Below are 115,343 nucleotides of genomic sequence, written 5' to 3'. Positions count from 1 at the left end.
TAGTAAATTGTCGCGCTCTGGATAATAATTCAACACCGTGAGAATTGGCAGTTTGTCGCATTCTGCTATCTGCTCTTTCGCCTGCATGACCTGCATATGTTCCTGCAGAATCAATATTAAAGTAGTCATACAATCCTTTTTCTTGAACTATATGGTGCATTAGACCATCAGCTAGTGGTGAACGACAAATATTTCCTAAACAAACAAAAATGATGTTGATCTTATCAGACATTGCTGAAATAAATAATAGTTTTAAAAAATAGAGTATAGGACAATAGTGTAGTGATAATATAGGTACGAATTTTAAGAATCAGAATGCTATTGAGTATACTTCTACCCAAATTAATTTCTTTATTTGACTTTTTACCAATACTATTGTAAAAAAATCATTTTTTACGGAAATTATTTTTGAAATTCATATTTCCACTTAAATAATCTAATAAGCAAGCCACTTTATATTGTATGAAAAAAATAATTAAAAGCGTGTTGTACATTCTTATATTCATCATTGTTTCATCATTAATTTTTTTCTTTTGGGCGAAGTCTCCAACAATGGATGAAAAAGATTATGCACAAATTAAATCCTTTGATAATGCAAACCATGTTAAGCCTTCAGATTCTACAGTTAGTGTTATTAGTTATAATATTGGGTATTTATCTGGTATGACAAATAATACATCTGTTAGACCGACAGAAGAGTTTTATGCTGGGAACATGAAAAGTGTCTTACAAAGCTTAAAAAAATATCCGGCTGATATATTAGCATTGCAAGAAATAGATTATGGTGGGAATAGATCGTATAATGTTAATCAATTTGATGTGATCGGTAATGAATTGCAATACGAAAATGGTTGTAGATCAATTAATTGGGATAAAACATATGTTCCATTTCCATATTTTCCACCGACTGTACACTTTGGTAAAATGTTAAGTGGTCAGGCAATCATGACCAATTATCCAATTGAAGATTACGAAAGGGTAGTTTTGTCAAAAGTACAATCACATCCTTACTATTATTCTGCAATGTATTTGGACAGATTAGTAGAGAGAGTGAAAATTAAAGTTGGTGATCAAGAAGTGATGGTTTTTAATGCCCATACAGAGGCATTTGATCAAGATACTAGAGTAAAGCAAATAAGGTTTTTGAAAGATTGGTTCTTGAGAGAAGCTGAAAAAATGCCTGTCATTATGGTGGGAGACTTTAATTCGGACCCTTCTTACGAAAATGCAGGTATATTAGAACTTTATGATAATGAGAAAATAGGAGCTATGTGCTCAAAAGAAGGTTTAAAAAAGGATGGCACATTAACCTATCCAACTGATAAGCCTTATGAGCAACTTGACTTTATTTTCTATTCAACAGAACATTTTGAATTAGAAGATTGGAAAGTATTGTCAGATTTCGGTCAAGTTTCTGATCATTTTCCTGTCTATGCAAGCCTTAAATTAAAAAAGTAAGATATATAGGAAATTATTAAAGAAAAGCATTCTAATCTGAATGCTTTTTTTTTGTAGTTTTGTTTACTTATGAAATACGCCGTTATAGACCTTGAAACAACAGGAGGGTCAGTAGCCCAAGGAGGGAGAATAATAGAAATTGCCATTATCATTTTAGAAGATGGCGTAGAAATAAATCGATTTGAATCATTCGTTAACCCCGAAATGAGTATACCACCGTTTATTTCGAAACTTACGGGTATCAAAAACAATATGGTTAAAGATGCTCCTAAATTTTTCGAAATAGCAAAACAAGTGGTTGAAGTAACAAAGGATTGCCTTTTTGTTGCTCACAATGCTGATTTTGATTACAATTTTGTTAAGGATGAGTTTAAAGAATTAGGCTATAAATACAGAAGAAATTCTATCTGTACTGTAGAACTATCTAGGGTGCTATTGCCTGGAAAGCAATCTTATAGCTTAGGTAAATTGTGTGATGAAATAGGAATTCCTCACAATAAAAGGCATCGAGCAATTGGTGATACAGAAGCAACGGCAAAACTATTTCAACTTCTACTAGAACAAGAAAATGCATTACAAACCATCGAAGAAATGACGGTTTATGATGTGTACAGTAGTAAAAGACACTATCAATTATCTAAAGATATTATTGATAACCTTCCTGATGAGACGGGTGTCTATTATTTATATAACAAAGAAGAGGAGTTGATTTATGTCGGAAAAAGCAAGAATATAAGAAAAAGAATACTCCAACACCTTTCTAATAAAACAACTCCAAGAGCGGTTCGAATGGCTGATATGGTACGTAATGTAAAGACTACGTTGACTGGTAGTGAGTTGGTTGCATTACTTCTAGAATCTGACGAAATCAAAAAATATCAACCTAGGTTTAACCGAGCACAAAGGCGAACGAAACAATATTTTGGGATATATAAGTTATTTGATGAGAAAGGATATATCAATTTTAAAATAGCTCCTTTGTCTGAAGGTGATTATCCGGTGACTACTACATTCTCAAGAAAAGAAGCAGATAGAATTCTTGATAGAATGATAGATAAGAACGAATTATGCCCTAAATTATGTGGAGTAGATCATAGTAAAGCAGCATGTTTTAGGTATCATCTAAAAACATGTAAAGGTGCTTGTTGTGATGAAGAAGCAGTAGAAAGTTATAATAAAAGAGCAATGGTAGCGGCTGAACGTTTTGGTTACGGTGTTCCAAATATGTTTATTCTGGATAAAGGTCGTGACGAACAGGAGAAAGCTATTGTTCAGATTGAAAAAGGCATCTATAGAGGTTTTGGTTTTGTAAAAAACAAGAAGGAATATTCACCTTCTGAATTAAAGAAAGCTATTAAATCTTATAAAGATAATGCTGACGTAAATAAGATTATTCGTGGTATTCTCAGAAAGAAAAAAGGGATTGAAAGAAAAATATTTTATTAATCCATTTACTCTTTTTCTATTTTGGTTGATTGGTTCAACTGCAGTTTTTGGACAAAATGCTGTTTTGCAGTTTTCGAATCAAACAATACAATTGGGTAAAGTGGATGCCAATACAACGTATACGATTACAGTTCCATTTAAGAATATCGGTACGGATCCTGTTGAATTACTCAAAATTGATACTGATTGTGGTTGTTCATCGGCTTCTTGGACAAAAAAACGAGTAGGAGTTCAAGAGGAAGGGAGTATATCTGTAACTTTTAAACCGGTATTAGGAGAAACGCCATTCTATCGAAATATTATAATTCAAACTGATGCTAAAATAGCCCAATATACACTTTCAATTCAAGGTGAAATAGTTTCAAATCATCCGACACCTTCTACTAAAGATTACCTGGTGGATTGGAAAGAACATGTTAAAGCAGTTCCCATTTTTTCAGGGTATCATTTTAATATAAAAGGTGAAATAGATGAGGTATCAACCATTCCAATCTACATTACTAATGTTGGAGATAAATCATTATTTATTCAGAATGTCACCTGTAAAGGTTTTGAAATAGAAAGTGTTCAGTTGCCGAAGACTATAAAGAAAGGAGAGGTGTTATCTTTCCCTGTAAAAGTGAAAATGACAGAAAAAGGAGTTCAACAACAGTACCTTAAGGTAAATACTGATGAAAGGACAATTCTTATTCGAATACGTACGACAACAATTTAAAAAATGCCCATTGTAAAGCCATCAAAATTAAAAGTACCATTTTTTCAATTTAATGGTCACTTACAAACTATTGTACCCTCTGCAAAACGAAAAATCGAAGATGTTAATTATCGAAGGCAAAGAGTTGAATTGAAAGATGGAGACTTTTTGGATTTAGATTGGTCTATTACAGATAATGTGTCTGAAAGATTAGTAATTATTTCCCATGGTCTTGAAGGTGGGGCAGATCGCCATTATTGTAAGGGAATTGCAAAGATTTTTAATGAGAAAGGTTGGGATGCATTGGCCTGGAATTGCAGATCATGTAGTGGAGAATTAAATCGATTGCCAAGGTTTTATCACCATGGAGATGTGATAGATTTTGACGTTGTAGTTGAAGAAGCAAGAAAGAAAGGGTATAAGAAAATTGCTTTTGTAGGTTTTAGTATGGGCGGTGCTATTCTAATGAATGCTTTAGGGACTCCAGAGTTTAATAAGGAAAATATAGTGGGAGGTGTGGCCATTTCAACACCAATTGAGCTACAACCAAGTAGTGATGAATTAGAAAAAAGAACAAAAAGGATATATAATCAGAAGTTTTTTAAGAAGCTTAAAGCTAAAGTTATTGCCAAATCAAAAATTATGAATGGTATAGATACCACTCCTTTGCTAGATGAATCTTTCAAAACTTTGAGAGATTTTGATGAAGCCTATACTGCACCATTACATGGGTTTGAAAATGCGTCGGAGTTTTATCACCAAGCAAGTGTGCAAAGAAGGATACACAATATTCAACACCCAGTACTGATTTTGAATGCTAAAAATGATCCTTTTCTCACAAAAGAAAGCTATCCGGTGGAATTTGCATCACAAAGTGACTATATTTCACTAGAGATCCCTAAGAAAGGTGGACATGTTGGGTTTTCTATTGTAAATTCAGATTTTACTTATGCTGAATTAAGAGCAATATCATTTATTCAAAAAATATCACTTTAGTAGCTAAATAAATAATGAAACAACTTAGAGTAACAATATTAGTATTGATGGGTTTCCTGTCAACTGGATTATTATTTTCTTGTCAGGATAATCAAGGTGCAAGCTCAAATTTAGAAAAGTCATTTTTACCAAGTTCCAAGGGTAAACCCGGAGAGATGGTATTAGTTATTGACTCCAATCAATGGAATAAGAAAGGGAGTGTAGGGCAATTACTTTATGAAACCGTTTTAGGTAAAACAAGAGGGATCTTGCCTCAAAATGAACCTTCATTTACTGTTACTCAAGTTCAACCATCTGGTTTTAATAATATTCTTCGCCAAGCTAGAAATGTGTTGATTGTAACAACATTCGATAAAAAAAATAGAGAGTCGAAAGTGGTGAACTCATTTTTTGGAGAAGGAGTTATCAAGAGTTTATTAAAAGAGGAAGATAAATACTTCTTTATTAAGCAGGATGTATGGGCTAAAGATCAAACAGTAATGTTGTTTTTTGCAAAAGATGAAGCAACAATGCGAGAGATTTTAGCAAATCCAAGCAAGCAATATTATTTAGGAGAGCCTTTCCATGAGGTAGAAACGAAAAGACTACAGAAAACGCTTCAAAAAGAATATGATAGAAATACAGAGCGTTATTTGAAAGAAAATTATAAGGTGAGTATTCATACTATGCCAGGTTTCAAAGTTGCTCAATCGGATAAAGATTTCTTATGGTTGCGTCATCCTGAATTGTCATTCGATAACAATATTTTCTTTGTGAAATTTCCATATACTGACGAAAAACAATTTGATCCAGATTATGTATTGAATCTACGAGATAAGTTAGCTAAACAATATTTATATGGGGATCCAAGTAACCAAAATTCTTTTGTAGTAACAGAAGATAAAATTGCTCCTGAAGTGAGATCTGCCAAAATAAATGGAAAACAGGCCATGGAAATCAGAGGACTTTGGAAAACTAATAACCTGTCTATGGGAGGGCCATTTGTAGGTTATTTATTTCCGGATAACTCAGGTGCAAACTTATATTATGCAGAGGGGTTTGTCTTTGCTCCAGGTATGGATAAAAGGGAACTGATGAGAGAAATGGAAGCTGAACTAAAGACTTTCAAAGATTTAAATTAAAAGAAATTTATGTATTATTATATCAGTGGGAAGTTAGTTAAAAAACTTCCCACATTTGCTGTGATCGATGTACAAGGCGTTGGTTATGAAATCAAATGGCCTTTGAATGCATATAGCCTTTATAATGAGGGCGATCAAGTGACGCTTTATACATATTTGTATGTAAAAGAAGATGTTCAGCAATTGTATGGTTTTGCTTCAGAGAATGATCGAAGCATATTTTTATTACTAATTAGCATCTCTGGTATTGGCCCCTCAACTGGTCTCGCTTTTTTATCTTCACTATCAATGGGAGAGATTTGTTCTGCCATTATGCAGGAAGATGTAAAGACGATTCAGAGTGTTAAAGGTATCGGTGCAAAAACTGCTCAAAGAGTAGTTATTGAATTAAGAGATAAAATTTCTAAATTGCAGTATACGGGAGAGCTTATGCAATCATCTACAGCTCCTGCAGCAGATACTGCAAAAGTGGATGAAGCAATGGATGCTTTAGTAGCATTAGGTTTTACCCGAGCAGCAGCACAAAAGTCTATAAAACTAGTAATCAAGAAAAATGGGGCAGACTTGAGTGTTGAGAAATTGATTAAATTGGCATTAAAACAAAATTAGCCTATAAGTACTACTATTACTTTTTTTGCACATTTTTAAAGTGCTAACTGTTACATTAAATCTTCAACTCCATTTTGTTTCGCTTAAATAACGCAGTTTTACTATCTGTGCTTACTCTATTTTTTATGTTCCCTGTTTTTGTGGGAGCCACCAAGAGTAATGCAACTCCGATGTATTTCCAGCAGGATCTACCTCAGGAGGAAATGAAAGAAGATCAGGATACTACTAGGTTCAAGCCTTCTAAACCCTATGAAAAAGATAGGGTCGGGGACCCTGTGTCTTCACCTCAATACAGTACTCCATTATTAGGTACAACACCTGGAGTCTCAACGGAAATTTCTATTGATAGCTCCGGAGCATCTTATGATATAAAGGAGACATTAAACGGTAATCTTGATTACAGAGAGCCTTCTTATATCCCTTATGATGCATATAGAGATTATCTCTTTAAAAAACATATGGAAGGGTATTATAAGACGCTTTCAGTGCAACAAGATGGTGGAGATGCTTTGCCAGGGCAAGATGGAGGTCGACTTATTCCAGAAATTGAGTTAGGTAGAGTGGCAGACTTTCTATTTGGAGGTAGTACACTTGACTTTCAATTGAATGGTAGTGCAATGCTCGATTTTGGTCTACTTTTTCAAAGAGTTGATAACCCACAAGTACCAGTAACACAACAAAGAAACGGAGGATTTAATTTTGATCAACAAGTTGGTCTTGGAATGGTAGGTAAGGTAGGAGACAAACTAGAGCTATCATCCAATTTTGATACGAAAAGTACTTTCCAGTTCGATCAGCAGTATAATATGGCTTACACTGCTTACGATTATGATATCATTCAAGATATTCAAGTAGGTAATGTAAGTTTTAATGTACGAAACTCATTAATCACAGGAGCTCAGAACCTGTTTGGTGTATACAGTAAACTAAGGTTTGGAAACTTATATGTGAGTAGTGTTTTCTCTTCACAGCGAGGATCACAAGAAACCATTACAATTAAGAATGGAGGGCAGAATAGAGAATTTGAATTTAGAGCAGATACTTATGATAATAACCGACATTTCTTCATAGGACATTTCTTTAGAGATAAATACGAAGAATCATTAAAACAAACACCTAACGTTATTTCAGGAGTAGTGGTAACGCGTATGAAGGTGTATGTGACTAACCGTTCTAATGATACTCAAACACAAAGAAACTTAGTAGGTTTGATGGATTTGGGTGAAGCAAACCCTTACAATCCATCATGGGGAACAAACACAAACCCAGTAGCAGATAATAATGCCAACACACTTTATAGTTCAGTAAAGAATTTAAATAGAAATTCAGATGCTATAAAAGGACAGTTAGAGGGGTTAGGAATGGAAAATGGTGCTGAATTTGAGATTTTACGTTCAGCAAGAGAACTAACTCCAACAGAATTTACCTATAACCAACAACTGGGATATATCTCATTGAATACACCTTTAAGAAATGATGAGATCTTAGCTGTAGCCTTTGAATACACTTACAATGGAGCTACTTATAAAGTGGGTGAATTGAATGAAGACCTACCAAACTTATCACAAGATGAAGTGATGTTTATGAAGTTGTTGAGTCCTTCGACTATCAATACTTCTTTGCCAATGTGGGACTTAATGATGAAAAACATTTATTCCCTTCAGGCTAATTCAATTCAAAAAGAAGATTTTCAGTTTAGAATTATCTACAGAGATGATGCGACAGGTGTAGATAACCCAAGTATACAAGAAGGTCAGAATTTAGCCAATGTTCCGTTAATCGAAGTGACAGGTCTTGATCGTTTGAACATGAACCTAGAATTACAGAAGGATGGTAACTTTGACTACATTGAAGGAGTAACTATTGATTCACGAAATGGTAGGATTATATTCCCAGTTCTTGAACCTTTCGGAACAACATTAGAAAATGACTTTGAGCCTAGCGAAACGAATTTAGTCGAAAAATATGTGTTCTTTGATCTTTATCAAAAGACACAAGCAGACGCAGTATTAAATACTAAACAAAATAAATACTTCTTAAAAGGTAGTTATAAAGGAGGTTCATCAAACGAAATTTTATTACCTGGAATTAACATCGCAGAAAATTCGGTAAATATTACTTCTGGTGGTGTAACCCTAACAGAAGGAGTACAATATACGGTGGATTATCAATTTGGTAGAGTTACCATTTTGGATGAAGGTGTACTTAACTCAGGTAAAGATATCCGAATTACTTATGAAAGAGCAGACCTTTTCAACTTCCAAACAAAGACTTTGGCTGGAGTTGATTTAGAATACCACTTTAGTGAAGATTTTATTATCTCAGGTACATTGATGCACCTGTCAGAAAAACCTCTAATCTCTAGAGTAAACGTTGGTAGTGAGCCTGTAAAAAACACCATGTGGGGTTTAACAATGGATTATACCACTGAGTCTAGGTTCCTAACTAAGTTAGTTGATGCCATTCCAGGCTTAGATACTCAAGAAAAATCGACGTTCTCATTTAAAGGCGAATTTGCTCAACTAATTCCGGGTACACCCAAGTTAATTGGTACTGATGGAACGGGTTATATTGATGATTTTGAGGGAGCAGAAGTACCATATGATCTTGGACTTAATCCTATTTCATGGGCTCATGGTAGTACTCCTCAATATATATTAGATCAGCAAGGGTGGGGAGTGGCACCTCCAACTACTCCTGAGGATTCATTGGCCTATAATCATAGAAGAGCATTATTAGCATGGTATAATATTGATAATGTATTCTATTATACTTCAGGTTCAACAAGTAGACCTGCCAATATATCGGATCAAGATATGGAAAATCATTACGTTCGTTTGATTCCATATAATGAAGTATATAAAAACCGTCAAGCGAATCAGATCAATACCAATGAGGTGACTTTTGATTTAGCGTATTATCCAACCGAAAGAGGACCATATAACTACAATACTGACCTAAATGCTGATGGTTCACTTAGGGACCCAAAACAAAATTTTGGAGCCATCACAAAAGCAATTACAACAGATGTAGATTTCGATAACTTGAATGTTCAGTATATCGAATTCTGGATGATGGATCCATTTATTACAGGTCAAAATGCAGAAATAGAAGGGCAGAATAACACGACTGGTGGTAAAGTTTTTATTGACTTAGGTAGTGTTTCTGAGGATGTTGTGCCAGATGGAAGACATTTCTTCGAGAACGGTATGACGACTAATAAATCGTTATTGAATCAATCTGTTTGGGGTTATTCTCCAACGACACAGTTCGTAAATAATGTATTCAGTACTGCCGTTCCAAGAGATGCACAGGATATTGGTTATGATGGTTTGACAAGTGAAGAAGAAGCAGAGTTCTTTAAAACTTATTTCATAGATCGTTTACCTAATATCTTATCACCAGAAGCTTTAAATCAAATTCTTTCAGATCCATCAGGAGATGACTTCCAATATTACTTAGGTGATAATGCAGATGCTCAAGACCTAAAAGTGTTAGAGCGTTACAAGAGGTTTAATGGAACTGAACGAAACTCTCCAGAGAACTCTGGTGGTAGTAATTATACACCATCCAACTCAAGCTATCCAAACAACGAAGACTTGAATGGAGATAATACTCTAAATGAACTTAATGCTTATTTCGAGTATGAATTGGATTTACGTCCTGGTCAATTAGAAAATAGCAAATATGTTGTAGATAGAGTGACTTCAGAAGCTCCTGAAACAAGAGAGCTAGTGACTTGGTATCAAGTAAGAATTCCAATTAGAGATGATAGTAACTATACTAAAGTAGGTAGTATTGATAATTTCAAGTCAGTGAAGTTTATCCGTTTATTTATGACGGATTGGGAGCAACCTGTCGTATTAAGATTATTGAACTTCCAGTTAGTTGGTGCACAGTGGCGTCAATATGCAGAGAATATTGAAAATGAAGACCTCGCGCCATCAACAGCAACTGTAAATATTTCATCTGTAAATATTGAACAAAATGGTGTAACGGATGAGAGTGGTAAAATACCATATGTATTACCTCCAGGATTCGAAAGAGATTATGATGCTACTTCAACGGTCACTAGAAGAATCAATGAACAATCTATACAAGTTTGTGTTGAAGATTTAATGGATGACGAAGGCGTAGCTGTATATAAAAACTTTAGTCTCAGTCTTGTCAACTATAAACGGATCAGGATGGAGCTCCATGCTCAATCAGAATCAGCGAAGGATGAAGAATTAACGGCATTTTTAAGAGTAGGTACAGATCTTACCGATAACTACTATGAAATTGAAGTGCCACTATATATCACTCCTAGGTATTCTACTACTCAGAATGCCATTTGGCCTAGGGAAAACGAAATCGATGTAGCTTTAGAAGAGCTTTATAATATTAAGATAAAACGTAATTCTGAAGGTGCAGATCGAACTGTTCCTTATCCGGCGAACCTTACTACTGCTAATCTTCGACAATATAAAGTTCGAGTGGTGGGTAATCCTGATATGAGTTCTGTACAAACTGCAATGATTGGTGTAAGAAACCCATTGTCTGAAGATGCTGCAAAACATGATGTTTGTATTTGGGCGAATGAATTGAGAGCAACAGAATATTCAACGTTCTCTGCTTGGGCCGCCAATGCTTCGGTTGATGCAACATTAGCGGATTTCATGAATGTGAAAGCCAATACAAGGTATAGTACTGTAGGTTTTGGTGGTATTCAAGATAAAATTGGAGACCGTCAAATGGAAGACAACTTGGAATTTGGTGTTTCGGCTAATATTAACTTAGAGAAAATATGGTTAAATAAAATTGGTCTATCGGTACCTATCTATATGAGTTACGACCGGAAAGGATCAAATCCATATTTTGACCCATTAGACGCCGATGTTCCTTTATCTGTTTCTGGAGAAGTTAGAGGTAGTTACTACGAAGAACAGGTGAAGTATCTTGAGGAGGCGAGGAGTATCAATGTATCCAACTTGACCAAAATCAAGATGAATCCAGAGGCTAAAAGCTATCCATGGGATATTGAAAACTTAAGTTTGAGTGGATCCTATTCTGATAGAACAATGAGGGATAAGAATACACAAGCAAAAGATTTTAAACAATGGAAATTAGGGGCCGCTTATACTTATCAATTACCACTAAAAGCTTGGGAGCCATTTAAGAATTCAGATAGCAATTCTGATTGGGCTGCTTTAGTAACAGACTTTAATATCTTACCAATTCCTAGTTCTTATTCTGTGAGAGCCGATTTGGACAGACAATACAGATATACACAATTAAGAACCTTAGATTCTAACGGTGAATTTACAACAGAAGGCATTCTGCCTACTTACGAAAAAAGTTTCTTATTTAACCGTGGATACAACCTAGGATGGAATTTAGCTAAGAGTTTAAAAATTGATTACGCAGCAACAGCAAATGCTTTGGTCGATGAACCTGAAGGAAGTATTGATACTGATGTCGCTAAAGATTCAATTTTAACGAATCTGAAGAATTTTGGTCGTATGAAATTGTTTGATCAACAGATCTCAGGTACTTATAATATTCCTATTAATAAAATTCCAGGCTTAGACTTTGTTGGAGCAAATGCAAGATATGTGGCAGGGACAACATGGACGGCAGGAACATTGGGAATTGCAGATACTTTAGGTAATACAATCTCAAATAATCAGCAAATCTCATTAAACTCAAAACTTGATTTTAATACTATCTACAAGAAATTTGGTTATGTAAATCATCTTGAAAACGGTACAACATCAAGAAGTAGATCGAGATCGAGAAGAGGGCAAAGTAGAAATCAGAAAAAAGATAATACCCGACTTGCGTATCAAAAAGTGAAGCTAAAAGATAAGTTGAAAAAGCTTAGAACAGAGCAATCTAAATTGAGAAACGCCGATAAGGATAGAGTCAATAAAGAAAAAGAAAAGATTGAAGGTAAAGTCACAAAACTTCGTGAGAAGATTGAAAAATATAAATCTAAGGACAAGGACTATGCTAGTTTAGAAGAAAAGATCCAGATTTATAATGTGCAAATGGATACTCTTAATGCTCAATTAGCAAAAGAAAATCCTAAGAAAAATAAAAAATTAGATGCTTTAGCTGTTGAGATCAAAGACACTGAAGAGGAATTACTAGCAGTAAACACAAAATTAAAAGAAAGAGGAGACGAGCCTCAAAAAGGTTTTGGTGAAAAAGTAGGAGATACTGGTATCCGTTTAGCTACCATGCTAAAAGATATTGATATGACATACTCTGAGAACAACAGTACGACTCTTCCTGGTTATATGCCAACTGCAGAATATTTTGGTTTTGATAGTAAATACAATGCACCTGGAGCACCATTTATATTAGGTAGTCAAGACCCTAATATACGTTTTGAAGCCGCTGAAAGTGGTTGGTTAGCACCATCTGAATATTTGAATAATCAGTTCGTACAACAGAAAAGAGAGGAGTATAGAGTAAGAGCGAACATAGAACCTATTAAGGATTTCAAAATTACTCTGACTAGTACTTCATCAAAGACAGAAGCATATTCTGAGGTGTTTAGGTTTGATGGTGCTATTGGTACATATAACTCATTGTCACCAACTAGAACAGGTTCATTTGGTATCAGTTTCTTCTCGCTACCTACTGCTTTTGCAAAACCAAATGGTGATAATGAATCTGCCAACTTTGATAATTTTGTAGACAACAGAGAAGTGGTCCAGGATAGATTAAACTCTACTAATCCTACTACACAATATGGAGAGAATGATCAAGATGTATTAATTCCGGCATTTATCGCTGCATACACTGGGCAAAGTGCAGAGAATGTAAATTTATCATCATTCCCATCTTCTTTCCCAATTCCAAATTGGGATGTGAGATACACAGGATTGTCTAAAATGAAGGGATTAAAAGATACTTTTAAGTCGATTACCATTTCACATGCATATCAATCTACGTATACAATTGGTAACTATAACTCTTCTTTACTATATGGAGCTACAGAAATTGGCCCAGATAAGGATATCAATGATCAGCCTGCTGCTAGAACAGACGCAGAAGGTAATCTTGTTCCTGTTTATGTCATTAACCAAGTGAATATCGAAGAGCGTTTCGGTCCATTAATTGGTATCAATGTGAAGTTGATGAATGACTTGCAGATTAAGTTTGATTATAATAAAGGACGTATGTTATCATTGAACTTATCGAATGCTCAGGTGACAGAGCAACTAAACAATGATTTTACAATCGATATTGGCTACACAGCTTCTGGTATGAAGTTGCCATTTAGATCGAAAGGTAGAACAACGGTGCTTAAAAATGATATTACATTTAGATTGGCACTTTCAATCAGAGATAATCAGACGACTCAATATAGAATGGATGAGGAGAATGTTGTGACGGCAGGTAATATGAACTTTGCATTGAGACCAACCATCAACTATCTATTAAATGATAGAGCAAATCTTCAGTTCTATTTTGATAGAACAATCAATGATCCAAAGGTGTCTAATGCATATCGAAGAACATCTACAGCTGTTGGTGTTCAATTTAAGTACTCACTGACGCAATAAAATATTCTTTATAAACAAAGAAAGCCTGAATCATTAGAGATAAATCTAAGATTCAGGCTTTTTATATTGGTCAATAATTCTTTTACAGATTACCTCTTAAAGCTTGCTCTCTTTCGATAGCTTCGAATAGCGCTTTGAAGTTACCTTTACCGAATGATTTAGCACCTTTTCTTTGTATGATCTCAAAGAATAAAGTAGGTCTATCCTCAACAGGTTTTGTGAAGATTTGAAGTAAGTACCCTTCCTCATCTCTATCTACAAGAATATTGAGTTCCTTTAGTTTTTCAATTTCTTCATCAATATCACCCACTCGGTCCTTAAGATCCTCATAGTAATTATCAGGGACATACAAGAACTCGATTCCTCTTTTTCTAAGCTCACTTACTGTATGGCAAATGTCATCTGTAGCAACAGCAATATGTTGTACACCTGCACCATTATAGAACTCTAAATACTCTTCAATCTGAGATTTTCTCTTGCCATCTGCTGGTTCATTGATAGGGAATTTAACATATCCATTACCATTGGATACCACTTTTGACATGAGTGCAGTATAGTCTGTAGAAATATCATTATCATCAAAAGTTAATAGAAGCTTAAAGCCCATGACATCTTCATAGAATTGAACCCACTTGTTCATTTCTCCTAATTCAACGTTACCTACACAATGGTCAACATACTTTAGACCAATCGGAGTGATGTCCATTAAAGGTTCTTTGGCTACGAAATTAGGAAGGAATGCTCCTGTGTAGTTTTTTCTTTCCACAAATGTGTGAATAGTATCGCCGTAGGTTCTGATACTTGCCATAATGACTTCTCCATTCTCATCTTTTTGTGTATATGGAGCTTGAACACTAGCAGCTCCTCTTTTGATTGTCTCTTCGTATGATTGACGAGCATCGTCTACCCAAAGAGCAAGTACTTTAACTCCATCTCCATGTTTGTGTACATGGTTGGCGATGACAGATTTAGATTCTAGTGATGTGGTGAAGACAAAACGAAGTTTATCTTGTTGTAGAACATAGCTAGCACGGTCTCGGATTCCTGTCTCAGGTCCAGCATAAGCGACAAGTTTAAAGCCAAATGCTGTTTGATAGAAGTAGGCAGCTTGCTTAGCATTACCCACATAGAACTCGATGTGATCTGTACCATTGATAGGCAGAAAATCCACATCAGTAGTGTGATGTTTCTCTGAGATTAGCATGTGTTTTAAATAATTGTGTGTTTAAATTGGTATAAAAAAGATAAAATAAAAGGTAGCTGAAACTACCTTTTATCATTTATGTTTATGTAAATCTTGATTTCTAAATAAGTGATAGTAAGTATAGTTATTTGTACGAAAATTAGTTAGTTAAGTTGATCTTTCAAAATTCTGAACTCCACAATTGGTGAAATTCTCTCATATAGAATGTTATAAACGGCTCTTGTGATTGGTAGGTCATTTTCAATATCTAACCTTTTTGCAATTTCATAGATACTCTTTACAGCATAATAACCCTCAGCAACCATCTGCATTTCAAGTTGTGCTGCTTTAACAGAATACCCATGGCCAATCATATTACCAAAAGTCCTGTTTCTACTAAATTGAGAATAAGAGGTCACAAGCATATCTCCTAAATATGCTGTTCCTAATAAGTTTCTTTTAATATGGTAAGCTGCCTTCAAAAAGTACTGTACTTCTTGCATTGCATTAGATACTAAAACTGCTTGAAAGTTGTCTCCATAGCCTAATCCATGGGCGATACCACATGAAATAGCAACGATATTTTTCATTACAGCAGAATATTCTACACCATAAATATCTCTAATAGATGTTGTTTTAATGTAACGGTTTTGCATGGCCTCAGAGAGTTCTTTTCCGAACCTTTTGCTCCCAGAAGCAATAGTTAAATAAGCCTGCTTTTCCATGGCTACTTCCTCTGCATGACAGGGACCGCCAATAACAGCAACACGCTTATGGTGTACACTAAAATTCTTTTCGATGTGTTCAGTAACTAGAATATGTTTCTCTGGTATTAGTCCCTTAATGGCAGAGATAACAAATTTATTTTCAAAATCTTTTGGAGTTAGATCTTTTATAGCATCAAGAACAAAGGCTGCAGGGACAGCTAGAAGGATGCAATTCGCTTCTCTGATAGCATCTTTTATATTACTGAAAGGGATCACATGTTCCGGAGAGATCTTGGCTGATGGTAAATATCTAGGATTAGAATTGTACTGTCTGATATGGTTAATATCATCCTGATTTCTAATCCACCAATGTAACTTGGTTTTTCCTCCATCTGACAAGATTTTCACTAATGCGGTGGCCCAGCTACCTCCTCCAATTACTGCAATTTTAGAGATGTCTGGAATAACATTTTGGTCTTCTAAGAACTGTGAATGTTTTGTTTCTTGTCCCACGTATAATGATAATGTTGATTTAATCGTAAAAGTAAATAATCAATATGATTATAAACGTAAATTGTCTACTTCCGTTTACAAGTATGCTGTTTATTTACTTCGTTTCCAATTCAAAAACATACAAAGTAACACCATTTTAACTGATAGTTAATACGAAATTCATTCAATAATTTGTTTTTTATTGTCAATAATCAAAAATGTATGTTAATTTCTGTAATTATTTTAATAAGGCGTTGTTTTATTTTAATTTTTTGTAATTTTGCATAATTCAATACTATCTAGAAAATAATCAGAGATGAAAGATATACAACCATTAGAAAGTTGGTCAGTAGTGAAAAATGGGGGTCCCATTGCCATTGCTGGGCCATGTAGCGCAGAATCTGAAGACCAGTTAATGGAAACTTGTCGTCAGATTACAAAAGAGATTGACATTACTATGCTTCGTGCTGGTATTTGGAAACCACGTACTAGACCAGGTTCATTCGAGGGTATCGGTGAAGAAGGTTTAAAGTGGTTTGCTAATGTTAAGAAAGAATTGAACATGCCAATCACAACTGAGGTAGCAAATGCTCAACATGTTGAGTTAGCTCTTAAGTATGGTGTTGATGTTCTTTGGATCGGTGCTCGTAGTACTGTGAACCCATTTACTATTCAAGAAATTGCTGATGCATTGAAAGGTGTGAAGGATGTTCCTGTAATGATCAAGAACCCTATCAACCCAGATGTAGCATTATGGAAAGGTGCAATTGAGCGTATTTATGGTGCAGGTGTTCGTCAGATCGCTGGTATCCACCGTGGTTTCTCATCATTTGAGAAAACTCAGTACAGAAATGTACCTATGTGGAAATTAGCTATCGCTTTAAAAACAGAGCTTCCTAACTTACCATTAATTTGTGACCCATCTCATATCGGTGGTACAAGAGACCTTATCTACCCAGTATCTCAAAAAGCAATCGACTTAGACTTTGACGGTCTAATGATCGAAACACATAGAGATCCAGATAATGCTTGGTCTGATGCTTCACAACAAGTTACTCCAAAGCGTTTAGCTGAGATCTTGAACGAAGTGAAAATCAAGAAAAGTACAACTGATGCTGAAGAAGTAAACTCTCAATTAGAAACTTTACGTTCTAAAATTGATCGTTTAGATAACGAACTTCTTGAAGTTTTATCTCAAAGAATGAAAGTAGTTAACGAAATCGGTGACTACAAGCGTGATAACAACTTAACAGTATTCCAAGCAGGTCGTTGGATCGATATCTTCCAAAACCGTCCTGAGCAAGCTGAAAAGTTAGGTTTGAGCAAATCTTTCATGGAGCAAGTATTCAAACTAGTTCATGACGAGTCTATCCGTCTTCAAACTGCAGTAGTTAACACTGAAAAGGCGTAAGCTTTTTTATAGCTATATACAAAGGCGGTTATATCTTAAGGATATTACCGCCTTTTTCTTATAGAAATTTTGAATACTATTACTTCGCTGATAGTATTATTTTTTTGATGATGAACTGTTTGCTATGAGCATCAATAAAGTAACATTTTTAGATAAAATTGAATCATCAACTTTTGAAGGGTTAGTGTCATATACTAATCTAGCAGTAATTGTTGATGAAAATACAAAAAGAGATTGTTACCCTCTTGTTCAAGACTTTCTACCATCTCATATTTTAATTGAGGTAGTAAGTGGAGAGGAAAACAAAACTCTAGATACTTGTCAACATATCTGGCAGGAGCTAACCAATGCAGGTTTTGACCGTAAAGCGGCAGTACTTGACTTAGGTGGTGGTGTAATTGGAGATATGGGAGGTTTTTGTGCTTCTACCTACAAAAGAGGAATTGACTTCTGGCAAATGCCCACAACATTGCTTTCTCAAGTTGATGCTTCTGTTGGAGGTAAGCTCGGTATTGACTTTGGTAAATTGAAAAACCATATCGGCGTATTTAGAGTACCTGATAATGTTCTGATTTATCCTGAGTTTATTAAAACTCTTCCAGCGAATGAATTGAGGTCGGGTTTTGCTGAAGTAATCAAACACTGTTTAATTGCTGATGCAGGACATTGGGAGACAGTATCATCAATGCCATTAAGTGATCAAGATTTAGCTATGATTATTCCTCATTCAATAGGAATTAAAGATAAAGTAGTTACTTCTGATCCTACTGAAAAGGGATTAAGGAAAATATTGAATTATGGTCATACAGTTGGTCACGCTATAGAATCTTACCTTTTAGACATCCCTGGAAGAAAGCTTCTGCATGGTGAAGCAATTGCTGTAGGTATGATTGCAGAGGCTTATTTATCTACTCAATTTACAGGTTTATCAAAAGAAGAGTTAGTAAAAATTCAAGAATATATCTTATCTGTTTATGGTAAGGTTGAATTAAAGGAAAGTGATTTAGAGCATTTGTATGCTTACTTATTGCAGGATAAGAAGAATACTGGCAAAAAGTTAAGTCATTCCTTACTAACAAAAATTGGTGATTGTACTTATGATCAATTTATCGAATGGACGGATATTGAGAAGTCAATTCGTTATTATATGAGTTTATAAAATTTGGCGATCTTTATTAGATCGCCATTTTCATCTTAAAGCAAAATGAAAAAGCATATATTATTACCCCTGTTTTTCCTAATTTCATTTGTATCGTTTTGCCAAGTAAAAACGATCAAATATTCACAAAAGAACAATATTCCATATTACTCCGAAGCGGTAAGAGGAGGAGATGATTATATTAAAGAGAGGTGTGTGTTGGATGTTTATTACCCAACAAATATTCAGGATTACCCCACTATTGTTTGGTTTCATGGAGGAGGTCTTACATCGTATCATAAAGAAATTCCTGAGACTTTAAAAGAACAAGGAGTAGCTGTTATTGGTGTAAACTATCGACTTTATCCAAAGGTTAAGGCTCCAAAATATATTGATGATGCAGCCGCCGCTGTAGCTTGGGTGTTCAAAAATATAGAAGACTTTGGAGGAGATGCTTCTAAGATCATTATAGCAGGTCATTCTGCTGGAGGATACTTAGCAAGCATGGTAGGGTTAGATAAATCTTATCTACAAAAACATGATATTGATGCTAATGATATCGCGGGCTTGGTCCCATTTAGTGGCCATTGTATCACACATTTTACCGTAAGGAAGGAAAGAGGAATAGAAGGCGAGCAACCTATAATTGATAATCTAGCCCCATTATACCATGTGAGACCAGATGCACCGCCATTATTATTGATCACTGGCGATAGAGAATTAGAACTATTGGGTAGATATGAGGAAAATGCCTATATGTATAGAATGATGAAGGTCGCAGGACATAAAGATACAAGGCTTTTAGAATTGGATGGTTATGATCATGGAATGGTTTACCCAGCATTACCATTACTATTAAAAGAAGTTGAAAGAATCTGTGGTCAGTAAATAAATAACCCCCATCTTAAAATAAGAAGGGGGTATTTCTTTATATATATTCGTTGGTGTGTAAATTCAACTTAAATAACCGGTGTTTTTGTTCTTTTGATGATCGTTTCTACTTGATCTAGATACTTAAACACCTTAATCTTCCACGATCTGTTTGATCCAAATGTTTCAACTAGTGTTTTTTCTTCTTTACTCATGTCAGACATGATAAAAAAGTTAGTGTCTTTACTAAAACCTATTTCATCTAGTTGTGAGATTAAATGATGCTTTTCAAACACCTTAAAATTTTTGTTTAACTGATGACCATTGATAAATAAAATGGGAGTAGACAACGTCTGAACCAATGATAATGACTCTTGCAATGCTTTATTGAGTACTAAAATATCCGGTTCCCCTTTTATCGTTAATAAAATATGATCGTCATTGTTAATAATCTCGTAATCCATTTAAAATTAACAGTATGTGATTATTGTGAAAGCCATGAGATGATTTGTGATAACAAAGCTAATGGTTTTCATCAATAAAGGGTGACTTATGTCAGTTTTTTATGTTAATGAGGTTGAAATGAATATGTATTGATCAGATATTCATAGAGTTAATTCTATTTGTCTGAGTTCTGAATGATAGAAAATAGAAAATTCCTTGAGTAGAAATAGGTTTTGTATCACTAGATAAATTTCTAAAAACTTGATCATGGTATTAAATATAAATCATTCTGAAAAATATTATTTCTTTGACAATTAATTCATTGCTGTAAATATTCTCTAAGATCCCTGTTAGTTAGTTTCTCATTTACAAACAAATTACGATATTTGTGCGAATTGTACCTTCTTAGGTATTTTATATCAAAATTATTGACAGTTACATCATCCAATGGGATTTAAAGAATACAAAGGCCTTGACCTTGTAGCAGCGAACAAAGAGATTCGCCAATATTGGGAAGAGCAAAATATCTTCGATAAGTCTGTCTCATCAAGACAGGGTAATCCATCATTCGTTTTCTATGAAGGACCTCCTTCAGCTAACGGTGCACCTGGTATTCACCACGTGATGGGCCGTGCTGTAAAAGACCTTTTTAATAGATACAAAACATTAAAAGGATTTGAAGTAAAGCGTAAAGCTGGATGGGATACTCACGGTTTACCAGTTGAGTTGAAAGTAGAAAAAGAGCTTGGCATTACTAAAGAAGATATTGGTAAGAAAATTTCTGTTGATGACTATAACGCTGCTTGCCGTAAAACGGTAATGGAATTCAAAGAGCAGTGGGATGAGTTAACTAGACAAATGGGATATTGGGTAGACTTAAAAACACCTTATATCACTTTTGAAAAGAATTATATGGAATCTGTATGGTACTTATTAAAAGAACTGTACAAGAAAGATTTATTATACAAAGGATATACTATCCAACCGTATTCTCCTGCAGCAGGTACAGGTTTATCTTCTCACGAATTAAACCAGCCAGGTGCTTATAGAGATGTAACGGATACAACGATTACTGCTCAATTCAAAGCAATTGATGAGGGCAATAATTCAGCTTTATTCTCAGATTTACACGGTGATTTATTCTTCCTAGCATGGACGACAACTCCTTGGACGTTATCATCTAACGCAGCATTAGCGGTAGGTAAGAATATCGATTACGTAAAAGTTCAAACGTACAATGCGTATACTTTTGAGCCAATTACTGTAATCTTAGCCAAAGATCGTTTAAATGCTTATGTAACGAAGAAGCAATTAGATGCTGACTTTGATGCCTATGAAAAGGGTGCTAAAGTTGTTCCTGCAAAAGTAGTTGCCGAATTAAAAGGTGCTGACTTAGTAGGTACAAAATATGAGCAATTATTGCCATATGTAAAACCTGAAGGTAAAGCATTTGAAGTAATCCCTGGTGATTTCGTAACTACTGAAGACGGTACAGGTATCGTTCACATTGCTCCAACTTTTGGTGCAGATGACCAGAGAGTTGCTAACCTTGCAGGTATTTCTCCAGTTGTTGTATTTGACGAAAAAGGTGAGCCACTTCCATTAGTAGACAAAACAGGTCGCTATGTAAAAGAAATGGGAGAGTTCGGTGAGCAATTCGTTAAATCAGAATACGAAGAGGAAGTAGCTGCTGAAAAGGGTTACAAATCAATGGACGTTCGTATCGCTATTAAATTGAAGACTGAGAACAGAGCATTCTTAGTAGCGAAGTATGTCCACAGTTACCCACACTGTTGGAGAACAGATAAACCGGTTTTATACTATCCATTAGATTCTTGGTTTATCCGTACTACGGCTGTAAAAGATCGTTTAGTTGAATTAAACAAAACAATCAACTGGAAGCCAAAAGCAACAGGTGAAGGACGTTTCGGAAACTGGTTAGAAAACTTAGTAGACTGGAACTTGTCACGTTCACGTTATTGGGGTACTCCACTTCCAATTTGGAGAACTGAAGATGGAAACGAAGAAGTTTGTATCGGTTCAGTAGCTGAATTGGGTGAATTAGTGAAAAAATCAGTGAAGGCAGGGGTAATGCCAAGAAATCCTAAGTACATCACAGATAATGATGAGTTGACTGAGGAATTCGACTTACACCGTCCTTACGTAGATGATATCGTATTAGTATCAGAAAGCGGTAAGCCAATGTATCGTGAAACAGACCTTATTGATGTTTGGTTTGATTCAGGAGCAATGCCTTATGCTCAATGGCACTATCCATTCGAAAATAAAGATATTTTCGATGGTTCATTCCCTGCGGACTTTATTGCAGAAGGTGTTGACCAAACACGTGGTTGGTTCTTTACATTACATGCAATTGCAGGTATGACACAAGACTCAGTAGCTTACAAAAACGTAGTTTCTAATGGTTTAGTATTAGATGCGAAAGGAGCGAAAATGTCTAAGCGTGTTGGTAACGTGATTGATCCATTCGAAACAATGGGAGAACACGGTGCTGATGCTACTCGTTGGTACATGATTTCAAATGCCAACCCATGGGATAACTTGAAGTTTGACTTAGAAGGCGTAAAAGAAACAAAACGTAAGTTCTTCGGAACACTTTACAATACGTATTCTTTCTTCTCATTATATGCTAACTTAGACAACTTCACGTACTCAGAAGCGGAAGTTCCTATGGAAGATCGTCATGAGTCTGACCGTTGGATTTTATCTCGTCTTAACACATTAGTGAAAGAGGTAGATGCAGCATTCAATGACTATGAGCCAACAAAAGCAGCGAGAGCAATCCAAGCGTTTACAATCGAAGACATGTCGAACTGGTATGTAAGATTAAACCGTAAGCGTTTCTGGAAAGGAGAGTATGCATCAGATAAGATTGCAGCTTACCAAACGCTTTACACTTGCTTGGAAACAATTTCAGTATTAATGTCTCCAATTGCTCCATTCTTCGCGGATCGTTTATTCCAAGATTTGAATGCGGCTACAGGAAAAGATAAAGCAGAGTCAGTTCACTTAGCGAACTTCCCTTCAGTAAATGAAGCGTTGATCAACATCGATTTAGAAGAGAAGATGCACTTGGCACAAGTAATTTCATCACTTACACACTCTATCCGTAAGAAAGATAAATTGAAAGTACGTCAGCCATTACAACGTATCTTGATTCCAGATGTAAATGCTAAAGTAACTGCTCAAATCAAAGCTGTTGAAGATGTAATTGCGGCCGAAGTAAACATTAAAGAAATCGAATTCTTGACAGAAGAAAACGAAGGAATGTTTGTGAAGCACATCAAACCAAACTTTGCAACTTTAGGTAGAAAGTACGGTAAACTTATGAAAGGCATTGCAGGTACAGTAAACCAAATGTCACAAGACGACATCAAAGCAATCGAGTCAACAGGTTCTTATACTTTTGATGTAGATGGCAATGAAGTAGTTCTTGGTATTGAGGATGTATTGATTACTTCGGATGATATCCCAGGTTGGTCAATGGCAAAAGATCAAGGTATTACAGTAGCATTAGATATCACTTTAACAGAAGAGTTGAAGAAAGAAGGTATCGCTCGTGATATTGTAAATCGTGTACAAAATATCCGTAAAGACTCTGGTTTAGAAGTACAAGACAAAATCAATATCGTTGCTGAAAAAGGTGATGAGTTGGTAAATGGTGCTTTCGAGTCATTCAAGGATTATATCTGTGAAGAAACACAAGCTGTTTCATTATCAGTAGAAGATGCCGTTGCAGATGCAACTGTACTTGACCTTGATGGAGTTGAAGTAAAATTAAAAGTGAGCAAGTAATCTTAGCTTACATTTAGATATTGAAGACGGGTAGCAGAAAGTGTTACCCGTTTTTTTATTGTTTTTTGAGAAAAAAAGTCTACTAGGATATTTTTTTAAGAAAACTCAAGCAAACTATTATGAAAGTTTATAGAATTGAATTTGGACAAGTAAATGACGGCAATGATTTTACTTGGATTCTACCGGATGACAAAGAAGAAGATTTCGTCTTTACTTCAATAGACAATTGGAGTAATTATACATGGTACAATTCTGAAGTTAGAAAAGTAAAGGATGATTTTTTTCATGCTTCAGGAGCAGGTATAATCGCTTTTGATAAAAAAGTGTGTGAATCAGATCTTTATACTATTCTAGAAATGACAGGTGAAATAATTACTGTTAATCATGAGCTATATGGAGACATTTATATTTATCAATGTAAAAATTATCTCCATGTTTTAGATCTGGAAAATTCAAAGGTAGACAGATATCCTTTTAATAATGAAATTTCTCAGGTTTTAGATTATAAATTTCATGAACATAGATTAACATCAGATTCAATATTTATGATACCTGAATCAAATGAGATATTTTGTTATCAAGGTGATAATGTTGATCTCGAATATGATTTTAAAGCAATCTATGAAAAGCATAATTTTCGTGGTTTAATTTTTATTGAAGTTTGATTAATCTTATACTACAGCCTTAAGCTGAAGGCATCACTTAACACTTGCAATATTTCTTCATTAGCACTTTAAGGCAAACTTTTTGAGGTAAATCAATAAGATTTTTTTACTAACATCTACTATGAAAAAATACACAAACTTTCTACTCTTGTTCTTCTTAATTTCATGTGGGAATCAAGAACAAGAACTTCAATCCTATAAAACGAAATTAGCCGAATTAGAAGCTACTCATCTTACTTTAGAAAATAAGGTAAAGGAACAGGAAATAAAGATTAAGACACTCAAAGATGTGACGGCAAAATGGGATAAGGATGCTTTAGAAATCACTAATAAAGATTTAAAGGCACAGACTAAAAAATTAAATCAAACGGTGGCTGAAAATGCGATGAATAAGCAAGTAGATCCTGAAAACTTCAGGAAATCTTTTGTGTTTTCTCTACCTAATGAGTTTCTACAAGCATTCGAATCTGTTTCAGATAAATATAAAATATCTTCTGCTATGAATCCATTTTATACGACTGGCTATTTTGATACTGATGATAAACTTGATTATGCTGTTTTTATTGAAAACAAACAGAATAACAAACAAGGTGTTGCTGTGATAAAGGGGAGTGATTATAGTAAATTCTATATTTTAGGAGCAGGAAATACTTTAAATGATGGTAGTGATGATTTAAATGGGTTATTAGCATTGACAACTTTGAATACTAATCTAGTTGAAAGTAGGGGTGAAAATCCAGCTCCTCAAATTAAATCATTGAATGTGATTTCTTTGTCGTTTACTAATTTCTCTTCCGCAGTGGCTTATTTAGATGAAGGTGAATTTAAACTTTACGCACAAGCTGATTAATTATTCTACTCTCTTAATCAAATTAACAATGAAATACTTTTATCTACTGTCATTTGCTCTGATCATTTCTTGTAATAATAACGAAAAAGAAATAGGAGAATATAAAGCTCAGATAGCAGTTTTAGAGACAAAAAATAAAAAACTGAATGACGAATTAAAGACCCAAAATTCAGAATTGGAACACTTGGAAAAATGGGTGGCTATTCAGCAAGAAAATGATATTTTAAAACAGGGTGTGAAGGATTTAGAAGGAAAAATATTCAATCATAAAATTAATGAAGAACTGATAGGGTTTGAGTCCAACTTAGGATATTTCTTGCCGTCTGAAATTCTTTCAGTTTTGAAATCAATATTTGGAGAATATAAGGTAGAACCCGATATTAATCCTTTTTTCTTGAAGGCGAGTTTGAGCACTGATGATACTTTTTTCTATGTGGTGCGAATTGAACACATCAGTTCAGGGAAGAAAGGGTTTATTGTTTTTAAGGATTATGCACCTGATCGTTATTTTATTATGGGAGCTGGACAGCCCTTTAATGGAGTGGATGAAGACTTAAGTTATATAGGAGCTTGTTACATTGAAAAAGCAAGTGATATAACAGTAGGTTATGAAGGTGATAGTGAAGTTCATCCTAATACTAAAGAAGTAGTAGTATTAGTTACGAAAGAAAGTGCCTCTGCTGCATTTTACCTTGACGAAGGAGAATATAAATGGAAATGGATTGGTGATTAAATATTGAAAATGGTAGTAGGAAAACTACCCGTTAATGTAAATAATAAAAGGTTCTTTACTATTTGAGTAAAGAACCTTTTATTTTATATCAATGTAGTATTTACAGCTTATTTATAAATACCTTGTACAAAGATGTTACCACCATCAAGTTGAGCACCTTTTGTTGCTGTAGTTCCTTCAAATTCCCAGATATAAGCATCTGCACCTACAGGGCTAATCGCCATATAATATTTTCCTTGGTCAACAGCGCCAGATTGGTAGTACCACATGTCTGATTTAGGTACTTCATTTAAAATCTGAACATCTTGAGCTACTACATCAATATATGCAATTTCATAGATGTTGTCCTCGTCAGAGTTTGGATCACCAAGTGCAACATAACCTTTTCCTTCTCCTGCATGATGCCAGTTAATAGAAGAAACTGCTTTACCTACTTTATCTGTGATATCAAACTTGTAAGACGTATCATACTCACCTTGGTTATTTAACCTTGTAATTACAGCATCTGATCCTTGTGTAGTCATATTGATTTGGTATACAAAACCATCAATAACATGCATAGCTTTTCCTCTGTAACCATAAGTATCACCTTTAGAGTCCTCGTAAGTAACCGTTTTAGGGTTTTCTAAAGTAGGCCAGTCTAAAACTACTGTTGCAATAGCATCAGGACGGTCAGAACTTGGTTCGCCATTATCAGGTTGACCTAATAGTCTATATTGAGTACCGTAGTATACTTTATTGTCCATAATTACAGGAGCATCAACTCTACCAACAAAAGAGTCACCAATTGCGAAAGTACCTAAATCATGCTCGATGAAATCATTTTCTGCATTGAAGTTCAGTCCTGGAATTGAAATTTTTACAATTTGTAAAGTGATTTGTACTTCAGTATTCTCTTCGTTATATGTTTTTACAACATTGTGAGCTAGTAACATTTCATCAGACACTGCAGCATATCTTGGGTGAGTGCCCACTAAATGGCTAATGTCTACTTCACTAACTTTTGTGTAGCTAGTGTTGCCATCATGTTCTAATTCGTAGATTTGTCCAGTACCATAATTTAAATTATAAATTCTACCACCAGCTGCTGTTACTCTTGCAGAACGTTCACCATCCATTTCATAACCGTTGTTCATGAAAGTTAATGTAGTGTCAGTGACATTAGTTGTTGGTTGCATAAATACAGCAACATTCTCATCAGGATCCGTTACATCTGCTGCAACATGGAATACTGTTTTTTCAGTTGGCCCGCCACCTGCTGATGGTTCGTCGTTTTTATCACAAGAAGTTAAACCAAAAAAGGCTGCAGCAGTCATTAATGCTGCTACTTTTGAAGTAGTTGAAAGTTTCATTGATCTTTTAGTTATTAAATAATGAGTTTATAAAATCGAGTAGTTGATTTTGAAATACACCCCCCTTCCAGGTTGTTGGATGGCGAAGTTGTCAAACACTTGCTCATTGAATAGGTTTTTTACATCTAAGCTAATGGCTAGCTTATTTTTAGGGAATCTGTACGATGCACCAAGATCGTTGACAAATTGTGTCGGGATCATGTCCTTATTGTCACTTCCTATATTTTCCCAATGGCGATAGTATTCATGTATATATCTTATGTTCCAATACACAGATAAATCACCTTTATTTTTTATGATATCATTTAAATGATATTTGAAGCTAGAGTTGAATTGTAAGAAAGGAGCATTTTTTAATCTTGAACCATAATACATATTCTTTCTTCCATAGATATCATACTCTGACATGTATCTTGTGTCATTATATGATCCTGAAAAAATAGCTTCAAACTTTCTGTTATAGTCGTAATCAATTTGAAAATCCAAACCCTTTGATAATATTTCACCAAAGTTTTCATTTACATATACTTCAACACCACTGACAACCTGAGTACTTTGTTGGATCATATTCTCTACATCTCTGAAGAAGAATGTTGTTGAGAATGTAAGTGAATGTTCATTGAAGTTTAATTCACCATAACGGATCCCGAAGTTTAGGTTTTTACTGATCTCAGGTTTTAAATTAATAGCGGCATTTACGTTGGCTGCATAGTTACCAAATAGCTCATCTGGTTCAGGTAGTCTTACAGCTTGTTCTGCAGAAAATTGCAAAGTAAGTTTATTAAAGAGATCGTAGCTTGTGGCAATACCATAACCATAATTTACATCAGAAGTAGAATTGTAGATAGGGTAGTATTCCCCATCTCTATATTCATGGTCCAAGACATTAACATTGTATCCATAATATTTACCAAAAATATTTGTCCTCAATCTTCCATCAATAGCAGTATTAGAATAAGACAGTCCCAAAATGTTTTTATTCATTTTCGAATAGTTATTTCTTGTGTCTTGACCAATAGGAGCTTCTCTGTTAAATGCAGTTCTTTTGTAATCAGTAATTACCGCATTAAAATTGATGATGTTATTGTCATTAAATGAATAAGAGGTGTTAAATCTATTGATTAATGTTCCTTCATCAGTAGTAGAATGTGTAGGGTTTCCAGCTTCTCCACCTCCTGGGTTTTGTGCCCAAACTTCACCATACCAATTGTACTTATTCGTAGTAGTATCAACTAGTGTTCTAGTGTTCATGGCATATGAACTGAAAAGACTAACATCTAACCCATCAACAAATAAATCTTTCTTTTGATAGTTGATACTTGGAACTACATTGCCCTGTGTATAAAACCTTTCACCATATGGTACATTCATAGTTGCACCATGTTGTACTTCTTTATACATATCAGAATACACCATACTGATGAGTAGCTGGTCTGCCCATTTTACATCTGTAAAACCAAAATCTACCTTTGTGCCATAAGCTTCATAAGCATCGTTAAAACGTTTGGCTTTTACAGATCTATCAACTCTACCAGTATTAGGATCTACAACGTATACATCATCGCCCCAAACTTCATAGTTGTTGTCGGAGTAATTGTAAAATAATGAGCCTCTGAATGTCAATCCATTTTTTTGATTTCTATACCCACCATTTAAAGCAACTTGATGTGTATTGAAAGAACCTGCAGAGTATGAAAAGTTTAAACTACTTTTCTTTGCTGATTTTGTTTTAATATTGATAGCACCACCAAGAGCGTCAGAGCCTAAATTAACAGGTACAACGCCTTTGTAAACTTCTAATTCTTCAATGAGGTTAACAGGAAGAGAGTTGATAGAATAGGATTGACCATAATATTCCATAGGAACGCCATCGATAAAAAAGCGAACCGCGTTACCACTTAATCCATTGATACTATAACGAGTACGAGAACCTAAACCACCTTCTTGCCTTACATTAATACCTGACGTTTGATCTAGTAGTGTACTGAGTTCGATAGATTGGATTTCTATTTTTTCTGTTTTGATAGATTTCGATGAGAAGCCTTGTGTTTCCATTTCTGTGGATTCAGACTGACCAGTAATTAAAACTTCATCGAGTTTGATCTCATTTTCTTCTAGATATACAGTGATATTATTTTGATTAGACCAGTCAGCTTCTACTGTTTTATTGATATAGCCAGTTCTAACAATCTGTAATTTATATTTTCCTTTTTTGATTTTTGAATAACCAAACTCACCATTTTCATTACTGTGTACACCTTTATTTGTTCCTTCAATAACAATTGTACAAAAAGGGATTCCTTCGTTTGTTTTGCTATCTAATACTATTCCCCTAAGAGGTTCAGTATTAGTCTGTCCAAACACGGAAAAAGTACCAAAGGAAATAAAGAAAAGGTTTAACAGTAAAATTCTAGTCATGACTTCTATTTAGACTAATTATAAATTACGATACAAGAATAGTTACTTTTATAAGCTCAAACAATCAAGTTCACATTTGTTAAGTGAATAAATGAAACTTTTTTTAAGTCAAAATTTTAAGAAAAGTGCAAAGTGTTGATTGTTAGTGAAATGGTGTAGTGATAAGTGTTAGGTGTAAGATGGGTTAATATTGTTATCAACCACATGGTAGACGATAAGGGAGTATATCACTAAAACAGAATTGTAAAAGTTGTGGAAACAAATTCTCTAAATAAAATAAAATGATCTTTCCTTTTTTGTTAAAGATTGATAGTGAAACTTCTAATCTTTTTCTAAATCTCTTATTATTGAAATAGAAATAATTATCAGATAATTAAAATGAGAAAACTCCTTTTTACACTAACCTTCTTAATCAGCTATCAATATAATTTTGCTCAGGATATAGTTGTCATCACTCCAGATGAAGCACAAGAGAAATTTAGACAAATGGTAATGTCTAGCGAAGTTAATACTGGAGGTTTACAAGAGTTACGTTATTATATAGAGACGAGCCAAGTAAATTTAGATGATTACCTATATATAGGTGAGTTGCTACAGCAAGCCCCAAGATATACAGAATCCCTATTAGAGTCTGCTAGACAAATTTCATTTTCAAGAAGAGAATCGAACGTATACAGAAACTTGATAGAATTACCTCTACTTGATTTAGCAAACACTCATACAAAAGAGATTTCTAATCTAATGAGGTCTGCATTAATGAGTAAAAGCGAAGAAAGTGATGCGAAAATACAAGGTGATATCGATATACTTATTAAACAATGCCATTACAAGGATATAGAAGCCTTTAAAAAAGAACAATTGTAATTTTGTGTATATCGCAGAGGATAAACCACATTAGTTTAGAACTGTATCTAAATTAATGTGGTTTTTCTGTTAAATTCACAATAGGATTATTATTTCAAAAATTATGTGCATGGATTTTGGAAGATTGAAAGATATTTCTGGTGTTGATTTTAGTTTACCTGAGGAAGATCCATATTCTCAGATGGTGCTTCGAAATCACCCTAATTTTGTCGGTAACTTTGAGTTCCGTTTAGGAGCCCCGGCATGGTCTTGTGCAGCTTGGAAAGGGAAAATCTATCCTGAAAAATCAACTCCTCAAACTTTTCTACATTACTACTCTCAGCATTTTGATACCATTGAACTTAATTCTACTCATTATGGTATTCCTAAAGCAGAAACACTTTTAAAATGGAAATCTACAGTACCAGATTATTTCCGTTTTTGTCCCAAAATGCTACAGAATGTAAGTCATAGGAAAAGGTTAATCAATTGTCATCAAGAAGTGATTGAATTCACCGAGCAAATGCAGCTTTTTGAAAATAAGCTAGGTTATACTTGGTTACAAATGCCACCTGACTTTGATATTCAAGAGGTAAAGCCATTGTTGAACTTTATTGAAAAATATCCCACCCATATACCTCTTGCACTTGAGTTACGTCATGATTCATGGTTTAAAGATCATAAAGTATTAGACGAACTTTCAGACTTAATGGAAAGTAGGGGTGATGCAATGATTATCACTGATGTTGCAGGCCGAAGGGATGTTCTTCATATGCGTATTACGTCACCAACTTTATTAGTCAGGTTTGTAGGCAATGAATTGGTAGACTCTGATTTTAGTAGAGTAGATAGTTGGCTGAAAAGACTTCAACACTTGAAAATGCAAGGTTTACAAGAGGTTTATTTCTTTGCTCATCAACCGGAAGATATTCTTTGTCCTGAAATTGGAAATTATATTGGTGAAAAGTCAAAAAGTAAATATAACTGGGAATTTACGTACCCAATTCTAAGAGAAAAGGTTGAACAACAGTCTCTTTTTTAATTTGCTTACAGACATTGACATACTTTATTTGTTAATTCACATCACTTGCTTTAGCTTTGCACAAACAAAATGTGAAATCATCAACGAAGTATGTCTTCTCGTACACAAACCAAATTTATTTTCGTAACAGGCGGTGTTACGTCTTCGCTTGGAAAAGGAATTATTTCAGCTTCTCTTGGTAAACTACTACAAGGTAGAGGCTATTCAGTGACAATTCAAAAATTTGATCCATACTTAAACATCGACCCGGGTACAATGAACCCGTATGAGCATGGAGAATGTTATGTGACTGATGATGGTGCTGAAACTGACTTAGACTTAGGTCACTATGAGCGTTTCTTAAACGTACCAACATCTCAGGCAAACAACGTGACTACTGGTAGAGTTTATAACAATGTCATCACAAAAGAACGTGAAGGTGCTTACTTGGGTAAAACTGTTCAAGTAGTTCCTCATATTACTGATGAGATTAAAAGAAACTTCTACAAAGTTGCTGAAAATGGAGAATATGACATCGTAATTACTGAAATCGGTGGTTGCGTTGGTGATATTGAAGCATTACCATTTATTGAAGCCGTTCGTCAAGCTAGGTTAGAATTGGGTTCACAAAACTCAATGGTAATTCACTTAACGTTAGTACCTTATTTAAGAGCTGCAGGTGAATTAAAAACTAAGCCTACACAACACTCTGTAAAACAATTATTGGAGGCAGGTGTACAGCCAAACATTTTAGTTTGTCGTACTGAACATCACATTCCTATGGAGATGCGTCGTAAGATTGCATTATTCTGTAATGTTGACTTAAACGCCGTAATTGAATCTTGTGATGCATCTACAATCTATGATGTGCCATTGTTAATGCAAAAGGAAAAGCTTGATGAAATCGTATTGATGAAATTAAGTTTACCAGCATACCAAGATCCTAATTTAGATAATTGGTTATCTTTCTTGAAAAAACTTAAGAACCCACAAGGTGAATTAAGAATTGGTTTGGTAGGTAAGTACGTTGAGTTACCAGATGCTTACAAATCAATCGTAGAAGGATTTGTGCATGCCGGTGCAGTAAATGAAGTAAAAGTAAAGTTAGAATACATCAAAGCTGAAGATCTTGATGAAAGAGATAACGCTGCGAAGATTATTACTTCATTAGATGGTGTATTGGTAGCTCCAGGTTTTGGAGAAAGAGGCATGGAAGGTAAGATCAATGCTTGTTCTGTTGCTAGAGAGTATAAAGTGCCATTCTTTGGTATCTGTCTAGGTATGCAGTCAGCGGTTATTGCTTTCGGTAGAGATATGGTAGGGTTTGCTGGTGCTAATTCTTCTGAAATGGAAGAAGAGTTACAATACCCAGTAATTGACTTAATGGAAGATCAGAAAAACCTTTCACAAATGGGTGGTACTATGCGTTTAGGAGCTTACCCTTGTGAATTAAAAGAAGGATCTAAAGCATATGAGGCTTACGGTTCAGCTAAAATTTCTGAAAGACATAGACATAGATATGAGTTTAACAACGAATATTTAGAGCAATATGAGGCAGCAGGTATGAAAGCAACAGGTATTAATCCGAAATCAGGATTAGTAGAGATTGTTGAGATTCCTGACCACCCATTCTATGTTGGGGCACAATTCCACCCTGAGTATAAATCTACAGTGGAAAACCCTCATCCATTATTTGTTGCTTTTGTAAAAGCAGTAAAAGAATTGAAAAACAGTAAGGGAGAAGTAGTTAGTGCTTAATCCTTATTAGAAATATTTAATAGCTCCTTAGTCAATATTGCTAAGGAGCTTTTTTTATATATACTTTTAACCGATTTTTGATACGTTTTAAGCATAAAAAACTTAACTTTGCAAGCATTTTATTATGGAACATAGTTCCTTATCTAAAATCACTTGACTTGTAAAAGTTATATTGAAATAAAAATTATGGATAAAAATCAAACGACAGGTTTTCTGTTGTTATCAGCTTTACTAATTGCCTATATGTTCTTCTTCCAGCCAGAACAACCTGTGGAGAATACATCGGTACAAACAGAGCAAGTTGAACAGCAGGCAAAAGCCTCTCAAGAAGAAAAACAAACAACAGTTGCAACAGTAGAAAGCGATTCAGTATTACAGTCGAAATTTGGAATTTTTGGCGTAATGATGAAAGGTGAACAAAAAGATATTGTTTTAAGCAACGAAAATATAGAAGTAACTTTTGATAGTAAGGGTGGTAGAGTAAAAAATGTATTATTAAAGACTTACCAAACATACGATAAAAAGCCATTAAACTTAGTCAATGAATCCAACTATAAAGTAGAAGAAAATCTACCAACACAATTTGGTATGATTGACCTTAACACTTTGTATTATACTGCTGAAAAAAGCGGTAATAATGTTGCAATGGTTGGTAGAGATACTGAAGGAAATGAAATCTTAAGAAGAGTATATACTTTAGCTGATCAAGGGTATGTATTAAACTATAGATTAGAGCTAGTGAAAGCGAAGCCTTACGTTCAAGGTGCTTCAATTTCATATACTTGGCATGACGATATGATGCTTGTGGAAAAAGACATGAAGACTTCTCGTCAGAAGACTACAGTCAACTATTTCACAAAAGCAGGTGATTATGATTATTTATCAATGACTTCTACTTCAAAAGAGGAGGAGGCAATTTCAGAACCATTATCATGGGTATCTGCAAAACAAAAGTTCTTTAACGTTGCATTGATCACAGATCAACAATTTAATGCAGCGAACTTAATCGTTGATATGGATGAGAATGATGAAGAGATTGTGAAGTCTGCAGATATCTCGTTCCAAATTCCATTATCAAATATTGAAACAGCTAACCTTAGATACTACTTTGGACCAAACGATTACCGTGTTTGTGAAAGTGTAGCAAAAGGTTTTGAAGATAACGTTTACTTAGGCTGGTCGTGGACTACTCCATTATCTAAGTATATCTTTATTCCAATCTTTGAAACATTAGAAGGATTTGGATTAGGATATGGTCTTATCATCTTTATCATGGTGGTATTGGTAAAATCAGTACTTTATCCGCTTACATTTAACTCTTACAAGTCGATGGCTAAGATGAGACTTCTTAAGCCTGAGATGGATGAGTTAAAAGCAAAGTATGGTGATGACCAAATGAAGATCCAACAAGAGACGATGTCACTTTACCAAAAGGTGGGTGCCAATCCTCTATCTGGATGTATTCCAATGTTAGCTCAAATGCCATTTTTCGTTGCATTATATAATTTCTTCCCTAATGCATTGCAATTAAGAGGGCAGGCGTTCTTATGGGCTGATGATTTATCATCTTATGACTCGATTTTAGATTTACCATTCAGCATTCCAGCGTATGGTGACCACGTATCGTTATTTACTTTATTGTGGGCGATTTCAATGGCAGGGTATACATACTTCCAAAACCAAGCTCAAGTACAGACTAACGAGCAAATGAAGTACATCTCGTACTTATCGCCAGTATTCTTCTTATTCTTCTTCAACAGCTTCGCAGCTGGTTTAACGTATTACTACTTTGTATCTAACTGTATTACAATTGTACAACAGTTAGCTTCGAAGCGTTTCGTAAACGAAGATAAGATCCGTAAAGTTATGGATGAGAATAAGAAAAAGAATGCGAACAAGAAAGCGGGTGGTTTTGCAGCTAGATTAGATAAAGCTATGAAGGAACAGCAAAAGGCTCAACAAGAGGCAAAAAAGAAAGGTAAGAAAGAAGATTAATCTTCTTCTAATTATATAAAAAGGCAACTCAGAAATGGGTTGCCTTTTTTTATTATGCATAAAAAAGCATCTCTAAAATGAGATGCTTACCATATATAATATTTAATTATTATTTCTATTGTTTCGTTAACTCTTGGAAGTCGTTACCTCTTTCTTCGATTTGTTTGAAAACTTCTTGGTTCTCATCAAATATCTCGAATTTGTCAGATGTAATATCAAAAACATAGTAATCTACAGCACCTAATACACCAATAATTAAGATCATTGAAGTGTACCCTTTTATTGGTGACAAGTATTGTAAAAAAGAACGATACATTCTAACGATAATAGCAATATTAGATAGTATAAGGTAAATCAGTAAGATAGAATTAAAAAGCCAGATCATATCTTTAATTTTTTTGTAACAGTAGTGTTAATACTCGTTAATAGAGTTATAGTTTATTACGATTTATGAATTAAAAAAGTTGTAAAAAAGTAGAATTTAATGTGTAAGTTTTGAAAAAAATGATTTTAAAATAGTAGTGTTGGAACTATAAAAAATACACGTAAAACATACTTTTATTATATAACTATTTATATCCTAAAATATTATGCCATTAATTAGAAAAAAAAAGATCTTTCAGGTTATGAAAGATCTTACGTGATATTTTTTAGTTTTTTGAATTAATATGCAATCAGATGTATATTTTTCCATCCTGAATCGCTGATAAAATCTTCACCAGTTTCTAGCATGTCTTCATCGTCTTTCTTGTAATACCAATTCACTACAGCTTTTCCTTTTCCAGATTCCTCATATGCTTGAAGCATTTCTATAATTCTGAAAAAACTTTTTGAAGAAGCCGTATTAAAATATGTCATCTTGTAATTTAAAGTGATCGTTAAACCACTTTCCTTAAGATAACCCTCTACCCATGTAAATAATGGATCAAAAAATTCAGCAGTGTACTCGTGATAAGATTGACCACTGATTTCCAAAAGGCCTTTTGAAGGATCAAAGTTTACCTCAGGAACAAATTCTTTCTTTTTAATAAATAGTTTTTCCACAGAGTCTAGTTTTTTTTAATAATACTAAATTATGTTTTTGTACAGCAATTGCTTATTGTTTTGAATGTTCTTGCTGGTATTTTCCAACTAACAGTGCCATTAATATAGCCATATAAAACTGACCAACCATAGCAAATATTACAGAAAATGCTTTTACCTCATCAGAGGCTGGTGTAATGTCGCCGTAACCAACAGTAGTTAAAGTTACAAAACTAAAATAGATCAGGTCCGAAATACTTACAGTAGTTGTAAAAGCATGGTTATTTAATAAGATATCTAATACTTTAAATAAGATAAATGCAATTACTCCAATCTGAACATACCCCGCGATAGCTCCGAGAATGGTGTTCATGTTTACTTTTTTCGCATTCCATACTTCAATTAATAGAATTCTTAAGAAGAAAATAAAGTAGACTAACATCAATACCCAAGAGATTACACTTATATTTTCATTTTCTGTGCCAACTGCAGCACCTCTTCCAGAAATAATTACTAATGAAACAAAAGAAAACACTTTTGTGTATACACTATTTTTTCTGATGAAATTAAAGATGGCTAAAATTAGAACAAATAATGAAATGTCAGTGAGTTGCTGATCTAAACCAAATGCTTGGAATATGATTGGTACCCAGAGTACTAAAAAATAGGCAATCAATAAAAGGATATACCTAAAATCTTGAAACCAATCAAATAATTTTCTATTGAGAATAAATTTTATCAAAGCTTGACGTTAGAAGTGAAATCAATAAGTTGAGGGAAAAAGTCCTCAAAACATTCTTCGTAATAAAAATAGTCTTTTTTTAGCCAATTCACAGCATTCCCAATAGGAGATCTGAAATTAATTCTTCTTTCCATACCTCCAAAGACTTTTGTTAACCCTTCATCGTGTTGATAAGCATTGAGCCAGTCGTATTGCTTAAGAAATGGATATATATTCATTGCTTTGTCCGGAGTCCATGAGGACTGCCAGTAGGGAAGGTCGTAAAAATGATTAGCGAAATCTTGCAGTCCTACATTCTTATGGAAGTGATTCCATTTCTTTGCTAAAAAATGATCATAAAAGATATCAACAACGACTAAAGCATACCTTCCTGCCATAGGTTGTAATTTTACTTTCATTTTTTGTGTGACATGATGATGATCAGTAAACTCATCAATTCGACGGTGTAATTGAACTCCTCTAGCTACTTTTTTGGGTAAATAGTTAAAGTCTCGTCCTTTTACGAAGTCGCCAATGAAGTTGCCAAACATTTCTTCGTCATCATGACGGGATAAATATATGTGTGCAAGGTAGTTCAATATACTAACGCTAATTTTTTAATTTCTTCACCAATCTTCTTTCTTAAACTAAAAGGAGATAACACTTCTACTTGATTTCCCCAACCTAAAATTATAGCTCTAAGTTCAGGGTTATCGATCAACTTCAATGAAATTTCTATAGATGATTCATCTTCGTAAATGATTTTTTGAGAATCATGAATAGGCGTGGTCTTAATATAGTTGGCGGCTATATTGCTAAACCTTAATCTTATGTTCTGAGGAACACCTTTTATGGTGACCCCGATACAATGTTTGAAGTAGATGTCTCGATCAAAATCAACTTGGTGTGAATGTAGAAAGACAGCATTCTTATTTTCTTCTACCGATGCAATTCTATCAATAGCTAGAGTCCTTATGCCTTGTCTATTATCAGCATAACCTGTGATATACCATAGTCCTTTATACTCTTTAATTAAATAAGGGTGAAAGGTATATTTATCTACGGTAAGGCTATCAAATTTTTGATATTCAATATCAATCACCTGATGATTTTTTGCCGCATTAATTAATGCTGAAAATACTTTGCTGCCTTTTGAATAAATAGATTTCTCTAATTGAATAAAACTTTCGAAATTTTCCTTGGTGTCATTTTTAAACTTCTTGGTAATTTCTAATCCATCAAGAACTTTATCTACAGCATTTGAAAAATTACCAAATACTGGTAAATCTTTAAATTCAACTAAGAAAGTCTCAACAAAATTAAGAGCATCCATGTGCTCAGAAGTTAGACTAACACCTAGGAGTTTATAATCTGGGTTTTTATAATAATAACCATCTTCTCTCTTGGAATAAGCAATAGGAGCATCAAATTCATAACGTAATGCTTGTAGATCTTTTTCGATAGTAGATGGGGAGTTAACACCAAATTCTTCAGAACATCTTTCCAATAACTCCATCTTTGATGGATAAGGTTTTTGCTTATTTCGAATGCATTTATCGATTAATAAATAGCGTAAAAAAGATAGTTTACTACTTTTCATTCAGTGATTGATTTCTCGAGTATTTTATATTGATGTTTTATGACATCTTTATTTTGATCAATTTCAAAAGCAGGGCAATTCATTATTATAATAGTTGTGATTGTGTGTCAATCATTTATCATTTTTTTGGATATTCCTGTTTATATAAAGTTATCAAGAAAATTTTTATTTGTCGTTTATTCAATGAATTTTTGAGAAAAGTATATGTATTCAAAGTTTTGAATGCACAATTTTTATGAAGTATCACCTCACTATAAAAAAACTATGGAATGCCTTTTTGGTGTATTTGAGTTTCTATTTATCTAAGATAAGTAGAAAGCCAATACATTATGGAGATCCTATTAGTTTGTCTATTGAACCGACTACTTCTTGTAATTTAAGATGCCCTGAATGTCCAAGTGGATTGCGTTCGTTTACTCGTCCAACAGGAATGATAGAGAAGGATACTTTTCAAAAAATTATAAGAGAACTAAAAGATACTTTAATCTACCTCACTTTTTATTTTCAAGGAGAGCCATACCTACATCCCAAATTTTTAGAGATGGTAAAGTATGCTCATCAGTCCAATATTTTTACCTCAACATCAACCAATGCTCATTATCTTAATGAAAAGGTAGCAAGAGATACGGTGAACTCAGGATTAGATCGTTTGATTATATCATTGGATGGAACCACTCAAGAAGTTTACGAACAATATAGAGTTGGAGGAAAACTTGAAAAAGTATTGAGTGGAGTAGAAAATATAGTGAAGGCCAAGAATGAATTAAACTCAAAAACACCTGAAGTCGTTTTTCAATTTTTGGTGGTGAAACCCAACGAGCATCAAATAGAGGAGGCAAAAGAATTATCCAAAAAGATGAATGTTGATAAAATTGTCTTTAAAACTGCTCAGATATATGATTATAAGAACGGGTCACCTTTAATACCAACAAACGAAAAATATGCTAGGTATAAAGAATATTCCGACGGTAAGTTTCGTTTCAAAGGTAAACTAGAGCGTAATTGTTGGAGATTATGGAACTCTGCAGTAATAACTTGGGATGGCAAAGTAGCTCCATGTTGTTTTGATAAAGATGCTAAATACGTTCTCGGTAGCCTGAAAAATGATTATATTGGCTTTAAGTCAATATGGAAAAATACCGCATACCTATCATTTAGAAAACAACTTCTAAAAGGAAGAGAAAATATAGATATCTGTAAAAACTGTACAGAAGGTATAAAAATATTTAACTAAACAATTCTATTGAAAACAAAATAGCCGTGAGAAGTAAAGTACAATATATATTCTTTTTTGTCGCAGTCATCCTATTACTTCCTAATGTACTTATGGCACAGACTGTCATGATAAGTTATGAATCATTGATTCAAGAAAGGATAATTTGGGGTGGTGTCGTTTCTATCTTAGTTGTTTTAGTGATCTTTCTTGAAATAGTTAGAAGGAAGCAAAGAAAAATCAGCAAGCAATCTTACTTAGCTCAGAAAGAAAAAATCACTTTTTTAGAAGCTAAGGTTAGGGATATAGAACAACAGAAAACAAAGCCATCAAGAGTGAATAAACCTAAGTTTGAAGAAGAGGTAGAAAGCCTTGTAGGCGGAAGTATTCAACCCACAAAACAAGAAGTACTTTCTGAGATGGAAGTTGAGGAATTTACCTCATCAAGAATGAAAGGTGTACATGGAGATTCCCTAAAAGTCGTGGAAAATGATGATGTTGGAGAATTAACGATCATGTCAACTCATAATCTAGGGAAATCTAAGCTGATCAATCCAAAAGAGTTTATTGAAAATACCCTTGAAGAAGTGAAGCCTACCTTACCTGAAAACGTTTCTGTAGCTGTTCAAATAGGAGGAGCACCAATGATCAATATCAACCAGAATGTCTTTGAAAAAGCGATTAATGCTTTAATTAGATGTTCTGCAAATACGATAGAGGGGAATGGTAAAATCACTGTATCTTTATATGCCTCTATGGGAGAAGCTCAAGTTTCTATATCTGACAACGGAAAAGGTTGGGGATATGATGGGCAAGATACGGATGATTTAAAAACTCTAGATCTAGCAAAAAAGATATTGAAATCACAAGGGGCAACCTTTGATATGAATACACAACTTGGAAAAGGTACAGAGATAGTAATATCTATTCCAAATAAGAAATAACATAAAAGACAATGCAAGGAACCACATACTTTATTAGTGTGTGGTTTTTTTTGTGCACATTACTACGGTGTTTATATATTAAAATTTTATAATTTCATATAAAATAGTTTTCATTCTAATAATTTAAACCATTTATTTTAAGTAACTTATATTGTTTGTGTTTTGCTGTGCAGACATTAAACAAAACAATTTTTTAATCCATCTGTTTATACAGTTAGTTAATAATTTTAGTATTAATTTTTAAACAAATTCGATCAATAATGGCTTCAATTGGAATAATTGGTTCAGGTTTCTCCGGATTGTCAGCTGCTATTACATTGGCTGATCAAGGACATGAAGTACATGTCTACGAAAAAAATGAAATGGCAGGAGGGAGAGCAAGAACATGGACAAAAGAAGGATTTACCTTTGATTTAGGGCCATCATGGTATTGGATGCCCGACGTTTTTGAAAACTTTTTTAAGTCTTTTGGGAAAGACGTTAATGACTACTACAAACTTGACCGATTATCACCTTCCTACAGAATTTATTGGTCTGAATCTGATTACACTGATATTCCATCTGATATTGATGAATTAGGAAATCTATTTGAATCATGGGAGCCTGGTTCAAAAAAATACCTGATGAAGTTTATAGACGAAGCTGAAATAAAGTATAGAATTGGCATGGACGACTTTGTTCATCGACCATCATATTCTTTTATGGATTTTGCAGAATGGCAGGTGATCAAAAATGTACCTAGATTACATCTCATCAATAACTTTGCTTCTTATATTCGAAAGTATTTTAAAAATGAAAAGATTCTAAAGATTCTTGAATTTCCAGTATTATTCTTAGGGGACGTAGCTAAAAGGACACCTGCACTTTACAGCTTAATGAATTATGCTGATTTAAAATTAGGGACATGGTATCCTCAGGGAGGATTTGGGAAAGTGATTGAAGGTTTTGAGAAACTAGCTATTGAAAAAGGAGTAATATTCCATTTTGATTCACCTGTTGAAAAAATTAATTGTGAAGGTAGAGTCATTACAACTGTAATGATAAATGATGAAGAAGTGATACATGATCAATGGATCGCCTCTTGTGATTACCATCACTTTGAACAGAAATTATTACCAGAAACACACAGGAATTATACTGAAGATTATTGGGAGAAACGAAAAATGGCTCCAAGTTGTTTATTATATTATGTTGGGTTGGATCGAAAGATTCCAAACATTCACCATCATAATTTATATTTCGATACTCCTTTTGATCCACATGCTTCAGAAATATATGATAACCCTGCATGGCCAAAAGATCCTTTGTTCTATATCTGTGCACCAAGTCAAACAGACAATAGTATAGCTCCTGAAGGCATGGAGAATTTAATGTTACTCATTCCAGTAGCACCAGGCCTTGAAGATTCAGAAGAAATTAGAGAGAAGTATTTTGATATTTTAGTCGAAAGAGTAAAAAAGTCTACCGGAGTAGATATTTCAAAACATCTTGTCGTAAAAAGATCTTTTGCCTACACTGATTTTGTAAAAGAATACAATGCTTTTAAAGGAAATGCATACGGATTATCAAATGTCCTTACTCAAACTGCTTTCCTTAAGCCTTCGATAAAGCTTAAACATCTTGATAATGTAATGATGACTGGCCAGTTGACAGTACCAGGGCCAGGAGTTCCTCCATCAATTATATCAGGACAATTAGTAGCAAAAGAAACATTAAAGAAATTACCAAAAATCCAAGTAAACGTCAACGCTTAATTACCATCTCAGACAAATACACTATGAAACAGATTTATGATCATCTCGCTTATGACTTATCAAAAGAAATAACATTAAAATACACAACATCTTTTGCGATAGGAATTCGTTTTTTAGCACCCAAACTTAGAAATCCTATTTATGCCATTTATGGTTTTGTAAGAGTTGCTGATGAAATAGTAGATTCTTTCCACGGTTTCAATAAAGAAGTACTACTTGACGATTTTGAAAGAGATTGCTACAAGGCAATTGATGATGGTATAAGTACCAACCCAGTATTGCAGTGTTTCCAAGAAGTGGTAACAAAGTATGGGATTGAGAGAGAATTAATTACTTTATTTATTCGTAGCATGCGAATGGATTTAGGTAAGAAGAAATATACAGAGCAAGAATACAAAGATTACATTTTAGGTTCTGCCGAAGTGGTGGGGTTGATGTGTTTAAGAGTATTTTTAGAAGGTGATGAAGAAGAATATCAAAGATTGAAACCTTCTGCTATGGCACTTGGCTCAGCATTCCAGAAAATTAACTTCTTAAGGGATTTAAAAGCGGATGTTAGGGACTTAGGTAGAGTGTATTTTCCAAACATTGATATTTCTACTTGGAATGATGAAGTCAAAAAACAAGTAGAAGCTGATATTCAAAAGGATTTTGATCATGGTTTTGAAGGGATCAAACAACTACCAAAACAAGCAAGGTTTGGAGTTTATCTAGCTTATATATATTATACTCGTCTATTTAAGAAAGTAAAAAATACTCCTGCACATGTTATTCTCGAACAAAGGTTGAGAATTCCTGACCCTAAGAAGTATGCTTTGTTTTTCCAATCTTATGTTAGACACCAAGTAAACATTTTATAGATTATGCAAGAACCTCAAGTAATATTGGTTGATCAATACGATCAAGAAATCGGTGCCATGGGTAAATTGCAGGCTCATGTTGAAGGGAAACTTCATAGAGCATTCTCTATTTTTCTGTTTAATGAGAATGGTGATTTAATTTTACAACAAAGAGCATTGTCTAAATACCATTCGGGTGGGCTTTGGACCAATACATGTTGTAGTCACCCTGCTCCTGGAGAGTTTATAGAAGATGCAGTTCAAAGGCGATTACAGGAAGAGTTAGGTATTAATGCACCTGTAGATAGAGTAGGAGAAGTTTTATACAAGGCGAAATTTGGGAATGGGCTTACAGAACATGAATATGACTATGTGTTTGTAGGTCAGTATTCTGGTAGTTTTGCTCCAAATGCAGAAGAAGTGGAGCAATTAAAGTTCATTTCTATTAATGATTTAGAAAAATGGTTAGAAGATCAGCCTGAGGATTTTACTGCATGGTTTCCTCTGTGTTTAGATATTGTAAAAAGAAATTTAGAAACTAAAGCTATCGCATAATTATATATGAAAAAAGCGATTATTATAGGTGCAGGTATTGGTGGTGTTTCAGCTGCTTTAAGGATAAATAAACTAGGTTATAAGGTAACAGTTTTAGAAGGGACAGATAATGTAGGAGGAAAACTTAAAGATTTTAATCTAGGAGGTTATCGTTTTGATCGAGGTCCTTCTTTATTCACATTACCACATCTTGTTGAAGAGCTTTTTTCATTATACCATAAGAAAACAGAAGATTATTTTACATACATTTCACATGATGTAGCAACAAAATATTTCTTTGCTGATGGGGCCACTTTTACAGGTTACACAGATACTCAAAAGTTTTCTGATGAAGTAAAAGAAATTTGGGGTGTTGATATTGAAGATGTAATGCATCAAATAATTGATGATTACAAAAAAACATCACCAATCTTTCTTGAAAGTGGTTTGAATAAAGTGTCAGATCTTTTTAATAAAGAAGTACTTGCAGCATTACCCGTTCTTACTCGGTTAGGTTGGTTTGAATCATTACATGAGTTCAATAAAAAATATTTTAAGAACGATCAGCTTGTTCAACTTTTTGATCGTTATGCTACCTATAATGGATCTAATCCTTATCATACTCCATCAATAATGAGAGTAATTAGTGCCTTAGAACACTCTGATGGAGTGTTTTTTCCTAATAAAGGAATGAGGTCAATCATTACATCACTCATAAAATTAGCTGAAGAAGAAGGGGTTGAGTTTATTACTAATCAAAAAGTTAAAAAAATACAGACGAAAGCGAATACTATTGTCTCTGTCGAAACAGATGACAAAACGTATAATGCTGACCTTTTTGTAAGTAATGCTGATGTAAACTTCTTTCTACCTCAAGTGGTAAAAAAAGAGATTAAGATACCTACATCAAAAGAGTTGTCATCTTCTGCTTTGGTATTTTATTGGGGAGTAAAAAAGAAATTTGAATCTTTAGACCTACATAATATCTTTTTCTCAAAGGATTATAAAAAGGAGTTTCAACAATTATTTGATGATTTAAAAATTCCTGAGGACCCTACCATTTATGTACACATCAGTAGTAAGGTGAATATAGAAGATGCACCTGAAGGTTGTGAAAACTGGTTTGTAATGATCAATGTTCCTGCTCAACCAGAGCTATTTTCTGATGAAATTGTAAAGAAGATTGAGGCGAAGGTAATCCAAATATTATCAAAGCATTTAAAAGTAGCGTTAAGTGAATTGATAGAAGAATCTTCTTTTTGGAGCCCTAGAGGTATAGAAAAAGATACCATGAGTTGGAAAGGTGCACTCTATGGGCTGAATAGTAACAAATTAACCCATGCACTGTATCGTCAAAGAAACAAATCCAACGATTTTAAGAACCTATATTTTGTAGGAGGAAGTGTTCATCCAGGGGGAGGGATTCCATTATGTTTAAATAGTTCTAAAATTGTAGAAGGCTTAATTAATGAATGATTTAACTACACAAATAAACTCACAGTTTAGAAAACTGACCAACTTAGCCAAAAGTAAAATATTACTTACCATTTTTTATACCGTAGGAGCTGTAGTTGCTTTTACTCCTTTGAACCAGTTGTTGTTACCATTCACACCTTTTCTTTTATTTTCGTCATTTGTGATATTATTATCCTTTGAAGAAAAGAAAAACTTAGTGTTTGCTATATGGTTGCTTTTCACCTATTGTAGTAGTTTTTTTATAGAATGGCATGGAGTGCACTTCGGTGTTTTGTTTGGTGATTATATTTACCTTAACAACCTAGGTTTCAAAATTGATGGTGTTCCATTTCTAATACCAATAAATTGGATCATTTTAGCGATAGCAGGGGTAGAATTATCGAAGACAACACTAAAGAAACTTCCTCTCTTTTTTCAAGTAATATTAAGCAGCTTCATTGTTGTAATGCTTGATGTACTTATTGAAATTGTATGTGAACCTCTAGGGTTTTGGCAATGGGATAATGGAATGCCGCCATTTAAAAATTATTTTAGTTGGTGGTTCTTTATGTGTATTTTCATCTACCTAAAATTAAAATTCTTAGATTCAAAGAATCCACTTTCTATATATTTATTTATCCTTTTTTTTGGTTATTTTTTCTTTCAAGTAATAGCATCACTCCTTTAATTTTATGGAAACTCTAATTAGTATATTGATCGTATTATCCACTTTCTTAGTAATGGAATTTGTTGCCTGGGCTACACATAAGTATGTTATGCATGGTTTCTTGTGGTATTTTCATCAAGATCATCACGAACCACACGATCATTTCTTTGAAAAGAATGATTTCTTCTTTTTAATTTTTGCTATTCCATCTTGGTTGGGAATTATGTTGGGGATGATGTATAACCAATACACATTTGTATGGATTGGAGCTGGGATTGCGCTCTATGGTTTATGTTATTTTCTCACACACGATGTTTTAATTCATAGAAGATTTAAGTGGTTTGATAATACGAATAATAGATATTTCAGAGCAATTCGTAAAGCACATAAAGTACACCATAAGAATATGGGTAAATACGATAGTGAGTGTTTCGGAATGTTAATTGTACCAATGAAATATTGGCATCAGGCTAAAAAAACAAACAATAAGAAAGTAAGACAACATAAAAATGCCGGAACAATTTAATCTATATCTAATTATAAATGTGATTGCTATTGCAGGTCCATTCTTATTAAGCTTTGACAAAAAAGTGGCTTTTTATAAGAAGTGGCCAAAGTTATTGGTAGCATTATCTTTTCTGTGGGCTATCTATATTCCATGGGACATCTTTTTTGCATTTTCATTAGAATGGGGTTTTAACTCTGATTATCTAGTAGGTTTCGAATTCTTACACCTTCCATTGGAGGAGTGGATGTTTTTTATCATCATCCCATATTGTTATCTCTTTATCTACGAATGTGTAAAATCATACTTTCCAAAGACGAAAGAAAAAACTATTCTTCCCTATTATTTTTTTATAGGAGTAGCACTATCGCAGGTATATTATGGAGGCATTTACTCTTATATAAACCTGTTAGTGGTATTATTGGCTTTTATGTTGGTTAGAAGTAAACTTAATATGGCTTTTTGGTGGTCATACTTATTGACTTTGCTTCCATTTTTGATTTTCAATGGAATCTTAACAGGTTCAATCACTGAGGATCCAATAGTCTGGTATAATTCAGCGGCATTTTCAGATGTGAGAATAGGTACCATTCCTTCTGAAGATTTTATATACCTATTAGGAATGATGCTATTATGTTTTAAAGGATGGACTTGGAAAGAAGATTAATCTAGAAATTCAGGAAGCCATGTAACTATTTGTGGAAACTGAATGATAACAGAAATCAATACTATTTGTATTACAATATACGGTATAATGCCCTTGTAGATGTGAGAAGTTTTCACAGATTCAGGAGCAACTCCTTTTAAATAGAATAATGAAAAGCCAAATGGGGGAGTTAAAAATGATGTCTGTAGATTTAGAGAAACTAATATTGCAATCCATAGCAAGTTCATATCATAATGCATAAAGATAGGTGTAACTACCGGCATGAATATGAATATGATTTCAATAAAATCGATAAAGAAACCTGCTATAAAGATTCCTATCATTACAATTGCAAGAAACATATAAGGAGATAAGTCTGCATTCTGAATAAGTTCTACAAGAAAGTCATCACCACCCATACCTCTAAATACTAACCCAAAAGCAGTAGCTCCAACTAAAATCATGAAAACCATACTACTTAAATTGCCACTTTCATAAGCCGCAGTTTTTATATTTTCCCAAGTTAATTTCCCTTCAAGTTTGGTTAATAATGTTGCACATAGAGCTCCAATACCTGCTGCTTCAGTAGGACTCGCTATTCCCAGAAAAATTGACCCTAGTACAGCTACAATAAGTATGAACGGAAGAAGGAAAGTTCTGAATAATAATCTAAAACTTAATTCTTTCTGATATGTAATAATCTCTGCTTCCGAGAAGTGTGGTACTTTATCTGGATATATTACCGCATAAACATATACAAATAAAATATACAAGATTACTAAACTAACACCCGGGATCACAGCTGCTATAAATAGGTTGCCAATTGAGATATTCATCACACTGCCCATAAGTATTAATACGATACTTGGTGGTATGATTTGACCTAAGGTACCTGATGCTGCTATGATGCCTGTAGCATATTCTTTTGAGTATCCTCTATTCAACATGGCTGGTAAGCTCATTAGCCCCATAGTAACAACTGTCGCACCAACGATACCTGTTGATGCTGCAAGCATTGCTCCAACGATGGCTACAGAAATCGCTAAACCTCCTCGGATTCGTCCTAATAGTATTGCCATTGTGTTTAATAAACGGCTGGCGATACCAGATTTCTCTAACATTACTCCCATATAAATAAATAGAGGAACAGAAATCAGTATTTGACTACTCATTGTACCATATATTCTTAATGGTAATAAATAGAATAGGTCGATACCAAATGCAAAATACCCAAATATGATAGATACACCTGCTAAAGTAAATGCCACTGGAAAACCTAAAAGTAAGGCTGCAAACAGACAGAGAAATAATAAAAGAATAATCATGGAGTAGAAGTGTAGTCTTTTAGTGTTTGAAGTTTAGAGAGTAAATGTGAAATGCCTTGAAGTAACAACAATATAAAACTGATTGGAATACAAGATTTGATGATAAACCTAAAAGGTAAACCGCCTGGATCTGTAGATTTTTCCATTATGGTATAGGCATTAATTACGTAAGGAATACTAGCATCTATAACCAATATGCAGAAAGGTGTTAGAAAAAAAAGAACACCAAAAATATCAATAAGAGCTTGGTTTTTGGGTGAGAACTGATTGTAAATTGCATCGACTCTAACGTGTTTATTAAGCCTTAAAGTATTGGGGGCATTTAGTAAAAAAATGCAACCAAAGATATGCCATTCAAGTTCTGATATACCTGCCGTTGAAAAGTTGAATAAATACCTGCCTCCAACGTCAAAGCATACAAGAGCAATCAAAAAGATCGTTAATAATGATGCTGCTTGTCCTATTGTTTTATTTAACAAATTAATTTTTTGAGAAAGCGTGTTCATAAATGAAACAATGAAATTATCTTATTACGTTGATAATCTGAGTTTAAAAAATGCGACTCTTTGAAAAAAGTTTCAATTGTATGAAGTAAAATTACATGACTTTCCGAAAATAGTAATAAATGTTTCAACTTTTGACTCTATTTTGGTTGTTATCCGCTGTATTTATCTTTAATTTCGCCGTTCAGTAGCATTATTTTTTATCTACTAATCATTAAATTGTTCTAGAAGGGTTTTTATACCATGAGTGTAAATAAAGATAAAGCCAACTTACCTAAACACATTGCCATCATTATGGATGGTAACGGTAGATGGGCGAAAGGAAAAGGAGCTAAACGAATTTTTGGTCATAGGAATGCAATTCAAGCAGTTCGTGATGCAACTGAAGGTTGTGCCGAGTTAGGTATAGACTATCTTACTTTGTATGCTTTTTCAACTGAAAATTGGGATAGACCCAAAGCAGAAGTAATTGCTTTGATGCAATTGCTGGTTTCCACTATTAGGTCGGAAACAAAAACCCTTACAAAAAATAACGTTAGGCTTCAGGCAATCGGTAATATTGATAAATTACCCAAAGATTGTCAGAAAGAATTGCAAGAAGCAATACAACTAACTAAAGATAATACGGGTCTAACATTAGTGTTGGCCCTAAGCTATAGTGGAAGATGGGACTTAACTCAAGCTACTCAGCGTATGTCTGAAGCATACAAAAGTGGTGAAATATCTGAGATTAAGGAAGATACCATTAAGAGTTACCTTTCTACTGCAAATATGCCAGATCCTGAACTCCTCATCAGAACTAGTGGCGAACAAAGAATTAGTAATTTCCTTTTATGGGAAATTGCCTACACAGAATTATATTTTACGAAAGTACTTTGGCCTGATTTCAGAAAAGAAGTGCTACACGAAGCAATAGATGCGTTCCAAGGAAGAGAACGCAGATATGGCAAAACAAGTGAGCAGTTATCATAATTGATTAAAAGGAATCAGCAAGTAAAAACTATTAAGGCATCTAGCAAGACGCATGATATCAACTAAGAAAACAGTGCTAAAGCTGTTTATGTTCATCTCAATTTGGACATTCGCAATTACAACATCTTATGCTCAATTTGGTACCAATTATGGGTCCCAAAGTAATAAGTATAACGTAGATTATGGTACTCCTGTAGAGTATACAATCGCGGGTATTGATGTGGTTGGAGCTGACTTCAACGACAAAAATGCATTAATCAACATCGCTGGATTTAAAGTTGGTGAGAAAATCAAAATTCCTGGAGATGGAATTAGTAAAGCCGTTAAGAAACTTTGGAAACTGGGTATCGTTGGTGATGTTCAAATTAATATCACAGAGATTCAAGGAAGTGATATCTATTTACAGATTGCCTTGAAAGAACGTCCTAAACTTTCAAAATTCTACTTTGAAGGAATTAAGAAAGGACAAGCCAAGACACTTACTGATAAAGTACAATTAGTTAGAGGTAGAATCGTAACAGAATCAATGATACGTAATACCCAAAATGTGATCAAAGACCACTATGCTGAAAAAGGTTTCAGAAATACTGAGGTTAAAATCGTAAAAGAAAAAGACCCAGTATTAGCTAACAGTGTTGTTTTACGAATTGACGTAAACAAAAAGCAGAAGGTTAAGATTGAAGAAATTAATCTTGTAGGTGTTGAAAAACTTACTGAGAAAAAAGTTAAGCGTAAATTAAAGAAGACGAAAGAGAAGCGTTTTGGTAGAATCTTCACTCCATCAAAATTTATTGATGAAGAATACAAAAACGATAAAAAGAGTTTAGTCGAATATTATAACGAAGAAGGTTATAGAGATGCTGAAATTTTAAGAGATTCTGTTTATGATGTTGCTGAAAGTATGGTTAGCATCGATATGGATATCTACGAAGGTCAGCAGTATTTCTACAGAAATATCACTTGGTCTGGTAACTATAAGTACTCTGATGAGCAATTAGCAAGAGTACTAGGTATCACAAAGGGCGATGTTTACAATACAACAGAATTAAATAAGCGTTTATCATTCAACCCTAATGGTGCCGATATCTCTGCATTATATATGGATGATGGTTATTTATTCTTTAGTGTTACTCCAACAGAAGTACTTGTAACAGGTGACTCTGTGGATATTGAAATGAGAATCTTTGAAGGTGAGCAAGCTTATGTGTCAAAGATTATCGTTAATGGTAACACAAAAACTTCAGATCACGTAATTTACAGAGAGGTAAGAACCTTACCAGGACAGAAGTTCTCAAGAGCAGACTTAATTAGAACGCAACGTGAACTTTCGACACTAGGTTACTTTGACCCTGAGACAATCGATATTCAACCTAAACCTAATATGTCTAATGGTACTGTGGATATCCAATATGGATTAACAGAAAAGGCAAATGACCAGATCGAACTTTCTGGTGGTTGGGGTGGTTACTATGGTTTCGTAGGTACTGTAGGTCTAGTATTTAACAACTTCTCATTAAGAAATGTAGGTGACTTCTCTAAGTGGCGTCCTTTACCAGCAGGTGATGGTCAACGTTTACAACTTAGAGTTCAAGCGTCAGGTATTCAATATCAAACATACTCTATTTCATTTACAGAACCTTGGTTAGGTGGTCGTAAGCCAAACTCATTAACGGTGAGTTATAACTACTCAAACCAGAACTCATATAGTGGTGATGTTAAAATCGGTAGTTTAGGTATTAACGCAGCTACTGTAGCATTAGGTAGACGTTTACAATGGCCTGATGACTGGTTTACAATGAGTAACTCGTTATCATTCCTAGTGTATGATTTGAATAACTGGTATGCAACAGGTTTTGGTGATTACAACAATGGTAAATCATATAACCTGACATTCAATACTACAATTTCAAGAAACTCGATTGATGCACCTACCTATCCACGTAGAGGTTCTCAAGTTTCATTAAGTATTAGTTTAACTCCTCCTTACTCATTATTGACAGATAAGGATTATTCTGACCCTAATATTACCGATGAAGAGCGTTACAAGTGGGTGGAATACAATAAGTGGATGTTTGATAATGCATGGTACCAAGCGATTATTGGTGACTTAGTATTAGCAGCTAGAGCACATATTGGTTTCTTAGCAGCCTACAATCAAGATAAAGGCCTAGGGCCATTTGAAAGATTCATTATGGGTGGTGATGGTCTGACACAACAATACGCACTATTAGGTACTGAGACAATTGGTTTGAGAGGTTACGAAAACAACTCAATTGTACCTTACGAAACAGAAGGTCTCGGTGGTGTTGTTTACAACAAGTACGTAATGGAACTTCGTTATCCAGTTTCACTTAACCCGGCAGCAACCATTTATCTACTTGGTTTCATGGAAGGTGGTAATAACTGGGCATCACTTGATGAGTTTAACCCATTTGACATGTATAAGTCAGCTGGTTTTGGTGCTAGAATCTTCATGCCTGCATTTGGTATGTTAGGTATTGACTGGGCTTATGGTTTCGATGCCCCTCCTGGTCAAAGAGATATTAGTGGTAGCCAATTCCACTTTACAATTGGTCAACAGTTAAGATAATTCGTATAAATTATTTATACTTTAAAATATCAGATCGATAAAATATCATTTTGATCTTTAGAGAAAAGCCTTTGTGATTTCATCATAAAGGCTTTTTTTATGCAGAATATTATTGTATTTCACTCCTAAACAATCTCTTATCTCATTTTGTAATAATAAATGAGAAAATATTCATTTTTATTCTGAATTGTCCTTTCAATTTTTATATTTGATAAAACATTCACAATAAACACACCTAAAATACCAATTTCAACACATGAATTTTGAACTAACAGAAGAGCAGTTAGCAGTAAAAGATGCTGCTCGTGATTTTACACAAAACGAATTATTACCAGGTGTCATAGAAAGAGATACCGAACAACGATTCCCTGCTGAACAAGTAAGACAAATGGGCGAACTTGGCTTTATGTCAATGATGGTAGATCCCAAGTATGGGGGAGGCGGTATGGATACTGTTTCCTACGTTGTTGCTATGGAAGAGATTTCCAAAATAGATGCTTCTGCTTCAGTAGCAATGTCTGTCAACAATTCTTTGGTATGTTGGGGTCTTGAAAAGTTCGGTACTGAAGAACAAAAGCAGAAATATTTAACGAAGCTGGCAAGTGGAGAAGCGATAGGAGCCTTCTGTTTGTCAGAACCAGAAGCAGGTAGTGACGCTACTTCCCAAACTACAGAAGCGATAGATATGGGTGACCATTATTTATTAAATGGCACAAAGAATTGGATTACTAATGGTAACTCTGCTTCAATATATCTAGTGATCGCTCAGACTGACCGTTCAAAAGGGCATAAGGGTATTAACTGCCTTATCGTCGAAAAGGGAATGGATGGTTTTGTGGTAGGTAAAAAAGAAGATAAATTAGGTATTAGAGGATCAGATACTCATATGTTGAGTTTTACAGATGTAAAAGTACCTAAGGAAAATAGAGTAGGCGAAGATGGCTTTGGTTTTAAATTCGCTATGGGTACTTTGAATGGAGGTAGAATAGGTATTGCTGCACAAGCATTAGGAATTGCAGCAGGTGCTTATGAACTAGCTCTAAAGTACTCTAAAGAAAGAAAAACATTTGGTAAGCCTATCTGTGAACATCAAGCGATTGCATTCAAGTTAGCTGATATGGCTACAAAAATTGAAGCAGCTCGCATGCTAGTATATAAAGCAGCTTGGCTTAAAGATCAAGGACAAGATTTTTCTGAGGCATCTGCAATGGCAAAATTATATGCTTCCGAAGTAGCTATGGATGTAACTGTAGAAGCTGTTCAAATACATGGTGGTTACGGTTATGTAAAAGAGTACCATGTAGAACGTTTGATGAGAGACGCGAAAATCACACAGATATATGAAGGTACATCTGAGATTCAGAAGATTGTTATCTCAAGAAGTGTATTAAAAGATTAAGTAAGAGGTAATCAAAAAAGGCGATGATTAGAATTAATCATCGCCTTTTTTATATATAAGAACATTATTTAGTCATTTCCTAATGTAAGGTTGTATGCTTCTAAATAATAGTCGTATAGCTCATTCCAATCAAAATGATAAGAAGACTGCTCAACAATATTTCTTTGAGAAATACGGTCTCTTCTATCCATAGTAACGAAATCATATAGATAGTTCGCAAGTTCTTCAGCAGAATGTGAGTAATCGCTATGCTTACGGTGGATTACTTCAATGCCTTCAACTTTAGTTCTCTTCAAGTCATTGATAACGAAATCTCCAAAACCTGCTAAGTCAGAAGTTACGGCAGGTATGCCTCTTGCAACACATTCCATTGGAGTGTAACCCCATGGCTCATAATAAGAAGGGAAGACACCTAAATGACATCCTCTTACAAACTCATCATAGTCAATTCCAAACAATGGGTTCATAGACGAAACAAAGTCAGGATGGTAAACAAGCTTAACTTTATCACCTTCATAGTTTAATAAACCAGACTTTCTAGCAAAGTTTAGAATATCGTCCTTATTGTCATCCTTTAAATTATGAGTAGTAATGAAAGGAAGTCGAGATGTTTTCCAAGATTGTACAGTTCTTCTTAATTGAAGACGTAAACTTTCTGGAATTAATTCTTCGATGGTTGGAGTTTCAGTTACATCTCCTTTTGATGCGATATAGAAAAGTCGTTCACCGACACTTTTCTCCATAGCATCACAAATCTTTCTGATTTCACCAAGAACCGCTCTAGACTCTAACTCAATAGGATTAATTGAATTGTAATCTTGTTTAGTAATGAAGAACGTGATTACCGTCTTATCTATATTATTTGCTCTTAACTTGTGGTTTAATCGAGCTAAAGCTTCTAATGTAAGATCGAACCCTTTGTTCTTGTACTCATATCTACCAGAAGTAAAGAAATAAAGCGTGTTGTTTAAATCAAAAGAGTAAGATTGGAAGAAGTGACCCATCACAAATTCGTGAATCTTCTCTTTATATCTCTGGTGAAGGTTTTGAGATTCATGCAGTGCCTCAAACTTATGGATATTGATACCGTTTGGTACAATTGCATTAATTTCTCGTCCCAATAAATATTTACACTCAACAGCAGTTAACCTACTTACAGTAGAGAAAGTATGTGCTCCGTGTGCTGCAGCTCTTTCAATACTTACCTGAGGTTTGATGTTAAAATGCTCGGCTTCTTTTGCCCAATTGTAAGTGCCTTTTTCTAAGTTAGTGTAAAACTCAGGGTCGTTCATTGCAAGATAACGACCTAACAAAGTAGCATGAGTTGTAAATACCGTTTGAATATTAAGACCTTTTCTTCTTATTTCTGGGATAGGAATACCAGCCATCCATTCATGCATGTGTGCAAGAATTTTTCTTTCGCCATTATTTACAGCGTCTAATTCTGTAAAAAAGTCTGTCATCTGGCTGGATAACATAATTGTTTGGTCAAATAGGTCATCTCCATCAAAAGATGGGATGTTGTGTGATTCCCATAATGACTTTTTGATATCAGTAAGTTTCCAGGCTTCGTTATAAGGCTTGAATAAGACTACTTTTGGACGGCCAGAAACTAACCATCTACCATAGTGAACCTCATAGCCTTTACTTCTTAGTGATCGTACAGTTCTGGATATTAAGTCATCTCCGTCATCAGAGATGGGGTCGAAGATTGCTGATATGTTGTTGCTTACGTAAGGCCCGATCAAGCAATAGTTTTCATCTCCAAAAGTGCTTAATACATTAAGGATTTTGGATTTTATTACGGTATAAATACCTCCAACTTGGTTACACACCTCCCAAGCACCCTCAATTAAGACAGGATTATCTTTTAAATGAATATTTTTAGGCATACAATATTAGTTGATAGTTGTAGAACGAAAAAGTTTTGTTTATTCAACCGATTGCAACAAATATAGTAACTTGTTTTGAATTATAATTTAAAGATTAAATTATTGGAGTAATATTATTTATTATTAGTAAGTAATTGTCATATTTTTCAAAAATTAAACAATTATAAATGATTGATGATTAATCACATATTGATAAATAAATAAGATTTTCCCCTTTTATCGTATCAAAAATCTTTTATATTCGTAAATATTATTATCATTAAACTTAATTAACACGTAATGAATAACTTTGATAAGGTTAAAAGCTACCTATTAAATCTTGGTTATGATATCAAAAGCGAGGACCCACAAGAAGAGCTTTTTATCATTTCAGATGAGGAAGAAGGATTATTAAATGTAGTAGTAGACTGTGAAGATCCCATACTAATCGTTGAGATGCATTTGATTGATCTCAAAAATGAAAAGCCCGAATTCTACAGAACATTACTTGAGAAAAATAGAAATTTCGTGCACGGAGCATTTGTAATTGATGCAGAAGGAAATCGTTTGTTATATAGAGATACTTTAGAGTTAGAAAATCTCGATGAAAACGAATTAGAAGGTACTCTTAATGCACTTAAATTAGTGATAGGAGAGAATTACGGAATGTTGTTAGATTACGCACAAAACTAGATTTAAGAAATTATGTCAATATTTAAAAGACTCTTTGGGTGGATATCTGCTGAAACCAACTCAGCAATGGATAGTTTGGAAGATCCTATTAAAATGACTGATCAAGGGATTAGAGATCTTAAAAAAGACCTAGATCAAAGTTTACAAGGATTGGCTCAGGTAAAAGCGATTTCAATCCGTACGAGAAAAGAATACGAACAACATAAGCAAGCTGCAGGAGATTGGGAGCGTAAAGCTGTTTTATTATTACAGAAAGCTCAATCAGGACAGTTAGATACTGCAGAAGCTGATCGTTTAGCAACTGAAGCATTAAATAAAAAAGAACAAGCTGCCCAAGCGGCTGCGTCTCATGAGAAGATGGTTTCTCAAAATGATTCTCAGGTAGCTAAAATGGAGCAGAATGTTCAGCGTTTAAAATCACAAATCTCTCAATGGGAGAATGAAGCGAAAACATTAAAAGCAAGAGCGAAAGTATCTGAAGCTTCTTCTAAAATTAATAAGCAATTGGCTAGCATTGATTCATCAAGTACTGTTGCGATGTTAGAGAGAATGAAAGATAAAGTAGAATCTCAAGAAGCTTTAGCAGAATCCTATGGAGATATTGCAGATGCAAATGTATCTGTAGATGAGGAGATTAATAAAGCGATTGGTCCGGGTTCTGGTTCTTCTTCGTTAGCCTTAGAAGAATTGAAAGAAAAGATGAGATTAGGAGCAGGTTCTTCTACTGAAGAAAACAAAGCTACTGGTTCTGATAACACTGATAGTGGTCAGATGTCAGAATTGGACAAATTGAAGCAGCAGTTGAAAAACGACTAGTCGATAAATAATCGTACTACACATATAAATACTCGTTTTATAGTGCAGAAATAACTTTAAATAGTTAAATCAGGCGCAATAAAGTGAGTATTTTTTTATGTAGAACGAAATATTTTGAATTACGATAATGGATAATTAAATGAATATGATTAGTTTTATATTATCGTTGATTAATTTAATATAGTAGGAAGCGTATTTACCTATAATAAGTATTAATTTTAACTCATTTAGAATAGTATCTATAATCCCAATAGAATGAAATTTACAAAACACGTTTACTCTGTAGCAATTGTATTTGCGGCATTATTAATTGCAACTCCTTCTTTCGCACAAAGCAAGAAAAAATTAAAACAAATGAATGCCCAATTAACTACTGAAAATTCTGAGTTAAGAAAGGGTAAGATGGAAATGGAGCAGAAAGCGAACTCTTTAAAATCTATGAATGAGCAATTGACTTATGAAATGGAAGGTTTAAAGAATGATGTAAGTGCATTACAAAAAGAAAACGGAAATCTTAAATCTGAAGTAGACGAATTAGAAAAAGAAAACGAAGAATTAATTGCAGCTTTAGAAAGTGCTTCTTCAGCAGCAGCTACAGGTGGAACTGCAGTGTCTAGTGGTGCAAACATGCCTGCAAATAGTGCTGGATGTAGTAGCAGACAAGGTAAATTACAAAATAATAAAACATATTTTGTTGACTTAAGCAGCCAAATTATTTCTCACGGTTGGGGTGTTCAAGTTTACTCTACTAAGAGTCTTTGTGATGCACAAGGATATGCTGAGAAATTTCAAGACTTTTATAAAATGTGGAAAACTTATGTAAAAGTAACTGAGCAAAACGGTCAGCAAATTTACAGTGTAGTATATGGTTCATTGAAGTACCAAGATCAAGCTAAAGTTTACTTAGAGAACTTTAAGAAAATTGGTAGAAATGACGATGAGAAAAATGCAATTTTAGTACAACACTAATATTACATTTGATTTATATAATAAAAGAGGGAATGAGTTATATCATTCCCTTTTTTAATTTGTAAGATTATGGAATATTTATTGCTCAATTAAATGAGAATTTATCTTTAAGTGATAACACTTAATTTTTTGTCGTCTTATTGTGAAGAAAAATACACTATCATATACTTGGAGAAAAGTAGTCCGTTGGTACTATGTTTACTTTGTGGCATGTTTCATCATTGCTGTAAGTAACTTTTCTGCATTCCGTCAAATAGAGGATCAAGATGTAATAGTAGAAAAAGTAATTGATCTTCGTCAAATGACGATGAAAATGACATTGGCTGCCCAAGAATTTCTTTCCTATGAAGCCCATTATGAGGAGTTCCATAAATCAAGACAGGCTACGCCAATTATGAATGAGTATCACAAAATTGATAAACACCTAGAAGACTATGTTCAGAACGTCATGAATAGTGACGACTCATGGAAAATTTCTTATGAGGAAGATCTAACACTTTATTCAGATCTACTGACCAAACATAGAAAAACATTCTCAAAGATTGTTACTCAATTAAAGTATAGAGGTTCTCAGACTTCAGGAATGATTGGTGACTTGCAGAAAAGGACCAAGGCCTTACAGGAAGATCCTTATGTAAATAATGTTCTTTTAGAGGAAATGAGGTTGTTAGAGAAGAGTTACCTTCTTTCTGCTGATACTGCCGACTTTTATAAGATTCGTCAGGTAAATCATACGATACAAAAGGAAGTAAGAGCAATGGAATTACCTGAGGGAAGAAAGCATAATATTTTAAATCACCTTAGAAGGTATAACTCAATTCTTCTTCGCATTGTTCAAGTCGATGACCGTATTGGCTTTAGAGGAGATGTTGGACTGACTTTAACCTTACAAAATAATACAGAGGATATTATCGACCTGTCTGATAAGATGTATCACAAAGCAAAAGGCTCAAAAGACCTTTGGATGTCATACAGTAGGTGGATCGCAGTAATTTTTGGTACGCTTTCCGTTTGTGTTCTCCTCGTGTTGAGTTTAACGACAAATGAATTGATCAGTAAAATCAGATAGGAGGAATTTATTGTGAATGTACTATTCGCTGGCTTTTGGTTTCGGAGGTGAAGCAGAAGGACCTAATTCATCTAATCTGAAAATAAACTTAGCTAATGGCATGGCTAATATTGCAAATGCAATTAGAAAAGCTCCACCATAAAAATAAATATCCATCAATTCACTATCACCAAAGAAAAGGTAGGCGATTACCCCTCCATAAATAGGAGATAAATTATTAGCTAATGAAACGCTAAATGGAGATATTTTTATCATCACTTTAACGATAGAGCTATAAGCAATGATGGAGAAGACAATGGCTAAAATTAGAATTAATATAATATCTAAACTTGTAGGCATACTGAATACTTCCATCTTTACAAACTTCAAATAATAAGGTAGAAAGGCTGCTGTAGCAAAGAATGCTCCACACATTTGGTAGAATGTAATTACCAAGTAGTGATACCTTTTTGAGAATTTAGAAGTTAAAATAGTTACAATTGCAGCAAAAAAAGCGGCTAAGATTGCGGCAAACATTCCTTCACTGTATGCAAATCCAGAGCTGAAGATCATATAAACCCCGAAAAGGGCTGAAAGTCCTGTCATAACCTCAATAAATGTAGGCTTCTTTTTAGAAATAACAGGATAGATAAAACTAACCCAAATAGGAGTAGTGGCAACCCCAACTAATGTTACTGAAGTATTCGACTTCTTGGCCGCTATTACAAATAGAATCCAATAGATAGCGGTCAGAAAACCTGTAAAAACGAGCATAAGAATATGAGACATCCTTACTTTAATGCTAGTTTTCTGGATCATTAAAACAATAAACACAATGATTAGTGCAGATAATGTTCTCAGAAAAACGATTTCTACAGATGATAAAGAAATATAGATATTTATAATAGGAATCATACTTGAGCATAGAATCCAAAAGTGGAGTTCTACATACGCCCCCTTATTTTCTGAATATCCTAGTTTTTTTAGTAGTGTTTCAAAAGCCAAAATGACATCAGTTAACAATGGCTAAAAAAAGCCAATTGAAGATATGCAATAATTTATTCTGTAAATAGATCTCTCAAAATACTATTTTAATGAGAGATATCCTTATAATTCATGATAGTTTTTTTCTCCAGCCTCGATTGCTACATTTAATTGATTCTCAAGAGGTGGCATTGGACAGTCATAGTCTTCGTTGTAAGCACAATAAGGGTTGTATGCTTCATTGAAGTCTATAAGTGTTTGCATCTGTCCTTTTTTGATATTGTGAAGTTCAATATACCTCCCTGCCCCATAAGTGGTTTCACCGGAAGTGAGGTCTCTAAATAGCAGCATAAATAACCCTTTAGTAGCTGGGTTGGGAATGACCGCTTGTAATAATGTGACCTTGTATTCATTACCATCAATAAAGAATTTTGCAAAGGCTGATTTTTTATAATCCCTTGGTTTTTCTTTGGTGGTGGCAATTTTTATCACTTTAGGTTTTTCGGCCCATTTTAAAGAAGCCATGACTCTATATTTGATATTTATGTCATAATAATTGAGATGGCTAAACTTAGCTCTATCTAAATCGGATAGTGGAGAACCCTTTTTACTCTTGAAGAGTTTGTTTTTTTCGTCCCTATCATTTTTTAGTCGCTCAGTATATTTTACCTCTCCATTATCAGAATTTGAAGAAAAGAAAGAATTGCCCAAGAATATGACTACTACAAGAGCAACAACTATTTTTATGATGTTAGAGGGTTTCATGATAGAATTTTTATGTTTTTTACCTCGCAAAAATAAGAATAAATATATATAACTATTCTAATAATTTATAAGATGTAATGAATTTGCATTGAATAATATTAATAAAAAATTGTATATTGCAAATATGAACTAGTAAATTTTTCTATAAGCTACCTAACGTAAATATTATGGTTAAGCCTAAATCTTACTCTCACGACTTATTAGATAATGTAGAAAAAGAACTATTGTTTGAAGGATACCTTTCAGGATATAGACACTATGCTGAATGGGATCAGGAATGGGAAATTATGCGTCATCCATTAAAATTGGTTCGTCATTCTACCAATCCATTTGACCAACATGCAATAGCTGTTTTTGCAGATTCTAAGATGATAGGTTATGTGCCGAAATCATCTAGCGAGAAAATTTCGATATTAATAGACAAAGGTGCTTCCATTTATGCTGAATTAGTGGATGTTTTCCCTAATGCAGAAACTCAAAAGAAAGTTTTCTTTAGAATATGGAATTATAAAGTTACTCTTTAACCTGTCTATTTTCTTCTTTTTAAACGAATTGCAGGTCCTCTGTTTTCAAAGAGTGTTGCTGGCATTTCGTCTTTAATAAAATTACTTACTTGTACCTGTATCTCTAAACTTCTAACTAATTCAATACAATTCACTTTGCTTACTTTCTCACTAAAGAACTTTTGAAGTTGCTTATTTAGTGGTTTTCTTTCTCTGTATTGAGATAATGTAACCTGTACGGAATTATTTCCACCCCAAGTTGTCGTGTTTTCTAGGTGATCAATATTATTTAGATATTGTTCGGAGTTAATTTTTAATTGATTCTCCTTGTCGATCTCATCACCTTCAACAATAGATAGTTGGATATCAGTTTCTTTATTAAGTTCTAAAGAAAGATCGTAAAGTCTTTTTCCTATAGCATACCATTTCCAAAAATCATTGAGTAATGGTATCCTTGGCGGCAGTGCTATCAGTTCCTTTTCATAATCAATTTTATAAAGAGGGTGATTTAGTATGGCTATAGTATAATAGAAAATATTCTCCTTAGTTAATTGAGATTCTTTGAGGTCCCTTTCTATTTTGACCTTTTCAATTTCATCAATTTTATTTTTGATGGTATTACAGGCATTAGAAATATCAAGAAGCATTTGTTTTTTCTCAGATGCTCCACGATAAAGCTGTAACATTTTACTTTTCAGTAGATGTAAAGTTTTAGAAACGTCTTCAAGATTCCCTTCATGATCATCCGATAACTCGATGAGTTGTCTGGTATATTTATCAAGGACTGGGAGTCTAGAGGTGTGTCTTCTAATAATCTCTATTGCTTCAATAAGCTCGAAGTGGATAGAAGAAATTGTATTTTTTGCTCCAAGTTCTGGCAACCTTGGTAAGTAATACTGTTTGAATCGATTCAATGCCCAATCACTTACATTTTCTCTGAAAGAACCATCTTCTTTATATACTCTTAATGGAAGAATATTTGAAACTTGTTTTCTTTCAAAAAAGTCATGAAGCACAGGATGTTGAACTAATGAAATTTCAAAACCATAATCCTTTCCTGCACCTAAACAGATAGAAGGGTTTATTTGGTTGAATCCTGCATCATGTGATGTAGACCAAGCTTTTAGCTCTACAGGTGGGATATATGCCCATTTTTTTGTGAATGGCTTAGTGTAAACCTTTAGAACATTACTTTCATCAATATCAAGAATATGATTATGAATTGGTAAGCTGGAAACTTTTGATTTCTGTTGTTCATTCTGATATGCTTTTAGCTTATCAAGTAGTTGAGGTTTATTGAAATCAGTAAACCATGTTCTATTCTTAATTTGGCTGGGTTGGATGCTTTCTTGGAAAATACTTTTTTCTTTTAAGCTATGAAGACATAAAAACGTATTGTATTCCTCGGATGACAGAGTGATCCAATCTTCTGAATCTTGACTGATAGGTGAAAAGTCTTCTAGATAACTAGGGGCGTAAAAAACGCCTTCATGCTCATCATTTGGTTCAAAAATGAAGCAATAAACAATCTGATTCGAGTATTGATGTGCTTGAATGTATACTCTATTACAGATTTTTGCTACTTGTTTCCTCCATGAAGTATATTCTGGAGCAGCAGCAAGTGATTGATCTCCTCTGATAACAAGGATTCCATTATTACCTAATCTTTCTTTAGCCCATAAAAGCCAATAAGACACTGGATTCCTTTTTTGGTCACCAATAAAAGCTTTTTTAACCTTATTGTTCCAAAACTTATGAGCAGTTCTGTTTCCTAAAGACATTTGCTGAATCGTTCCAAATACGATCTGTACAGGGTCACGATTAAGATTGACTAGTTTATTTAGGTTACTATCCTGGTCTTGAAATTCAAGGTGTTTTTGCCCTTGTGGTTGAATATCAGTAAAACTTAGACTGTTCCCAAAAGAGCGGTCAGATGCAGGGATCGTAACAGCACACCAATAGTAAACTAATAAATCATAGCATACCATAGTGTTGGATGCGGCTTCGTTATCCAAAAATGGAGGTAACGTAAACGAAGGGTAAAGGTATTTAGCGTCTCTTCCTGAATTGTTTAAATGCTTTCTTAATAATGATTTAAACATTCCCATAAAATAGTTAGGAAGAGCTTCTCCTTCTTCTCGTCCCATCAATTGAGTGAAAACATCACTTTTAGATGAGCCATCGGAGAGCAGGATATTAATTTTATCAGAAAGAGGAGTTAAATATTGTTGAATGAAAGATTGATCAGACAGGTGATTAACTAATTGATCAAATGCAATAAAAATAGGGTCTTGTAATAAGGCCTCTTGATTTTCTGGGTTGATTAAAGCCTTAGTGACATGGTACCCTACAAGGTGCTCACTGATGATTTTAATTAAATCCTCAACACCGAATGTAGCATAAAATGACTTTTGAAAGGCCTTGATTAAATGTTCACCTTCTGTTTGAACTTCCGCTTTAAAATCACCCCCAAAAAGCAACTGTTGTTGCAAACTTTGTATTGCTTCTCCTATCAATTCTTTCTCTTTTAATTAATATTCATTTTTACCGATCAATTTTTAGACCGATACAAAGAAATGAAACTTATTCAATACCAATGAATGATATGTTGTTTCATTAAAAATCATTAGTTAGAATCCTTATTGTTACGTGTGCTCTTTGTATATTCGCACAAACAAGAATTTTGACAAACGTCGCAAATTTAATAGTTGTTCTCGTCCTTTGAACAAAAAAAATATGAAAAAACTTTTTCTGCTTGATGGTATGGCACTTATATTTCGTGCCCACTTCGCTTTAATTCGTAATCCACGTATTAATTCTAAAGGAGTTAATACAAGTGCCCCTATGGGATTTGTAAATTCTCTTTTGGAAATTCTCAAAAAGCAGAATCCAACACATATTGCTGTTTCTTTTGATTTATCCGCACCTACTTTTAGACATGAAATGTACAAAGAGTATAAAGCGAATAGACAGGAAACACCAGAGGACATTTCAATAGCTATACCAATTGTTAAGAAGATTGTTGATGCTTTCAATATCCCACGAATTGAAAAAGAAGGGTTTGAGGCAGATGATGTGATTGGTACATTAGCAAAAAAAGCATCAGCTAGCGGGTTTCAGACGTTTATGATGACACCTGATAAAGATTATGCACAGTTGGTAGATGAAAACACATTTTTATATCGTCCATCAACAAAAGGAGGAATTGAAATTCTTGGACCAAAAGAAGTTTTAGAAAAATTCGATTTAGATAGAATCGATCAAGTTATAGATTTATTAGGCCTTCAAGGTGATGCTGTAGATAATATCCCAGGTGTACCTGGAGTTGGTCCTAAAACAGCGGTCAAGTTATTAAAAGAATATTCTACTGTTGAAGGTATTATCGATAATGTCGATAAACTCAAAGGGAAATTAAAAGAAAGAGTTCAGGATAATAAAGAGCAAGCAATTTTATCGAAAGAATTGGCTACAATTAAATTAGATGTACCAGTTGTTTTTGATGAGGAAGCATTAAAAGTTCAAGAACCAAATAAGGAAGAGCTTGTTAAAATCTTTAATGATTTAGAGTTTAAGACTTTATTGCAAAGAGTTTTCCCAGGTGAAAAACCTAAGAAAGTTGCACCAAAACCAGGCGAGCAAACATCCTTATTTGGAGGAGCACCTAAAGCAGCAACAAAAATAGAAACAGAATCAGAAGAAATTCCTGTAGAAATCCGTATTGATGACATTAATACTATTGATAAAAACTATAGATTGATTGATTCTGATGAGCGTTGTAAAGAATTAGCCGATTACCTTCTAAGCAAGACAGAATTGGCGTTTGATACTGAAACCACATCCTTAGACTCACTAGAGGCTCAGCCAGTAGGTATCTCTTTCTCTACAAAAAAAGATGAAGGGTATTACGTTCCTTTATCTTTAGAAAAAGAGGAAGCAATAAAAACATTAGCTCATTTTACTGAAGTTTTCAATAATGAGAAAATTCTTAAAATTGGGCAGAATTTAAAATATGATATCCAAGTATTAGACAATTTAGATGTTCAAGTCAAAGGTCCATTCTTTGATACCATGCTTGCTCATTACCTTATCGAACCAGATAAGCGTCATAATATGGATACGCTTTCTGAAGCTTACTTAAATTATAAACCCGTTTCGATTGAAACAATTTTAGGTAAGAAAGGAAAGAAACAAAAAAACATGAGAGACATTCCTGCTCATGAGGTGTATGAATATGCATGTGAAGATGCAGATGTTACATTACAATTAAAGGAAAAACTTTCGCCAATCTTAAGTGAAAAAGGTGTAGAATCTTTATTTAATGATTTGGAAATCCCATTAATGGAGATACTTCGTTTAATGGAAAAAGAAGGGGTGAATCTAGATTCAAATTCTTTAGAAACATATTCTGTTACCCTTGGTGAACAGATCGATGAGCTGGAAAAAGATATTTATCAGTTGGCTGGTGAAGAGTTTACCATTTCATCACCAAAGCAATTAGGAGTAATCTTATTCGAAAAGATGAAACTAGTTGATAAACCAAAGAAGACAAAAACTGGGCAATATGCTACAGGTGAAGAGATTCTTCAAGGTTTAAAAGAGCATGAAATTGTTGGGAAAATATTAGATTTCCGTCAGCTAAATAAATTAAAAAGTACGTATGTTGATGCACTTCCTAAGTTAACCAAAACAGATGGAAGAGTACATACTACTTATAATCAAGCTGTAGCAGCAACTGGACGTTTGAGTTCAACAGATCCTAACTTACAAAATATTCCTATACGATCTTCGAGAGGTAAGGAAATAAGAAAGGCGTTTGTTGCTAGAAATGAAGATTATATATTTATGGCGGCCGATTACTCTCAAGTAGAGTTGAGAATTATGGCGGCATTTAGTGGTGATACATCTATGATTGAAGCCTTTAAACAAGGTAAAGATATTCACACCGCTACAGCAGCAAAAGTATTCAAAGTAGAAGAGTCTGAGGTAGACTCTGATATGAGACGAAAAGCTAAAACAGCTAACTTTGGTATTATCTATGGTGTTTCAGCGTTCGGATTATCTCAGCAGTTAGATATTCCAAGATCTGAAGCAAAACAACTTATCGATGCATATTTTGAAGAATTTCCATCTGTGAAAAAATATATGGATGATGTCATCAATAAAGCTAGAGAAGTGGAGTATGTTGAGACCTTAATGGGACGTAGACGTTACCTAAGAGATATCAACTCAAGAAACTTTACGGTAAGAGGAATGGCAGAAAGAAACGCCATCAATGCACCAATTCAAGGTACCGCAGCTGATATTATCAAAAAAGCGATGATAGATATTCAAGCTTGGATGAGTACTCAAGATTTAAAATCAAAAATGATCATGCAAGTTCATGACGAATTGATTTTCGATGTACACAAAGATGAGTTTGAATTGATGAAAAATAAAGTTCAAGAATTAATGGAGAGTGCCTTCAAGATCGCTGTACCATTAGAGGTAGAAGTTGGAGAAGGTGCAAACTGGCTAGAAGCACACTAACATAATGCAAGCAACCACGCCTAATACAGAAAAATCATTCTTTATAGGAGTTACAGACTTCCTAAAATTAATACGTTTCAAAAATCTGTTGATCATACTGCTGACACAATGGATGGGACGAATATTTTTGATTGGCCCAAAATCTGATTGGAAACTGATGTTTCAAGATATCGGATTTTGGTTACTATGCTTATCAACTATGCTTATTGCGGCAGCAGGGTATATCATCAATGATTATTATGATATTAAGATTGATGCTATCAATAAACCTAAAAAGCAGGTAATAGGTAAAGTAATGAAAAGGCGAGTAGCCATTTTTACGCATACCATCTTTAATTTTATTGGTATTGTTATCGGATTAATACTATCAAAGGAGGTAGGTACGGTATGTTTCTTCGTTACTTTTTGGTTGTGGTTGTATTCTAATGATCTAAAAAGGAGAGCATTTATTGGGAATATTAGTGTTGCTGCTATGACTTCGATCTCTATTTTTCTGATTAATATTTACTTTGCAGAACATAATAAAGCAATATATCAATTCGGAATATTTGCGTTTTTTGTCTCGTTAATCAGAGAAGTAATAAAAGATTTAGAAGATAAAGAAGGCGATGCTAAGTTTGGTTGTAAAACACTACCTATAATATGGGGTGATCAGAAGACTAAAAAATTAATTTATATGTTGTTCGTTCTTTTTATCGTGATTTCGATTGGAATGATATCAAGAATGTCGCAATTATATTTTCAGTATTATTTTATTTTCTTGTCGATACCAGCATTCTATATCATGTTTAGACTTTACAAAGCGAATAAGTCAAAAGATTATTCAGTCTTGAGTGCAATGATAAAATATTATATGATAGCAGGAATTTTAGGAATGCTATTTATCTAATCAACAAAGGTTTATCCATGATAAAAGGATAGACCTTTTTTGTTATCCATTCAATTATTACTATCATGCTATTATATTTATATATCCCACATTTTGAACTACTTTGAAAACATATCTAATAGAAAGAACCCAAAATCTACATAATAAAATTACTGCTTATATCGGAGAGCCATTCACTTTTTTTGAAAAGATAAAAGCGAGAGGTTCCGGTTCTCCTGCTTTTACATATAGGTCTGGAATTCATGATTTTGATACTATTCATAGTATTAAAATTAAATCCAATAACATTAATATTGAGGTCTTTCATAAGGGTTTGTGTATCTATTTGAATAAGAGAATAGAGAGAAAAATTACCCTTATTCCATTTAATGAAATTGATCTTATTTCATTTAAGATAAAAGAGTCAGTAAATATTGATAAAAATGGTAAGGAAGTCGTGGTTAGAATGGCCAATGTTTGTATTTGTACCTTTAATGGAGAAATGGTGAAGTTTGATATTTCAGCATCCAATTTTAAATCAGGAAAAAGTTTTTTCAAAAAAGATATATTTCAACAACTTGTTGAGTTTTCATCGTGAGTTTTTTCTAGTAATCTATACATTGTTGAATTGAATTAAATATAACTAAAAGTATGAAAGCAGCTATCACCCAAAAACCAGGAGATCCTACTCAAATTGTTTATACTGATGTAGAAAAGCCAAAATCAAAAACAGGTCATGTACTGATACAGGTGAAAGCCTTTGGATTAAATAGATCAGAGTTATTTACAAGAAGAGGAGACTCACCTGGAGTAGAATTTCCAAGGATTCAAGGAATTGAATGTGTCGGAATTGTTGAAGAAGATATTGATGGAGTTTATCAAAAAGGACAAAAAGTGATGGCACTAATGGGTGGTATGGGAAGGTTCTTTGATGGTGGGTATGCAGAATATACCCTAATTCCACATTCCTCAGTTTTCGCATTTGATAGTTCATTGTCTTGGGAAACACTTGGAGCAATTCCTGAGATGTTTCAGACAGTATCGGGATCTTTACATCAAGCATTAGAACTTCAGAAAGATGAAGTTTTATTAATTCGCGGAGGAACATCATCTATTGGAATGCTTGCTTGTCAATTAGCCAAAGTGATAGGAGCTGAAGTGGTTTCTACCACTAGAAATGAAAAGAAGTCCCAAACTTTAAGAAGTAATGGAGCTGATAAGGTTATTATTGATAATGGAGAGATCTACCAAAAATTGAAGGAGGAATACCCTAATGGGGTGGATAAAGTTTTAGAATTGATAGGTACTCAGACATTAAAAGATTCCTTGAAATGTATCCGTACTAAAGGAACGGTTTGCATGACAGGGATTTTAGGAAACTCGTGGTCTTTCGATCATTTTGAACCCATGGGAGATATACCTTCGCTAGGTAGACTGACGGTATACATGGGAGAAGCAAGTAATATCAATACATCTATGCTCCATGAATTTATTCAAGCAGTGGAAAAAGGGGAGATTAAACTAAATATTGATAAAGTTTACTCCTTAAATGAAGTTGCTGAAGCTCATCAGTATATGGAAGACAATAAAGCAAAAGGAAAAATAGTAGTCGTATTATAAAAAAGAACCCTATCAATAAAAATTGATAGGGTTTTTACTAAGTTCAATAAAGTCTATAATAATTTGAATTGGTTAGAATAGGAGTTTTCCCGTACGTTGTGTTTACTTCGAAAGCACAGTATCAGTACTCTCAAAGATTTTATCAGCAGACGATGCGATAAAACCTTCAAATAGCTCCCCGTTTTTCATTGGGTAGCGCTTTGCGAATTCGTAATAACAAGATGGAATTTCATAAGTTCCTTCTTGGAATTCGATATTCATTTTGTCAGCTAAAATACTTGATTGCTCAAGTAGCTGCTCTTTAGACCCTTTGATTTCACCACCAGAAGTGTTCATCTCAAAGCCATTATCTTTAAGGAAATTGTTTACTGCCATTAATGAATCGAAATGATTCAATTTGTTACAGTGGATAGTGAAGTGGTTGGCTCTAAAACCAAATACATACATCCAAGCAGCATATTCAGATTCCTCTAGTAATCTTTCATAAATTTTATGCGATGGAAGTCCCCAAGTTCTTCCTTGCAATAGTAGTTCGTTTTTGCTGTAATGATTTACTTCAGAAGCTTCAATTACAGAATCAGCAACTTCTTGAACGAATTCAGAGCAAAGTTCAAGCCTTAATTCAGAAATGAAAATTTTAGGCATGTCTTTGTCAGTTCTGTGTTCGTAGTGAGCAGCCTTTAGTTTTTTTGCCTCGAAAATATATTCTCCTTGCTTTTCATAACCAATGGCAATAAAAGGTGCAGACAATTGCTCAACATTTACAGAAGGGTGATTGAAAGTACGAATTGCGATATGATCATTCGCTACAGTTTCTCCTTCTTTTTCGAAAATAGATTGAATTTTCGCAGCGGAAGGAGTCACTTTGATGTACTCATTCCAAAGTTGGTCAACGATATTTTCCATGTGTTTATAAAAATGGACGTAATAGGTGTGTAAAGTATGTGTTGTGTTTTTGTAAATGTAAAAAATACATTTAATTGATAGTGCAAATATACGACCTCTTCTTATTATCCAAAGGAAAAAGTGAATTATTTTATCTTTGCGTATATAGTTACGCCATTATCTAGTTGATTTTTAGAGTATTGAGTCTTAATTATCGTTAGGTACTCTAAAACTTCAGCACCTTTTCCATTTAAGTCAACGATGGCATCGGGCATATCTTCTTCGAATGCATTATAGATCGCTCTGATTTCATCATAGGAGTCAATCTTATCAAAAAAGTTTTTACTAACATCCCAATTCAAATACCCTGTGGCCAATTTATGCTCTTTGAGATAGTTGAAATCATCACCAAAAATCAGAATTTTTTCGCCATACTCATCAAAATTTGGGACCTCTACAGAAAACGAGTTAGTATATGGTGATTCAATTTTCTTAGGTAAAACAGTAAAAGCTGTAGCATACATAATGACTAACAATACTGTTGAATAAATCCATAAAGTTAATTCACCAAACATGGACCTTCTGATCAATAGAAGTTCATGTGCACTAAAGAAAGCAAGTGAAGGTACAAAAAGGATCAGCTGAAATGATGTTGTGTATAATGAGAAGACTAAGCTTAAAATTGCAGTAATGACCCAAATGAGCATCACTTGTTGGATAGATTGCTGTGAATTGACGAAAGCATTATATGAGAAGGTCTTCAGAGCGCCAAGAACAAATATTATGGCTGGAATAACCATTAGAATTAATAGTTGATCCCAAGTTTGAATAAAGATATGATCATTCCATCCTAATGATAGGAAACAACATTTGATAAAGCTTTGTAATGCTTCGATGTAATATAAATAGATTAAGTATCCTCCCCAGACAATAGTAAAGCCTATAAATGCTAAGAATAAACGTTGGAAGGATGATACTCTAAAAGATGCTAGGGCAAAAATACCCATTAATAGAAATGAGAAAGAGGGTAGGTAGGCTAAAGAAGCTAACCCAAAAAATAATCCTGTATTTAAAATACTTTGTTCAGTATCTGTTCTTTCCATTCTTAGTAAACTCCTTAATCCCATCAGTAAGAAAGTTAAAGAGATTAATGCAGGAGAGAGCGTCATAAAATCGAAGCTCATATTAGAAAAGATAAGGAAGGTAAATCCAGGAATAAAAGTCTTTTGCTTGTATGCTTCACTTCTGTTCATCATAGAGTTGAAGAGAAGTGATTGTAAAGCGGTTAGGAAAGCTGCAATAACAAATAAAGATGTTCTTGAACCTCCTAGAAACTTTGCAGCAAACCAATATACACCTGCTGATAAAGGAGCAATGTTATCCCAGACATCTCTGTACATTGCTTTACCTTCTGCCAATTTTTCTCCTAACGTGAGCCAATGTATTTCTTCCGTAAGTAATGGGATATCACTTAACCAAATTGGTAATCTTATGATCACCAATAATATAAAGAGTACAATTAAACGTAGCGGATCGTTAATCTTAAAAAATGAAAGCATAAGGGCTTAAAAGTGTATTTTGGTTTGCTGTTTAGAAATTATCTTGTGTAGATATCATCATCTTCATCTTCACCTTTTTTATCTTCAGGGATATCAAGGTCTTTGAATAGATCTTCAATCTTTTCAGCTTCTTCAGCAGTATTGTCATAATAGAAACGTAACTCTGGAATAATACGTGCTTGGTGACGAATTCTTTGAGCTAGTATCTTTCTTATGGTTTTGTTCTGAACATCAATTTCTTTTACCTTTTCTTCAGGATTTTTTTCTAATAAAAAGCTAAGGTAAACTTTTGCTAGACCTAGATCTGGAGAAATTTCAACATGAGTTACTGTAATAAATGTTCCACCGAACATAGCTACAGAGTTTTGTTGAAAGATTTCGCCCAAATCCTTTTGAATCAGACGAGAAAATTTATGTTGTCTTTTGCTATCCATAAATAACTGATATATATCTTAATTAGTATTCTATCAATTGCTAAGGGCAATTGAGTTAGAAAGTACAAAATTCGGAAAAAAAATGACAATCGTAGCCAAATATGGTCTAATCTTTTTTGTCATCGTCATAATAATCCTCATCGTCGAAGTTAAAACCCTGTACAAACTTAGAATTATCTAGTTCATCTTGGTTCATGCCGTACAATTCACTATCGTCGGCAGCCATCTCATCTTGAGAATCAAAGCCAAATAAATCGTTGTCACTTCTTTCTACATCATCGCCTAATTCATCATCAAAATCTTCAAAATTAGTTGCTGGTGCATCAGGTTCAGGAATATCATCAAATGAATCTTCGTCTACGGGTGCTGAAAAATCTAGTTCTTCATCCTGCATGTTATTATTAGTGGCAGAACCAAAGTTGTTGTCGATGGTACTGCTTACATTATCCGTTTCTTCAGGTATAGGGTCGTTTAACGAATGAGCCACAGTAACAATCGTAGCCATATCTTTGTAGAGTGATTTTAAAATAAATGGCCTAGTAAGTGAATGAGTAGTATCTACCTTAAAAATCTCTTTACGCATGTCTAAGAAAACATACATCTTTTCCTTACGGATGACACAATCCACTTTTGCGTTGAAGTGTTTGCCAATTTTTGCCAATTTTTGAATAAAATCATCCCTTAGCGTTTTTTCAGCCAATGCTCTATTTTCAGCATATACCTTAAAGTGTTTACGGAACTTGATATCCCGAATCGGAACATATGTGCCATATCGTTCATCTTTTTCTTCAATAAGACGGCCTAATTGGCTCCATTGCTTTTGGATATCGTCTTGGAAAATAAATACATCGCATGCTGGGGGATCCTCTAGTTCGAAAATCATAAAGAAGCCATGGAAGTATGTATTGTATTTAGGTGTTGGATTTTCTTTCTTTTTATCAAAAAAGCTTTTTTTAGGAGGTAATTCCACTCCAACTTCAACTTCTGATATGGTTACATTGACTCCTTCAATTGATCCAGTGATTAAGTCATCCCCAATATATTTGTCAGGAATTAAAGGATGAACACCACTTGCTATCCAGTCTTCTAAAGGAATAAAGCCAGTTGGGTCATATTTTAGTGTACTATCCATGAACCGCATCATCTCTCGTACTACCAGCTCTTTATATTCTATTTCGATACTACTGTCATGAAAGTTATTTTGGAAATAGACATGAGAGGCATAGGGAGCAAATAAACACATAAAATAGAGCCCATACATGTTTACTTGATCGAGATATACTAAAATCCAAGCAATAAAGATTAGGAGAAAAGTGAGACCGCCAAATTGCAATCTTTTGTTGTGCATGGCATACCTCTTTTTCTCAAGTACTTCTAGCTGAGGTTTAATATTTTCTACAAAATAGGATTTAAATTCTTCGAAAGTCTTCATAGGAGGACGAAAGACGATGTAAATTGTACTACAATAAGATGAAGATAGGAAAAATTATATCAACAATCACATTGTATAATAAAAGGGTGATTTTACGTTTAATTTAGGTTTTATTTTTGCCATTAAATTGATTGGAATTTACAGAATCTTATTAGAATTTAGCACCATGAATAAGTTTTTGGTTATACAGACTGCATTTATTGGCGATGTGATCATGGCAACAAGTGTAGTAGAGAAGTTGATTAAGTTTTATCCAGAGGCACAAATTGATTTTGTTGTTAGAAACGGAAATGAAGGATTACTAAGAAACAATCCTCATATTAACGAAGTTATCATTTGGAATAAAAAGAAGGACAAGAACAAGAACTTATTACAAGTATCTATGGAGATAAGAAGACGTAGATACGATAGAGTAATTAATCTTCAAAGATTCCTTTCTACAGGGCTGATGACCTTTATTTCTGGGGCAAAATCTACTGCTGGGTTTGATAAAAATCCCTTAAGTATGTTTTTTACCATAAAAAAGCCTCATATTGTAGGGAAAAGTAGAGAAAGAGATGCTCATGAGGTAAGTAGATACTTGTCTTTGATTGAGGATATTACGGATCAAGAATTTGTTGGTCCTAAATTATATCCAAGAGAAATAGACTATGAGAAAGGATCATTTGATAAACCTTATGTAACTATTGCACCATCTTCTGTTTGGTATACAAAACAGTTCCATAAAGATAAATGGGTTGAACTTATTAATAAGATACCGGAAGAACTTTCCGTTATTATGATAGGAGGCCCTGGTGATCACGACTTGTGCGACGAGATTGCAGAAAAAGTCGAAAGAGGAAATTTATGTAATTGGGCAGGTAGGTTATCATTTTTGCAATCGGCAGCATTAATGAAATCAGCACTGATGAATTATGTAAATGATTCTGCGCCTCAACATATGGCTAGTGCAATGAATGCTCCGGTAACAGCAATTTTTTGTTCAACTGTTCCTGAGTTTGGTTTTGGTCCACTTTCTTCTAACTCTAAAATTGTTGAAGTTGAAGAGAAACTAGAATGTAGGCCTTGTGGTATTCACGGTCATAAGAAATGTCCCAAAAAGCACTTTAAGTGTTCTATGGATATCAATACGGATCTTATGCTTCTCGATGATTGGAAGTAGCAAGATATACTAACAATAAACTTTTTATGAAAAAATTTCATCTAACTGCAGGTCCTAGTGAGTTGTACTTCACAGTAGAAGGCCATATACAGCAAGCACTCAAAGAGAATGTTGCTGTAATTTCTCATAGAAGCAAAGGTTTTCAAGACATGTTTGCTTTTACCATTTCTCAAGTAAGAGAAATGTTGAATGTTCCTAAAGATTACCATATCGTTTTTACAGGATCAGCAACAGAAGTATGGGAAAGATTGGCTCAAAACTGTATTTCTAAGAAAAGTACACATTTTGTAAATGGTTCTTTTTCTCAAAGATTTCATGCTTTTGCAGAAGATTGGGGATTAGAAACTCAAAAGGTTGAAAAACCATTAGGACAGGGGTTTTCACAAGAAGATTATGCAATTGATGCAGATTCTGATTTTATTGCCATTACTCAAAATGAAACATCTACAGGAGTTCAGTTTCCTGTGGAAGATATTTACAACATTAGAGAGGCAAACCCGGATAAATTGATTGCTATAGATGCAGTTTCATCGATTCCGTATGTAGATGTTGATCTTACTAAAGTAGATTCTTTATACTTCTCAGTACAAAAGGGTATGGGTATGCCAGCAGGTTTAGGAGTATGGATCTTTAATGATAAATGTGTAGAAAGAGCAAAGGCTGTGAAAGCAAATGGTAGACATTTAGGTGGATATCACGACATTTTCACGTTATTAAAAAATGCGGAGAAAAGCATGACTCCAGCTACACCAAACGCTCTTGGTATTTATTTATTAGGAAAAGTAAGTGAAGATCTTCTTCGACGAGAAATGAAAATCGTAAGAAGTGAAACAGAATATAAGGCAGGGATGTTATATGCAGCAGTGTCTGCACATAAAGACCTTGATTTTGCAGTAAAAGAAGAAAGATTACGTTCAAAAACTGTAATAGTTATTGATGTAAAAGAGAATAGATCTGCAAAAGATTTAATGGAATATCTAGAAGAGCAAGGGCTTGTTGTCAGCTCTGGATATGGCCCAAACAAGGCTACTCAAGTTAGAGTTGCCAATTTCCCTACCCACTCCAAAGAACTATATTTCCAGCTTATCGATTTGATCGAGGCTTGGTAAATTCCAACATATTATATTACTAAACTGAAGTAGGTCAGAAATCATTTCGCATTCGATTTTTTACCAACAATGGCCTACTTCAACTTCATTAAATTATCTATATTACTATGAAATCAATCACTATTAAATGGGGAGAGAATGGCTATAAAAAGTATGGTGTTTTCTCTACTCTATCAGCAATCATTTTTTTAGGACTATCATTTTATTACCTCAACAATGATGGGATACTTTCTTATCAACTAACGATGTCTTTACTCCTGATGGTAAGCGGCTTATCATGTATCGTTAATTTTATCAACTTTATTAAAAAGGTAAACGGTACTACTGTTCTTTCTGTTGGAGATGAAATGTTGTCTCTGCATCACAAAAGCATGTTTGTTGACAAAAAGCAAGAGTTTCATTTTTACGAGATTCGTAAATTTGGTATCGTAAGGAATACCACAAGGTTAGAGCTAAATAAAGACTCTAATAAAGGTTATTATTTAATGATTGCACCCAAAGACGGTGAAGCTTTTAATGCTTTTCCTAATGCCAACATTAATATCGCAGATCTAAAAGATATTATGAAATGGATAAAAAGGGAAGCACATACTGAAGAAGAAGCGGCATAGTCTAGTCTGTACTTAAACTTTAATTTTAAAGGCACTTTCATTGATTTTTATATCAGTGAAAGTGCCTTTTTTTTTATATAAAATAATCAGCTTTTTTTAGAGATACTAATTATTCTAACCGTACTTAAATAACAACAAATAAACTTAACAGGGACCTTTTTCTATCGTTTTTAATAAGTAAGAGTATTTAACAGTTACAGAATAATTGTTGAATAAATGAAACTACTTTAAACATTGGACTATGAATAGAAAAGAGGTTATCTTACAAAGAATACAACCTGCATTAGCAGGCTTAACTGATGGGACTATTTCATCATTAGCACCTATTTTTGCTACGGCATTCTCAACCCATAATTCATGGAATACTTTTATTGTCGGGTTGGCAACATCTATTGGAGCAGGTATTAGCATGACCTTCTCAGAATATTTATCAGATGATGGTAATATTTCTGGCAGAGGAAACCCTTTAAAAAGAGGTTTAATTACAGGAGCTATGACCGCAACTGGAGGATTAGGGCATACAATTCCGTTCCTATTTAAAGATTTTAGCGAAGCCCTAGTTATTGCCCTCATCATTGTATTAATTGAACTATCAGTAATCGTTTGGCTTAGAAAAAATTACCTACAAGCTTCAATAAAACAGTCTGTGATACAAATTGTCATAGGAGGTTGCATAGTCTTATCAGTAGGTGTGTTATTAGGTCAGATGTGATATTTATTGCTTAAAAAGATCAAATGTATAATCGAGTAATTCAGTATTGCCTACTTTTCCATGACCAGGTATCACAATTTCAATTGCATTAAAGTCTGACTTAATATTTTGAATCGAATTGGCCCATGATAGAGTGTCTGCGTCAGCAAGATTGCCTTTAGACCATCCTTTACCTTTTACTATACAGCCTCCAAACAAAACTTTATCATTAGGGACATAAGCAACGATATTGTCTTTTGTATGTCCACTACCTTCAAATTTTAGAATGACAGGGTGATCATCAACTTGTAGTGTTAAAGTATCTGTAAAACCATTTTGTGGGGCTTCAAAACCATTTTCTTTAGCAAGTTGAATAGTAGAATTTGATGCATAAGATGGTACATTTTTACTATGAAGGTAGTTTAGTCCACCAAGGCAATCAATATGGAAGTGGGTAGGTACCGCACCTTTTATTGTGATATCATTTTCCGTTAACCAATTGTAAAGTAGTTGAGTACTTTTCTCATCGGTGGGTGTATCAATGATAATTGCTTCTCCATCATCTATCACAACCATACCATTACAAGGAACCTTTCCCCATTCTTCCGTATTTAAGAAGGAGATATGTTGCCAAACATGCTCTGATAATTGATGTAATTCTAAATCCTCATTAATAAACTCTTTAGGTAATTCTTTTACTTGTTGGCAAGAAGATATAAGTAATGAGATGAATACTAGGCGGATTATGTTTTTCATTTTTTGCTAAGTAATAGTGTTAAATATCAATTGTATAAAATTAACTATGCATGATTATTATAACAAAAAGGTCAACGTGAATTACTCAAGTTGACCTTTTTAATTTTATGTTCTAAAAGTCTAATGACTAAAACTTTCAATGTCTTTTGGATTGTGCTTGTGTTTAAACAACACAGCAAAAAGAATTGCAACTACCAATGAATAGGCTGCAAAGGCAAACCAGATATTTGGCCAATCTCTTAATCCCTCTGTATCAGTAAAGAACTGATCAATCATTACACCAGATACAGAACTACCTAATACTGCTCCAAATCCATTGGTCATCATCATAAATAAGCCTTGTCCTGACGCTCTGATCTTTTCATCTGTCTGAGATTCAACATATAATGAACCTGAGATATTAAAGAAATCAAATGCCATACCATAGACAATACATGAGATAATGATCCAAACTAACCCTGAACCAGGGTCACCGATACCTAATAATCCAAATCTCAATACCCAAGCAAACATACTCATTAGCATAACATTCTTAATACCAAAACGCTTTAAGAAGAATGGAATAGCTAAAATAAATAGTGTTTCAGATACCTGTGAGATCGACATAATGATGGCAGGATATTTTACTGCTATACTGTCTTTAAATAAAGGATTAGTATCAAATTCATGTAAGAAGATATCACCATAAGCATTGGTTAGCTGTAATGAGGCTCCTAATAACATAGAGAAGATGAAGAATAATGCCATCTTCTTTTGTTTGAATAATTTAAATGCATCAAATCCAAGTGCTTCAACCCAAGTTTTTGATGAGCCTCCTTTATTTACTCCACAAGAAGGTAATGTAAAGGAATAAAGGCCAAGTGATATTGAAGCCAAGGCTGCAACATAGAATTGAGCTGGTGAAGTTTCAATTTTTAATAAACTAACCACCCACATTGCAACAATAAAACCTACAGTACCCCAAACTCGAATAGGTGGGTATACTTTTACAATATCTAAGTTGTTTTTTTGTAATGCCGAGTAGGCAACAGTAATTGACAATGAGATTGTTGGCATGTAGAAAATCATATTAAGTAACATGACAACAAAGAAAGTAGAGGGATTGTCGATCTGTGGAAGGTAGCAAAGAATACCTGCTCCGATAACATGAAATATCCCTAGAAGCTTTTCTGCACTTATATAACGGTCAGCAATAATTCCTGCAAGGGCAGGCATAAATATAGAAGCAATACCCATCGTAGAGAAAATTGCTCCAAACTCTGTTCCTGACCATTGCATGGTTTTAAACCAATAACCTCCAATGGTAATCAACCAAGCCCCCCAAATAAAGAACTGTAAAAAGTTCATGATGGTAAGGCGTATTTTTAAATTCATACTGCTTTAGAAAATTGAATTAAAACGTATCGGCTACAAATATAAATTTTAATTGTAATTTTTAATGATGATAATCGATAGTAAACCTTAATGAAAGATAATTCATTTAAATTATCCGTTACAAAAAGGGATTCACTTTAGAGTTATTACTTAGTAGCCATTTTTATTTCGAAAGTAGCTCCCTTTCTTTCATTGGTGAATAATCTGAAGTCCCAACCATGTTTTACAAGTACATCTCTACAAATCATTAATCCAATACCTTGGCCAGTTGTTTTGCTACTGTAAAAAGGAGTGAAAAGTTTATCTTCTACCTCTTCGGATATTTCAGGCCCAGAATTCCAAATGCTGATTGTTTTGGAGCTTTTATTATAACTAATTTCGATTTTTCTTTCGTCTTCGGTTTCTATAAGTGCTTCCTTGGCATTCTTCAGAACATTAATCAATAATTGCTCAATAAGATTAGGATCAGCAACAACGTTTAACTTTTCGGGGAGATTGTTTTCAACCTTGATTTTGAGTGAAGTAAAGTCAGAGTGATATAATTGGATAAGATCTTTACAGACTTTTGAAAAGTCAATTTCTTCTAATTGAGGGTCAGGTACTTTTACTACAGATGCGAAGTTCTTCATAAATGTTGCCATGGAATTATTTCTACCTTTGATGATCTCTAAAGCATCCAAATAATCTTCTTTAAGCTCTTGGTCTGAAGGTTGAAATAGTTTTAAGGTGTCAACATAAGAATTGATGGCACCCACTGAGTTATTGACTTCATGGCTCATCATTCTAATGACTTTACTATATGCTTTTTTCTCTTTCTTTATATCATCCAAATAAAGGTCTTGAATGATGATAAATTGTTGCTGAAAACCCTTGAAAATAAAGGCAGATTTTTGACAACGATAGCGACGCCCACCAGAAAGTTGTAGCTCTATGGGTTCATTTAAAGGTAAATTGCTTAAAGAGGAGAGAAGTGGGTTATCCGATTCAGTTAGTTTAGCGTTAACTAACTCTTCCATTTCTTTTTCCAACATAGTTAACCCCGTTGGATTGACTTGGATAATCTTTTCATCATAATCCAAGATAATGATACCATGAGGTGTCGCTTTGATCAGATGATCTAGAAAATAACTCTGTTCTCTTTGTTCAACTCTTTCAAGGTGAATCCTATCAATCATCTTGTTAAAAACAAAAACTAGTTTATTGACAACAGGGTGGGGAGTTGGTAATAATCGGGATTGAAAATCATTATTCGACAATAACCTAAGTGCATTATTCAACTCTTGTAATGGTTTATTGATAAATAACCAAAGTCGAATAATCCAAAGCACAACAACAACAGCCACAACTTCTGCAATTAGAAATAACTCAGGGTGTTGAAGCCTTGTTGGGTAGGTGACACCTATTAAAGTCCCAGCAACTATTAATGATAATAAGCTATATTCAATCTTGAGCATCTGTTATACCGTATTTTTCTATTTTTCTGTAAAGTGCATTTCTTGATATACCCAATTGCTTGGCTGATGGAGCAATTTTGAAGCGGTTGTCATTTAATGAGTTTTTAATCATAATGATTTCCATTTCTTCTAATGTCATCCCATTCGGAATAATTTCTTCTTTAATTTCATCATTCTGGAATGCATTAATATTAGTTGGGTTATTCTCAAAGTCACTTACTTGAAGAATATCATTCATACTCATAAGTACAGAGCTTTCTACCCAGTTTTTTAATTCTCTGATATTTCCCTTTAAAGGTTGTTTTTGTAACCATTTTAACGTCTCCGGTGCAAATGATTTCCCTGTGATACCATAAGACTGTTCGAGCTGTTCTAAAAAATGATTGGCGAGTAATGGAATATCTCCTTTTCTTTCCCTAAGTGGTGGGAGTACTACCGTAATAAGGTTGATTCTGAAGAACAGATCCTCTCGGAATTTTCCCTCTTTTACTAAGTCCGGTAGTGTTTTGTTGGTAGCAGAGACTACTCTGAAATCTGCTGTTTGAGTTTTAGAAGAACCTAGAGGTTCAAATTTACGTTCCTGTAATACTCTTAATAATTTTACTTGTGACGATAAATCAAGTTCACCCATTTCATCTAGGAAAATACTTCCTTTATCTGCAACAGCAAATCGTCCTTCTCTATCTGTATATGCTCCGGTAAATGACCCTTTTTTATGTCCGAACATTTCAGATTCAAATAGTGATTGTGAAATACCTCCAAGGTTCACCTTCACAAACTCATTATCTTTTCGAGGACTATTTTTATGAACGGCTTCAGCTATTAGTTCTTTACCAGTACCGCTTTCTCCCATAATAAGTATTGGAGCATTAGTTTTGGCAACTCGGCCAACCGTTTCTAGTACTTGGAGTAATTTTGGATCTTGTCCTATAACATGAGAAATGTCAAACTGTTGCTCTAGTTTTTTTCTGGTTGGAGATTTTTCCGGCAGTTTAGTTTTAAACTTATTTTTTTCGACTGCGATTGCATCAGTGATACACTTTAACAAATGATCATTTTCCCATGGCTTATTTAGAAAGTCTGATGCGCCTAGCTTCATTCCTTCAATGGCTAATTGCATACTTCCCCAACCAGTAAATAATACTACCGGAAGGTCAGGTTGATGTTGTTTGATTTTTTTTAAAGTATCTAAACCTTCTTCTCCTGTAGTTTCCACTTTGAAGTTCATATCCAAAAGGACACAAGAAAAATCAAACTCCGATAATAGTGGTATCCCTTCTGTTGGATTTGGAGATAGTATAGGTTTGAAACCGTTCATTTTGAGAAATAATCCGATAGATTTTCTTACTGCTTCATCATCATCGATGATCAGTACGTAGTTGTTTGCCATGGTAATAATTGATTGGGATCTCCGAAACTCTATATCTTTAAAACAAGAAATAGAGTTTCGGTTGTTTATTTACAGCTCATTTAAAGCTTCATTTGGTGTAATCTTCATTGCCAATTTACTTGGGTAATATCCACAAATAATTGTAATGAGTAATACAAAAACCAAAGATAATAATGCTCCAATTAAATATATACTGTTAGTGAAATTAAATGCACCCAATAAAGGAAACTGAATCGCAATTATACTTCCCAAACTGGTTCCAATAATAAACAATAAGAATACTTCTGAGAAGATTTGTTTAAATATATCTTGAGTAGATGCACCCATTGCTCTACGAATACCAATTTCACTTTTTCTTTTACTGATATTGTACCATAATACCCCATAAAGGCCTAATGCGATATTACACACCAAGAATAAGGCAACAAAACTGATTAAGAACAGAGGAAGCATGGCATAATTATTTTTCTCATCTTGAAGGTTGTCGAAATATAAGACCTTTACTCTAAGCTTATTACTTAATTTTTCTATTCTACTTACCGTTTGTGCTTCAATTTTTCTAGGGTCATTTTTTGTTCTAATAAATAACTTACTTTGATGACTATCCTTTAACCAATCTAGATTGTCTGCATTTCTTAAAACAATATCTTCTTGATCTGCTAAATCACTTTCGAAGTTGTAATAATCGATAACACCAACTATTTGGTAACCTCTTTCTTCCGATCCAAATGAATCATCTGCATCTAGGTAAGGAGATAATTTATCATACAATTGTTGGTTGACAATAATCGTTTCTTTACTACTTTCTTTATCAGCTGCAGTAAATCCTCTGCCTTTTACAAAATTGAAGTTCATAAATTTAACAGCATGTGGACGTAACCTTTGTTCTGTTGGCCAGAAAGTGATACCATTTTCGAAAGTATATCTTGTCGTATTTCTACTGCCAAAATAAGAATGGGAATAATCCATCTCTGTAACATCAACAATTTCTTCATTTGAAAGTAAAGATTGAGTGATTGCCTCATAGATTTGATCTTCCTCTTCTTCAGTTTCAGAATTGGTATCTAATGTCATGATCATAATATTCTCTGTACTAAAACCAGTCGGGTGAGAGTAATTTTCTAGTTTTTTATACAACAGAGAGAATAGTAGGAATAGTATCACAAAAGAAAATGTGATCTCAATGATCATTAGCGTATTTTTCTTTTTTCGAGTCCAAAGGATATTTAATAGATGCTTAATCATTATTGTTTATCGTTTTTAAGTGAACTGATGATACCAAAGTTTGAGATTTTTAGAGCAGGGTAGAAACCTGACATTAAGCTGAAGAATAAAGTACAGCCTAAACCATAGATCAATAATTGGAAATTGATTTCTAGGTTGAAATTATTGCCAATCCAACCGTATGTGTTGAATAGATAGATAACAACAAAAGTCAGTAAAACCCCAATAAAACCACCGATAAATGTTGTGAAGATGTTTTCCATCAATAGTTGATAAAGAAGGTCCAATGAGGAAGCACCAAAAGATTTTCTAATTCCCATTTCAGCAGTTCTTTCGGAAGTTCTTGTAATGTTTAAATTAATCAAGCTTAGTGCAGGTATTAACATCACAAAAAATGCTATTAATGAAAGGTAGACACCAAATAGTTTTTCATCTTCGATTTCAAGCATATGATAGAATAACCAAGCTTTTTCAGTCAAGAACTTAGCACTCATGCTTTCTTCATTATGCTCTTTATTAATAGGAAGTAATGAGATGATATGTTGGAATTCATCTTGCCCAGCCTCCATAGAGTCCTTGTCTTTGAATTTCATCAACATGGTATTGTTACCTAAGAACCTATGCCAATCAGTATTTTCTTTTTGGTATATATCTAAAGGAGTGTATACATCTGCTGTAGCTTGACGTCTCATCTTATTAACGTCTTCGATGACACCAATTACTTCGTAGTATTCTGATTGTATTTTTATTTTTTTATTCAGAGGGTCTTCAGTTCCAAAAATATTGTCAGCAACGTATTTTGAGATAATGACTAGTTTTTTTCTTTGCTCTAAATCTTCGAAGCTAAATGGACGACCAATAATAAATTGCAAAGGAAAGATTTTGGTGAAGTTATTATCGATACTCATTCTTTGAACATCTAGACCTAAATCTTTATAGTATAAGTTAGTATACCAGTGGTTCATTGTAACACTCATAACTTCTGGAGTTTTCATTTTCGAGAAGTAATCTTTGAATGCACTATAGCTAAACCCAGAGTTGGACCAACCATTTCCTTCAGTTCTTTTTACTTTTAGTTGAGGAGCGATCAATACTTGGTCTATGTCCTTGTAAATGCCATTGCTTCCGTATCCTGTTTCTAATATTGATCCAACGAACATGACAATCATGATAGTGATACTAATACCGAATAGGATAATAAAAGAAAAGAACGGATTCTTTTTTAAAGAGTACCAAGCAAGTTTGATGTAAGTCTTCATAATTAAACAGTTTCTAGGTTTTGAGCTTGAATAGACACTTGACGTCCATCAAATATTCTAATAATTCGATCAGTCATTTTGGCTTGTTGCTCATCATGAGTAACCATCACTATAGTAGTTCCTTCTTTGTTCAGTTTTAAAAGCATTTGCATTACTTCATCGCCCATTACGGAATCTAGATTACCAGTTGGTTCATCAGCAAAAATGATAGAAGGATTTCCTACAATAGCTCTTGCAATGGCAACTCTTTGTCTTTGTCCACCTGATAACTGAGAAGGTTTGTGATCCATTCTGTGAGATAATCCGACTTTCTCTAAGGCTTCTTCAATTCGTTTTTTAGCCTCGCTAGAAGAAATTTTTCTATATAGTAAAGGCATTCCTACATTTTCTCTTACACTTAAATCATTAATAAGGTGAAATGATTGGAAGACAAACCCTAAATGTTGATTTCTAAATTTAGCTAGCTTCTTGTCAGAAAGGCTTAATGGATTACTTCCGTTGATATTTATTGTTCCCTCAGAAGGTAAGTCAAGTAGTCCCATGATACTTAACAATGTAGATTTACCACAGCCAGAAGGTCCCATGATAGAGATAAACTCTCCTTCTTCTACCGTTAATGATACATTTTCTAATGCCCAAGTTTCAACGGCATCTGTTCTAAATACTTTGCTGATATTTTTAAGTTCAATCATTTTTAGGTTGATTTAATTCGTTTGATATTTTTTAATTTGACACTAGTAGAAAACTCTAACGAACTGTTTTAAAGTTCATTATATCTATTGAAAAAAGCATTCTAATAGTTTTAAGTAATTTATAATCAGTTGATTACGTTTGTTTTCGTTCCTTTTTATACAAAAGAGAATGCTTCATAGAAATGCAAAGTGTTCCGTTTTGTAGCACTTTTCTAAAACACTACTTCATTACGTATCTAATATTTTCCCCTTCCTCAAAGTCAAATAATGTTACTGTACGAAGTTGGTAGTAGCTCATCCAATACGATTTTAAGGTATTGATGTATGCATTTTTTGCTTGATCTTTTTCATCTGTTGACCAAACCAATTCCCTAATACTTATATCGCCCAATTCATAGCGTTGGAGTGCAATAGAATATTTCTTCTGAGCAACTTCGTCTGCAGTTTTGATAAATGTTACCTGTTTAGCCATGGTTTCAAGTTGCTCGCTGGCATTAACTACATCTCTTTGAAAATCCAATTGATCTTGATCAATCTGAGCATTGACTAATTCATAACTCTTTTGTGCAGAATGAATTCTTGCTTTAGCTCTTCCCCAATCAAGGATAGGAACAGCCAACGTAACATTGATTTGTTGAGACTGAATGGTATTCTGGTATGCTTCGCCTAATTGTCCAGCTTGGTTACTTAAACCAAATGCAACTTCAACATTTGCTTGAAACCTATTGTCTCTTTTTGCTTTAATAATTTCACTTTGGCTAGCAATTCTTCTTTTTTCATAGTTGATGAAATCTTTGCGATTTAACTTTGCCTTTTCCCAAGCTACATCAGTACTCACTTCATTTAAGGTGTATTCAGATGGTACTAAGAGCTTAATGTCATCATCTTCTGATAAATCAATTTGTAAATAATTAATTAATGATCGCATTGATTTCCTATAGCTTAAATGAGCAGTAGAGAAAGTCTGTTCAGCAGAAATAACGTTTAGTTCCACTTGTAAAACTTCACTTTCACTAGCTTTTCCTAGTTCATATTTTGCCTTTGTGATGCGAGCAATTTTTTTATTATCTTCTAGGTTGAGGAGGGCAATATTTGCGTTCCACTGTGCACTTAATGCGTTGAAATAAAATTCGGTAGTTTGTACAGCGATCCATTCCATGTCTTCGATAAATTGTTTCTCAGCTTCTTGAAGTTGTAGTGGAGCCAATATTTTTTGCCATTTCAACTCATTATATTGGAAAATGGGTTGAGAGTATCCTACATATACAGGCTGTGCTTGATATTGATGGAAATTACCTTGAAAATCATCAAAACGATTGATCTGACTACCTACAAAAAATGCACCGCCAGTAGCAGCTATTTGTTGAGTAAGATTCAATTGCATATTAATATTGTTCTGTTCCACAGCTTGGTAAACAATACTACCATCTGGCTGAGTAATAGGATTGTAGTTTTTTCCGTAAGATGAAGGAGTACCTTTTAGTTCTAATTGAGGTCTTAAGTTAGTTTGAAAGGCTTTATAATCTGCTCTTTCAATTTCTAATGTGGTATTCGCTAATCGAACATAATTTGAATTTTGTTGAGCTAAATCTATAGACTGTTGTAATGTTAGAACCTTTTGAGCTTGACAAACAAAAGAAATAGATAAGATGAAAAGTATATAGTTGAATGTTTTCATTGTTAGTTGATGTTGATTTGTGGTACATTTTTGAATTTATCTGTAGGAGAAATAATAACAGAGTCGCCTTCATTTAATGCAGACTGTACTTCGACCCACTCAGCATTTCTATAACCCGTTTTTACTTTTACCTTTTGGGCTTGACCATTCTTTACTAAGAAGACTTCTTCTACCAACTTCCCTTTAAAAGCTCCTTTATTTTTTACTCTTAATACATTTTGATGTTGTTCTCGAATAATGGATAAATCAGTGACCATATCAGGTCTTAGTAATTCTAAGCCTTTCTGCTCTTCTAATTGGATGAAAACAGTGATCATACCATTGTCAGAAGAAGGGGAGATACTAGAAATTGAACCGACATAAGCAGCCTTAGAGGTATTGGCAATTACATCCATTCCGATAGATAATACTGAAACGTATTGATCTGAGACTCTGCCTCGGATTCTAAATTGCTCCATGTTAGCCACTCTTGCTAGCACTTCACCTTCTGAAATAGAAGCACCTACTTTATCATTTAAGTAAGTGATCACTCCATTCATCCCAGCTTTCGCTTTCGCTTTCTCTAGTTTTCTTTCTTGTTCCTTGATGTTTTTTATTTGGATAGAAAGAGCTAATTCTAGAGTTCTAATCTCTTGAGTAATTGCTTTTTCTTTAATAAGTAGGTCGTGGGCTAACTGTTCTTGCTTCAATCTTTCAACACTTAATAAGGTCTTGGCTTGTTGAACATTTTCTGCCGTAGAACCACCAATAGATAGTAGCTTTTCTTCTGACTTCAATTCTTCTTCTCTTCTTTGAAGTTGAAGTTGATTAATTTCAGTGTCTTTTTTAAGGTTAAATAGTTCTTTAGATAGGCGTAACTTTTCTTTATTGATATGAGATCTTTTAATATCTGCTTCATCAATCATGGCCATCAATTGATTTTCTGCTTCTGCAGTATTAATCGTTAATAATGGCTGATCACCTTTAATCTCTTGACCTAAGTAGGTGTTAGTTGATTCTATGAAAGAAGAAAAAGGAGAAGTAATGGCTTTTTGAATAGTAGGCTCAATTTTTCCTGTACCTCTAATGGTTAAGGATACATCACCTTTTTCAACAACATCAATTAGAATGTCATTTCTATCGATAGATTTAGATAAAAAATGGTTGATAAAGTAAAGTGCTCCGCAAAGGATAATTACCCCAGAAGCAACCTTTAAATAGCTTACTTTTTTTTCTCTTTTCTTTTCTTGTTGTGATATTAATCTGTCCATTTTGATAAGTGATTAGTGAAATACACTTATACAATTGAAAAGATTGTTCAAAATATTGTAACTGATTGATATTTAAGGTTTTGTGTTGGTTTTTGAGTGGATTTAATCTTATTGAATCGTTGCTATTTAAAACAAAGTGTTTCGTATTGGAGCACTTTTAGATTTACCACTTAGCTTCCATGATTTGACTAGCCCTAGTTTTCTTTTTGTTGAGGTAGTTTTTCTTGACATATCCAAAATTCAGATTGATACCAAATCGGATACCTAATGATTGGGCTTCTTGCCAGTCACTGATGATTTTAACGACATCATCAGACATTGCATAGGCTTTTAATCCAGGGAAACCAACAGTTACTGCTGCACCAATTTTATTGATACCACTTTTGTCGGCAGAATAACTTACTCCAAGGCCTATAAAATCAGCAAACCTTTTATTCATACTCACTGAGACTTTAGGGTTAAAGTATTCTTCATAATAGCTGAAACCTACTGTAGCACCAATGATAAATTTATGCCCGAAATCATAACTGGCAGCACCATTTACATTAAGGGGTAATGTAGTCGTATAGTCAATCTGTTCTTGGCTATCCATTACATGCATATCAAATAATGCAGAAATAGAATCGTATTGTGCGTTAGAAATATTTTCAGAATTATTAGAAAATAGATCGTTAGGAGTGGCTCCTTCGAGTCTAAAACTATTATAGCTATCAGCGCCCAATTCGTAATCTCTTCGTCCATTTCTCCAATGAATTTGTCCAATATTGGTCGCAGCAAATTCAAATAACCAGTTGTCAGTGTGTTGGTAAGTGATTCCAAAATCAAATGAATAACCATGGCCAGCACCTCCTGCCAAGTATGCTAAGATACCGTCAGAATCAAAGTTTCCCGATGCATCAAAAATATTTGTAAGTCCTGTTGTATTAATTGGTCCTTGTACTCCAATTACAATCGGGTAATTCGAAGCATCAATTGTTTGTATTGTGATATCTGCAGAATTCATTTTGATATTGCCGATACCTGATAAATACTTGGCATTGAACCCAATGGTAACTCGATCCTTGATGTTGTAATTAAAGCCCATTCCATATTCTCTGTAATGAGAAACCTCAAGAGTAGGATTTAGGTTGAAAACCTGTCCTAGATTATCAGGATGGGCAGTACCTTTAGATAATAATTCGCCTAAATCACTATCTATATAAGAAAAGCTATTTAACTTCTCTCTAATGAAAAAGTTAAGGCTCACTTTATCAGATGTGATATAAATACCAAAAACATCTAAAGCTGCATTACCTTCAATAATGTTCTGGTTTTTCAGATTTTGGAAAAGCTTTTCTAAATCTATGTTTTGAGTATATTCTCCTTTGGTAAAAATATGGTTGTAAGAAAAAACAGTCGATTCCGCATTAGCATAACAAGATGGGAGTACGATCGAAGTTTTATAAACCGACTTATGGGCAGGGTTAAGTTGAGAGGATTGAGGCATGTCTTTCATAAAGTAAAGCATGTACTCTTCCTGACCAAAGGCTTTTTGCTGAAAACCTAGAGTAACTAAAAAAATGAAGTAGTATAGATAGTGAACTTTAAAATTCATTAGGGTCAATTTTTACGGTGGCACTCAAGCCTGCACTGATATTTATTTTTTGTTCAGGGAAGAAAGGAACCACTTGAAAGCCTGGTGTACTAAAGGTACCTTTTATTTCTACAAAATTCGAGGAAATGATCTTTTGTGCATCTTCTCCTGTAATTCTAATCTTAGTTTTTACATGTCCACCAGTATTATTGACACTAATACTGTCTAAACTTGGTGCTTTCATAAAGTTCAGTGTGTTATTACCAGACTCTTGACTAATATCTATTTGATAAGGTGTGTAATCTACTGTATCATCCAATGTATAGATAGAAAGATAACCATCCATAGGGAAGTGGTTTTCAAATTCTAAAGATAAAATAGCAGAATCCAGAAAACTGATACTTTCTTGGTATTGCTCATCAAAAACTATAATTTCAGAAAACGCAACATCTTTTAATCCTAATAAAAATGGAACTCTAAAGAAACTGTTAGTCTTTAGATATGAATTCTCATCAATGAAATAAATCTCACCTCTATTCATCTCAAAAGACATTTGCCCTTGAATACTTATCTTATTTGGTTTCTTGTTGAAGATTCCAACTTTTTGTTGGGTGAATAATGTGTCAATAAATTCTTCTCCATGAGTGGAACTTCTTCCAATGGTTGTTTTGGTAAACTCCAGAGGATGTTCTGTGCTGTCAATACTACTTACGGCATAAGTTTCAATATTTCCTGCAAGTACATCAATACCAAAAGTACTATACGTAATAAGTTGATATTCAAATGCTGATAAGACCACTTCACCTTCTTCTAGAGTAGTGTCAAAGATATCAATAGGTAATACCTGTTTTGGTACAGGAAGTTTTAAATTGATATCTACAACAGGAGTGAAGTTAATATGACTGATCACATCAATAGTATAGTCTATGGAGGTAGGATCTGGAATCTGAAATGAAATAATTTCAGAAGTATTGACTGACCTGTTTGATAACCTCAACTGAGTTGAAGTGCCTCCTGAATTATTGATTGCATTATTATTGAAATTAAGCGTAACATCCTTGGTTTCATTTGCTGTGAATAGTGAGGAAGTGAAGTTTTGAACAGTAGTATCTCCAGAGTTAATATGAAGTAATTCTAACCTAAAACGACTATTAGCGGTGTTATTGTTTTTAATGGTTATGGTAAAGTGACCTTCTTTAACATGCACTTCATTGACTTCAAATAACTGATTAGAGACCGTAATTGGTACCAAATATTCTCCTGTATGATCTATTTGAGTGAATAGTTCAGGTAAAGTAGTTTCCGGAGTTAGGAAAAATAATTCACCGGATAATATATCACTACCTGTAAGTAGCGCAGGTTGATTTTCTTTTTCTGCCTCAGTCCACCAGGTTTTGAATTCTAAAACCCAAGGTACATTAGATTTATCCACTCGACTTTGTGAAGAGGGTGGTAATAAATCTTCTAGATAGATATCACCTTTCATCAATGGAAAAGCAAAATATTTCTCTTCTAAAGGTTCAAGGCCAATATCATTGAATTCATTAGGATCAAATCCGCATGAACAGTTTACAATTAAGCAGAGTAGAATGAATGATCTCGTAATAGCTGTCATCTAAAAAAATAAAGTGATATTCAAATTTAGTGTTTTTTCGATAAACTAGTAACGCTTTAAAATTTAGGTGAAAGAAAAAAGGAATAGAATACAAAAAGAAGATGCTAAGAGATCTATTGGTAATAAATAATGATTTTGAAGTTTTGTAAATATTTGGTTGATTATTCTTCTCTTTTCCAGTAATCAAAATGATTCATGTTAATCTGTTTATTTGTCAAAATAACAAACTGTAAAGATTTAAATTGATATCCACTTATTGTTAAATTTCATTTAATTAGTGTTACTTTTACGTCAATTTTGCTAATTAAGTATATCTATGCAAAAAAAGTATAGCAATATACATTTGAAATTAGAGTAATATTAAGGAAATATACATTCACTAATTAATGAATTTAAAAGAAAATTGTTGCCCGAAATGTGAAAGTACAGAATATATCAAAAGTGGGTTTGTGAAAAACCGGCAGAGATATAAGTGTAAAGATTGTGGATATTTCTTTACCGTAAGTAAAAAAGGAAGAGAGATAGAAAGGAAATATGTAGTCAAAGCATTACAGTTATATTTGGAAGGTGTTCCATATAGAGAAATTGAACGAATTGTCGGTGTAAGCCATGTTTCTGTGATGAATTGGGTGAAAAAATACAATATCCCTAGGTTGGAATCTGATGCCTACGCTCCAACTTATAAGGTGATGAACCATAGTGAATTGTTGACCTATGTGATTAACAAGGAAAACTTAAAAGATACATCATCTATGATTACAGATTTAGGAGATAAATTCATGGTCATTTCATGGAAAACAAAAAAATGAAGTATACCATATTAGCGTAGGTATACTTATGTATAGTGATTTTCTGCTCAACTATCTATATTCAACCCTCGAAACACTTCAGTAATTATAAATTTCATGAGACCAAAAGGTTTCTATTACTAAAACTTTACAAAACACTATGATTAGCAGAATTAACAACCTTGAAGACTACGCTGTAGCCTATAGACGCAGTGTGTCCGAACCAGAACGTTTTTGGTCAGAAGTAGCTGAGCAGTTTGTTTGGCGAAAAAAATGGGACAAAACTGTCGAGTACGATTTTAACGACTATAACGTACAGTGGTATTTGAATGGTAAATTGAATATCACAGAAAATTGTCTTGATAGACACCTTTTATCAAGAGGCGACAAAACAGCAATTCATTGGGTAGCCAATGACCCCCACGAAAAAGATAGAATCTTTACGTACAAAGAATTACATGAACAAGTTTGTCTTTTTGCGAACGTCTTAAAAAGAAATGGCGTAGTAAAAGGTGACCGTGTTTGTTTGTATATGCCGATGGTTCCAGAGTTGGCTATCGCGGTTTTAGCATGTGCTAGAATTGGTGCGATTCACTCTGTAGTATTTGGTGGATTTTCTGCACAAGCATTAGCAGATAGAATTAACGATGCTGGCGCTAAGATATTAATTACAGCTGACCAAGGTCCAAGAGGGAACAAGGTAGTTGAATTGAAACAAATTGCAGATGAAGCACTTTTCCAATGTGAAGCAATCGAGAGAGTTATTGTTTATCAAAGAACAGGTGCTGATGTGAAAATGGATGCTGATAGAGATGTTTATTGGCATGATGAGGTGAAATCTGTACCCAATGTTTGTGATCCAGAAGTAATGGATTCAGAGGATCCTTTATTCATTTTATATACATCAGGGTCAACTGGTAAGCCTAAAGGTGTGGTACATACCACAGGTGGTTATATGGTTTACTCTTGGTATTCATTCAGAAATGTATTCCAATACCAAGAAAATGATGTGTACTGGTGTACAGCCGATATCGGATGGATTACTGGTCACTCATATATCGTTTATGGGCCACTACTAGAAGGAGCTACTTCTGTAATGTTTGAAGGTATTCCAACTTTCCCAGACGCAGGTCGTTTTTGGAGAATTGTTGATCGTTTAAAAGTGAATATATTCTATACAGCACCAACGGCGATTAGAGCATTAATGGCACAAGGTTTAGAATATGTTGAATTATATAAATTAGATTCCTTAAGAGTATTAGGTACTGTAGGAGAGCCGATTAACAGAGAGGCTTGGGAGTGGTATCATCAACATATCGGTAAAGGACAGTGTCCAATTGTTGATACTTGGTGGCAAACAGAAACAGGCGGTATAATGATTTCTCCTGTTGCTGGTGTTATCCCAACGAAACCAACTTATGCAACGCTTCCTCTTCCAGGTATCCAACCAATACTTGTAGATTCTGAAGGGAATGAGATCGAAGGTAAAGGTGTCGAAGGTAACTTATGTATTAAGTACCCTTGGCCTTCAATGTTGAGAACTACATGGGGCGATCATAAACGTTGTAAAGATACTTACTTCTCTACTTTTAAAGGTTTATACTTTACAGGTGATGGTTGTCGACGTGATGAAGACGGATATTACAGAATTATGGGTAGAGTAGATGATGTGATGAACGTTTCTGGTCATAGAATTGGTACAGCAGAAGTTGAAAATGCAATCAATATGCACAAAGGTGTAGTTGAGTCTGCTGTAGTAGGTTACCCTCACGAGATTAAGGGTCAGGGTATATACGCTTACGTTGTATGTGATTCTGAAGCTTTAGAAATGAGTACAATCACTGAGTTTAAAGCTGAAATCCTTGATATTGTTATCGATAAAATTGGTAAAATCGCAAGACCAGATAAAGTTCAGATCGTTCGTGGTTTGCCAAAAACAAGATCAGGCAAAATTATGCGTAGAATCTTGAGAAAGATTGCAGAAGGTCAAACTGATAACTTCGGTGATACTTCAACTTTATTAGATCCTTCTATTGTTGAAGCTATTAAAGAAGGTGTGGTTAAAGATGATCAAGTAAATGCTTAATTAAGTTTAGGTATTAAATAAATATAATCCCCTTTCCAACGATGTCCCTAAATATTCGGTTGGAAAGGGGATTTTTTAAAAAGCATCTTCAAAATGCTGTATATGATTTCCTGTAGAATTTATTATTACACTTACGATATCATACCTTACAATAAAGCTCCAATCTTGTGTATCCATATAATCTATTGCAGCTTCTGTAATATTATCCATTTGTTTTTCGGTGACTTGCTCTTCAGGAGTGCCAAACAGAAGATCTGACCTGGTTTTTACTTCAATAAAGATGAGGAATTTTAAATGTCGACAGATAATGTCAATTTCATTTCTGCCACTTCGGTAGTTTTGAGTTAGTATCTCATAACCTTTGGCTTTTAAATAGTCGATCGCTAAAGCTTCTCCTTTAACACCTAACTCTTGTTTCTTTGTCTTAGTTGATGTCATCCATATTGTATTTTTGCAATAGTCTATGCCATGAATCTTTATCTATATTATCAACAATTTCTGTATTTACTTTTTTATACATTCTGCTGTTTCTAGGCATAAAGAATGAATAGTAATTTTGTTTAAAGTTAGATTGAAGTACCTCAAATCTATCCTCATTGCCATTCTCTTTTATTAGATAACGCATAATGGGCTTATCGTGAAGGAAAGCCATGATTTCCCCTGATTCCAATGCCTCTAAACCTTCTTCTGGTTTTACATAAGAAACGGGGTTGATCTGATGTTTTAGTAAATAACTTTCTGCGCCGGAGTGAGCCGTTACCCCAATTTTACCTTTCATCTTTCTTAAATCCTCAATTGTATTGATTTTGGATTCTAATTGATTCAAAGTTAAAGTGGAAGTAATGGTTGCGGTAAAACTTGAAATTAAACTGATGGCTATAAACATCCAAACCATAGAAATTGCTCTTCCTAATGTTGTTTTAGGCGTCTTATCACCATAGCCAACTGTTGTGATGGTAACAGTAGACCACCAAATTCCATCCATAATTCCTTCAATACCATCTCTAAAGTCTTTGGCGTTATATTTTTTCTCTACCCACCATACTAAGGTTCCAAAAAGGAATACTATGATGATCAAAGTGAAAAATAACTTTAAGAATCCATAAGAAAATAAGTTAGAGAAAAATATAGTAATCTCGTCTTGTTTGTTTTTCTTGACTACGACACCCAATGAGGTTGTCATAAATGGATAGGTGACATCTAATTGGCGAATTCTTGTACTACTTACGGGCATAGGATTGGCGGAGATGTCAATTTTTTTTCTTGATAATCCCAAAATTAGCCCAGGCATATGTTCGTATTCTACAAATTCATATACTAATTGTAGGTCTTCAGCTACCATGTGCCATAAGTCTATACTTAAACCATAAAAGGTTCCATCTAAACCTTTTATAACAAAAGGAGGATCTTCTCGGACGCCGACTCTGAGTACATGATTTTTGATGATTTTGTCACCACTGTTAGAATAGGAGTTTTGTGCAGGAGTAGTAAATGACGAAAGAATAAATATAAACAGCAGAAAAAGTTGCTTCATGCAATGAATAGATTTCCAATTTTTAGTTAACGTACAATTTCTATCATATAAAGATAAAAAAGTATTATAAATAAAAAATTTATGTAATTGATTAATGTGTGATTTTTTTAGATTAATCTAATCCTGTTTATAAGTGATTAAATGTTCATTTTTGTAAAGAATTGAAAATAAGTCATTTACAAATATTAAAATTTGTATTTGATACAATTGTATACAACTCTGTTATAAATCCTGTGTTGCAATTTCTTGTATAGTATATTTGTGTATTTGCGTGTTCAAATATAATGATTAAAATACTTTTGCTATGTTTGTTTCGAGCAAGTAATTAACCTCACTAAAGACACATGGACAAATATTCGTACATAGCAAATGCTCATGGTGATTACATCGAACAGATGTATGAAGCATACAAGCAAGATCCAAGCTCAGTTGATGAATCTTGGAGCAGATTTTTTGAGGGTTTTGAATTTTCTTTAGAGAAATTCGGAGAAAACCCAGAACTAGACGGAAACTCGACAACAAACTCAAGCGCAAACACATCTTCTTCTGTAAAAGGAGGTATTTCAGAAGAAATGCTACAAAAAGAAGTAGCAGTTCGACAACTAATTAATGCTTACAGATCTAGAGCACATTTAGTATCTGATACAAACCCTGTAAGAAAAAGAAAAGACAGACATGCAAGATTGGAATTAGAAGACTTTGGTTTATCTAAGGCTGATTTGAACACTGTGTTTTCAGCAGGTTCTTATTTAGGGATGGGTAATTCGAAATTATCTGAAATCATTGCACGCTTGGATAAGATCTATTTTGGTAAAATTGGATTTGAATTTATGTCAATCCGTGAGCCTGAAGTATTGTCTTGGATCCAAGGAAAAATCGAAAATGAATATCCAAATCATGAATTTTCACAGGAGGATAAAAAACGTATCCTTGGTAAATTAAATGAGGCGGTAGTTTTTGAAAACTTCTTACATACTAAATATGTAGGTCAGAAAAGATTCTCACTAGAAGGTGGTGAATCTACAATTGCTGGTCTTGATACAGCAATCTTTACAGGTGCTGATTTAGGGGTTGAAGAAGTAGTTATTGGTATGGCTCACCGTGGTCGTTTGAACGTTTTAACAAACGTAATGGGTAAAACTTACGACGAGGTGTTCAACGAGTTTGAAGGTCAAGCAGTACCAGACGAAACAATGGGAGACGGTGATGTAAAATATCACTTAGGTTTCTCTTCTCAAATTGAAACTCATAATGGTAAAAAAGTGCGTTTGGATTTATCTCCAAACCCTTCTCACTTAGAAGCAGTTGATCCTGTAGTTTTAGGTGTAGTTAGAGCGAAAGTAGATTCTATCTACGAAAAAGACTCTAAACGTATTTTACCTATCTTAATACATGGTGATGCAGCAATCGCTGGTCAAGGTATTGTTTATGAAACAGTACAAATGTCTAACCTAGCTGGTTACGATGTTGGAGGAACTATCCACTTCGTAATTAACAACCAAGTAGGTTTTACAACTGACTTCGAGGATGCTCGTTCATCAATCTATTGTACAGATGTTTCTCAGTTGATTGAATCTCCAGTACTTCATGTAAATGGTGATCATCCTGAAGAAGTAGCTTACGCAATGAAGTTGGCAGTAGAATTCCGTCAACGTTATAACAGAGATATCTTTGTTGATATGGTGTGTTACCGTCGTCATGGTCATAATGAATCTGACGAGCCGAAGTTTACACAACCAAAACTTTACAATATTATCGCTAAGCACCAGAACCCAAGAGAGATCTACATTAAAAAGTTGATCGAACAAGGGGAAATGAATGCTCAATTAGCGAAGCAGATGGATAAAGAGTTCCGTCGTCTATTACAAGATAGATTGAACAATATTCGTCAACACCCACTTCCATATCGTCCACAAGAGTTGGAAATCCAATGGAAACAACTTAAAAGAGGTAAGGAAGCTGATTTTGATGAATCTCCAAACACATCAATTTCAGAAACTACTGTTGAGGCAGTTGGTCATGCGATCACTACAGTGCCAGAAGGTTTCAAACCTTTAAAGCAAATTGATAAATTAATTGCAGAGCGTAAAGAAATGTTCTTCGATAAGAAGGAGTTCAACTGGGCTGCTGCCGAATTAATGGCTTATGGTTCTGTATTATTAGATGGTAAGATCGTTCGTTTATCAGGTCAGGATGTTCAAAGAGGTACTTTCTCTCACCGTCATGCTGTGTTAAACGATGCTGAAACAAATGAGAAGTACAGCTCTCTAGCAAACATTAGTAAGTTACAAGGACCGTTCTATATCTATAACTCTTTACTTTCTGAGTATGGTGTTTTAGGTTTTGAGTATGGTTACGCTATGGCTAACCCTAATGCTTTAACAATTTGGGAAGCACAATTCGGTGATTTCTCAAATGGTGCTCAAACTATGATCGACCAATTTATTACTTCAGGTGAAAGTAAGTGGGGTAGATCAAATGGTATGGTTATGTTATTGCCACATGGTTATGAAGGTCAAGGACCTGAGCACTCAAACGCTCGTCCTGAAAGATACTTGCAATTAGCGGCACAGTACAACATCGTAGTTGGTAACTTTACAACTCCAGCAAACTTCTTCCATGCAATCAGAAGACAGTTAACTTGGGACTTCAGAAAGCCATTAATTGTAATGTCTCCTAAGTCTATGTTACGTCATCCTAAGTGTGTTTCTTCATTAGAAGACTTCACAAAAGGTAAATTTGAGGAAGTTTATGATGATGCATCAGTAAAAGACCCAGAAAAAGTAGAGAAAGTATTACTTTGCACGGGTAAGATGTATTACGACTTGTTAGAGCGTAAAGAAAGAGACAACAGAGATGACGTGGCAATTGTTCGTGTTGAACAAATCCACCCATTCCCTGAGAAAAAAGTAAATAAAATTTTAAAGAGATATTCGAACCATAAGTCATTGAAATGGGTACAAGAAGAACCTGTGAATATGGGTTATTGGACGTTTATCTTGAGAGCTTACAGAAATGAGGAGCAGTTGATTAAGATGAGGTTAGTGGCTCGTAGACCATCAGCTTCACCAGCAACAGGTTTCCCTAAAGTACATAAAGAAGAAACAGAGAGAATCGTTTCTGTAGCTTTCGATAAAGAGGACCTATAATATATATTAATCATGATTATCAAAGAAGTAGCTTTTAATTCTCCTGAACACAAATTATCAGTAGCATTACGTGATGAGGTTTTGCGTAAACCTCTTGGCCTACAATTTTCTGAAGAGGAATTATCAGAGGAATTCGATAGTTACCATTTAGTAGCGATGAATGATTCTGATGAGGTGGTTGCTTGCCTTGTATTAAAACCAATAACACCTCAAGAAGTAAAAATGCGCCAGGTAGCTGTTAGAGAGGATCAGAGAGGGAGGAAGTTAGGTTCTTTGATGGTTCAATTCAGTGAAGTTTTTGCATTGGACAACGGGTTTGAATTAATCACACTCCATGCAAGAGAAGTAGCTGAAAAATTCTACGTTAAGCTTGAATACGATAAAGAAGGAGAGCTTTTCGAGGAGGTAGGTATTCCTCACTATAAATTTAAAAAGAAATTAGTCTAGAACTATTGTGACGGTGCCGAGAAGGTGCCGTCACCTAAAAATAAAAAACTATGAGCTTACAAATGACTGTTCCAGCTGTCGGTGAGTCAATCACAGAAGTAACTGTTGCAAAATGGTTAGTGGAAGATGGCGATACTGTTGAACTTGATGATGTTCTTTGTGAATTAGAATCAGATAAAGCAACTTTCGAACTAGTAGCAGAAGCAGACGGAGTTATTACAATTTCTCCAGATGCACAAGAAGATGCTGTTTTAGAAATTGGTGCTTTATTATGTACAATTGAAGAAGGTGAAGGTGCTCCAAAAGCAGCAGCTACATCTGAATCAGCTCCAGCAGCAGCTGCGTCTGAAGGTCCTAAGGCAACTGGCGAAGTTTTAGATATGGTAGTACCTACAGTAGGTGAATCTATTTCTGAAGTGACAATTGCAACTTGGACAAAAGAAGATGGTGATTTTGTAGAGTTAGATGATTTATTATGTGAAATCGAATCTGACAAAGCTACATTCGAATTGACTGCTGAAGCACAAGGAATTCTTCGTGTAATTGCTCAAGAAGGAGATACTTTAGAAATTGGTGCTCCTATCTGTAAAATTGAAGTAATGGAAGGTGATGCTCCTGCAGCAACTTCTGATGCGGCACCTGCAGCTGAAGCTAGTGCGTCTGCTCCAACTTCTTCGAACTCAACATATGCAACGGGACATGCTTCTCCTGCTGCAGCAAAAATCTTAGCTGAGAAAGGTATCGACCCTGCAACAGTAAAAGGTACTGGTGTTGATGGTCGTATCACTAAAGAAGATGCAGAGAAAGCTCAAAAAACAGCAGCTCCTAAGAAAGAAGCTAAGAAATCTGAGGCAGCGGCAGCACCAGTTGCAGCTAATCCTGAAGATAGAGTACAACGTAGAGAGAAAATGACGGCGTTACGTCGTACAGTATCTCGTCGTTTAGTTTCTGTTAAGAATGAAACAGCAATGTTGACTACATTCAATGAAGTTGACATGAAGCCTGTAATGGACTTGCGTAAGAAATATAAAGAGATGTTCAAAGACAAGCACGAGATCGGTCTTGGCTTTATGTCTTTCTTTACTAAAGCGGTAACTGTTGCCTTACAAGAGTGGCCTGCAGTAAATGCATACATCGATGGTAACGAAATCGTTTACAATGATTATGCAGATGTTTCAATCGCAGTTTCTGCACCAAAAGGTCTAGTGGTTCCAGTAATCAGAAATGCTGAATCATTAAGTTTAGCTGGTATTGAAAAAGAAGTAAGACGTCTTGCTTTGAAAGCTCGTGATAACAAATTAACTATTCCAGAAATGGAAGGCGGTACATTTACTATTACAAATGGTGGTGTATTTGGTTCTATGTTGTCAACTCCAATTATTAATGCACCTCAATCAGCGATTTTAGGTATGCACAATATTGTGGAGAGACCAGTAGCTATTAATGGAGAAGTACAAATTCGCCCTATCATGTATGTGGCATTGTCATATGACCATAGAATCATTGATGGTAGAGAGTCTGTAAGCTTCTTAAAACGAGTGAAAGAACTTCTTGAAGATCCAATTAGATTACTATTGGATGTTTAATTGAATAAACATATGCTTAGGCTCATGCAGATCTTTGCATGAGCCATTTTAATTACACTACACAAACAAAGAATCTTGTCAGCTTACTGTCTTGATTCTGATACTTAAAAAACCTTGTAAAGGAACAGTTATGACATACGACTTAACAGTTATAGGTTCAGGTCCTGGTGGATATATTGCAGCTATCCGCGCAGCACAATTAGGCATGAAAGTAGCCTTAATCGAAAAATATAATACTCTTGGTGGTACATGTTTAAATGTTGGATGTATTCCTTCAAAAGCACTATTGGATTCATCAGAGTTATACCATCAAGCAGTACACCGTTTTGCTGAGCATGGTTTAGAAGCAGAAGCTCCAAAAATTAACTTTGGTAAAATGATTTCAAGAAAGGGTGAAGTAGTTAAACAAACTACTGACGGTATCGCTTTCTTGATGAAGAAAAATAAAATTGATGTTTACCACGGCTTTGGGTCGTTTGTAGATAAAAATACAATCAAGATTGAAGGCGAAGAGTCTAAGATTATCAATTCTCAAAAGACAATTATTGCAACTGGTTCAAAACCAGTAATGTTGCCGTTTATTGAATTTGATAAGAAAAGAGTCATCACTTCAACTGAAGCATTAGAATTAAAAGAAATTCCTAAGCACCTTATCGTAATTGGTGGTGGTGTAATTGGACTTGAGTTAGGTTCTGTATATGCAAGATTAGGAGCAGAAGTAACTGTAGTAGAATATGCAGACGCTTTAATTCCTACAATGGATGTTTCAATGGGTAAAGAAATCCAAAGAGTTCTTAAGAAGGAAGGATTTAAATTTAACCTAAAAACTAAAGTTGATTCAGTTAAAGTAGAAGGTGAAGAGGTTGTTGTTAAAGCAACTGACAAAAAAGGAAAAGAAGTAGAGATCAAAGGTGATTACTGCTTAGTTTCTATTGGTCGTCGTCCTTACACTGATAAATTGAACTGTGAAGCTATCGGTGTAAAATTAGACGATAGAGGTAGAGTAGAGGTAGATGAACATTTACAAACTTCTGTAGATGGTATTTATGCTATTGGTGATGTAGTAAAAGGTGCTATGTTGGCGCATAAAGCTGAGGAAGAAGGTGTGTTTGTTGCAGAGCATATCAACGGTCAAAAGCCTCATATCAATTATAAATTGATTCCTGGTGTTGTTTATACTTGGCCAGAAGTGGCGTCTGTAGGATATACTGAGCAAGAGTTGAAAGAATCGAAAAGAGCTTACAAGTCTGGTTCATTCCCATTCAGAGCATCAGGTAGAGCAAGAGCTTCTATGGATATTGATGGATTAGTTAAAGTTTTATCAGACAAAGAAACTGATGAGATCTTAGGAATGCACATCATTGGCCCTAGAGCTGCAGATATGATTTCTGAAGGAGTTGTTGCAATGGAGTATAGAGCGTCAGCAGAAGATATTTCTAGAATGTCACATGCTCACCCTACTTATTCTGAAGCAATTAAAGAAGCTTGTCTTGCTGCAACAGGAGATAGAGCATTGAATATGTAATCAACATATTGAAATAAATGAAAAGGCTGCTAGAAGTTACATTCTAGCAGCCTTTTTTTATTCTCAAACAAAGGAATGATATTAATTTTTTCAGAGTGGTAAACTGATTTAGTTATGTAGCGATTGATATAGGTTATTTTAAAACTATAACCAATTACTACTGAAAATGAGAAGCTTAAAATTCATAGTACTGTTTAGTGTTTTTTTATCTTTTTCTTTACTTGCTCAAGATGAAAAGTCAGGAGCAGCAGATGCATCTGCCAATGCAAACAACCCATTAGCCGACCTAAAGGCATTTAATATTCAGTTTAACTATCAAACCGGTTTAACTGGAGTAGACGGGATGAATATGGTTACTTCTTTTAGGTATGCTCAGCCTGTAGGTAAAATCCTTTTCAGAGCAACGTTGCCAACATTGACAGTAAACCGCCCATCAGATAACTCTTCAGTAACAGGGTTAGGTGATTTCAACTTATTTGCCACCTATTTAGCAACTTCCTCGTCTTCTCCTGTTCAGTTTGGTGTAGGACCGATGGTTTTTGCACCTACCTCAACAGCAGTTTCTACTGTTAGTGGTCCTGGAGGGAGTTTGGTCAATAATTATGATGTAAGTCTGGGTGCAAATAACTGGCAAGTTGGTGGAGCTTTGGTACTCTTCATTGCCAAATCAAAAATGTTTCAATGGGGAGGATTAGTGACATGGACAGTAGGTGTAGGAGAAGATTCTAAACTTACCGATAATCAAGGAAACGCATTGGATGCAGATGAAAATTTGGCTGCAATACAACCTTTTTATTTCTTTCAATTAGGTAAAGGGAATTATCTAAGAGGTGCACCCATTTGGACCATGGATTTCACCAATAGTAAATATAATTTTCCAATCGGAATAGGTTATGGTAAAGTACTGAAATTAGGGTCTACAGTTTTTAACTTGTTTATAGAGCCACAATACGCTGTATATTCTCAAGGAGTGGGCCAAAGTAGTTTTCAAATCTTCAGTTCCATTAATATGCAGTTTTATGGAGGTAAGAAATAAAAAAAAGCCATTACAAAACATACTGTTTGTAATGGCTTTTTTAGAATATCTTTTCTGATATATTATTCAGCAGGAGTTTCTGCTGGTGCTTCCTCAGGAGTTTCAGGAAGAGTAGTTGGAACAGGCATATCAGCTGCGTTCTCGATACTGTTTGATGTCTGGATATTTGCAGAGTTGTCTTTTGGAATAAAAATGTTTACACCAATTGACAATACAAATAATGAAATAGCCAACACCCAAGTTGCGTTTTCAATCCAAGTTGATGCTCTTCTCGCACCCATCATTGAGCTACTAGCAGCGCCCATATCACCTGTAAATCCACCACCCTTAGAATCTTGTGCTAATACTAATAAAGTAAGAAGCACTGCGATGATAAGGATTAGGATTATAAAAAAGTACATCATTGTATTGTAATGTTAATGCTTTATGTTAATCCTTTTTCAAGAATTCAATCCGTTCTGCAAAGAAACTAGCTTTATTTGGATTTTTCAAGATAAGATGTTGATAAATTGAGATTGCTTCGTCTTTTTTTCCTTGTTTTTCTAACAATTTGGCGAAACTCTCAGTTTGTGGAATACTATAACCTTGTAATGCCTGATCGGATAGGTCGATTTGTTCAAGATTTTGCTCCTCTAGATCTAATTCATTCTGAGAAATGCTAGGATGAACTTCAATAAAATTATCAATAATATTTTTTTGATGCCCTTTCTTGTCAACCTGAACAGGGTCAAAGTTGTTGAAATCAATGATGTTTTCGTCATTCATATTATCAACACTATGGAGGTAATCCTCATCTTTAATCGTTTCATCAAAGCTAGAAGTGTCATAACTAGGGAAGGAGTACTCAGTAAACCCATCCGAAGTCTCTTCTACTTTATTTTCCTCTTTAGATGTAATAGATAGAGTATCTGAATCGATATTTTCATCTTCAGATAAATCTTTTATGATCTCTTCTTCAGATTGTTTCTTAGTATTTAAAAACCCTTGGAAACGATCCATCATTTCTTCAGAGCTCATGATATTATTAGACTCATCTTCTAGAGAAGCCAATGGTGCATCATTTACTGCTGAATACTCATCTTCTGTTTGCTCTTCTTGGAAATCAGAGGCAGTTTCAGATTCAATGGTGTGGTTAGAAATGATTTCTTCCTCGTCATTTTTATCTTCTTCATTCATAAAAGAAGTGGGTTCTGACCCTTCAGGTTGTTCTTGTTGAGCTGAAAGTTTAGCTAATTCTGCTAAAATTTCATCTGCAATACTTGTATCAACTTTTTGTTCTACCTCTTCAGTTGATTGTAAATCTTCAGCATGTTCTAGATCATTTAATATTTGATCTTCTAAAGTAGCTTCATCAACTTCTTGTGTGTCAGAAATGAAATTACTTTCATCTTCTGCTGAATCAACTATAGAATCATTATCCTCATCAGGAACTTCTTCTTCAATGACATGATTTGTTGAAGCTTCACTTTCGTTAGTGATATGCTCTAAAATATCATCTACTTCTTCATTCTCATCACTTATAGATAAGTAATCATTGTTATCATCTGATAGTTTATCCAGTGTTTCGTGTTCATCACTTTCAATCTCAATTCCGGAAGTATCGGGAAGATTGATATCACTGTCAAATGTTGTATTTAAATAAGCTTGAAGAGAAGGTCGGTGGGTAACATAAGCAGCAGCACTCTTCACATATTCGGCTTTACCTTCTTCAGCTTTAGCTAAAAGCACATGAAGGGCAGCGAAATAAGGATAATTTTCGATAGCTGCTTTAATATCATCAATATCTCTATAAGAAACCGATTGTGGGTTCTTAAGCCATTTTTCAATCAAAGTTAGATCCACAGTAAGTATTAAAAAAGTAGTGTGATGGGGGATTCATTATAATTGGATATGGACAGTATAACCATCCATATCCAAATATACATTAATCTTTACCAATCTGCTAGTGCTTTTTGGAAAGTATCGTAGATAATTTGCTCGAAAATCACGTCAATTGCCTCTGTTTCGACCTGTTGAACGGTTTGGTTACCTGGGAAGTCATAGAAAAATGAGAATCCTTGGTCAAAACTTTTTTCATCATCATAGTTGTTGATAAAATTGGTTTTTACAGTGATCGTTAAACGTTGTTGTTGCGTTTGCTGACTCTCGCCACCACCAGGAGATACAGGGGTGACTCTATAACCTGTTATGGCTCCACTAAATTCAATGTCGCCTTTTTGACCTTGAGGGGCAGGTAATAAACTTGTGTTTCTTAGAATATACTGCGTTAAGTCATCAGTAAACTGAAAGGCCATGGTTGCAGGGCCATCAGAAGCCTCATTTGTGTAGGGCTCAATAGAAAAAGTTTTGATCCTAGGGTCTATATTGACACCTGAGAATGTGAATTTCACACCTGTACAAGCGGATATTGCTAAAAAACAGATGATTAAATATTTATAACTGAATTTTATGTTATTCATCAAGTTCGTATTGTTTGATTTTTCTATAAAGTGTCCTCTCTGAAATCCCAAGATCTTGTGCAGCGTACTTTCTTTTGTTGTTGTTCTTCTGAAGTGCTTTAATGATCAATTCTTTCTCTTTCTTCTCAATTGAAAGTGATTCCTCTTCTTCTTTTACCTCAACCATATTATCGATGTCGTAAGTATTTTCAGAATACTCATCATCATTTGTTATAATAATTGGTTGTTCTTGTGTAGGAGGAGTTGGAGGGGTATATTTCACAGAGGTGGTATTAGGTCTTACCGTTAAACCTGTTTCACCTGACATAGGTACTGTAGTTGATGATGTTTTGTGTTCATCAATTACACTACTAAATAATTTAGGATTTTCTTGAATGACCGTATTCGCATTAGTTTTACCTTGTGCTAACTGAAGAACAATTTTTTTCAAATCATTCATGTCCTGTCGCATGTCGAATAAAACCTTGTATAAAATATCTCTTTCATTTAATCCCTGATCTTCATTCTCTAAAACTCTAAGTTTATTACTAGTAGCATGAGGGAGATATTTCTGCATCGTCTCTAGAGTAACAAGACGGTTTAACTCAAGTGCAGACATTTGTTCTGCCAAATTCTTGAGCTGTCGAATATTTCCGGGGAAAGGGAAATTGATAAGTACGTGTTTTGCTTCTGGAGTAAGCGATAAAGGTTGAACGTGGTATTGTTCAGCAAAATCTGTAGCAAATTTTCTGAATAAAAGTTCAATGTCATTACCTCTTTCTCTTAAAGGAGGAACTTGTATAGGTACAGTATTTAAACGGTAGTAGAGGTCTTCTCTAAATTTTCCTTTTTGGACGTTTTTAAGAAGATTTACATTGGTCGCAGCAACGACCCTTACATCCGTTTTTAATACTTTAGAAGATCCAACTCTAATAAATTCTTTATTTTCGAGAACCCTTAAAAGTCTAGCTTGAGTTTCCACAGGCATCTCACCAATCTCATCTAGGAAAATTGTTCCGCCATCTGTTACCTCAAAATATCCTTTTCTAGTTTCATTTGCACCTGTAAATGAGCCTTTTTCATGACCAAAAAGCTCAGAGTCTATTGTTCCCTCAGGAATTGCACCACAGTTAATAGCGATGAATTTACCATGTTTTCGGGCACTTAATTGATGTATTATTTTTGAAAAAGATTCTTTACCGGAACCACTTTCACCTGTAATCATTACAGTCAAATCAGTGGCTGCTACTTGAGCTGCTACTTGAATCGCATGATTTAAACTAGGTGCGTTTCCTATAATACCAAATCTTTGTTTTATTGATAATAATTCTCTATTCTCCATCAAGGGTAAAATAATTTTTTTATCGTATGACTATTTGTCATGACAAAATTACAATAATTTATTTATGATTGATAGAAAAGAATAGCTAATACCAAGTTTGATGACCAAAGTCTGTGTTAATTTTTTTTAAATGGTAGCGAATTTATGCTAATCGTTGAATTTTTTTTTTCTACTTTTGTCACGTATCGAATTTTTACCTAATTTTTAACCTCGTATTAACCAGCCATGTCTTTCAATTTCAGATCAAACAAACTTCTTTTAGGATTGTGCATGAACAAAGGGAAATCTATGCAGCATCTTGCTAAAATTATGGGTTTACCGCTTTGTACTTATGATTTAAATCAAATTGCAAAACAATTCGAAGATGAAGGTTTGGTTACCAACCTAAATATCAGCCCAAAGGGAACTTTTGCTGATGTGACAGATTTAGGTCTAAACAAGATAAACGAATTATAAAATATATATAAGATATTAATATATGAAATGAGAATTACTACTTTTAAGCCTGAGGTTATTACCTTAGGCTTTTTTAATTCCCTATCCTTCCACAAGTTCTACTGTATTGATATCTAGCCTCGGGATTGCCTTGTTTTGCGGCCGTTTCCCAAAAGATACAAGCCTTATCTCTGTCCTTTTTGTAGAGGAAATAATGCCAGCCCAAATAATAGTTTACTTCTTTTTTATAAGTAGGGTGATTTACCAACTGCATAAACATATCTTTGGCAAGTTCATATTGTTGATTATTCTGATAAGCGATACCAGCCTCTAAAACAGCTCTTTCTTTATAATTTTCATTATTGATAGCTTTTTCATAAAAATCACCTGCCTTAGCAAAATCCATTTTTAAATCGCCTAGTGATTTCCCCAACCAAAAGTAAACTGCATTAGGATTTGATGAATATTCTAGAGATTTTTCGAGATAATCCGTTGCTTTATTTTCTAGTCTTCTTAGAAAATATGCTCTGCCTAAATAGTAATAAGCATCTGAAAGTAATTGATTGTCTTCTTTGAATTTATGTAAGTTAGGTTCCAGGTAATCTATTGCTCTATTTGCTTGTCTTTTTGAGACATAAATGCCTGCTGTAATAATATCTGCTTGATCATGTGCATCTAACTCTGTTAGCTCTTTTACATCGAGCATAGCTTGGTCAAGATGCATTTCTTCAAGGTTTATTTTTGCGTTTTCATACGTAGACGCTGCCAGTTTACTCTGGCGTTGGACGAAAAAAGACACAATTCCAATCATTACCGCAGCGTAACCCGCTACCATTAATGGCATCCATTTCTTTTTGCTCTTTTTGTCTTTAGCTTTTTCTTGCTCAAGATCTTCTTTTATTTCTTCTCTCTGTTTATTGCGTTCCTCTGAATAACGGTTTTCTTCTTGAGCTGAAGTGTTTTCAGTAGTATATAGGTCTTCTTGTTGTATACCATAATCGTAACGAAATCTTTTGCTTTCGTTGATCAACGTATCATATGCTTCATTGATTTGCTTGAATTTCTCTTCAAAGCTTTCGTTATTTCCATTTACATCAGGATGGTATCTTTTGGCAAGGCTTAAGTAAGCCTTCTTAATCTGTCGTTTGTCAGCCCCTTTTTCTATTCCTAGAATTTCGTAGTAATCTATTTTCATTTTTTGAAAAACTTATAAGAAGAATGTGGTGGGTTAATAGTGTAATAAAATGTAAAGATTCACAGACCTTGGTTTACAAATGTAATGTATTAAGAATACAAATTGTAATTTATCAATTTAAGTATATTTGTATTTTTACGGCTATAACAAATATAAAGTTATAGCCGTGAATATTATTGTTCCATTAGAAATGTGAAATCATCAGATGGTTGCAGTTCGTATGGAGTTTTATCTTTTTCGAAAATTCTAGCAGAAAGAGGCCCTTCTAACGTTATTTTATTTCCAGAAACATGAAGCCAAGACCCCTCTCTTAGACCTACAACTATCTGGTCATTGTAAGCATGGAATTCTTTGATTCTCGTTTCTCTTGTTTCACCCATATGTTTAGAATTTGGATCAGGATCCAAATAATGGGGATTTAAATTGAAAGGTACTAGAGCTAGTGCATTTAGCGTTTTTGGATGAACAATAGGCATATCATTGGTCGTATTAATTGTAAGACCTGTGATATTTGAACCTGCACTTGTTCCCATATAACGTAATCCTTCACTTACTTTAGATTGGATAACATCGATAAGGCCCTGATTAATAAGTTGATCAAGTAGGACAAAAGTGTTGCCTCCCCCAGTGAAAATGGCTTTAGCTTCTTCTAATGCCTTTTTAGGATTATCAAATTCATGTAAACCACGCATTTTGAATCCTAACTCATTAAATTTGGTTTTAGCAACGCTGGTATATTCGTCATGAGAAATACCTCCAGGACGGGCAAATGGAATAAAGATAACTTCTTCAATTCCATCAAAAAATGATTTGATAGCATCTTCACAATAAGCTAAATAGCCTTTACCATGAACGGTAGAAGTACTAACAATCAATAAATTTCTTTGATTCATTATTTAGGTTTAATTAGGCTGTAACAAAATATCTTTTTAACCAAGAGTTTCCAGCATCAACAATCCATTTCGATTTAAAGTCTCCAAGATTAAGTACTGTATTGTCAAAAATCTTTGTAGTAGGGGTGATAGTGCCTTCCGAAACTAGTTGTTTCGCTTCGTTTAATTTGAATGTTGCAACTTCTTCCTCTTGTAAGTATGCGATGGTTGTTCTTTCAAAAAGAGAAATATTTAAATGCGATTCAATCTGTTTGATAACGCCTACACATTTATCAATTGAACAGCCAGAAGCAGCAGCGGTATTTTCATCTACTGCGATAACAATAAATTGATTGTAAGGGATATCAAAACTACTTTGTAAATCAGAACCGTGTGCGTTCCAAGATTCTGTGAACTGTAGTAACGAGTTTTTGATAAGAGTGATTTCTTCTGAAGTAAAAGCTCTATTTGATTGATATATCCAAAGGCGTGATGAATCCGCTAGTGTGTCTAAATTTTTGTACATAATTCTTTTTTTTCGCAATATAAAAAGAAAAAGCGAGTGCATAACTAATATACACTCGCAGTAATAGATTCTAGAGACTTGATTAAAGCCCTTTTGAAGAAGCAACAAGCTCGGCAATATCCATTACCTGAACTTCTTTTTCTTTCTCTTTATTTTTTATGCCGTCACTCAGCATTGTCATACAGAATGGACAGCCTACTGCTACAACTTTTGCATCAGTTTTTAGTGCTTCTTCGGTACGTTCGATATTGATATCTTTATTTCCAGACTCAGGTTCTTTGAACATTTGAGATCCGCCAGCACCACAGCAAAGGCCATTTGTTTTGCAACGTTTCATCTCAACAAGGTCAGCATCCAATGCTTCAATTACACTTCTTGGAGCCTGATATACATTGTTTGATCTGCCTAAATAACATGAATCATGGAAGGTAACTTTTTTGCCCTTATAAGCATTGCCGTCTTCCAATGTTAAACGTCCTTCATCAATTAAAGATTGCAAAAACTGAGAGTGATGCAATACTTCGTAATCTCCCCCTAAGGCTGGATATTCATTTTTTATCGTATTGAAGCAGTGTGGACAAGCAGTAACGATTTTCTTTATTTCATAAGCATTTAATACCTCAATATTTTGCATTGCTTGCATTTGAAATAAGAATTCATTTCCTGCTCTTCTTGCTGGATCTCCTGTACAACTTTCTTCAGGTCCTAATACAGCAAAGTTAACATCTACCTCATTTAATATTTTTACAAAAGCTGTAATCACTCTTTTATATCTATCATCATAAGAACCAGCACAACCTACCCAAAATAAAACCTCAGGGTGCTTGCCTTGTTCTACCATTTCGGCCATAGTAGGCACTTTTAGAAAATTATTTTCAGCCATTTGTGTTGTTATTATGCGTCTTGTTCTTCAGTTTTTGTTTTCTTGATTTCTTGCGTACGTAGTTCTTCTCCCCATTTAAAACGGTCACTAGCAGCAAATGCCCAAGGAGCTTGGTTATTCTCAATGTTTTGGAAGACCATATTCCATTCTTGTGGTGTTCCAGATTCCTCCATAGCGACATATCTTCTCATGTCTAAGATAATTCCAAGGGGATCTATATTGATAGGGCAGGCTTCAGCACATGCATTACATGATGTACAAGCCATTAATTCTTCTTTGGAAATAAAGTCTCCGTATAACGATTTTCCGTCATCTTGGAAAGTTCCGCCATTGGCATCGATGTTTTTACCAATTTCTTCTGCTCTGTCTCTAACGTCCATCATCACCTTCCTTGGAGATAATTTTTTGCCAGTAATATTTGCAGGACACTGTGATGTACAACGACCACATTCTGTACAAGAATAGGCATTCATTACATTCCTCCATGAAAGATCCTGAACGTCTTTTGCACCAAAAGTGGGCATTTCATCAGATTCTCCAGCATCAGTGTTATCTACCGGCATACCAAGCATGATCTTTACTTCATTGGTAACAGAATCCATGTTGCTCATTTGTCCTTTAGGTTCCATCTTAGCAAAAAATGTATTCGGGAAGGCCAAGAAGATATGAAGGTGTTTAGAGTATGTGACATATACTGCAAAAGCAAAAATACCTAAGATATGTACCCACCACGCTGTACGTTCAATCGCTACTAAAGCTGTTTCTGATAAACCTGCAAAAATGGGAACAAAGAATTGTGATACAGCGAAAGTACCTACAGGAGGGTAGTGCTCATTTCCTAGTGTTTGCAATACTGCATCTGTAGCATTCATTGAGAAAAGCATTGTCATTAGAATTATTTCCGCATATAAGATGTAGTTGGCGTCTCTATAGGGCCATCCTTTCATCTCGTCCATGTGAAATCTTGGGATTCTTAATGCATTACGTCTTATTAAAAAGATAAAACAAGAAACTGTTACCAATAAGGCCATAACTTCAAAAAAGCTACCAAGGAAATGATAAACTCCTGAAGGAATAACATTTGAAAAAATTCGGTGTTGACCTGTTAAGCCATCAATTACTATCTCTAAAACTTCGATATTGATAAGAAGAAACCCTGCATAAACTGCAAAGTGCATGATGCCAACCACCGGACGATCAAACATTTTTTGTTGTCCAAATGCTAATCTGAACATGTTTGCTAGTCGTTTGTTTTTGTCTCCTTGTACTTCTATGTCTTTTTTTCCAAGTTGTATATTTCTATAAATGAATCTAGCTCTTTTGGTTACAAGATACCCTGTTAAACCGATTGCAGCCACAAAGAGTAGTTGTTGCACAATCTGTATCATAGTGTCTAAAAATTATTGTGTGTTTATTGTTTATTGTGTAACTCTCAAATACATAAAAATGTTATGCAAGCAGAGTATTTTTTACTAATAAAGTAGATTAAAAAGAGATTTACAAATATTTTGTTATAATCTTGGCGGTAAATATAAGTAAGCAGTTTTGGAAAAATCACGTATCTGATTAAAATATTGTGATTATTACACTTATTGAGAATAATTCTAAATTGAATAATCATTCATTTATTTTTGTGAAATATAATTATTCTTAGTTCAGTTTTACTTTCTAGATTCAATTAAATCTAAGTATTTAGGATATGTATATTAAGATGGGAGATTTCGTTTTAGAGATTTTATTTTATTTAAAACTTGTGGTAGTAATAATGATAAATAAATCTTCTAAATTGATGACTGCCATAAACTAAAATAGCAATGACAAGAAAAAATATATTTATACCATTCACTATAATTTTACTGTTACTCTCAATTACAGGATATGGCCAAGCCAATAAATGGGAGTTAGTGACACTGGACAGTTATAAGAATAAGAACATCAAATATGCTGATTTTACATATGACCCAAATGTCAGAACTGTGCAGTTATATGCCGTTGGTGGAGATCAGTTAAACAAACAACTTAACCTTCCTTTTGTCTTTTTGAATAAACGAACACCACTTGTTTTGGAATTTGATGTGTTTGGTGATGATGCAGATTATTACGAAGCCGAAATAGTTCATTGCAATAGAGATTGGACACCTTCAGAGTTGCAGCCAATTGAGTTTATGAGAGACTACAATTCTTTCAAACTAAATGAATTCGATTTTTCAATGAGTACAAAGGTCCCTTACGTGCATTTTATATTTCAGTTACCACAAGTTAAAATGTCTGGTAATTATGTGTTGAAGGTCTATAAAGAGGGGAATAAGAATGATCTAATCATCACAAGAAGATTTTTGGTAGCTGAAACAACTGCAGCAATTGTGGGTGAGGTAGTAGATAGAAACGGTAGTGAGAGAAGGTACAAACAACAAATAGATTTTAAAGTTAATTACGGTGACCTTACGGTAGTGAATGCGATGAGAGATTTTTCTGTAGCTATTTTACAAAATGGAAGATGGGATAACTCTATAGAAAACCTTAAGCCTAGATTTATTCGTGGACATGAGCATATATTAGACTATTCATATGGAAATGGGGAGAATACCTTCTGGGGTTTAAATGAATTTAGAGTTTTTGAGACAAGTAGTCTCAATGGTGGAGGAGCAACAGTGTCGTCTGTAGATGTGATGAAAAACTTCAATAAGGTTAGATTGCATGAAGACTTAATAAGAAATGGTAAAGCTTTCAATCAGCAAAGAGTAGATTATAATGGAAATTATCTGATTTATGCATCAGGGAAAAGAGATCACTGGTTAGAAGCTGACTATATGGAAGTAATTTTCTCACTAAAGGCAGAAACGCCTTTCCCTGGAGATGTTTATGTGTATGGTGGATTTTCGGAATGGCAGCTGAATGAAGAATACAAGATGGTTTATGATGATAAGGCAAGAAAATATTTTGGGTCGGCACTACTAAAACAAGGGCGATACGACTATATGTATACTGTTTTAGATACAAAAAATAGGGAAAGAGATAATATAGCTGCAGAAGGAAGTTTTAATTTGACAAGAAATATATATGACATAATTGTCTATTATCGGGGCCCTGGAGATAGGGGGGACAGAATTGTGGCATACAAAAAATTAAATACAAAGCGATGATAATTAATGTGTTTACATTGGTTAGCATAAAAAAATAAGAAGGATGCTTGCGTATTAATCAAAATACACCCACCTTTGCACCGCATTAAACAAAAACGCTCCTGTTGAAGGGTACTCGGGATGTAGCACAGTCCGGTTAGTGTACCTGGTTTGGGACCAGGGGGTCGCAGGTTCGAATCCTGCCATCCCGACAATAAAGAAACCTTTATTAGGATGGTCCGATAGCTCAACTGGATAGAGCAACTGCCTTCTAAGCAGTAGGTTCCAGGTTCGAGTCCTGG

General features: G+C 34.3%; 95 protein-coding genes and 1 tRNA gene (1 of these 96 running past the window's edge). 53 read left to right on the top strand and 43 right to left on the bottom strand.

The genetic code is table 11. The features are described 5' to 3' along the window. A protein-coding gene (locus HGP29_RS05295; RefSeq protein ID WP_168881333.1) for a low molecular weight protein-tyrosine-phosphatase crosses the window boundary here: on the bottom strand, nt 1-232 show its 5' end (the start). The gene continues 269 nt to the left of window position 1, outside the view; the window shows 232 of its 501 coding nt (coding positions 1-232); its start codon is at nt 230-232; the stop codon falls past the left edge of the window. Nucleotides 233-552: 320 nt separating this feature from the next. Between HGP29_RS05295 and HGP29_RS05290 the strand changes: the two genes are divergently transcribed. From HGP29_RS05290 to sov, 7 genes are all read left to right on the top strand, one after another. Further along, entirely contained in the window at nt 553-1,458 is a 906-nt protein-coding gene (locus tag HGP29_RS05290; RefSeq protein WP_168881332.1) for an endonuclease/exonuclease/phosphatase family protein, read from the top strand. Between the two features lie 69 nt (nt 1,459-1,527). Beyond that, on the top strand, nt 1,528-2,904 hold the full coding sequence (locus HGP29_RS05285) for a 3'-5' exonuclease family protein (protein ID WP_168881331.1): 1,377 nt from the start codon (nt 1,528-1,530) through the stop codon (nt 2,902-2,904). Next, entirely contained in the window at nt 2,882-3,619 is a 738-nt protein-coding gene (locus tag HGP29_RS05280; protein ID WP_168881330.1) for a DUF1573 domain-containing protein, read from the top strand. Before HGP29_RS05285 ends, HGP29_RS05280 begins: the two co-directional genes overlap by 23 nt. Nucleotides 3,620-3,622: 3 nt before the next feature. Then, nucleotides 3,623-4,594, top strand: coding sequence for a YheT family hydrolase (locus HGP29_RS05275; RefSeq protein ID WP_168881329.1), 972 nt, complete (start codon nt 3,623-3,625; stop codon nt 4,592-4,594). A 14-nt stretch (nt 4,595-4,608) separates the two neighbouring features. Then, the gene (locus tag HGP29_RS05270) at nt 4,609-5,715 is read left to right on the top strand and encodes a DUF4837 family protein (RefSeq protein WP_168881328.1); all 1,107 of its coding nucleotides are present in this window, start codon (nt 4,609-4,611) and stop codon (nt 5,713-5,715) included. 9 nt (nt 5,716-5,724) lie between these two features. Beyond that, nucleotides 5,725-6,324 (top strand): Holliday junction branch migration protein RuvA, encoded by a 600-nt coding sequence (gene ruvA / locus HGP29_RS05265; RefSeq protein WP_168881327.1) that lies wholly within the window; start codon nt 5,725-5,727, stop codon nt 6,322-6,324. A 107-nt stretch (nt 6,325-6,431) separates the two neighbouring features. Beyond that, entirely contained in the window at nt 6,432-13,880 is a 7,449-nt protein-coding gene (gene sov / locus HGP29_RS05260; RefSeq protein ID WP_168881326.1) for a T9SS outer membrane translocon Sov/SprA, read from the top strand. A gap of 82 nt (nt 13,881-13,962) precedes the next feature. Here the strand turns inward: sov and hppD are convergent, their stop codons facing one another. Next, complete coding sequence (gene hppD, locus HGP29_RS05255; protein ID WP_168881325.1) at nt 13,963-15,084, bottom strand: 4-hydroxyphenylpyruvate dioxygenase; 1,122 nt, start codon at nt 15,082-15,084, stop codon at nt 13,963-13,965. A gap of 143 nt (nt 15,085-15,227) precedes the next feature. Further along, nucleotides 15,228-16,283: an NAD(P)H-dependent glycerol-3-phosphate dehydrogenase gene (locus HGP29_RS05250; RefSeq protein ID WP_281615852.1), complete on the bottom strand. Its 1,056-nt coding sequence runs from the start codon at nt 16,281-16,283 to the stop codon at nt 15,228-15,230. Nucleotides 16,284-16,578: 295 nt separating this feature from the next. Between HGP29_RS05250 and HGP29_RS05245 the strand changes: the two genes are divergently transcribed. From HGP29_RS05245 to HGP29_RS05235, 3 genes are all read left to right on the top strand, one after another. Further along, entirely contained in the window at nt 16,579-17,673 is a 1,095-nt protein-coding gene (locus HGP29_RS05245) for a chorismate mutase (RefSeq protein WP_168881324.1), read from the top strand. A gap of 124 nt (nt 17,674-17,797) precedes the next feature. Beyond that, nucleotides 17,798-18,832 (top strand): 3-dehydroquinate synthase, encoded by a 1,035-nt coding sequence (gene aroB, locus HGP29_RS05240; protein WP_168881323.1) that lies wholly within the window; start codon nt 17,798-17,800, stop codon nt 18,830-18,832. 45 nt (nt 18,833-18,877) lie between these two features. Then, nucleotides 18,878-19,699: an alpha/beta hydrolase gene (locus HGP29_RS05235; RefSeq protein ID WP_168881322.1), complete on the top strand. Its 822-nt coding sequence runs from the start codon at nt 18,878-18,880 to the stop codon at nt 19,697-19,699. Between the two features lie 71 nt (nt 19,700-19,770). Here the strand turns inward: HGP29_RS05235 and HGP29_RS05230 are convergent, their stop codons facing one another. After that, complete coding sequence (locus HGP29_RS05230; protein ID WP_168881321.1) at nt 19,771-20,145, bottom strand: hypothetical protein; 375 nt, start codon at nt 20,143-20,145, stop codon at nt 19,771-19,773. A gap of 427 nt (nt 20,146-20,572) precedes the next feature. Between HGP29_RS05230 and ileS the strand changes: the two genes are divergently transcribed. From ileS to HGP29_RS05210, 4 genes are all read left to right on the top strand, one after another. Beyond that, a complete protein-coding gene (ileS, locus tag HGP29_RS05225; protein WP_168881320.1) occupies nt 20,573-23,941 on the top strand; it encodes an isoleucine--tRNA ligase in 3,369 nt (1,122 codons plus the stop codon). A gap of 119 nt (nt 23,942-24,060) precedes the next feature. After that, on the top strand, nt 24,061-24,606 hold the full coding sequence (locus HGP29_RS05220; protein WP_168881319.1) for a hypothetical protein: 546 nt from the start codon (nt 24,061-24,063) through the stop codon (nt 24,604-24,606). A 121-nt stretch (nt 24,607-24,727) separates the two neighbouring features. Beyond that, nucleotides 24,728-25,456, top strand: coding sequence for a hypothetical protein (locus tag HGP29_RS05215; RefSeq protein ID WP_168881318.1), 729 nt, complete (start codon nt 24,728-24,730; stop codon nt 25,454-25,456). Nucleotides 25,457-25,484: 28 nt separating this feature from the next. After that, a complete protein-coding gene (locus tag HGP29_RS05210; protein ID WP_168881317.1) occupies nt 25,485-26,189 on the top strand; it encodes a hypothetical protein in 705 nt (234 codons plus the stop codon). Nucleotides 26,190-26,296: 107 nt separating this feature from the next. On the opposite strand, the gene HGP29_RS05205 is transcribed toward HGP29_RS05210, so the two are convergent. Then, entirely contained in the window at nt 26,297-27,541 is a 1,245-nt protein-coding gene (locus tag HGP29_RS05205) for a hypothetical protein (protein WP_168881316.1), read from the bottom strand. 27 nt (nt 27,542-27,568) lie between these two features. Further along, a complete protein-coding gene (locus tag HGP29_RS05200) occupies nt 27,569-29,959 on the bottom strand; it encodes a TonB-dependent receptor (protein ID WP_168881315.1) in 2,391 nt (796 codons plus the stop codon). Between the two features lie 378 nt (nt 29,960-30,337). On the opposite strand from HGP29_RS05200, the gene HGP29_RS05195 reads away from it, so the two are divergent. From HGP29_RS05195 to yidC, 4 genes are all read left to right on the top strand, one after another. Next, entirely contained in the window at nt 30,338-30,823 is a 486-nt protein-coding gene (locus HGP29_RS05195; protein ID WP_168881314.1) for a hypothetical protein, read from the top strand. A gap of 109 nt (nt 30,824-30,932) precedes the next feature. Beyond that, complete coding sequence (locus tag HGP29_RS05190) at nt 30,933-31,844, top strand: DUF72 domain-containing protein (RefSeq protein ID WP_168881313.1); 912 nt, start codon at nt 30,933-30,935, stop codon at nt 31,842-31,844. Between the two features lie 90 nt (nt 31,845-31,934). Then, nucleotides 31,935-33,581, top strand: a complete 1,647-nt coding sequence (locus HGP29_RS05185; RefSeq protein WP_168881312.1) for a CTP synthase — start codon at nt 31,935-31,937, stop codon at nt 33,579-33,581. A gap of 186 nt (nt 33,582-33,767) precedes the next feature. Further along, nucleotides 33,768-35,576: a membrane protein insertase YidC gene (gene yidC / locus HGP29_RS05180; protein WP_168881311.1), complete on the top strand. Its 1,809-nt coding sequence runs from the start codon at nt 33,768-33,770 to the stop codon at nt 35,574-35,576. Nucleotides 35,577-35,691: 115 nt separating this feature from the next. Here yidC and HGP29_RS05175 read toward each other — a convergent pair whose 3' ends face one another. The 5 genes from HGP29_RS05175 to HGP29_RS05155 form a co-directional block, all read right to left on the bottom strand. Further along, on the bottom strand, nt 35,692-35,961 hold the full coding sequence (locus HGP29_RS05175) for a hypothetical protein (protein ID WP_168881310.1): 270 nt from the start codon (nt 35,959-35,961) through the stop codon (nt 35,692-35,694). A gap of 278 nt (nt 35,962-36,239) precedes the next feature. Next, nucleotides 36,240-36,620 carry a DUF1987 domain-containing protein gene (locus HGP29_RS05170; RefSeq protein WP_168881309.1) on the bottom strand — a complete coding sequence of 127 codons (381 nt, stop codon included), beginning with the start codon at nt 36,618-36,620 and terminating at the stop codon, nt 36,240-36,242. Nucleotides 36,621-36,672: 52 nt separating this feature from the next. Further along, nucleotides 36,673-37,341, bottom strand: coding sequence for a potassium channel family protein (locus HGP29_RS05165; protein WP_168881308.1), 669 nt, complete (start codon nt 37,339-37,341; stop codon nt 36,673-36,675). Continuing rightward, nucleotides 37,338-37,919, bottom strand: coding sequence for an acyl carrier protein phosphodiesterase (locus HGP29_RS05160; protein WP_168881307.1), 582 nt, complete (start codon nt 37,917-37,919; stop codon nt 37,338-37,340). Before HGP29_RS05160 ends, HGP29_RS05165 begins: the two co-directional genes overlap by 4 nt. Then, on the bottom strand, nt 37,916-38,920 hold the full coding sequence (locus tag HGP29_RS05155; protein ID WP_168881306.1) for a helix-turn-helix transcriptional regulator: 1,005 nt from the start codon (nt 38,918-38,920) through the stop codon (nt 37,916-37,918). The genes HGP29_RS05160 and HGP29_RS05155 overlap by 4 nt, the downstream gene beginning before the upstream one ends. A 235-nt stretch (nt 38,921-39,155) precedes the next feature. On the opposite strand from HGP29_RS05155, the gene HGP29_RS05150 reads away from it, so the two are divergent. The 9 genes from HGP29_RS05150 (at nt 39,156) to HGP29_RS05110 (ending at nt 47,498) form a co-directional block, all read left to right on the top strand. Beyond that, a complete protein-coding gene (locus HGP29_RS05150; RefSeq protein ID WP_168881305.1) occupies nt 39,156-40,154 on the top strand; it encodes a radical SAM/SPASM domain-containing protein in 999 nt (332 codons plus the stop codon). 26 nt (nt 40,155-40,180) lie between these two features. Further along, on the top strand, nt 40,181-41,077 hold the full coding sequence (locus HGP29_RS05145; RefSeq protein WP_168881304.1) for a HAMP domain-containing histidine kinase: 897 nt from the start codon (nt 40,181-40,183) through the stop codon (nt 41,075-41,077). A gap of 260 nt (nt 41,078-41,337) precedes the next feature. Then, a complete protein-coding gene (locus tag HGP29_RS05140) occupies nt 41,338-42,831 on the top strand; it encodes a phytoene desaturase family protein (protein WP_168881303.1) in 1,494 nt (497 codons plus the stop codon). Nucleotides 42,832-42,854: 23 nt separating this feature from the next. After that, nucleotides 42,855-43,691: a phytoene/squalene synthase family protein gene (locus tag HGP29_RS05135; protein ID WP_168881302.1), complete on the top strand. Its 837-nt coding sequence runs from the start codon at nt 42,855-42,857 to the stop codon at nt 43,689-43,691. 3 nt (nt 43,692-43,694) lie between these two features. Further along, entirely contained in the window at nt 43,695-44,225 is a 531-nt protein-coding gene (gene idi, locus HGP29_RS05130) for an isopentenyl-diphosphate Delta-isomerase (RefSeq protein WP_168881301.1), read from the top strand. 6 nt (nt 44,226-44,231) lie between these two features. Next, nucleotides 44,232-45,680 carry a 1-hydroxycarotenoid 3,4-desaturase CrtD gene (gene crtD, locus HGP29_RS05125; protein WP_168881300.1) on the top strand — a complete coding sequence of 483 codons (1,449 nt, stop codon included), beginning with the start codon at nt 44,232-44,234 and terminating at the stop codon, nt 45,678-45,680. Beyond that, nucleotides 45,673-46,347, top strand: a complete 675-nt coding sequence (locus tag HGP29_RS05120; RefSeq protein ID WP_168881299.1) for a carotenoid biosynthesis protein — start codon at nt 45,673-45,675, stop codon at nt 46,345-46,347. The genes crtD and HGP29_RS05120 overlap by 8 nt, the downstream gene beginning before the upstream one ends. A 4-nt stretch (nt 46,348-46,351) precedes the next feature. After that, nucleotides 46,352-46,852, top strand: a complete 501-nt coding sequence (locus HGP29_RS05115; protein ID WP_168881298.1) for a sterol desaturase family protein — start codon at nt 46,352-46,354, stop codon at nt 46,850-46,852. Next, nucleotides 46,836-47,498 carry a lycopene cyclase domain-containing protein gene (locus HGP29_RS05110; protein WP_168881297.1) on the top strand — a complete coding sequence of 221 codons (663 nt, stop codon included), beginning with the start codon at nt 46,836-46,838 and terminating at the stop codon, nt 47,496-47,498. The genes HGP29_RS05115 and HGP29_RS05110 overlap by 17 nt, the downstream gene beginning before the upstream one ends. On the opposite strand, the gene HGP29_RS05105 is transcribed toward HGP29_RS05110, so the two are convergent. After that, complete coding sequence (locus tag HGP29_RS05105; protein WP_168881296.1) at nt 47,495-48,802, bottom strand: TRAP transporter large permease; 1,308 nt, start codon at nt 48,800-48,802, stop codon at nt 47,495-47,497. The genes HGP29_RS05110 and HGP29_RS05105 overlap by 4 nt on opposite strands. Further along, the gene (locus tag HGP29_RS05100; protein WP_211093207.1) at nt 48,799-49,308 is read right to left on the bottom strand and encodes a TRAP transporter small permease subunit; all 510 of its coding nucleotides are present in this window, start codon (nt 49,306-49,308) and stop codon (nt 48,799-48,801) included. The genes HGP29_RS05105 and HGP29_RS05100 overlap by 4 nt, the downstream gene beginning before the upstream one ends. A 240-nt stretch (nt 49,309-49,548) precedes the next feature. Here HGP29_RS05100 and HGP29_RS05095 point away from each other — a divergent pair, with 240 nt between their 5' ends. The 3 genes from HGP29_RS05095 to HGP29_RS05085 all read left to right on the top strand — a co-directional run bounded on the left by HGP29_RS05095 (nt 49,549) and on the right by HGP29_RS05085 (nt 54,266). Beyond that, on the top strand, nt 49,549-50,277 hold the full coding sequence (locus HGP29_RS05095) for an isoprenyl transferase (protein WP_168881294.1): 729 nt from the start codon (nt 49,549-49,551) through the stop codon (nt 50,275-50,277). A gap of 88 nt (nt 50,278-50,365) precedes the next feature. Next, nucleotides 50,366-52,867 carry an outer membrane protein assembly factor BamA gene (gene bamA / locus HGP29_RS05090; RefSeq protein WP_168881293.1) on the top strand — a complete coding sequence of 834 codons (2,502 nt, stop codon included), beginning with the start codon at nt 50,366-50,368 and terminating at the stop codon, nt 52,865-52,867. A 256-nt stretch (nt 52,868-53,123) separates the two neighbouring features. After that, nucleotides 53,124-54,266 carry an acyl-CoA dehydrogenase gene (locus tag HGP29_RS05085; RefSeq protein ID WP_168881292.1) on the top strand — a complete coding sequence of 381 codons (1,143 nt, stop codon included), beginning with the start codon at nt 53,124-53,126 and terminating at the stop codon, nt 54,264-54,266. Between the two features lie 68 nt (nt 54,267-54,334). On the opposite strand, the gene HGP29_RS05080 is transcribed toward HGP29_RS05085, so the two are convergent. After that, on the bottom strand, nt 54,335-56,158 hold the full coding sequence (locus tag HGP29_RS05080) for a glycosyltransferase (protein WP_168881291.1): 1,824 nt from the start codon (nt 56,156-56,158) through the stop codon (nt 54,335-54,337). A 279-nt stretch (nt 56,159-56,437) separates the two neighbouring features. On the opposite strand from HGP29_RS05080, the gene HGP29_RS05075 reads away from it, so the two are divergent. From HGP29_RS05075 to HGP29_RS05060, 4 genes are all read left to right on the top strand, one after another. Next, a complete protein-coding gene (locus HGP29_RS05075) occupies nt 56,438-56,830 on the top strand; it encodes a CesT family type III secretion system chaperone (RefSeq protein WP_168881290.1) in 393 nt (130 codons plus the stop codon). A 12-nt stretch (nt 56,831-56,842) separates the two neighbouring features. After that, on the top strand, nt 56,843-57,646 hold the full coding sequence (locus HGP29_RS05070; protein WP_168881289.1) for a PspA/IM30 family protein: 804 nt from the start codon (nt 56,843-56,845) through the stop codon (nt 57,644-57,646). 255 nt (nt 57,647-57,901) lie between these two features. Further along, nucleotides 57,902-58,615 carry an SPOR domain-containing protein gene (locus HGP29_RS05065; protein WP_168881288.1) on the top strand — a complete coding sequence of 238 codons (714 nt, stop codon included), beginning with the start codon at nt 57,902-57,904 and terminating at the stop codon, nt 58,613-58,615. A 142-nt stretch (nt 58,616-58,757) separates the two neighbouring features. Then, nucleotides 58,758-59,684 (top strand): hypothetical protein, encoded by a 927-nt coding sequence (locus HGP29_RS05060; protein WP_168881287.1) that lies wholly within the window; start codon nt 58,758-58,760, stop codon nt 59,682-59,684. A gap of 21 nt (nt 59,685-59,705) precedes the next feature. Here HGP29_RS05060 and HGP29_RS05055 read toward each other — a convergent pair whose 3' ends face one another. Together HGP29_RS05055 and HGP29_RS05050 are read right to left on the bottom strand one after the other, a co-directional pair. Beyond that, complete coding sequence (locus HGP29_RS05055) at nt 59,706-60,578, bottom strand: DMT family transporter (RefSeq protein WP_168881286.1); 873 nt, start codon at nt 60,576-60,578, stop codon at nt 59,706-59,708. Between the two features lie 192 nt (nt 60,579-60,770). Then, entirely contained in the window at nt 60,771-61,412 is a 642-nt protein-coding gene (locus HGP29_RS05050) for a DUF1684 domain-containing protein (protein WP_168881285.1), read from the bottom strand. A gap of 167 nt (nt 61,413-61,579) precedes the next feature. Between HGP29_RS05050 and HGP29_RS05045 the strand changes: the two genes are divergently transcribed. Further along, nucleotides 61,580-61,936 (top strand): HIRAN domain-containing protein, encoded by a 357-nt coding sequence (locus HGP29_RS05045; RefSeq protein WP_168881284.1) that lies wholly within the window; start codon nt 61,580-61,582, stop codon nt 61,934-61,936. A gap of 5 nt (nt 61,937-61,941) precedes the next feature. On the opposite strand, the gene HGP29_RS05040 is transcribed toward HGP29_RS05045, so the two are convergent. Next, nucleotides 61,942-64,431 carry a type ISP restriction/modification enzyme gene (locus tag HGP29_RS05040; protein WP_168881283.1) on the bottom strand — a complete coding sequence of 830 codons (2,490 nt, stop codon included), beginning with the start codon at nt 64,429-64,431 and terminating at the stop codon, nt 61,942-61,944. Nucleotides 64,432-64,651: 220 nt separating this feature from the next. On the opposite strand from HGP29_RS05040, the gene polA reads away from it, so the two are divergent. From polA to HGP29_RS05020, 4 genes are all read left to right on the top strand, one after another. After that, on the top strand, nt 64,652-67,441 hold the full coding sequence (gene polA / locus HGP29_RS05035; RefSeq protein ID WP_211093206.1) for a DNA polymerase I: 2,790 nt from the start codon (nt 64,652-64,654) through the stop codon (nt 67,439-67,441). Between the two features lie 4 nt (nt 67,442-67,445). Continuing rightward, nucleotides 67,446-68,330 (top strand): geranylgeranylglycerol-phosphate geranylgeranyltransferase, encoded by an 885-nt coding sequence (locus tag HGP29_RS05030; RefSeq protein ID WP_168881281.1) that lies wholly within the window; start codon nt 67,446-67,448, stop codon nt 68,328-68,330. 103 nt (nt 68,331-68,433) lie between these two features. Next, a complete protein-coding gene (locus tag HGP29_RS05025; RefSeq protein ID WP_168881280.1) occupies nt 68,434-68,907 on the top strand; it encodes a hypothetical protein in 474 nt (157 codons plus the stop codon). Nucleotides 68,908-68,960: 53 nt separating this feature from the next. Next, nucleotides 68,961-69,929, top strand: a complete 969-nt coding sequence (locus HGP29_RS05020; RefSeq protein WP_168881279.1) for a zinc-binding alcohol dehydrogenase family protein — start codon at nt 68,961-68,963, stop codon at nt 69,927-69,929. 102 nt (nt 69,930-70,031) lie between these two features. On the opposite strand, the gene HGP29_RS05015 is transcribed toward HGP29_RS05020, so the two are convergent. From HGP29_RS05015 to HGP29_RS05000, 4 genes are all read right to left on the bottom strand, one after another. Next, nucleotides 70,032-70,835: a DUF1338 domain-containing protein gene (locus HGP29_RS05015; protein WP_168881278.1), complete on the bottom strand. Its 804-nt coding sequence runs from the start codon at nt 70,833-70,835 to the stop codon at nt 70,032-70,034. 125 nt (nt 70,836-70,960) lie between these two features. Continuing rightward, a complete protein-coding gene (locus tag HGP29_RS05010) occupies nt 70,961-72,373 on the bottom strand; it encodes a hypothetical protein (RefSeq protein ID WP_168881277.1) in 1,413 nt (470 codons plus the stop codon). A 38-nt stretch (nt 72,374-72,411) separates the two neighbouring features. Beyond that, complete coding sequence (rbfA, locus tag HGP29_RS05005; protein ID WP_168881276.1) at nt 72,412-72,807, bottom strand: 30S ribosome-binding factor RbfA; 396 nt, start codon at nt 72,805-72,807, stop codon at nt 72,412-72,414. A gap of 106 nt (nt 72,808-72,913) precedes the next feature. After that, nucleotides 72,914-74,239: a DUF3137 domain-containing protein gene (locus HGP29_RS05000; RefSeq protein WP_168881275.1), complete on the bottom strand. Its 1,326-nt coding sequence runs from the start codon at nt 74,237-74,239 to the stop codon at nt 72,914-72,916. Nucleotides 74,240-74,405: 166 nt separating this feature from the next. Between HGP29_RS05000 and HGP29_RS04995 the strand changes: the two genes are divergently transcribed. The 4 genes from HGP29_RS04995 (at nt 74,406) to HGP29_RS04980 (ending at nt 77,833) form a co-directional block, all read left to right on the top strand. Beyond that, nucleotides 74,406-75,401: a glycosyltransferase family 9 protein gene (locus HGP29_RS04995; protein WP_168881274.1), complete on the top strand. Its 996-nt coding sequence runs from the start codon at nt 74,406-74,408 to the stop codon at nt 75,399-75,401. 26 nt (nt 75,402-75,427) lie between these two features. Beyond that, on the top strand, nt 75,428-76,510 hold the full coding sequence (locus tag HGP29_RS04990) for an aminotransferase class V-fold PLP-dependent enzyme (RefSeq protein WP_168881273.1): 1,083 nt from the start codon (nt 75,428-75,430) through the stop codon (nt 76,508-76,510). Nucleotides 76,511-76,617: 107 nt separating this feature from the next. Further along, entirely contained in the window at nt 76,618-77,121 is a 504-nt protein-coding gene (locus HGP29_RS04985; protein ID WP_168881272.1) for a hypothetical protein, read from the top strand. A gap of 241 nt (nt 77,122-77,362) precedes the next feature. Then, nucleotides 77,363-77,833, top strand: coding sequence for a VIT1/CCC1 transporter family protein (locus HGP29_RS04980; RefSeq protein WP_168881271.1), 471 nt, complete (start codon nt 77,363-77,365; stop codon nt 77,831-77,833). 3 nt (nt 77,834-77,836) lie between these two features. Here the strand turns inward: HGP29_RS04980 and bla are convergent, their stop codons facing one another. The 11 genes from bla to HGP29_RS04925 form a co-directional block, all read right to left on the bottom strand. After that, the gene (gene bla, locus HGP29_RS04975) at nt 77,837-78,568 is read right to left on the bottom strand and encodes a subclass B1 metallo-beta-lactamase (protein WP_168881270.1); all 732 of its coding nucleotides are present in this window, start codon (nt 78,566-78,568) and stop codon (nt 77,837-77,839) included. 120 nt (nt 78,569-78,688) lie between these two features. Beyond that, complete coding sequence (locus HGP29_RS04970; protein ID WP_168881269.1) at nt 78,689-79,942, bottom strand: nucleoside permease; 1,254 nt, start codon at nt 79,940-79,942, stop codon at nt 78,689-78,691. Between the two features lie 146 nt (nt 79,943-80,088). After that, nucleotides 80,089-81,396: a sensor histidine kinase gene (locus tag HGP29_RS04965; protein WP_168881268.1), complete on the bottom strand. Its 1,308-nt coding sequence runs from the start codon at nt 81,394-81,396 to the stop codon at nt 80,089-80,091. Further along, nucleotides 81,383-82,786 (bottom strand): sigma-54-dependent transcriptional regulator, encoded by a 1,404-nt coding sequence (locus HGP29_RS04960; protein WP_168881267.1) that lies wholly within the window; start codon nt 82,784-82,786, stop codon nt 81,383-81,385. Before HGP29_RS04960 ends, HGP29_RS04965 begins: the two co-directional genes overlap by 14 nt. A 69-nt stretch (nt 82,787-82,855) precedes the next feature. Continuing rightward, complete coding sequence (locus HGP29_RS04955) at nt 82,856-84,031, bottom strand: ABC transporter permease (RefSeq protein WP_168881266.1); 1,176 nt, start codon at nt 84,029-84,031, stop codon at nt 82,856-82,858. Continuing rightward, the gene (locus HGP29_RS04950; RefSeq protein WP_168881265.1) at nt 84,031-85,269 is read right to left on the bottom strand and encodes an ABC transporter permease; all 1,239 of its coding nucleotides are present in this window, start codon (nt 85,267-85,269) and stop codon (nt 84,031-84,033) included. The genes HGP29_RS04955 and HGP29_RS04950 overlap by 1 nt, the downstream gene beginning before the upstream one ends. Before the next feature lie 2 nt (nt 85,270-85,271). Then, on the bottom strand, nt 85,272-85,961 hold the full coding sequence (locus HGP29_RS04945; RefSeq protein WP_168881264.1) for an ABC transporter ATP-binding protein: 690 nt from the start codon (nt 85,959-85,961) through the stop codon (nt 85,272-85,274). Nucleotides 85,962-86,181: 220 nt separating this feature from the next. Continuing rightward, nucleotides 86,182-87,639: a TolC family protein gene (locus HGP29_RS04940; RefSeq protein WP_168881263.1), complete on the bottom strand. Its 1,458-nt coding sequence runs from the start codon at nt 87,637-87,639 to the stop codon at nt 86,182-86,184. 2 nt (nt 87,640-87,641) lie between these two features. Further along, entirely contained in the window at nt 87,642-88,889 is a 1,248-nt protein-coding gene (locus HGP29_RS04935; protein ID WP_168881262.1) for an efflux RND transporter periplasmic adaptor subunit, read from the bottom strand. Nucleotides 88,890-89,052: 163 nt separating this feature from the next. Continuing rightward, nucleotides 89,053-90,483, bottom strand: coding sequence for a DUF5723 family protein (locus tag HGP29_RS04930; RefSeq protein WP_168881261.1), 1,431 nt, complete (start codon nt 90,481-90,483; stop codon nt 89,053-89,055). Then, nucleotides 90,473-92,077, bottom strand: coding sequence for a hypothetical protein (locus HGP29_RS04925; RefSeq protein ID WP_168881260.1), 1,605 nt, complete (start codon nt 92,075-92,077; stop codon nt 90,473-90,475). Before HGP29_RS04925 ends, HGP29_RS04930 begins: the two co-directional genes overlap by 11 nt. Nucleotides 92,078-92,463: 386 nt before the next feature. On the opposite strand from HGP29_RS04925, the gene HGP29_RS04920 reads away from it, so the two are divergent. Continuing rightward, a complete protein-coding gene (locus HGP29_RS04920) occupies nt 92,464-92,886 on the top strand; it encodes an IS1/IS1595 family N-terminal zinc-binding domain-containing protein (protein ID WP_168881259.1) in 423 nt (140 codons plus the stop codon). A gap of 139 nt (nt 92,887-93,025) precedes the next feature. Continuing rightward, nucleotides 93,026-94,951, top strand: a complete 1,926-nt coding sequence (gene acs, locus HGP29_RS04915) for an acetate--CoA ligase (RefSeq protein ID WP_168881258.1) — start codon at nt 93,026-93,028, stop codon at nt 94,949-94,951. Nucleotides 94,952-95,026: 75 nt separating this feature from the next. Here the strand turns inward: acs and HGP29_RS04910 are convergent, their stop codons facing one another. Beyond that, complete coding sequence (locus HGP29_RS04910) at nt 95,027-95,389, bottom strand: YraN family protein (RefSeq protein WP_168881257.1); 363 nt, start codon at nt 95,387-95,389, stop codon at nt 95,027-95,029. Then, on the bottom strand, nt 95,376-96,485 hold the full coding sequence (locus tag HGP29_RS04905) for a transporter substrate-binding domain-containing protein (protein WP_168881256.1): 1,110 nt from the start codon (nt 96,483-96,485) through the stop codon (nt 95,376-95,378). The genes HGP29_RS04910 and HGP29_RS04905 overlap by 14 nt, the downstream gene beginning before the upstream one ends. Nucleotides 96,486-96,829: 344 nt before the next feature. Here HGP29_RS04905 and HGP29_RS04900 point away from each other — a divergent pair, with 344 nt between their 5' ends. From HGP29_RS04900 to HGP29_RS04880, 5 genes are all read left to right on the top strand, one after another. Then, the gene (locus HGP29_RS04900) at nt 96,830-99,634 is read left to right on the top strand and encodes a 2-oxoglutarate dehydrogenase E1 component (protein WP_168881255.1); all 2,805 of its coding nucleotides are present in this window, start codon (nt 96,830-96,832) and stop codon (nt 99,632-99,634) included. Nucleotides 99,635-99,646: 12 nt separating this feature from the next. Continuing rightward, nucleotides 99,647-100,081 carry a GNAT family N-acetyltransferase gene (locus HGP29_RS04895; protein WP_168881254.1) on the top strand — a complete coding sequence of 145 codons (435 nt, stop codon included), beginning with the start codon at nt 99,647-99,649 and terminating at the stop codon, nt 100,079-100,081. A 50-nt stretch (nt 100,082-100,131) separates the two neighbouring features. Then, a complete protein-coding gene (gene odhB, locus HGP29_RS04890) occupies nt 100,132-101,667 on the top strand; it encodes a 2-oxoglutarate dehydrogenase complex dihydrolipoyllysine-residue succinyltransferase (RefSeq protein ID WP_168881253.1) in 1,536 nt (511 codons plus the stop codon). 130 nt (nt 101,668-101,797) lie between these two features. Next, entirely contained in the window at nt 101,798-103,192 is a 1,395-nt protein-coding gene (gene lpdA, locus HGP29_RS04885) for a dihydrolipoyl dehydrogenase (RefSeq protein WP_168881252.1), read from the top strand. Between the two features lie 166 nt (nt 103,193-103,358). Next, on the top strand, nt 103,359-104,228 hold the full coding sequence (locus HGP29_RS04880; RefSeq protein WP_168881251.1) for a hypothetical protein: 870 nt from the start codon (nt 103,359-103,361) through the stop codon (nt 104,226-104,228). Nucleotides 104,229-104,290: 62 nt separating this feature from the next. On the opposite strand, the gene secG is transcribed toward HGP29_RS04880, so the two are convergent. The 4 genes from secG to HGP29_RS04860 form a co-directional block, all read right to left on the bottom strand. Then, entirely contained in the window at nt 104,291-104,632 is a 342-nt protein-coding gene (gene secG, locus HGP29_RS04875; RefSeq protein ID WP_168881250.1) for a preprotein translocase subunit SecG, read from the bottom strand. 25 nt (nt 104,633-104,657) lie between these two features. Continuing rightward, nucleotides 104,658-106,070 carry a hypothetical protein gene (locus HGP29_RS04870; protein ID WP_168881249.1) on the bottom strand — a complete coding sequence of 471 codons (1,413 nt, stop codon included), beginning with the start codon at nt 106,068-106,070 and terminating at the stop codon, nt 104,658-104,660. A gap of 89 nt (nt 106,071-106,159) precedes the next feature. After that, nucleotides 106,160-106,687, bottom strand: a complete 528-nt coding sequence (gene lptE / locus HGP29_RS04865; RefSeq protein ID WP_168881248.1) for an LPS assembly lipoprotein LptE — start codon at nt 106,685-106,687, stop codon at nt 106,160-106,162. Continuing rightward, the gene (locus HGP29_RS04860) at nt 106,680-108,008 is read right to left on the bottom strand and encodes a sigma 54-interacting transcriptional regulator (protein ID WP_168881247.1); all 1,329 of its coding nucleotides are present in this window, start codon (nt 108,006-108,008) and stop codon (nt 106,680-106,682) included. The genes lptE and HGP29_RS04860 overlap by 8 nt, the downstream gene beginning before the upstream one ends. A gap of 225 nt (nt 108,009-108,233) precedes the next feature. Between HGP29_RS04860 and HGP29_RS04855 the strand changes: the two genes are divergently transcribed. Beyond that, a complete protein-coding gene (locus HGP29_RS04855) occupies nt 108,234-108,464 on the top strand; it encodes a hypothetical protein (protein WP_168881246.1) in 231 nt (76 codons plus the stop codon). Between the two features lie 73 nt (nt 108,465-108,537). Here HGP29_RS04855 and HGP29_RS04850 read toward each other — a convergent pair whose 3' ends face one another. The 5 genes from HGP29_RS04850 to HGP29_RS04830 form a co-directional block, all read right to left on the bottom strand. Beyond that, nucleotides 108,538-109,638, bottom strand: coding sequence for a tetratricopeptide repeat protein (locus HGP29_RS04850; RefSeq protein WP_168881245.1), 1,101 nt, complete (start codon nt 109,636-109,638; stop codon nt 108,538-108,540). Between the two features lie 173 nt (nt 109,639-109,811). Next, nucleotides 109,812-110,531, bottom strand: a complete 720-nt coding sequence (pepE, locus tag HGP29_RS04845; protein WP_168881244.1) for a dipeptidase PepE — start codon at nt 110,529-110,531, stop codon at nt 109,812-109,814. A 13-nt stretch (nt 110,532-110,544) separates the two neighbouring features. Then, nucleotides 110,545-111,036, bottom strand: a complete 492-nt coding sequence (locus HGP29_RS04840; protein WP_168881243.1) for a hypothetical protein — start codon at nt 111,034-111,036, stop codon at nt 110,545-110,547. 82 nt (nt 111,037-111,118) lie between these two features. After that, nucleotides 111,119-111,919: a (Fe-S)-binding protein gene (locus HGP29_RS04835; RefSeq protein WP_168881242.1), complete on the bottom strand. Its 801-nt coding sequence runs from the start codon at nt 111,917-111,919 to the stop codon at nt 111,119-111,121. An 11-nt stretch (nt 111,920-111,930) separates the two neighbouring features. Further along, entirely contained in the window at nt 111,931-113,307 is a 1,377-nt protein-coding gene (locus HGP29_RS04830) for a (Fe-S)-binding protein (RefSeq protein WP_211093205.1), read from the bottom strand. Between the two features lie 426 nt (nt 113,308-113,733). Here HGP29_RS04830 and HGP29_RS04825 point away from each other — a divergent pair, with 426 nt between their 5' ends. Together HGP29_RS04825 and HGP29_RS04820 are read left to right on the top strand one after the other, a co-directional pair. Beyond that, a complete protein-coding gene (locus HGP29_RS04825; protein WP_168881241.1) occupies nt 113,734-115,062 on the top strand; it encodes a type IX secretion system plug protein in 1,329 nt (442 codons plus the stop codon). A gap of 116 nt (nt 115,063-115,178) precedes the next feature. Beyond that, nucleotides 115,179-115,253 (top strand) — tRNA-Pro (locus tag HGP29_RS04820). Nucleotides 115,254-115,343 lie beyond the last annotated feature (90 nt).

The sequence above is a fragment of the Flammeovirga agarivorans genome (genome assembly GCF_012641475.1).
In the GTDB taxonomy this organism is placed as follows: domain Bacteria; phylum Bacteroidota; class Bacteroidia; order Cytophagales; family Flammeovirgaceae; genus Flammeovirga; species Flammeovirga agarivorans.
This window is presented reverse-complemented; position numbering and strand designations above follow the sequence as displayed.

Bases quoted from the DNA above. Each gene is read 5' to 3' on its own strand.
- HGP29_RS05290 (WP_168881332.1), top strand. From the start codon at position 553: ATGGATGAAAAAGATTATGCACAAATTAAATCCTTTGATAATGCAAAC.
- HGP29_RS05285 (WP_168881331.1), top strand. From the start codon at position 1,528: ATGAAATACGCCGTTATAGACCTTGAAACAACAGGAGGGTCAGTAGCC.
- HGP29_RS05275 (WP_168881329.1), top strand. From the start codon at position 3,623: ATGCCCATTGTAAAGCCATCAAAATTAAAAGTACCATTTTTTCAATTT.
- HGP29_RS05270 (WP_168881328.1), top strand. From the start codon at position 4,609: ATGAAACAACTTAGAGTAACAATATTAGTATTGATGGGTTTCCTGTCA.
- ruvA (WP_168881327.1), top strand. From the start codon at position 5,725: ATGTATTATTATATCAGTGGGAAGTTAGTTAAAAAACTTCCCACATTT.
- hppD (WP_168881325.1), bottom strand. From the start codon at position 15,084: ATGCTAATCTCAGAGAAACATCACACTACTGATGTGGATTTTCTGCCT.
- HGP29_RS05245 (WP_168881324.1), top strand. From the start codon at position 16,579: ATGAAAGATATACAACCATTAGAAAGTTGGTCAGTAGTGAAAAATGGG.
- aroB (WP_168881323.1), top strand. From the start codon at position 17,798: ATGAGCATCAATAAAGTAACATTTTTAGATAAAATTGAATCATCAACT.
- HGP29_RS05235 (WP_168881322.1), top strand. From the start codon at position 18,878: ATGAAAAAGCATATATTATTACCCCTGTTTTTCCTAATTTCATTTGTA.
- HGP29_RS05230 (WP_168881321.1), bottom strand. From the start codon at position 20,145: ATGGATTACGAGATTATTAACAATGACGATCATATTTTATTAACGATA.
- ileS (WP_168881320.1), top strand. From the start codon at position 20,573: ATGGGATTTAAAGAATACAAAGGCCTTGACCTTGTAGCAGCGAACAAA.
- HGP29_RS05220 (WP_168881319.1), top strand. From the start codon at position 24,061: ATGAAAGTTTATAGAATTGAATTTGGACAAGTAAATGACGGCAATGAT.
- HGP29_RS05215 (WP_168881318.1), top strand. From the start codon at position 24,728: ATGAAAAAATACACAAACTTTCTACTCTTGTTCTTCTTAATTTCATGT.
- HGP29_RS05210 (WP_168881317.1), top strand. From the start codon at position 25,485: ATGAAATACTTTTATCTACTGTCATTTGCTCTGATCATTTCTTGTAAT.
- HGP29_RS05205 (WP_168881316.1), bottom strand. From the start codon at position 27,541: ATGAAACTTTCAACTACTTCAAAAGTAGCAGCATTAATGACTGCTGCA.
- HGP29_RS05200 (WP_168881315.1), bottom strand. From the start codon at position 29,959: ATGACTAGAATTTTACTGTTAAACCTTTTCTTTATTTCCTTTGGTACT.
- HGP29_RS05195 (WP_168881314.1), top strand. From the start codon at position 30,338: ATGAGAAAACTCCTTTTTACACTAACCTTCTTAATCAGCTATCAATAT.
- HGP29_RS05190 (WP_168881313.1), top strand. From the start codon at position 30,933: ATGGATTTTGGAAGATTGAAAGATATTTCTGGTGTTGATTTTAGTTTA.
- HGP29_RS05185 (WP_168881312.1), top strand. From the start codon at position 31,935: ATGTCTTCTCGTACACAAACCAAATTTATTTTCGTAACAGGCGGTGTT.
- yidC (WP_168881311.1), top strand. From the start codon at position 33,768: ATGGATAAAAATCAAACGACAGGTTTTCTGTTGTTATCAGCTTTACTA.
- HGP29_RS05175 (WP_168881310.1), bottom strand. From the start codon at position 35,961: ATGATCTGGCTTTTTAATTCTATCTTACTGATTTACCTTATACTATCT.
- HGP29_RS05155 (WP_168881306.1), bottom strand. From the start codon at position 38,920: ATGAAAAGTAGTAAACTATCTTTTTTACGCTATTTATTAATCGATAAA.
- HGP29_RS05150 (WP_168881305.1), top strand. From the start codon at position 39,156: ATGAAGTATCACCTCACTATAAAAAAACTATGGAATGCCTTTTTGGTG.
- HGP29_RS05140 (WP_168881303.1), top strand. From the start codon at position 41,338: ATGGCTTCAATTGGAATAATTGGTTCAGGTTTCTCCGGATTGTCAGCT.
- HGP29_RS05135 (WP_168881302.1), top strand. From the start codon at position 42,855: ATGAAACAGATTTATGATCATCTCGCTTATGACTTATCAAAAGAAATA.
- idi (WP_168881301.1), top strand. From the start codon at position 43,695: ATGCAAGAACCTCAAGTAATATTGGTTGATCAATACGATCAAGAAATC.
- crtD (WP_168881300.1), top strand. From the start codon at position 44,232: ATGAAAAAAGCGATTATTATAGGTGCAGGTATTGGTGGTGTTTCAGCT.
- HGP29_RS05120 (WP_168881299.1), top strand. From the start codon at position 45,673: ATGAATGATTTAACTACACAAATAAACTCACAGTTTAGAAAACTGACC.
- HGP29_RS05115 (WP_168881298.1), top strand. From the start codon at position 46,352: ATGGAAACTCTAATTAGTATATTGATCGTATTATCCACTTTCTTAGTA.
- HGP29_RS05110 (WP_168881297.1), top strand. From the start codon at position 46,836: ATGCCGGAACAATTTAATCTATATCTAATTATAAATGTGATTGCTATT.
- HGP29_RS05105 (WP_168881296.1), bottom strand. From the start codon at position 48,802: ATGATTATTCTTTTATTATTTCTCTGTCTGTTTGCAGCCTTACTTTTA.
- HGP29_RS05100 (WP_211093207.1), bottom strand. From the start codon at position 49,308: ATGAACACGCTTTCTCAAAAAATTAATTTGTTAAATAAAACAATAGGA.
- HGP29_RS05095 (WP_168881294.1), top strand. From the start codon at position 49,549: ATGAGTGTAAATAAAGATAAAGCCAACTTACCTAAACACATTGCCATC.
- bamA (WP_168881293.1), top strand. From the start codon at position 50,366: ATGTTCATCTCAATTTGGACATTCGCAATTACAACATCTTATGCTCAA.
- HGP29_RS05085 (WP_168881292.1), top strand. From the start codon at position 53,124: ATGAATTTTGAACTAACAGAAGAGCAGTTAGCAGTAAAAGATGCTGCT.
- HGP29_RS05080 (WP_168881291.1), bottom strand. From the start codon at position 56,158: ATGCCTAAAAATATTCATTTAAAAGATAATCCTGTCTTAATTGAGGGT.
- HGP29_RS05075 (WP_168881290.1), top strand. From the start codon at position 56,438: ATGAATAACTTTGATAAGGTTAAAAGCTACCTATTAAATCTTGGTTAT.
- HGP29_RS05070 (WP_168881289.1), top strand. From the start codon at position 56,843: ATGTCAATATTTAAAAGACTCTTTGGGTGGATATCTGCTGAAACCAAC.
- HGP29_RS05065 (WP_168881288.1), top strand. From the start codon at position 57,902: ATGAAATTTACAAAACACGTTTACTCTGTAGCAATTGTATTTGCGGCA.
- HGP29_RS05055 (WP_168881286.1), bottom strand. From the start codon at position 60,578: ATGATTCCTATTATAAATATCTATATTTCTTTATCATCTGTAGAAATC.
- HGP29_RS05050 (WP_168881285.1), bottom strand. From the start codon at position 61,412: ATGAAACCCTCTAACATCATAAAAATAGTTGTTGCTCTTGTAGTAGTC.
- HGP29_RS05045 (WP_168881284.1), top strand. From the start codon at position 61,580: ATGGTTAAGCCTAAATCTTACTCTCACGACTTATTAGATAATGTAGAA.
- polA (WP_211093206.1), top strand. From the start codon at position 64,652: ATGAAAAAACTTTTTCTGCTTGATGGTATGGCACTTATATTTCGTGCC.
- HGP29_RS05030 (WP_168881281.1), top strand. From the start codon at position 67,446: ATGCAAGCAACCACGCCTAATACAGAAAAATCATTCTTTATAGGAGTT.
- HGP29_RS05020 (WP_168881279.1), top strand. From the start codon at position 68,961: ATGAAAGCAGCTATCACCCAAAAACCAGGAGATCCTACTCAAATTGTT.
- HGP29_RS05015 (WP_168881278.1), bottom strand. From the start codon at position 70,835: ATGGAAAATATCGTTGACCAACTTTGGAATGAGTACATCAAAGTGACT.
- HGP29_RS05010 (WP_168881277.1), bottom strand. From the start codon at position 72,373: ATGCTTTCATTTTTTAAGATTAACGATCCGCTACGTTTAATTGTACTC.
- rbfA (WP_168881276.1), bottom strand. From the start codon at position 72,807: ATGGATAGCAAAAGACAACATAAATTTTCTCGTCTGATTCAAAAGGAT.
- HGP29_RS05000 (WP_168881275.1), bottom strand. From the start codon at position 74,239: ATGAAGACTTTCGAAGAATTTAAATCCTATTTTGTAGAAAATATTAAA.
- HGP29_RS04995 (WP_168881274.1), top strand. From the start codon at position 74,406: ATGAATAAGTTTTTGGTTATACAGACTGCATTTATTGGCGATGTGATC.
- HGP29_RS04990 (WP_168881273.1), top strand. From the start codon at position 75,428: ATGAAAAAATTTCATCTAACTGCAGGTCCTAGTGAGTTGTACTTCACA.
- HGP29_RS04985 (WP_168881272.1), top strand. From the start codon at position 76,618: ATGAAATCAATCACTATTAAATGGGGAGAGAATGGCTATAAAAAGTAT.
- HGP29_RS04980 (WP_168881271.1), top strand. From the start codon at position 77,363: ATGAATAGAAAAGAGGTTATCTTACAAAGAATACAACCTGCATTAGCA.
- bla (WP_168881270.1), bottom strand. From the start codon at position 78,568: ATGAAAAACATAATCCGCCTAGTATTCATCTCATTACTTATATCTTCT.
- HGP29_RS04970 (WP_168881269.1), bottom strand. From the start codon at position 79,942: ATGAATTTAAAAATACGCCTTACCATCATGAACTTTTTACAGTTCTTT.
- HGP29_RS04965 (WP_168881268.1), bottom strand. From the start codon at position 81,396: ATGCTCAAGATTGAATATAGCTTATTATCATTAATAGTTGCTGGGACT.
- HGP29_RS04960 (WP_168881267.1), bottom strand. From the start codon at position 82,786: ATGGCAAACAACTACGTACTGATCATCGATGATGATGAAGCAGTAAGA.
- HGP29_RS04955 (WP_168881266.1), bottom strand. From the start codon at position 84,031: ATGATTAAGCATCTATTAAATATCCTTTGGACTCGAAAAAAGAAAAAT.
- HGP29_RS04950 (WP_168881265.1), bottom strand. From the start codon at position 85,269: ATGAAGACTTACATCAAACTTGCTTGGTACTCTTTAAAAAAGAATCCG.
- HGP29_RS04945 (WP_168881264.1), bottom strand. From the start codon at position 85,961: ATGATTGAACTTAAAAATATCAGCAAAGTATTTAGAACAGATGCCGTT.
- HGP29_RS04940 (WP_168881263.1), bottom strand. From the start codon at position 87,639: ATGAAAACATTCAACTATATACTTTTCATCTTATCTATTTCTTTTGTT.
- HGP29_RS04935 (WP_168881262.1), bottom strand. From the start codon at position 88,889: ATGGACAGATTAATATCACAACAAGAAAAGAAAAGAGAAAAAAAAGTA.
- HGP29_RS04930 (WP_168881261.1), bottom strand. From the start codon at position 90,483: ATGAATTTTAAAGTTCACTATCTATACTACTTCATTTTTTTAGTTACT.
- HGP29_RS04925 (WP_168881260.1), bottom strand. From the start codon at position 92,077: ATGACAGCTATTACGAGATCATTCATTCTACTCTGCTTAATTGTAAAC.
- HGP29_RS04920 (WP_168881259.1), top strand. From the start codon at position 92,464: ATGAATTTAAAAGAAAATTGTTGCCCGAAATGTGAAAGTACAGAATAT.
- acs (WP_168881258.1), top strand. From the start codon at position 93,026: ATGATTAGCAGAATTAACAACCTTGAAGACTACGCTGTAGCCTATAGA.
- HGP29_RS04910 (WP_168881257.1), bottom strand. From the start codon at position 95,389: ATGACATCAACTAAGACAAAGAAACAAGAGTTAGGTGTTAAAGGAGAA.
- HGP29_RS04905 (WP_168881256.1), bottom strand. From the start codon at position 96,485: ATGAAGCAACTTTTTCTGCTGTTTATATTTATTCTTTCGTCATTTACT.
- HGP29_RS04900 (WP_168881255.1), top strand. From the start codon at position 96,830: ATGGACAAATATTCGTACATAGCAAATGCTCATGGTGATTACATCGAA.
- HGP29_RS04895 (WP_168881254.1), top strand. From the start codon at position 99,647: ATGATTATCAAAGAAGTAGCTTTTAATTCTCCTGAACACAAATTATCA.
- odhB (WP_168881253.1), top strand. From the start codon at position 100,132: ATGAGCTTACAAATGACTGTTCCAGCTGTCGGTGAGTCAATCACAGAA.
- lpdA (WP_168881252.1), top strand. From the start codon at position 101,798: ATGACATACGACTTAACAGTTATAGGTTCAGGTCCTGGTGGATATATT.
- HGP29_RS04880 (WP_168881251.1), top strand. From the start codon at position 103,359: ATGAGAAGCTTAAAATTCATAGTACTGTTTAGTGTTTTTTTATCTTTT.
- secG (WP_168881250.1), bottom strand. From the start codon at position 104,632: ATGATGTACTTTTTTATAATCCTAATCCTTATCATCGCAGTGCTTCTT.
- lptE (WP_168881248.1), bottom strand. From the start codon at position 106,687: ATGAATAACATAAAATTCAGTTATAAATATTTAATCATCTGTTTTTTA.
- HGP29_RS04860 (WP_168881247.1), bottom strand. From the start codon at position 108,008: ATGGAGAATAGAGAATTATTATCAATAAAACAAAGATTTGGTATTATA.
- HGP29_RS04855 (WP_168881246.1), top strand. From the start codon at position 108,234: ATGTCTTTCAATTTCAGATCAAACAAACTTCTTTTAGGATTGTGCATG.
- HGP29_RS04850 (WP_168881245.1), bottom strand. From the start codon at position 109,638: ATGAAAATAGATTACTACGAAATTCTAGGAATAGAAAAAGGGGCTGAC.
- pepE (WP_168881244.1), bottom strand. From the start codon at position 110,531: ATGAATCAAAGAAATTTATTGATTGTTAGTACTTCTACCGTTCATGGT.
- HGP29_RS04840 (WP_168881243.1), bottom strand. From the start codon at position 111,036: ATGTACAAAAATTTAGACACACTAGCGGATTCATCACGCCTTTGGATA.
- HGP29_RS04835 (WP_168881242.1), bottom strand. From the start codon at position 111,919: ATGGCTGAAAATAATTTTCTAAAAGTGCCTACTATGGCCGAAATGGTA.
- HGP29_RS04830 (WP_211093205.1), bottom strand. From the start codon at position 113,307: ATGATACAGATTGTGCAACAACTACTCTTTGTGGCTGCAATCGGTTTA.
- HGP29_RS04825 (WP_168881241.1), top strand. From the start codon at position 113,734: ATGACAAGAAAAAATATATTTATACCATTCACTATAATTTTACTGTTA.